The organism is Pedococcus aerophilus, assembly GCF_039532215.1.
In the GTDB taxonomy this organism is placed as follows: domain Bacteria; phylum Actinomycetota; class Actinomycetes; order Actinomycetales; family Dermatophilaceae; genus Pedococcus; species Pedococcus aerophilus.
The window spans coordinates 1,464,611-1,578,740 of sequence record NZ_BAAARN010000001.1 but is presented as its reverse complement, the minus strand read 5'-3'; the positions used below and the strand labels follow the sequence as shown (position 1 = coordinate 1,578,740).

Here is a 114,130-nt window from a genome sequence, read left to right as displayed (position 1 = left end):
AGTCATCTACCTCTCGGTGCGCGGTGAACAGGTCAACGAGTACCTCGCCGGTCTCGCCGGGCTCACCGTCGGCGCGCTGTTGCCGTCACCGCTGTCCGGGCACTCCTCGGCGACGCCTCAGCGGGGACCGGCGACCCCGCCCGGCGAGCCAGCCGCGGGATGATCCCAGCTGACGGCGCGCGGACTCGTCGTCCACAGGTGGGCGGTCTGTGGTTGACATCCGCAGTCTTGGTATGGCGTGGAATGTGTTGCGGGGCAACGGGTTTCGTCGTGGTCCGGGTGGGGTGGGCTGTCGGTGGTCGCCGGTAGTGTCGGTGTATGGGTCAAGGTCAGACGTTGGAGCAGCGACGCGAGGCGATCGCGGCTGCCCGGGTGGCGTTGACCGGGATCGGTGACTGGTTGTGGCAGGCACCTGGCAACACCAGTGATGGCAGCTCCGCTAGTGGTTGCACTGCTGGTGGTGTGGGTGGGTTGGCGGAGCTGTTGGGTGAGGTCGATGCGTTGGGGTCGGTGTGTGACGCGGCCCGGGTGGCGGTGGTGGGTGAGGCCATCGACCGTGGTGAGCCCGGCTCGGGGGTGCGGGCGATGACTGCGGTTCAGTGGGTGCGGGAGTTCGCGCCGTCGACGCGGGCGGGTGGGGCTCGGGCGGTGGTCGAGGTTGCGGCGGCGTTCGCGAAGCCGGTGAACGAGCCGGTGCGGGTGGCGGTGCAGTCGGGGCGGTTGCCGGTGCGGTCGGCGGCGGTGGTGGTGACGGAGGCGGACCGTCTGCGGCCGGTGCTCGCGGCCGGGGCGGAGCCGCACGTGCTGGCGGGCCTGGTCGACATGGCGGTCGAGCACGGTCCGCGGGGGTGTCGGATGGTTCGGCCGGCGCTGCTGGCCCGGTACGGCCGCGATGGGCAGCTGCAGGTCGAGCAGGACGTGGCACGCCGGTTCGTGGCCTTGTCCGGGCCGGCGGATGACGGGTCGGGCATCTCGGAGTACCGGCTGGTGCTGGATACCGAGGGCAGGGCGGTGCTGGAGGCGGCGTTGGGTCCGTTGTCCGCGCCGCGACCGGTCGAGGGTGAGCGTGACCTGCGGTCGTGTGACCAGCGCCGCGGTGAGGCCCTGGTCGCCTTGGTGCGGCGGGCGGTGGCGGCGGGGCAGGGGGTGGGTCCGGTCGCGAAGGCGCAGCTGGTGGTGACGGTGGACTGGGCTTCCTTGGCCAGCGGTGTGCGTGGCGCTGGGGTCACGGTGGGTGGGGCTGATGCCGGGACGTTGATCGCCCCGGAGACGGTGCGCCGGTTGGCGTGTGACGCGTCGGTGTTGCCGGTGGTGCTGGGGTCGGCGGGGGAGGTGCTGGACCAGGGGCGGGCGGCGCGGTTGTTCACGACGGCGCAGACGCGCAGGTTGTGGCTGCGTGATGGTGGGTGCACGTTCCCGGGGTGCTCGGTGCCGGCGCAGTGGGCTGATGCCCATCACCTGGTGCACTGGGCTGATTTCGGGGTCACGGATGTGGGTAATGCGGCGTTGTTGTGCGGGCGGCACCACACCGTCGTGCACTCCCGACGCCTCGCAGGCCAAGTCGTGGCAGGCCTGGGTGAGGGCGGCGGGGGTGAGCGGGTCGAGTGGGACCTGACCCTGGGCAGCTACGACCAGCTGCTCGCCCGGCGGGCTGCGCAGGAGCCAGCGTGACCCCGCTCCACACCCCGCCCACGCGCGCGGGGTGGTTGCCCTGCCCGCGCCACGAGATGCCTGCGCTCCAGAGCATTTCTTGAGCGGGTGTTGGTGGTCGTCACGAGCGTGGACCGGCGCCTCTCACGCCTTCGCATTGCTATCTTCCACAGGAGGACGGACACCGACTGCGGAAGGGGTCGAGGGATGGGGCCGATGAATGACCAGGCCGCACCTCTGCCACGAGCAGCCCCGATGGCGAAGGACGATCCGGTCGTGCAGTGGCTGCTGCAGGGCGATCCAGCGATCCGTTGGCAGGTGCTTCGTGACCTCGTCGGGGCCTCCGAGGCCGAGGTGGCGACCGAGCGGGCGCGGGTTGAGCACGAGGGCTGGGGTGCTCGGTTGCTGGCACAGCGGGCTCCTGATGGCCTGTGGGCGAACGGGGCCTGCTTTCCCGGTACCGCCGCATTCGCTGAGGCCACCGCGCGGGCTCTGGCTGCCGGTGAGCCACCGCCGCCCTTCCCGTCCACCGAGGGAGAGTCGACCGAGGCGCCGACCGAGGCGCCGACAGACGCGCCGGCCGACGCGCCGACCGACGAGTCGGGTGCCGAACCGGGCCAGCCCTGGACCGCGACCTACCCGGTGCTGCTCGACCTGTGCCACCTGGGAGTGCCGCCCGGCGGCCCGGCCTTGCAGGAGACCGCACACCTGGTGGAACGCAACTGCCGCTGGGAGTACGACGGCCTGCCGTTCTTCGCCGGCGAGGTGGACTGCTGCATCAACGCCGGCACGATCCTGATCGGTACCTACCTGGGCGTCGACGTCGACCTGCCGGTGCAGCGGCTCGTGGCTGACCAGATGCCTGATGGTGGCTGGAACTGCTGGGCCACGACGCGCCCGGCGCCGTCCTCGTTCGCAAGCACCTTGGACGTGGTCGACGCTCTGCTGAGGTGGGAGCGCTGGACCGGCGGATCTGACGAGGTCCGTCGGGCTCGGGCGAAGGGAGAGGAGTACCTGCTGCGGCGCAACCTCTTCCGGTCAGCACGCACGGGGGAGGTGGTCGACCCGGAGTGGGCTCTGTTCTCCTACCCCCCGCGCTGGCACTACGACCTGCTCAAGGCCACGGAGTACTTCGCCCTGCGTGGAGGCACTCCGGATCCGCGGCTGGCCGAAGCCGTCGAACACGTCCGCAGCAAACGCCAGGGCGACGGGCGTTGGCTGCTCGAGAACACCCATGCCGGCGAGGTCCACTTCCGGTTCGAGGAGCCCGACGGCGGGCCCAGTCGGTGGAACACCTTGAGGGCGCTGCGCGTGCTGCGCTGGTACGACGCGTCCGCCCCCTCCGTCAGCGCGAGCCAGGCGCGCTGACGACAGGTGGCGCTCAGACCGCGAGGCTCAGGGCGATACCGGCGGCGAGCAGCACGGCATACACGATCTCGAAGAGGCCCGTGGACGCGAGGACGGGCACGAGATCGCGGCCGGTCGCTCCGGACAGCAACGCCCGCAGCGGCTTGGCGATGACGGCGAGGGACAGCAGCGAGATGAGGGCGAAGACCTGCTGGGTGCTGATCGCGACGACCATCACGACCGCGACGACGACGAGGGCGACGTAGAGGACGCGGGTGCCGCGGTCGCCGAGGCGGACGGCAAGCGTGAGCTTGCCGCTCTCGCGGTCGGTGGGGATGTCGCGCAGGTTGTTGGCGACGAGGATCGCGGAGGCGATCGCCCCGATCCCGACGGCGCCGTAGACGCCGAGCGAGGTGATCTCCTTGGCCTGCGTGTACAACGTCCCGAGGGTGGCCATGAGACCGAAGAAGACGAAGACGTAGAGCTCGCCGAGGCCGCGGTAGCCGTAGGGGTTGTCGCCACCGGTGTACTTCCACGCGGCCAGCACGGCAAGGGCGCCGAGCGGGACCATGATCCAGGCCTCGCTGATCGCGACCAGCGCGAGCCCGACCAGGGCTGCGGCACCGAAGAACGCGAATGCCATGAGCTTGACGTTCTCCGGCTGGGCCTTGTGCTGGCCGACGAGCCGGATCGGGCCGACGCGGTCCGCGTCGGTGCCGCGGATGCCGTCGGAGTAGTCGTTGGCGTAGTTCACCCCGACCTGCAGGCCGAGCGAGACGAGCAGGGCGAGCAGCCCCAGCCCGAGGTCGGCCCGCTCGAGCGGTGCGGCGGCGGCGGTGCCGACCACGACGGGCGCGACGGCGGCGGGGAGGGTGCGTGGGCGCGCACCGGCGATCCACTGGGACAGGGTGGCCATTCGGTGTGTGTTCTCGCTTGCCGTGGGGATGCGGGCGGGGGTCTGGCCCGGGCGACAGGGCCTGGCTCAGAGCCTACGGAGGAAGTCCGGGTCGTCGTCGGGGCCACGCGGGGGACGGGGCTGCGGACTCGGCCCGCGACCGCGCTTGGGCTTCGGCGGTCGCCCGGCGAGGAGCCAGGCGATGGGACCGACGAGCGGGAACAGCAGGACGAGCAGGATCCACATCACCTTGGGCAGGTTGCGGATGCGCGAGTCGTCGGTCTGGATGCAGTCCACGACGGCATAGACGGTCAGGGCGACCGTCACGAGCCAGGGGAGCAGCCGGAGCATGTCCCCATCGTGTCATGGCCGGGTGTGGAACAACGCGGCGATCCCCGCACGGTCGGGTTTGCCCGGTCCGCGCAGCGGGAACTCGTCGAGGACGAGCAACCGGCGGGGCAGTGCGTGGTCGGCGAGGGCGCCGCGCAACGCCGACCGGACCTGCACCACCGAGGGGTGCGGGACCCCCGGGCGGACGACCACCGCGGCTGCGACGACCTGCCCCCACTCCGGGTCCTCGAGTCCCAGCACCACCGCCTCGGCGACGTCGGGCAGCGAGGTGAGCGCGTCCTCGACGACGCGCGGCGAGATCTTCAGCGCCCCGGTGCTGATCACGTCGTCGACCCGGCCGTCCACGTGCCACCGGCCGGACTCGGGGTCGCAGTGTCCGAGGTCGTCGGTCCGGAACCAGCGCACGCCGTCCTCGTCAGTGACGAAGGCAGCGGTCGTGAGGTCCGGGCGGCCGAGGTACCCGCTGGCCAGCGTCTGCCCGCTGAGGTGGATGCGTCCCTCGTCGTCGGTGCGGATCGTGCTCGTGGACAGGGGGCGGCCGTCGTAGACGCAGCCGCCACAGGTCTCGCTCATGCCGTACGTCGTCACGACCGTCGCGCCCGCCTCCCTGGCGCGCACGAGCAGGGCGGGCGAGGTCGCGGCACCGCCGAGGAGCACGGCGTCGAACCCCGCCAGGGCCCGGGTCGACTCGGGATCGTCCAGCACCCGCAGGAGCTGCGTCGGCACCAGCGCGGTGTACCGGCGGTCGCCGGCGAAGGAGCGGGCTGCCGACGTGAACGCCGCGGCCGTGAACCCGGCAGCCAGGTCCACGAAGCCGGGCTCGGTGCCCGCCGCGACGCAGCGCAGCAGGACCTGGACCCCGGCGATGTGGTGCGGGGGCATGGCCAGCAGCCACGACCCCGGGCCCCCCAGCCGCTCGTGGGTCGCGCGGGCGCTCGCCGCGAGCGCGGCCGCCGGCAGCATCGCGAGCTTGGGGGTGCCGGTGGAGCCGGACGTCCCGACGACGATCGCGGTCCCGGGGTCGGGTGCTGCGCGGTCGGGCACCTCGGCGGGGTGGCCGCCGGCGGCATACGGGAGCACGGCGAACTCGCCACCGATGGCCTCGCGGAGGACGGGAAGGGCCTGTGCCGCAGCGGGTCCGGAGGCGATCGCGAGGGGGCGCAGGGACGTCACGACGTCAGGCTAGCCGGAGGCTGGACGACGCCACCCGCTGGCGGGAGGATGGCTGCGGGAGGCGCCATGGACGCGGACTTCGCGGCATACCTCGAGCGCGTGCGCGGGCACCGCGCAGAGCTGCGGGACTCGGTCGCGGCCGTCGACGAGGCCCTCGCCTCACCCATCGCCCGTGGAGGCGCGTGGCGTGAGCGCGTCCGGGCCGCGCTCGCCGAGCTGTCGCACGACTTCCGCGACCACGTCGACCTCACCGAGCGCCCCGGTGGGCTCTACGCCTCGGTACGGCGCGACTCACCCAGGCTCGCCGGCCGGGTCCAGCGCCTGCTGCGCGAGCACGAGAGGTATGGCGAGGACATCGACGCGTACCTCGCTGTCCTCGAGCACGCCGGCACCATGGCCGACCTGCCGGTGTTCCGCGAGGAGGTCACCACGCTGATGGGTCAGCTCGTGCGGCACCGGCAGAAGGGGGCCGACCTGGTGTACGAGGCGTACGACGTCGACCTCGGCGGGTCGGGCTGAGGCTGGGGGCCGGGCCGGGCCGGGCCGGGGCTGGGGGCCGGGCTCCGGGCAGGGGCTCGGCTGGAGCTCAGAAGTACCAGGGGTACGGCGACCAGTCGGGGTCGCGCTTCTCGAGGAACTGGTCGCGGCCCTCGACGGCCTCGTCGGTCATGTAGGCGAGCCGGGTCGCCTCGCCGGCGAAGACCTGCTGGCCCATCAGCCCGTCGTCGAGCAGGTTGAAGGCGAACTTGAGCATCCGTTGCGCCTGGGGCGATTTGCCCATGATCTCGCGCGCGGCCTGGAGCGCCTCGGCCTCGAGCGACGCGTGGTCGGCGACGATGTTGACCGCGCCCATCCGCTGCATGTCCTCGGCCGTGTACGTGCGACCGAGGAAGAAGATCTCGCGGGCGAACTTCTGGCCCACCATCTTCGCGAGGTAGGCGCTGCCGTAGCCGCCGTCGAAGGAGCCCACGTCGGCATCGGTCTGCTTGAACCGTGCGTGCTCGCGGCTGGCGATCGTCAGGTCGCACACGACGTGCAGCGAGTGCCCACCGCCGGCCGCCCAGCCGGGGACGACGGCGATGACGACCTTGGGCATGGTCCGGATCAGCCGCTGCACCTCGAGGATGTGCAACCGGCCGCCCTCGGCCTTGACGCGTCGCTCGTCCACGCCGGCTGCGGTGTCGTCGGCACCGTCCTTGGCGTACTGGTAGCCCGAGCGGCCGCGGATGCGCTGGTCGCCGCCGGAGCAGAAGGCCCACTTGCCCTCGGCGCCCGTCCCAGCCGGGCCGGGGCCGTTGCCCGTGACGAGCACGACGCCGACGTCGGAGGTGCGTCGGGCGTGGTCGAGGGCCTGGTAGAGCTCGTCGACGGTGTGTGGCCGGAAGGCGTTGAGCACCTCCGGCCGGTCGAAGGCGATCCGCACCGCACCGAGCCCGCGGGCCCGGTGGTAGGTGATGTCGGTGAAGTCGAACCCCTCGACGACGTCCCACGCCTCGGGGTCGAAGGTCTCGCTGACGTCTCGCTGCTCGGTCACGCCCGCGAGGTTACCCGCGCGGCGCCGGCGACGAGTCGGGGCGCCCCACCGGTCTGGTGGAGCGCCCCGGACGAGTGTGGACGAGCGCGGACGAGCGCGGACGAGTGCGGCGTGATCAGGCGGCGAGCGCCTTCTCGATGTCGTCGGTGAGCTTGGCCGGCTCGGTGGTGGGGGAGAACCGCTTCACGACCTGGCCGTCGCGGCCGACGAGGAACTTGGCGAAGTTCCACTTGATCTTGGACCCGAGCAGGCCGCCCTTCTCCGACTTGAGCCAGTCGTAGAGCGGGTGCGCGTCGTCCCCGTTGACGTCGACCTTGGCGAACATCGGGAACGAGACGCCGTAGTTGCGCTCGCAGAACGCCCCGATCTGCTCCTCGGTGTTGGGCTCCTGGCCGCCGAACTGGTTGCAGGGGAACCCGAGGACGACCAGGCCCTGGTCGGCGTAGGTGCGGTAGAGCTCCTCGAGCCCGCCGAGCTGGGGCGTGAAGCCGCACTGGCTGGCGGTGTTGACGACGAGGACGACCTTGCCGGCATAGGCGGACAGGTCCTGGTCGGAACCCTCGAGGGTGGTGGCGGAGAAGTCGGACAACGTAGGCATACCCGTCACCGTACGTGCCGTCGACGACCACTGCCCACGATGGACCGGTATGTCCGTTTCTCGGTAGCGTGGGTCGCTCCTGTCAGCGACGACACCGGAGTGCCCCCATGGCCAGTGCCACCGACACGACCCCCTCGACCACGACCGATGGGCGCAGACCCGGCTGGTCCCTCATCGGCCCCGGGCTGGTGGTCGCCGCCACGGGTGTGGGTGCCGCGGACCTCGTGGCCACCCTCATCGCGGGCAGCAAGTACGGCTACGCCCTGCTGTGGACGGTGGTCGTCGGCTGCATCATGAAGGTGGTCCTCGTCGAGGGCGCCGGGCGCTACTCGCTGGCCACCGGGCGCACGATCTACCAGGGCTGGTCCAGCCTGGGGAAGTGGACGACCTGGTACTTCGGGCCGTACATCGTCATCTGGGGATTCGTCTACGGCGCCGCCGCCATGGCCGGCACCGGCCTGCCGCTGCACTCGCTCATGCCCTTCCTGCCGGTGGCCGTGTGGGGCATCCTGTCCGGCCTGATTGGCCTGGCCCTCGTCTGGTGGGGCCGCTACGCGTTGTTCGAGAAGGTCTGCGCAGCACTGGTCGGCATCATGTTCGTGACGATGGTCGGCGCCGCCATCCTCACCCTGCCCAACCTCCCGGAGCTGGCCAAGGGCCTGGTCCCGATGATCCCGGACGGTGCGCTGGTCAACGTCCTCTCGGTCGCCGGCGGCGTCGGGGGCACGATCACCCTGGCGGCCTACGGCTACTGGATCCGGGAGAAGGGCTGGACCACGCCCGGCCACATGCGGGTCATGCGGATCGACAACTCGGTCGCGTACGTCGTCACCGGCATCTTCGTGGTGTCGACCCTCATCGTCGGCGCCGAGCTGCTCTACTCGGCCAACATCGCGATCAAGACCGGTGACGAGGGCCTGCTCAACCTCTCCGACGTCCTGGCCGACCGGTACGGCGTGTGGGCCGGGAGCGTCTTCCTCGTGGGCTTCTGGGCGGCCGCCATGTCCTCGCTCGTCGGCGTCTGGAACGGCGTCTCGATGATGTTCGCCGACTTCGTGGGTCACGTCCGTGGTCTGGCCTCGGACCACCCCGACGTCGGGCTCGGCGGCAAGTGGTACCGCGCCTACATCCTGTGGCTGACCTTCCCGCCGATGCTGATGATGTTCCTCGGCAAGCCGGTCTACCTGATCCTCGCCTACGGCGTGCTCGGCGCGTTCTTCATGCCGTTCCTGTCGATCACCCTGCTGTGGCTGCTCAACACCGACCGGGTGCCGAAGGAGTGGCGCAACAAGCTGCCGTCCAACATCGCCATGGTGCTGTGCGCTGCCGCCTTCATCGCGCTCGCCGCCAACGAGGTGCGCAAGGCGGTGAGCGCAGCCTGACCCTGCCGCCGCGGGGTCTGGGACGCAGGCAGGCGCGAGCGAGGGTGCGGCACCGGCCGGCGCCGGGGCGCGGTTGGATGGGCGGGTGACCTCGCACCCGTCCCCGACCGGGATGCCCGCCCTGGACGACCTGCTGGCGGGGCTGCACGTCGTCTCGATCCCCATGCGGGTCCGCTTCCGCGGCGTCGAGGTGCGCGAGGCCGCGCTGCTGCACGGGCCCTCCGGTTGGGGAGAGTTCTCGCCCTTCCTGGAGTACCAGCCCCCGGAGGCCTCCCGCTGGTTGTCAGCCGCGATCGAGGCGGCGTATGGCGCGTGGCCGGCCCCGCGCCGTACGCACGTCCCGGTCAACGCCACCGTCCCGGCGGTGGCGCCGGACCGGGTGCCTGGCGTGCTGGCGCGGTTCGACGGGGCGACCACCGCCAAGGTCAAGGTCGCCGAGCGGGGTCAGTCGGTGCAGGACGACGTCGACCGCGTCGCCGCAGTGCGGGACGCGCTGGGACCCGCCGGCCGCATCCGGGTCGATGCCAACGGTGGCTGGTCCGTGCAGCAGGCGACCGAGGCGCTGCGGCGGTTGTCCGCCTACGGGTTGGAGTACGCCGAGCAGCCCTGCGCGAGCGTCGAGGAGCTGCGCGACCTGCGGGTGGCATTGGCGCGGAGCGGGATCGACGTGCTCGTCGCCGCGGACGAGTCGATCCGCAAGGCCGAGGACCCGATCCGGGTCGCTCGGCTCGAAGCTGCGGACCTCGTCGTGGTCAAGGTCGCCCCGCTCGGAGGGGTGCACCGGGCGCTGGCGGTCGTCGAGGCCTGCAGGCTGCCGGCCGTCGTCTCGTCGGCCCTGGACACCTCGGTCGGGATGTCGGCGGGGGTCGCGCTCGCGGCCGCCCTGCCCGACCTCGACCACGCCTGCGGGCTGGGCACGGTGGCCCTGCTCGAGGGTGACGTGGTGGACCCCCCGCTGGAGCCCCGCGGCGGGGTGCTGCCCGTCGGCCGCGTGCAGGCGGACGAGTCCCTCCTCGAGCGGTGGGCGGCCCCGGCCGACCGGGTGCGGTGGTGGCGCGAGCGCGTCTCGTCCTGCCACGCCCTGCTCGACGACGCTACGGTCATCCCGTGAACGTCATCTTCGTCGAGCCCGGGTTCCCCGCCAACCAGCGCCGGTTCGCCCTGGCGCTGGCCTCGGTCGGTGCCGACGTCATCGGCATCGGCGAGTCCGAGGAGTGGCAGCTCGACGACGAGCTGCGCGACGCGCTGACCGGCTACTACCGCGTCGGTTCGGTCACCAGCCTGCACGAGATGACCGAGGCGGTCCGCTTCATCCAGACCAAGGTCTGGGTCGACCGGCTCGAGGCCACCGTCGAGGCGCACACGATGACCGCCGCCCACGTCCGTGAGGCGACCGGCATCCCCGGCACCTCCGTCCGCACCACCTGGCTGTGCCGCGACAAGCCCTCGATGAAGCAGGCGCTGCGCGAGGCCGGGGTCCCGACCGCCGCCTCCCGTGGCGTCGACCACGCCCACGAGGTGTGGGCGTTCGCCGAGGAGCACGGCTACCCGCTCATCCTCAAGCCCCGCGACGGCGCCGGAGCCAAGGACACCACCCGGGTCGACAGCGACCAGGAGCTCGCCCGGGCGCTGGTCGACTTCGGCAGCCACGGCGCGGCCTCGATCGCGGTCGAGGAGTTCGTCGAGGGCCACGAGGGCTTCTACGACACCATCACCAGCGGCGGCCGGATCGTCCACGACTGGACCACGCACTACTACCCCAACGTCCTGGAGGCGATGCGCACCCGCTGGATCTCGCCGCAGTTCGTCACCACCAACCGGATCGCGGACTCCGACTTCTACCGCGAGGTCGCCGAGATGGGGCAGCGCGTCATCACGGCTCTCGGCATCGAGACCTCCGCGACGCACATGGAGTGGTTCCACGGTCCCAAGGGCCTGAAGTTCTCCGAGATCGGCTGCCGTCCGCCGGGTGTCGGGTGCTGGGACCTCTACTCCGCCAGCAACGACGTCGACGTCTACCGCGAGTGGGCGCACGTCATCGTCCACGGCGTCCCGGAGCGCCCCATGCTGCGCCCCTTCTCCGCCGGCATCGTCGCGCTGCGCCCCGACGCCGATGGCCAGATCACCGGGTACAGCGGCATCGACGAGATGCAGGCCCGCCACGGCGAGTGGGTCATCGACGCGCACTTCCCTCCGGTCGGCCACCACACCCAGGCCGTCGAGGCCGGGTACATGGCCAACGCCTACGTCCGCATGCGCCACCCCGACTACGACACCCTCCGCGGGATGCTCGACGACGTCGGCAGCTCGATCCACGTGCACGCCGGTTAGTCACGAATCTCCTTGATGCGCACCATTCTGCTCGGACCCCAGCGGTTCATGACCACCGCCGGCACCGCCCTGCGCTCGCTCGGCGTCGAGGGTCGCGTGGCGACCGTCAACGCCGGATGGGAGGAGCGCGAGGACTCCGTCGAGGAGCTCGACGCCGTCCTCGAGGGCCGGGCCACCCACCTGAGGCTCTACCACCGGACCTTCGACGTCATCGAGAAGGACGAGGTGTTCGCCGCGGCGGCGCTGTCCTTCCGCGACCACCACGACTCCCTGCTGTCGCTCTACCGGTTGCGCCTCCAGCACGCGATGGACGGCCTGTACGCCGTGGTCCGGCGCACCCGCGAGGGGGAGCAGCGCGCGAAGGGCGCCCACGCGGCATACGGAGCGGTGGACGATGCCGTCGAGACGGTGCGGCACGTGGACGCCTGGTATGCCGCGCAGCTCAAGAACCTGTACGCCGAGCTCGATGCCGCCGCGCCGCTGGACTCCAGCGGGGTGATCGCCTGGCACCGCGGTGAGATCGAGGCCGTGCTGGCCGACAGCGCTGCCCTGGTGCTGACCGGCGGACACGTCGGGACCCTGCTGCGGGCGTTGCGGTTGTTCGCGATCCGCGTCCCCGACACCCTGCCGGTGATCGCCTGGTCGGCGGGCGCGATGGCCCTGACGGAGCGCGTCGTGCTGTTCCACGAGTTCGGGCCGGAAGGCGCGACCGAGGCAGAGGTCTTCGACCGCGGGCTCGGCCGCGTCAAGGGCGTCGTGGCCCTGCCGCACGCGCGACGGCGGCTCCGCCTGGACGACAAGGACCGCTGCGCCGTCATGGCGCGGCGCTTCACCGACGCGCACTGCGTGCTGCTCGACGACGGCACGGCCCTGGAGCTCACCCCCGATGGCGGACTGCCCAAGGGGGCACGGATCCTCGGCACCGACGGCGCCGTCCACGAGCTCGGAGCCCCTGCGCCCGGCGCCGCAGCGCCCACCGAGCAGGGGGAGAACGCGTGAACGAGCGTCGACTGGCCGTCAACCGGCTCCGCGAACGGCTCCCCGTCGACGGGGCCGCCATCGACCGCTTCCTCGCCCGGCACCCGTCCCCGGTCATCGAGGGGGAGCGGGCGACGTTCCTCTTCCGCGGCGATGCCGACGAGGTGCGGGTGCGCCACCGCGTCGTCGGACTGCCCGACCCGCTCCCGATGCGCCGCCTGCCCGACACCGACCTGTGGGCCGCGACGACGGTGCTGCCGAGCGGGTCCCGCGTGGAGTACCAGCTGGAGACGCGGCGGGGCGACCACTACGAGAGCTTCAACGACCCGCTCAACCCCAAGGTGGCGCACTCGCCCATGGGGTCGAGCTCGGTCTGCGCGGCGACGGGCTACGAGGTGCCCCAGTGGGTGCACCACGACCCCGAGGCTCGGCAGGGCGAGATCGTCGAGGACACGTTGCGCTCCAAGGCTCTTCGCCGCGAGCAGGACGTCAAGCTCTATCTGCCCGCGCGGTACAACACCGCCCTGCGCTACCCCCTGCTCGTGGTCCACGACGGCACCGACTACCTCGACTACGCGGCCATGAAGACAGTGCTGGACAACCTCATCCACCGCCTCGACGTCGCCCCGCTCGTCGTCGCCTTCGTCCCGCCGCGCGACCGGTTGAAGGAGTACCCCAACCACGCGCCGCACGCCCGGTTCATCGCCCGCGAGCTCGTGCCGCGGCTGTCCGAGCGGCTCTCCCTCCTCGACGACCCGCAGGGCCGCTGCCTCATGGGGTCCAGCTTCGGTGGAATCGCGTCCCTGTCGACGGCGGTGCGCTACCCGGGCGAGTTCGGCTCGCTGTTCCTGCAGTCCGCGTCGATGGTCTTCACGGACATCGGCACCGACCACGGGGGTGGCCCGTACTTCGACCCGGTGGTGAAGTTCGTCAACCGCTACCGGGAGAAGCCGACCCGGCCCGTCGAGCGGATCTTCATGTCCTGCGGGACCTACGAGCCCCTCATCACGCCGAACCGCTCGATGGTGCCCGTGTTCCGTGGCGCCGGGATGACGGTGAAGTACGTGGAAGCCCGCGACGGCCACAACTGGGAGGACTGGCGCGACCGGTTGCGCGACGGCCTGTCGTGGATCTTTCCCGGCCCGCAGAAGTTCGTGTACGAGTAGCCGGTCTGCAGTTCCCGCTGGACCACACGCCATACCCGCACCAGCAGAAGGAGGCACACGTGAAGGTCACCGAACGCTGGTGGTCCGACCGGATGGGGCAGGAGCTGTCCCTCGTCCGTTGGGGGCACTACGGCGTGCCCGTGCTGCTCTTCCCGACAGCGGGTGGCGATGCCGAGGAGGTCGAGCGCAACCAGCTCGTCGACCGGCTCGCGCCGATGATCGAGGCCGGACGGATCAAGGTCTACTCGTGCGACAGCGCGGCCGGGCGGGCGATGGCCCAGAAGGTGGGCTCCACGGAGTACCGCATGTGGCTGTTCAACGCCTACCACCAGGCCGTCGCCGAGGAGGTCGTCCCCGCGATCCACGCGGACAGCAACGGCCCGCAGCCGATCGTCACGGCGGGGGCGTCGATCGGGGCGTTCAACGCCGTGGCGATGGTCTGCCGCTACCCGCACCTGTTCAGCGCCGCCATCGGCATGAGCGGCACCTATGCCATCGAGCAGTTCATCGGCGGCCCGAACACCGACGACCTCTACTACTCCTCGCCGCTGCAGTTCGTGCCCGGCCTCGAGGGGGAGGCGCTGGAGACGCTGCGGCACCGGTTCGTCCTGATGGCGTCCGGGAGTGGTGACTACGAGGACGTGGGCGAGTCCTGGGCGGTGGCGAAGGTGTTGGGGGACAAGGGGATCCCGAACCGCGTCGACGACTGGGGTCCGGGGTACATGCACGACTGGCCGACGTGGTGGGAGATGCTCCCGCTCTACCTCGACGACCTGGTCCCGTGAGCGAGTCCGCGCAGGACGCCGTGAGCGGGACGCTTGCCGGCCGCCTCGCTGCCGCCGTCGAGGCCGGTGTGCCGCGGGGTCGGGACGACCTCGCCAGCCTGGTCGCGCTGCGGTCGGTCGCCAACCCCGCGATCGAGCCGGCGTCGGAGTGCGCGGCGTCGGCCGCGCTGGTCGCCTCGCTGTTCACCGAGGTGGGGGTCGACGGTGTCGAGCAGGTGGAGGCGCCCGACGGGTCGCTCGCCGTGGTGGGACGGTCGCCGGGTCCTGACGGGGCGCCCTGCGTGCTGCTCTACTCCCACCATGACGTGGTGCCGGTCGGTGACCTCGACGCCTGGACGACGCCGCCCTGGGAGCTGACCGAGCGTGACGGCCGTTGGTACGGCAGGGGATCCGCGGACTGCAAGGGCAACCTCGTCGCGACCCTGATCGCCCTGCGCGCCGTGCGGCAGGTGCTGGGGTCGTGGCCCGTCGAGGTCGCCGTGGTCTGCGAAGGGTCCGAGGAGCAGTCCAGCGGAGGCATGGAGGCGCTCGCCCGGGAGCGCCCCGAGCTGGTGCGCTGCGACGCCTTCGTCCTCGCCGACACCGGCAACGTCGAGCTCGGCGCGCCGACGCTGACGACGTCGTTGCGCGGCACGGGGAGCGTGCTGGTGACGGTCCGGACGATGACCCACCCCGCGCACTCGGGCATGTACGGCGGAGCGGCCCCCGACGCGCTCCAGGCCCTCCTCATGGCCTTGGCGTCGCTGCGGGACGCCGACGGGGAGACGACGATCGACGGCCTCGACCACGAGGGCACCTGGGACGGTGCGGAGTTCGACGAGGAGCGGTTCGCGCAGGATGCCGCTGTCGTGCCGGGGGTCTCGCCCCTGACCGGTGGTCGGGGAGGGGCCGGGATCGCCGACCGGTTGTGGGCCAGGCCAGCAGCCACGGTGCTGGCCATCGACTGCCCACCCGTGTCGCAGGTCACGGCCGCGGTGCAGGGCGAGGCGCGCGCCGTGGTCAACCTGCGGGTGCCTGCGGCCACCGATCCCCGCGCCGCGCAGGAGCTGCTCATGGCCCACCTGCGGGCCCACACGCCATACGGGGAGGTGGAGATCCGGCCGGTGTCCCTGGGTGAGGGTTTTCGCGCGCGAACCGACGGTCCTGCGTATGCCGCGATGGAGCGGGCGATGGAGCGCGCCTTCGGGCACGCGGTGGTCACCGCCGGCCAGGGTGGCTCGATCCCGCTCGCCACCGCGCTGGCCCAGATCGTCCCCGAGGCAGAGGTGATGCTGCTCGGGGTCGAGGAGCCGGCGTCGCGCATCCATGGCCCGGACGAGAGCGTGCACCCGGACGAGCTGCGCCGGACCGCGCTGGCGCAGGCGCTGTTCCTCGTCGAGCTCGCCGGCATCGACCCGTCCGGCCTCCACGGGGAGGGCTGAGGTGGAGGTCGCGTGGGCGTGGGCGTTCCTCGACCTGCCTCCGGACGGGTTCGACGAGGAGCTGGAGTTCTGGCGGCAGGTGACCCGGACGACGCTGTCGGCGTGGCGGGGTGAGCAGGGCGAGTTCGCGACGCTGCTCCCGGACGAGGGTCATCCGTGGCTCAAGGTGCAGCGCGTGGGCGGACCGGGCGGGGTCCACCTCGACCTCGCCGTCGCTGCGCCCCTGCCGCAGGCGCGGGACGAGGTGCTCGCCCTCGGCGCGACGGTGCTGGACGAGCTCGACGACCTCGTGGTCTGCCGCTCGCCGGCCGGGTTCACCTTCTGCCTCACCCCGAGCGCGCCGTCCGAGCCGGGGCAGGGACAGGTGAGGGCGGGGCAGTCGAGCCTGCTCGACCAGGTCTGCCTCGACATCCCCGCCGATAGGTATGTCGCTGAGCTCGCCTTCTGGATGCGCCTCACCGGCTGGTTGCCGCCGAGTCCGGAGCCGGACGACTCGGGCCTGCTGCCGCTCAAACGTCCCGACGGGATGCCGCTGCGCCTGCTGACCCAGCGCCTCGGTGCGGGCGGCGCGGGTGGCACGAGGGATACGGGTGCCACCGTGGCCTCGGAGCGGCACGGTGGCTCGGTGACGGCGCACGTCGACCTGGCCTGCGCGGACCGCGCCGCGACGACGCGCGAGCACGAGGCGCTCGGCGCCCGCGTGGAGTCGGTCCACGAGGGCTGGACGGTGCTGCGCGCCCCCGGCGGCAGGAGGTACTGCGTCACCGAGCGCGACCCCCTCACCGGCGTGCGCGGCTGACCCGACCCGCGGCTGACCCGACCCGCGGCTGACCCGACCCAGCGGCTGACTCGACCGTCCACAGGGGGGCCGGTGCGGGTGCGGTGTCCACAGGCCAGGAGGCAGGGCTGGGGCACCGCGCCGGCAAGGGCGACGGTGGAGCCATGGTGGGGAGCAGCGAGGACGTGCGGGCGGTGGCCCGGCAGGTGCGGCGGGATGCCGAGCAGGTGCGTGACGTGACGGCGCGGGTCGCCGCGGTCAGGGGCGTGCGCTGGCGGTCGGTGTCGGCGACGAGGTTCCGGGAGGTGGTGACCCTCCGGGTGGCGGGGTTGACGCGAGCTGCGGGTGGGCTCGACGCCGCGGCCGAGGCGCTCGAGTCGCACGCGCTGGCCCTCGACCGGGCCGGGGACGCCATGCGGGCGCTGGGCAGCGGGCTGTCGGGCGCAGGGGGAGGGCGGTGACCGACGACGCGGGCCTCGAGGTTCACGGAGGGGTCGGTGGCACCTCCGTGGGCATCGACGAGCTCGTCACGGCTGCAGGTCACCTCGGGCAGGCTGCCCGCGACCTCGGCGAGCTCGTGGCGGGCCTGGTGGCCGTGAGCGCAGAGGTGGCGGCGTCGTCACCGCTGAGCCCGGTGACTGCGGTGCGGGCCGAGGTCGAGCTGGTCCGGGCAGCCCGCTCCCTGGCGCTGGAGGCGGCTGCGGTGGCCGGCGTCGCGACATCGGTGCGGTCGGCCGCCTGGGCATACCGGGCGGTCGAGGAGGAGGTCGTCCGCACGGCCGCGCTGGCCCAGGACGTCGTGATGGCCGTGGCCGGTCACGGCGCCCCGTCGCTGGTCGTCGCAGTGGTCGCCCTCGACGCGGTCGGGGTGGACGTGGGGGCGCTGGTGGACCGGGCCGTCTGGGAGGTGCCCGAGGTCGCCGAGCTCGCCGGGGGGAGCGGGGGCCTGGTGGTGGGCCTGCGCCTCAACCCGCTCACGGCCCCGTTCGTCGTCCCGTCGCAGACGGGACCGAGCGGGCCAGGGAGGGCCGACGAGGGTGACCAGGGTGACGAGGGGGACGGGGGTGGCAGGGACGGCGACGGTGGTGAGGGTGACGGTGGTGAGGCTGACGACGACCACGTCCACAATTACGGCGGCGGCGTCGTCGGGGTCGACGCGGACGAGGCGGCGGTGGGTGTGCTGGCCGACTCCGCAGCGCTGTGGGGGCTGCTCAGCGAGCAGGGCGCGGTGCAGGTGACTGCGGTGCAGGACGTCGGGGCCGACCCCGGCGTGCCGGTCCGGCCGGCTGCCCTGCACGGGGTGGCCGACCTGGCCCAGGACCAGACGGCCCTCCCCAGGGACGGCCGGGTCCGGGTGGTGGAGGTCCGGGGCGAGCAGGGGCCGGCGTGGGTGGTCGAGATCGCCGGCACGCAGTCGTGGGACGCGCGGGCGGGCAGCAACCCGTTCGACCTCACGACCGACGTCCGCTCCATGGCGGCCGAGTCCACGCTGCTCGCGGCCGGGGTGGAGCAGGCGCTCGCGGCGGCCCAGTCCCGCGCCGCCGCGACCTCCGGGGGGACGCGCGACGTCGCTGCCGAGCCGGTCCTGCTCTCGGGGCACAGCCTCGGCGGGATCGTGGCTGCCGGCCTGGCGTCGTCGGCCCAGTTCAGGTCGGCCCACCGCGTCACCCACGTGGTGGCGATGGGGTCACCGATCGGCAAGGTCCCCGTCCCGCCGGGGGTGCAGGTGCTGGCCGTGGAGCACCGGCAGGACCCGGTGCCCCGACTGGAGGGCAGGGCCAACCCCGACCGCGCCTCCTGGGTCACCGTGTCCCGTGACCTCGAGGACGTCCCCGGCATCGACGAGCGGGCCGGTGCCGCCCACCGGTCGGAGCGCTACGTCGAGACCGCAGCAGCCGTCGACGCCTCGGACGACCGGTCGGTCCGGGCCTGGCGCACGAGCGCTGGGGCGTTCTTCAGCGCTCCCGGTGACGGGACGGAGGTGGCCGTCCGCGACTACCGCATCGCCCGGATGGGCCCGTCACCCTGATGGCACAATCCGACCCGTGAACCCGTCGACAGCCCTCGCCACCGTGCTCGTCGACGAGCTCGTCCGCGCCGGGGTGCGCCACGTCGTGCTCTGCCCGGGGTCGCGGTCGGCGCCCTTGGCGTATGCAGCCCAGGCAGCCGAGCGCGAAGGTCGCCTCACTCTCCACGTCCGTGTCGACGAGCGGTCGGCCGGGTTCCTGGCCGTCGGTCTCGCGAAGCTCACCCGGGTGCCTGCCGTGGTGGTCACCACCTCGGGCACGGCCGTGGCCAACCTGCACCCGGCGGTTCTCGAGGCGCACCACGGCGTGGTGCCGCTCATCGTCGTCTCGGCGGACCGGCCGGTGGAGCTGCGCGGTACGGGGGCGAACCAGACGACCGTGCAGCCCGGGATGTTCGGGGGCGCCGTCCGGTGGTCGATCGACGCCGAGGCGCCTCGGGAGGTTCTGGGTGAGGTCTCGCGCTGGCGGGCCCTGGCCGCCGACGCCGTGAGCCATGCCCTGGGCCACCGGGGTGGTCAGGGTCTATGGGCTGGGCAGGCCGGGCAGGCTGGGCAGGCCGGGCAGGCCGGTCATGGTGGGGAAGGTGGTCAGGGCGTCGCGGGCGGTGAGCCGGGGCCGGTCCACCTCAACCTCCAGCTGCGCGAACCCCTCGTGCCCACCGACGACGAGCCGTGGTTGGAGCCGCTCAGCCCATCCACCACGTCGCATGGAGACCCGCCGGGACGCGGGCATGGGCAAGCGCGCGAGGCGGAGCAGCTGGTGCACGACGTGGTGAGCGACCGCGACACCGCGACTCGGGAGGCCGACTCGTCGAGCGGGCCCGGCGTGCAGGACGTGGCGCGCACCGTGGTCGTGGTGGGGGACCTGCCCGAGCCCGACCAGTTCGACCGGGCGGTCGGCTGGGCGCAGCGGCACGGGTGGCCGGTGGTGGCCGAGCCGTTCGGGACGCACCCGCGCGCCGACGTCCTGCCGCACGGACCCCTCGTGCTGTCCGACTCCGCCTGGCTGGACCAGCACGCCCCCGATCGGGTCATCACGGTCGGGCGGCTCACGCTCTCACGCCCCGTGGCCGCGCTCCTGCGTCGTCCGGGGGTTCGCGTGGAGGCGGTGGCGGCCCACGGCTGGATCGCCTCGCGGCCCGACATCGCCGCCGTGCACCCGGTCTCCGTCCTCGACGCTCCGGCTCCGGACCGCTCGACCAGTGCCGACGACCGGGAGCGGGTGGAGTGGGTGAGCGCGTGGCGCACCGCCGGACGGCAGATCGCCGACGCACTCGCAGCGACCGACACCACCGGGACGACTGTTCCGTGGCCGAGCGGCCTGGCGGTCGCGCAGGCCGTGGTCGCGAGCCTGCCGTCCGGGTCAACCCTGTTCGTCGGGTCCTCGAACTCGGCCCGCGACCTCGACCTGGCCCCGCCGCGGGACGAGCCGCTGCACGTCGTGGCGAGCCGTGGCCTGGCCGGCATCGACGGCTGCGTCTCCACGGCCGTCGGCCTCTCGCTCGCGGGCGCGGGGTCGGGCGCAGGAGCCCCGACCTACGCGCTGATGGGTGACCTCACCTTCTTGCATGACGCGAACGGCCTGCTGGTCGGCCCGCTCGAGCACCGCCCCGACCTGACGATCGTCGTGACCAACGACGACGGTGGTGGCATCTTCACCCTGCTCGAGCCGGGGGAGCCGCAGCGCGAGGCGGACTTCGAGCGCATCTTCGCCACCCCGACCGGCGTCGACGTCGGCGCGCTGTGCGCCGCGCACCACGTGGCGCACCAGCTCATCTCGACCCGGGCCGAGCTCGTCGACGCCCTTGCCCAGCGCCCCTCCGGCCTGCGGGTGCTCGAGGTGCCCTTGGACCGGACCCGCCACCGCGACCAGCACGCCACCCTGCGACGAGTGGCAGTCGACGCGATCAGAGGTGACGCGACTAGAGGTGACGCGATCAGGGCAGGTGACGCAGCGGCATACCCCGCGCGATGAGGTCCTCGCGCAGGTGGTCGGCACCGGTGAAGTGGATGGCGTCCATGCCGGTCTCCTCGGCGGCGAGCACGTTGGCCGGGCTGTCGTCGATGAAGATGCAGTCGTCCAGCCCAGCGCGGTGACGGACCCGCTCCTCGAGGACCTCGAAGATCTCCGGATCGGGCTTGGCCACGCCCTCCTCGCCGGACACGATGATGTCATCGAACAGGTCGAGGAACTCGAACCGGTCGACGGCGACGGGGAAGAGGTCGGCCGACCAGTTCGTCAGGGCGAAGAGCGTGATGCCGGCGTCGTGCAGCTCCCGGAGGATGTCCACGGTGCCATCGACCTCCCCGACGAGGGAGGCGCCGAAGTTCGGGCGGTAGGCGAGGACCTCGTCGGCGTAGTGCGGGTGGGAGGCCAGGGCTGCGTGCTCGGCCTCGTCGAGGGTCCGGCCGGCGTCGTTGGCATGGTTCCACGAGGCGAAGTCGAAGTCCGGGTCGGCCACGAACGCGGCCGCGCGTTCCTGGCCGACAGCTGCGGCGATGGCTGGCACCGGGTCCCAGCGGATCAGCACGTTGCCCAGGTCGAACACGACGACGTCGGCCGGGCGCGGTGCCAGCTCGTCGGGCACGGGGGTCACGGTGTCGGCCATGGCGTCACCGTGCCACGTCCCGGGTCGCTGCGCAGGGAGATCGGGCGCAGGGAGATCAGTGCTGGGAGATCAGGGCAGGGAGATCAGCGCAGGGAGATCGGCGACCCGAGAGCTGTTCAGCCGCCGGTGAGGGCGTCACGCATGGGCACGAGCTTCGCGTCGGACTCGGCGACCTCGGAGTCGGGGTCCGAGCCGGCGACGATGCCGCAGCCGGCGAACAGCCGCATCGAGGCCGGGTCCTCGGCGTCGAACGCCCCGCAGCGCAACGCGATCCCCCACTCGCCGTCGCCGGAGGAGTCCATCCAGCCGACGGGTCCGGCGTACCGGCCGCGGTCCATGTGCTCCAGCTCGGAGATCACGGCGTGGGCGGCGTCGGCAGGGGTGCCGCAGACGGCGGCCGACGGATGCAGCGAGGCGGCGAGCATGAGCGAGGTCGCACCGTCGGCCAGCACCCCGGCCACGTCGGTGGCGAGGTGCATGACGTTGGACAGGTGCAGCACGAACGGTGACTCGGGCACGTTGACCGACGAGCAGTGCGGACGCAGGGCGTCGGCCACGGAGCGCACGGCGTACTCGTGCTCCTCGAGGTCCTTGCTCGACCGGGCCAGCGATCCCGCCAGCGCCAGGTCGTGCTCGTCGTCCCCGGTGCGCCGGATCGTGCCGGCGAGCACCCGCGAGGTGACGAGCCCCTTCTCCAGGCGCACGAGCATCTCCGGGGTCGCGCCGACCAGGCCGTCGACGGCGAACACCCAGGTCGTGTCGTAGCGCTCGGCCAGGCGCCGCAGCAGCCACCGCGCGTCGATCGGCTCCGAGGCGCTCACGTGCAGGTCGCGGGCGAGGACGACCTTGTCGAGGTCGCCGTCGGTGATCCGCGCAACCGCCTCCTCCACCGCGCCGGCCCACTGGGCGGGGGGCAGGGCGCCGTCGGCGAACGCGACGTCGACGGGCTCGACCGGCGTGGACTGCTCGGGCAGCAGTGGAGCCGGGAGCTCCGCGCTGGTCCCGATGGTCGTGACCCACCAGGTGCCGTCCCTGGCGCCGACGACCACCTCGGGGACGACGAGCGTCGCGCCGGAAGGCGACTCGGCGGCATACGAGACCGAACCGAAGGTGACGGGACCGGTGCCGGGCAGGCCCACCTCGTCGCGGACGACGGCGGAGCCGACCACGTCGCGCCACCACTGCTCGGCGAGCGCGAACCGGTCCGCGCCGTGGGCGGTGAACTCCAGTGCGCGACCCCACGCGACGAGGCCCTCGCCACGGCGGACCCAGCTCGCGATCGCCCGCGGGTCACCGAGGTCGGGCAGCAGCGTGAGCAGGCTGCCCGGATCGGTGAGCGCCACGGTGCGGGCGACGAGGGAGGTCCCCTGGCGGGCAGCCGCGGCGGGAGTGGGCAGGGTGCTCATGTCGGGGCCAAGCCTACGACCGACCGGTATGGCGCCCGTGCGAGGGACTCGTCGCAGGTCCGGACCGCCTCGCCGACCGTTCGGGGTGTGCGGGAGGATGACGTCATGACGCGTGCCAGCCTGGAGAAGGACCCCCGTGATGTCGCCGCGATGTTCGACGACGTGGCCGGCAAGTACGACCTGACCAACGACGTGCTCTCCCTGGGGCAGGACCGCCTCTGGCGTCGAGCCGTGCTCAGGGCCGTCGCGGCCCAGCCCGGGGAGACGGTGCTCGACATCGCGGCAGGGACCGGGACCAGCAGCGAGCCGTTCGCCGACGGCGGGGTCAACGTCGTGCCGGCCGACTTCTCGCTCGGGATGCTGCGCGTGGGTCACCAGCGGCGCCCCGACCTGGGGTTCACCGCCGCCGACGCGATGCGGCTGCCGTTCGCGGACGCCAGCTTCGACGCGGTGACCATGTCGTTCGGGCTGCGCAACGTCGCCTCGGTCGATGCCGCGCTCGGCGAGTTCCTGCGCGTGGTGAAGCCGGGAGGGCGGTTGGTCGTCTGCGAGTTCAGCCAGCCGGTCAACAAGGCCTTCCGCAAGGTCTACACCGAGTACCTCATGCGCTCGCTGCCGCCGGTGGCGCGCAAGGTGAGCAGCAACCCCGAGTCCTACGTCTACCTCGCCGAGTCGATTCAGGCCTGGCCCGGCCAGCGCGAGCTGGCCACGACGATCTCCGCGGCCGGCTGGTCGCAGGTGGGGTGGCGGAACCTGACGGGCGGCATCGTCGCGCTGCACCGAGCGGTGAAGCCCGCGTGAGGCCCGCAGCTGGGTCCCACGCTCTGCGTGGCCGGAACGAGCGAGGACCGGAGCGCGGGCTGAACGCGAGGGCAGGCACCGAGCGGTGAAGCCCGCGTGACCTCGCAGCGGTGAGTCGGTCGGTTAGGGCTGCCTTACTAGGAGTGCTGCAGACAGCGGGAATAGACTCCGCAGTGAAGTTCGTGAAGTCGTTCACAAGCGGGTGAGGCAGGCGTGACACACACCATCAGCGAGGTCGCCGGAGACAGCTCGGGCTCTTCATCGATCGGCGCGGCCACCGAGACCGCCGACGTCATCGTCGTCGGTGCGGGTCCTGCGGGCTCGGCCACCGCGGCATACCTCGCCATGGCGGGGCTGGACGTCCTCCTCCTGGAGAAGACGAGCTTCCCCCGCGAGAAGGTCTGCGGCGACGGCCTGACGCCCCGTGCGGTCAAGGAGCTCATCACCCTCGGCATCCCCACGCCCGAGGAGGACGGCTGGATCAAGAACCACGGCCTGCGGATCATCGGCGGCGGCATGCGCCTGTCCCTCCCGTGGCCGGACCTCGCGAGCTTCCCGCCCTACGGCTTGGTCCGTACGCGCCAGGACTTCGACGACATCCTCGCCAAGCACGCCGTCAAGCACGGCGCGCGCCTGCGTGAGGGCACCAACGTCACCGGCCCGATCCTGGACTCCAAGGGCTCGATCGTCGGCGTGACCGCCAAGGCCACCGACGAGAAGGGTCGCGCAGCCGGGCCGGAGCTGCGCTACACCGCACCCCTCGTCGTCGCCGCCGACGGCAACTCCTCCCGGCTCTCGCTGGCGATGGGTCGCGAGAAGCGTGAGGACCGCCCGATGGGTGTCGCGGTCCGCACCTACTACACGAGCCCGCGCCACGACGACGACTACCTCGAGTCCTGGCTGGAGCTGTGGTCCACCGACGCCAACGGCAAGAAGGTGCTGCTGCCCGGCTACGGCTGGATCTTCGGTGTCGGCGATGGCACCTCCAACGTCGGCCTCGGCATCCTCAACACCTCCAGCGCCTTCGGCAAGACCGACTACAAGGACGTCATGCGGCGCTGGGTCGCCACCATGCCGGACGAGTGGACCTACTCCGACGAGACCATGGTCGGCCCGATCCGCGGCGCCGCGCTGCCGATGGGCTTCAACCGCCAGCCGCACTACGACAACGGCCTCCTGCTCGTCGGCGACGCCGGTGGCATGGTCAACCCGTTCAACGGTGAGGGCATCGCCTACGCCATGGAGTCGGGGCGCCTCGCCGCCGAGGTGATCGCCCAGGCGTTCGCCCGCAGCGACGACGCCCAGCGCGAGCGCGTCCTGCAGTCCTACCCCGGGGTCATGGCCGACTCGCTGGGTGGCTACTACACGCTCGGCCGCTACTTCGCGAAGATGATCGGGAACCCCGAGATCATGCGACTGGCCACGAAGTACGGCCTGCCGCGGACGACGCTCATGAAGTTCCTGCTCAAGGTGATGGCCAACCTGGCCGAGCCGCGCGGGGGCGACGCGAGCGACCGCCTCATCACCGCGATGTCGAAGATGGCGCCCGACGCATGACCCGTCGTGCAATCTCGGAGGCCACCCCTAGGATTGGGGCGCGCGCGTCGCGGCCCGGCTGCACATCCCGCGCAGATGCCCACCACGGCGTCGCAGACGACTTCAACGATGACTTCGGAAGGGGAGTGGCACGGCGATGAGCAACCCCTACGTCCCCCTGCTTTTCCTGCTGGCGATCGGTGGCGGCTTCGCCGTCTTCTCGGTCTTCGCCGCCTCCATCGCGGGGCCCAAGCGCTACAACCGGGCCAAGCTCGACGCGTACGAGTGCGGGATCGAGCCCACGCCGCAGGCTGCCGGCGGTGGTCGCGTGCCGATCAAGTACTACCTGACCGCGATGCTCTTCATCATCTTCGACATCGAATCGGTGTTCCTCTACCCGTTCGCCGTCGCCTTCAACCAGCTCGGTCTCTTCGCACTCGTCGAGATGGTGCTGTTCATCCTGACCGTCTTCGTGGCCTACGCATACGTGTGGCGCCGCGGCGGCCTCGAGTGGGACTGACGAGGATCAAGGACTAGCAATGGGAATCGAAGAGAAGCTGCCCGCAGGCTTCCTGCTGACCACGGTCGAGCAGGTCGCCGGCTACATGCGCAAGAGCTCGGTCTGGCCCGCGACGTTCGGCCTGGCCTGCTGCGCCATCGAGATGATGGCCGTCGGCACGCCCGACTACGACATCGCCCGCTTCGGCATGGAGCGGTTCTCCGCCACGCCGCGCCAGGCCGACCTGATGATCGTGGCCGGGCGGGTGAGCCAGAAGATGGCCCCCGTCGTGCGCCAGGTCTACGACCAGATGCCCGAGCCCAAGTGGGTCATCTCGATGGGTGTCTGCGCCAGCTCCGGCGGCATGTTCAACAACTACGCCATCGTCCAGGGGGTCGACCACATCATCCCGGTCGACGTCTATCTACCGGGCTGTCCGCCCCGCCCCGAGATGCTGCTCAACGCGATCCTCACGCTCCACGAGCAGATCCAGAACAGCAAGCTCGGCGTCAACCGCGTCGCCGCGGCCCGCGCGGCCGAGGCCGCTGCGCTCTCGGCGACCCCGACGCACCAGATGACCGGCCTGCTCGCGCAGGGTGCCGGGACGAGCCTGCCGCTGGCCGGCGCCGGTCACAGCCACACGCACAGCCACGACCACGGGGCGCACGGAGGTGTCGCGTGAGCGACGAGAAGGACCCGACCCAGGCGACCGCCAACAGCGACGTCCTCGGCAACAAGGCCGCTGACGCCGCCGCCGAGAAGGGCAACGGTCCCGACCAGCCCGCCGCGGTGGTGGCCGGCGCGACCGTCGGTGCCGAGCCCGGTGCGGTCGTCGACCGCGAGACCGGGGAGCGCCTCCCCGCAGCGCCCGGCACGACCCCCGACCCCGTCCAGGTGGGCGAGCGGCGCGGCATGTTCGGCGCCGCGGACACCGGGGACACGACCGGGTACGGCGGCATGGTCAGCCCGATCTTGTTCCCCGCGGCTGCGGTCAAGCCCTACGGCAGCTACTTCGACGAGGTGGCGGACCGCCTCGAGAAGACCCTCGTCGGTGGGTCGGCGTCCTGGTCCGAGGCCATCGAGCGCGTCGTCGTCGACCGCGGCGAGCTGACGTTGTTCGTGCGCCGCGAGCACCTGCGGGCGGTCGCCCGCGCGCTGCGCGACGACGCCGGGCTGCGCTTCGAGATCTGCACCGGTGTCTCCGGTGTGCACTACCCGCAGGAGGAGGGCCGCGAGCTCCACGCGGTCTACCACTTCCTGTCGATCACCCACGGCGGCCGCCGGATGCGCGTCGAGGTGACCGCACCCGACGCCGACCCGCACATCCCGTCGATCGTCGAGATCTACCCGGCGAACGACTGGCACGAGCGCGAGACGTGGGACATGTTCGGGATCCAGTTCGACGGCCACCCGGCCCTCACCCGGATCCTCATGCCCGACGACTGGCCGGGTCACCCCCAGCGCAAGGACTACCCCCTCGGCGGCATCCCCGTCGAGTACAAGGGGGCCACGGTCCCGCCGCCGGACCAGCGGAGGTCTTACAACTGATGAGCACCGAAACCACCGACATCTACGCGACCTCCGGGGCGGACGCCGCCGCGGCAGAGGGCGCGCACATCTTCAACGCCACCGGCGGTGACTGGGACCAGCTCGTCGACGAGGCCGCTGCCCTCCACGAGGAGCGCATCGTCGTCAACATGGGTCCGCAGCACCCGTCGACCCACGGCGTGCTCCGCCTGATCCTCGAGCTCGACGGCGAGACGGTGACCGAGACCCGTGCGGGCATCGGCTACCTGCACACCGGCATCGAGAAGAACATGGAGTTCCGCACCTGGACCCAGGGCGTGACGTTCTGCACCCGCATGGACTACCTCACGCCGTTCTTCAACGAGGCCGCCTTCTGCCTCTCGGTCGAGAAGCTGCTCGGCATCACCGACCAGATCCCCGAGCGGGCCAACGTCATCCGCGTGCTGATGATGGAGCTCAACCGCATCACCTCCCACCTCGTCGCCCTGGCGACCGGTGGCATGGAGATGGGAGCCAGCACGGTGATGACCGTCGGCTTCCGTGAGCGCGAGCGCATCCTGGCCATCTTCGAGATGGTCACCGGCCTGCGCATGAACAACGCCTACATCCGCCCCGGCGGCGTGGCCCAGGACCTGCCCCCGGGCGCCATCGACAAGGTGCGGGACATGATCCCGCAGATGCGCAAGGGCCTCGGCGAGCTCGAGCTGCTGCTCAACGAGAACCCCATCCTCAAGGGACGCACCGTCGACGTCGGCTACCTCGACCTGTCGGGCTGCATGGCCCTGGGCATCACCGGCCCGGTGCTCCGCTCGACCGGCCTGCCGCACGACCTGCGCAAGCTCGACCCCTACTGCGGCTACGAGACCTACGACTTCGAGGTCATCACCCGCACCGAGGCCGACGCCTACGCCCGCCTGCGGATCCGCATCGACGAGATGTACGAGTCGCTGAAGATCGTCGAGCAGGCCATCGACCGCCTCCAGTCGAACCCCGGCCCCGTCATGGTCGCCGACAAGAAGATCGCCTGGCCGGCCCAGCTGGCCATCGGCGGCGACGGCATGGGCAACAGCCTCGACCACATCCGCGAGATCATGGGCACCTCGATGGAGTCCCTGATCCACCACTTCAAGCTGGTCACCGAGGGCTTCCGGGTCCCGCCCGGCCAGGCGTATGCCGCCGTGGAGAGCCCGAAGGGCGAGCTCGGCTGCCACACGGTGTCCGACGGAGGCACGCGCCCCTACCGCGCGCACTTCCGGGACCCGTCCTTCAACAACCTGCAGGCCACGGCCGCGATGTGCGAAGGCAGCCAGATCGCCGACGTCATCGTCGCCGTCGCCTCGATCGACCCCGTCATGGGAGGCGTGGACCGCTGATGGAGCACTACGGACTGCAGACGGCGGCCGGCCACCTCACGGTGGCGGCCGAGTCCAAGGAGCCCTACGCCGACGACGTGCTGGCCCAGCTGCACGACGACGCCGAGCAGGTCGTCGCGCGCTACCCGCAGAAGCGTTCGGCGCTGTTGCCGCTGCTGCACCTCGTGCAGAGCGTCGACGGCTACGTCACCGGTCGTGGCATCGACTTCTGCGCGGAGGTCCTGGACCTGACCACCGCCGAGGTGTCGGGCGTCGCGACCTTCTACACGCAGTACAAGCGCCACCCCAACGGTGAGTTCACCGTCGGGGTCTGCACCAACACGCTCTGCGCGATCATGGGCGGCGACCAGATCTGGGACGAGGTCTCCGAGCACCTCGGCATCGGCCACGACGAGACCACCGCCGACGGCAAGATCACCCTCGAGCGCGTCGAGTGCAACGCGGCCTGCGACTACGCCCCCGTGGTCATGGCCAACTGGGAGTTCTTCGACAACCAGACGCCCGACTCGACCAAGCAGCTCGTCGACGACCTGCGCGCGGGCAAGGACGTCGCCCCGACCCGGGGCGCCGCCAAGGTCTGCAGCTTCAAGCAGGTCTCCCGCGTCCTCGCCGGCTTCCACGACGGCCTCGCCGACGAGGGCGTCGGCGCCGGCCCGTCCTCGCTGCGCGGCCTCGAGCTCGCCAAGGACCGCAACTGGACCGCCCCCAACGGCAAGCACGCCGCGAAGGCCGACGGCGACGCCGGCACCGCGGGTCTGGCCCCGGGACGCAGCTCCTCCACCGACACGCCCTCCAACGACGCCGACGAGCAGGCGGGCTCCAAGCCCGCCGAGGGGAAGTGACAGCCGTGGCCACCACGCTCACCCCGATCCTCACCAAGTTCTGGGACGACCCCCAGTCCTGGACCCTGGAGACGTACGAGAAGAACGAGGGCTACCAGGCGCTGAAGAAGGCGCTGTCGATGGCCCCTGCCGACCTCGTGCAGATGACCAAGGACTCCGGCCTGCGCGGTCGTGGCGGCGCAGGCTTCCCGACCGGCATGAAGTGGGGCTTCCTGCCCCCGCCGGACGGCGGCCCCCGCTACCTCGTCGTCAACGCCGACGAGTCCGAGCCGGGCACCTGCAAGGACATCCCGCTGATGATGGCTGCGCCGCAGTTCCTCATCGAGGGCTGCGTCATCACCTCCTACGCCATCGGCTGCAACCACGCCTTCATCTACCTGCGCGGCGAGGTCGTGCACGTCTACCGCCGCCTGCTGCGCGCGGTGGAGGAGGCGTATGCCGCGGGCCACCTCGGCAAGAACATCCACGGCTCGGGGTTCGACCTCGACATCACCGTGCACGCCGGCGCCGGTGCGTACATCTGTGGCGAGGAGACCGCGCTGCTCGACAGCCTCGAGGGCCGTCGCGGCCAGCCGCGCCTCAAGCCGCCGTTCCCGGCCGTCGCCGGTCTCTACGCGCGCCCGACCGTCGTCAACAACGTCGAGTCGATCGCCTCGGTCCCGCCGATCCTGCTCCACGGCGCCGACTGGTTCTCCGACATGGGCACCGCCAAGTCCCAGGGATTCGGCATCTTCAGCCTGTCGGGCCACGTCAAGCGTCCCGGCCAGTACGAGGCCCCGCTCGGCATCACGCTGCGCGAGCTGCTCGACATGGCCGGCGGCATGCGCGACCCCAACCACAAGCTGAAGTTCTGGACGCCCGGTGGCTCGTCCACCCCGCTGTTCACCGACGAGCACCTCGACACCCCGCTCGACTTCGAGTCGGTGGCGGCCGCGGGGTCGATGCTCGGCACCCGCGCCCTGCAGATCTTCGACGACACCACCTGCGTGGTGCGCGCCGTCGACCGCTGGACCGACTTCTACAAGCACGAGTCCTGCGGCAAGTGCACCCCGTGCCGTGAGGGCACCTGGTGGCTCAAGCAGATCCTCGGGCGCCTCGAGCACGGTGAGGGGTCCGAGGAGGACCTCGACAAGCTGCTCGACATCTGTGACAACATCCTCGGCCGCAGCTTCTGCGCGCTGGGTGACGGTGCGACGTCGCCGATCACCAGCAGCATCCAGTACTTCCGCGAGGAGTACCTCGCCCACCTCACCAACGGTGGCTGCCCCTTCGATCCGAGGGAGTCGTCGCTGTTCGCGAAGGAGAAGGCCACCGCATGACGGTCCAGACCAGTCCCAGCGCCGGCGGCAACGCCGTCAGCAAGGGCGGCGATGCCACGCCGCCCCCGTCCGTCGAGCAGGTCACGCTCACCATCGACGGCGTGGAGGTGTCGGTCCCCAAGAACACCCTGGTGATCCGCGCCGCCGAGGAGATCGGCGTCCAGATCCCGCGGTTCTGCGACCACCCGCTGCTCGAGCCGGTCGGCGCCTGCCGCCAGTGCCTCGTCGACGTCGCGACGCCCGGCCCCGACGGCAGTATGCGCGCCATGCCCAAGCCGCAGGCCTCCTGCACGATCACCGTGTCGCCCGGCATGGAGGTCAAGACGCAGCAGACCTCCGCCGTCGCCGACAAGGCGCAGCAGGGCGTCATGGAGCTGCTGCTCATCAACCACCCGCTGGACTGCCCGGTCTGCGACAAGGGTGGCGAGTGCCCCCTCCAGAACCAGGCGATGAGCAACGGTCGCGCGGTGTCCCGCTTCGAGGACGTCAAGCGCACCTACCCCAAGCCCATCAACATCTCCAGCCAGGTCCTGCTCGACCGAGAGCGCTGCGTCCTGTGCGCACGCTGCACCCGCTTCTCCGACCAGATCGCCGGTGACCCGTTCATCGCCCTGGTCGAGCGCGGTGCCCTCCAGCAGGTCGGCATCTACGAGCAGCAGCCGTTCGAGTCCTACTTCTCCGGCAACACGGTCCAGATCTGCCCGGTCGGCGCGCTGACCGGCGCGGCCTACCGCTTCCGCAGCCGTCCGTTCGACCTCATGTCGACGAGCAGCGTCTGCGAGCACTGCGCCTCGGGCTGCTCCATCCGCACCGACCACCGTCGTGGTGTCGTGCTGCGCCGCATGGCGATCAACGACCCGGCCGTCAACGAGGAGTGGAACTGCGACAAGGGCCGCTGGGCCTTCCAGTACGCGACCACCGGTGACCGCTTCCAGTTCCCGATGGTCCGTGACGAGGACGGCGAGCTCCAGGTCGCGTCCTGGCCCGAAGCCCTCGAGGTCGCGGCCAGGGGTCTGCGTGCCGCCAAGGGTGTCGGGGTGCTCGTCGGTGGCCGCGTGTCCGCCGAGGACGCCTACGCCTACTCGAAGTTCGCCCGCACGGTCGTCGACACCAACGACATCGACTTCCGCGCCCGCCCGCACTCGCAGGAGGAGGCGGACTTCCTCGCCTCCACCGTCGTCGCGACCGGCCCCGGTGGCTCGGCCGTGACCTACGCCGAGCTCGAGACCGCGAAGACGGTCGTCCTCGTCGGCTTCGAGCCGGAGGAGGAGAGCCCGATCGTCTTCCTGCGGCTGCGCAAGGCGCACCGCAAGAACAAGACAGCCGTGTATGCCGTCGCCCCGTTCGCGACGCGCGGCCTCGAGAAGCTCGGCGGCACGCTCATCCCGGCCGCGCCCGGTACCGAGGCCGAGGTGCTCCGTGCGCTCGGTGACGGCGTCACCGGGGACGGTGCTGCCGCGAAGGCGGCGCAGGCCCTGCAGGAGCCCGGCACCGTCGTGCTCGTCGGCGAGCGACTGGCCACCGTGCCCGGCGCGCTGTCCGCCGCCGCAGCCCTGACCTCGTCGGTCAACGCGCGCCTCGCCTGGGTGCCCCGCCGTGCCGGTGAGCGCGGTGCGCTCGAGGCCGGTGCGCTGCCGACCCTGCTCCCCGGTGGCCGCCCCGTCGCCGACCCCGCAGCCCGCCAGCAGGTCGCCGAGGCCTGGGACGTTGTCGGCCTGCCCGACACGCCCGGGCGTGACACCGCCGGAATCATCGCCGCGGCGACCACCGGCGAGGTCAACGCCCTCGTCGTCGGAGGCGTCGACGCCGCCGACCTGGCCGACCCGCGCGCCGAGGAGGCCCTCGCCAAGACGTTCGTCGTCTCGCTCGAGGTGCGTCCGTCCTCGGTGACCGAGGTCGCCGACGTGGTGTTCCCTGTCGCCGCCCACGCGGAGAAGGGCGGCACGTTCGTCGACTGGGAGGGCCGCACCCGGCCCTTCGCCACGGCGATCGACACCGCGTACAACTCCGACTACCGCGTGCTGGACATGCTGGCCGGTGAGCTGGGCTCCTTCCTCGGAGCACGCACGCTCACCGAGGTCCGTGCCGACATGAGCGCCCTCGGGCCGTGGGAGGGGCAGCGTCCCGCAGCCCCGTCCGTGTCCGTGGGCGAGGTGCCCAGCGCCGGTGACGGCCAGGCCGTCCTCGCGACCTGGCACCACCTGCTGGACCGCGGGTCGCTCCAGGACGGCGAGCCGTTCCTCGCCGGCACCGCGCACGCCACCCGGGCCCGCGTGTCCGCCGCCACCGCCGAGGCCTTCGGTCTCGTCGACGGCGACAGCGTCCGTGTGGCCGCCGGCCGCGGAGCCGTCACCGCGCCGGTCGAGGTCGTCGCAGGCATGGTCGACCACGTCGTGTGGCTGCCCACCAACTCCGAGGGCAGCCGGGTCCGTGCCACGCTGGGCGCCGACGCGGGAGCCCTCGTGTCGCTGACGAAGGCCGAGAGCGCCGTGGACAGGAAGGTCACCCCGTGAGCACCGTGACGTATGCCGCGCAGGCAGTCACCGCCCTGCCGCACCTCCCGGCCGGGCTGGCCTCGGCACCGTTCGCCGACAACCCCAGCCTCGACTTCAGCGACACCCCGTGGTGGCTGCACCTGGTCAAGGCGCTGCTCGTCTTCGTCTTCCTGCTCGTCAACACCCTCATCGTCATCTGGTTCGAGCGGCGTGTCATCGGCCGCATGCAGCAGCGCCCCGGTCCGAACCGCACCGGTCCGTTCGGTCTGCTCCAGACCCTGGCCGACGGCGTCAAGCTGGCCCTCAAGGAGGACCTGACGCCGAAGAACGCCGACAAGATCGTCTTCGCCCTCGCCCCGGTCATCGCCGGCGCCATGGCGTTCGTCTCGTTCGCGATCATCCCGCTGGGTCCGACCGTGTCGATGTTCGGCCACCAGACGCCGTTGCAGCTCACCGACATCCCCGTCGCCGTGCTCCTCGTGCTCGCGGTCGCCGGCGTGGGTGTCTACGGCATCGTGTTGGCCGGCTGGTCGTCGGGCTCGACCTACCCGCTGCTCGGTGGCCTGCGCTCCACCGCCCAGGTCATCTCCTACGAGATCGCCATGGGCCTGTCGCTCGTCGCCGTGTTCCTCTACTCCGGCTCGATGTCGACCTCGCAGATCGTGGCGGCCCAGAAGGACCTCTGGTACATCATCCCGGCGTTCTTCAGCTTCTTCGTCTACGTCATCACCATGGTCGGCGAGACCAACCGACTGCCCTTCGACCTCGCCGAGGGCGAGGGCGAGCTCACCGGTGGCTTCCACACCGAGTACTCCTCGCTGAAGTTCGCCATGTTCTTCCTCGGTGAGTACGTCAACATGTTCACCGTCGCCGCCCTGGCCACGACGATGTTCCTCGGCGGCTGGCAGGCACCTCCCGGCATCGCCGCGATCAACGACGGCATGTTCAACGAGGGCTGGTGGGGCCTGCTCTGGTTCGTCATCAAGCTCTGGCTGTTCATGTTCTTCTTCGTGTGGCTGCGCGGCTCGCTGCCCCGTGTCCGCTACGACCAGTTCATGCGGTTCGGCTGGAAGTTCCTCATCCCGGTCACCCTCGCCTGGGTCGTCGTCGTGGCCTTCATCCGCGGCAGCCAGCTCGGCTACTTCGGTGACGCGGCCCTGACCCTGGGCAACCGGCAGTTCCCGGTGTTCAGCATCGTCTTCGTCGTCATCGTCTCCCTGGGCGCGCTGCTCGCGGTGTGGGTCTGGGACAACAAGAAGATCGAGAAGGACGCTGCCCGCTCCGCGCCGGCCCCGGAGGAGATCGACCCGTTCGCGGGTGGGTACCCCGTGCCGCCCCTGCCCGGACAGCGCCTCAAGGAGCCGACCATGGCCATCAGCGACCGCACGGACGCAACCGACAAGGAGGCCGCTCGTGGCTGACCGACCTGCTGACAGAGCTGCTGACCGCCCGGCCGACGACAAGAAGACCGGGTTCTTCGCCGACCTCTTCGCCCCCGTCGGCGGGTTCGGCGTCACGTTCGCGACCATGTTCCGCAAGCTGGAGACCGAGGAGTACCCCGAGGAGAAGCGTCCGACGCAGCCCCGGTACCACGGTCGCCACCAGCTCAACCGGCACCCCGACGGGCTGGAGAAGTGCGTCGGCTGCGAGCTGTGCGCCTGGGCGTGCCCGGCCGACGCGATCCTCGTCGAGGGTGCGGCGAACGACGACAGCGAGGGTGGCGCCGGTCGCTTCTCGCCCGGCGAGCGCTACGGCCGCGTCTACCAGATCAACTACCTGCGCTGCATCTTCTGCGGCCTGTGCATCGAGGCCTGCCCGACGCGCGCCCTGACCATGACCAACTTCTACGAGCTCGCCGACAACAACCGCGGCGACCTCATCTTCACCAAGGAGCAGCTGCTCGGACCGTTGTCCGAGGGGATGCTGCCCGCGCCGCACCCGATGGTCGACGGCCTCGAGGAGCGCGACTACTACCAGGGCAAGGTCGCCCGGGCGACCCCTGAGCAGGAGGCATGGGTGAAGGAGCACGACGCCGCGCCCCAGGACGGGCTCGCCGCCACCGGCGACCCGGTCGAGGGTGTCGACACCGTGGTGACCGGCCAGGCCACCCGCGACAGCAGCGGAGAGGCGGTGCGCCGATGACCGGCACGGGTGAGCAGGTGCTCTTCTGGGTCCTCGGACCCCTCTCCGTGATGGGGGCCCTCGGGCTCATCTTCGCCAAGAAGGCCGTCCACGCCGCGCTCGGCATGGCCCTGGTCATGATCAACCTCGGCATCTTCTACATCGCGCAGGAGGCGGACTTCCTGGGCATCATCCAGATCTTCGTCTACACCGGCGCGGTCATGATGCTGTTCCTGTTCGTCCTCATGCTCGTCGGTGTCGACTCCTCCGACTCCCTGGTCGAGACGCTCAAGGGCCAGAAGTGGGCCTCGCTCGTCCTCGCCCTCGGCCTCGGTGCGCTGGTCTTCTCCGCGGTCGGGCGCGTGCAGTTCGGCCCGATGAAGGGGCTGTCCGGGGTCAACGACAACCCGGGCAACGTCACCGGCGTCGCCGAGCTCATCTTCGGCAAGTACGTCTGGACCTTCGAGATCACCTCGGCCCTGCTCATCACCGCCGCGCTCGGCGCGATGGTGCTGGCCCACCGCGAGCGCATCGGTGCCAAGCCGAGCCAGCGGCTGTGGTCCGAGCGGCGCATCCGTGACAACCGCAACGTCGCCGGCCTGCCGGCCCCCGGTGTCTACGCCCGCAGCAACGCGGTCGACACCCCGGCCCTGCTGCCCGACGGCACCCCGAGCGACCTGTCCGTCTCCCGCGTGCTGACCGCCCGTGAGCAGATCGTCACCCCCGTCCGCCACGTCGAGTCCGAGAAGGACATCGAGCACGAGATCGAGGAGGGCTCGCAGCGGTGAACCTCGTCAACTACATCTACCTCGCGACGATCCTGTTCGCGATCGGTGGGGCCACCGTCCTCATGCGGCGCAACGCCATCGTCGTCTTCATGGGCGTCGAGCTCATGCTCAACGCGACGAACCTGATGTTCGTGACCTTCGCGCGGATGAACGGCTCCCTCGACGGGCAGGTGATCGCCCTGTTCGTCATGGTGGTCGCCGCCGCCGAGGTCGTGGTCGGTCTCGCGATCATCATGGCCATCTTCCGTGCCCGCCGGTCGGCCTCGGTCGACGACGCCAACCTCCTGAAGCTGTAGAAGGGGCCTCGAAGGTGACTTCCCTCGCAACGCTCGCCGCTGCCGCAACCGCCGCTGAACCCGCGGCCGCGACCGCGGCAACCGGCATCACGGCATACGCGTGGCTCCTGGTGGCCCTCCCGCTGCTCGGTGCCGCCGTCCTCCTCCTCGGGGGACGCGCCACCGACAAGTGGGGTCCGCTGTTCGCGACCGCCATGTCGTGGGCCGCGTTCCTCGTCGGCGCCATCATCTGGATCTCGATGATCGGTCGCGACCACGAGTCGCGGGCCGCCTCGCTGCACCTGTTCAGCTGGGTGCCGGCCGGGTCGTTCAACGTCGACGCCGGGATGCTGGTCGACCAGCTGTCCGTGGTCTTCGTGCTGCTCGTGACCTTCGTCGGCTCGCTGATCCACGTCTACTCGATCGGGTACATGGAGCACGACCCGGACAAGCGCCGGTTCTTCGCCTACCTCAACCTGTTCGTGGCCGCGATGCTGCTGCTGGTCCTGTCGGACTCCTACCTGCTGCTCTACGTCGGCTGGGAGGGTGTGGGCCTCGCGTCCTACCTGCTCATCGGGTTCTGGAACCACAACCCCGCGTACGCGTCGGCCGCCAACAAGGCGTTCGTCGTCAACCGCGTCGGTGACTTCGGCCTGTCCGTCGCAATCATGATCATGTTCGCCGCGTTCGGCACCGTGTCCTTCGCCGGTGTCCAGCAGGCCGCCGAGGGAGGTGCAGGCGAGGGCGTCCTCACGGCCATCGGCCTGATGCTGCTGCTCGGTGCCTGCGGCAAGTCGGCGCAGTTCCCGCTGCAGAGCTGGCTCGGCGACGCCATGGCCGGTCCGACGCCCGTCTCGGCGCTGATCCACGCGGCGACCATGGTCACCGCCGGTGTCTACCTCGTCGTGCGCAGCGGCTTCATCTTCAACAACGCCCCCGACGCACAGCTCGTCGTCGTCATCGTCGGCGCGATCACGCTGGTCTTCGGTGCGGTCGTCGGTTGCGCCAAGGACGACATCAAGAAGGCCCTCGCGGCCTCCACGATGAGCCAGATCGGCTACATGATGCTCGCCGCGGGCCTCGGCCCGGTCGGTGCGGCGTTCGCGATCTTCCACCTGCTCACGCACGGCTTCTTCAAGGCCGGGATGTTCCTCGGGGCCGGCTCGGTCATGCACGGCATGAACGACCAGGTCGACATGCGCCGCTTCGGTGGGCTGTCCGGTGCCATGAAGATCACCTGGGCGACGTTCGGCCTCGGCTGGCTCGCGATCCTCGGTGTCCCGCCGTTCTCCGGCTTCTGGTCCAAGGACAAGATCATCGAGGCCGCCTTCATCGGTGAGGGCTGGCGCCCGTGGGTCTTCGGCTTCACCGCGCTCATCGGTGCCGGCATCACCGCGTTCTACATGTCGCGCCTGTTCTTCATGACCTTCCACGGCAAGAAGCGCTGGACCGATGACGTGCACCCGCACGAGTCCCCGCTGACGATGACGATCCCGATGATGGTGCTGGCCGTCGGCTCCGCGCTGCTCGGCCTCGTCCTGTCCATCGGTGGCACCTTCACGCACTGGCTCGAGCCGGTCGTGGGGGAGCACGGCGAGGAGCACCCGGTGCTGTCCGTCCCGGTCATCACCGGCCTCACGCTGCTGCTCGTCGCCGGGGGCATCGCGCTGGCCTGGATGCGTTACTGGCGTGACTCGGTGCCGCAGGCCCAGCCGACCGGTTCGCTGGTCACGCGGGCCGCACGCCGCGACCTCTACCAGGACGACGTCAACGAGGGTGTCTTCATGCGCCCCGGCCTGCACCTGACGCGCGCCCTCGTCTTCGCGGACAACCGCGGAGTCGACGGCGGGTTCGGTGGTCTGGCAGCGCTCGTCGGTGGCACCTCCAGCCGCCTGCGTCGCCTCCAGAACGGCTTCGCACGTTCCTATGCCCTGACGATGCTTGCCGGCGTCGTCGTGATTCTCGGTGCTCTGTGGGTGATCCAGTGATGACGAACTTCCCCTGGCTGACCGTGATCGGGTTGATCCCGCTCATCGGTGCTGCCGTCGTGGCCGCCCTCCCGGCAGGGGTGACCGACCGTGCCAAGCACATCGCGCTGGGCTTCTCCCTCGTGACGTTGGTGATGGGCATCGCCGCGGCGCTGCAGTTCTCCACCAAGTCCGACCAGCAGTTCCAGCTCACCGAGCAGCACGAGTGGATCCCGCAGTTCGGTGTCTCCTACGCCCTCGGCGTCGACGGCACCGCCCTGGTCATGATCCTCATGGCCGTCATCCTGACGCCGGTGTGCGTGCTCGCCGCGTGGAACGACGTGCCCGAGGGCGGCAAGCGCGAGAAGAACTACTTCGCGCTGATGCTGGTGCTGGAGACGTTCATGGTCGGCGTGTTCGCCGCCACCGACGTCTTCCTGTTCTACGTCTTCTTCGAGGCCATGCTCATCCCGGTCTACTTCCTCATCGGCTCCTACGGTGGCGCGCGTCGCCAGTACGCCGCGGTGAAGTTCCTGCTGTTCTCCCTCGCGGGTGGACTGGTGATGCTCGTGGGCGTCCTGGCGCTCTACCACTACGGCCCCGGCGGCTCGGACGGCTTCCTCGTCTCCAAGCTCACCGGGCTCGACCTCGGCACCACGCCCGAGCGCCTGATGTTCCTCGCGTTCTTCTTCGCCTTCGCCGTCAAGGCCCCGATGTGGCCGGTGCACACCTGGCTGCCCGACGCCGCGACCGAGGCGCGTCCCGCGACCGCGGTGCTGCTCGTCGGCGTGCTCGACAAGGTCGGCACCTACGGCATGATCCGCTTCTGCCTCCAGCTGTTCCCGGAGGCCTCGCAGTGGGCGACGCCCGTGGTCCTCACCCTCGCGGTCATCTCGATCATGTACGGCGCGCTGCTGGCCATCGGCCAGACCGACATCATGCGCCTGATCGCCTACACGTCGATCAGCCACTTCGGTTTCATCGTGCTGGGCATCTTCGCCCTGACCACGACCGCCGGCGCAGGGTCGACGCTCTACATGCTCAACCACGGCTTCTCGACGGCAGCGCTGTTCCTCATCGCTGCGATGCTCATCGCGCGTCGGGGCAGCAAGCGCATCCCGGACTTCGGTGGCTGGCAGCGGGTGACGCCCGGTCTCGCCGGCGTCTTCCTCGTCGCTGGGCTGTCCGGCCTGGCCCTGCCGGGTCTGAGCTCGTTCGTCTCGGAGTTCCTCGTGCTCGTCGGGACGTTCCAGCGCTACAAGTTCGCGGCCGTCGTCGCGACGGCATGCATCGTCCTGGCCGCGCTGTACATCCTGCTCATGTACAAGCGGATGATGACCGGCCCGAAGCCCGAGCTCGACACTCCTGTCCGAGACATCTCGATGCGCGAGAAGATCGTCGTCGCCCCGCTGATCGCCGCGTTCATCGTCCTGGGGTTCTACCCCAAGCCGGCGCTGGACGTCCTCAACCCGGCGGTCGCCAAGACCCTGAGCTACGTCGGTGTCACCGACCCGGCCCCCACCTCCGCTGACGGGAGCACGAAGTAATGCCCGCCGTGACCGTCCTGTCCACGCCGATGGTGCCGGCTGCCTTCCAGGCCGCCGACTTCAACTACGGCGCCATCGCCCCGATGCTCATCGTCATCGGTGGTGCCCTCGTGGGGGTGCTCGTCGAGGCCTTCGCGCCGCGCCGGATCCGCCACACCACGCAGGTGGCCCTGGCCCTGGCGACCCTGCTGGCCGCCTTGGTCGTCCTCATCACGGTCTCGGCCGACGAGGTCAACCGCGGTGCCACCCTCGCCCAGGCCGTCATCATCGACGGGCCGTCGCTGTTCCTGCAGGGCTCCATCCTCGCGATGTCGATCCTCGGTGTGCTCACCATGGCCGAGAAGTTCGGTGGCCAGGGGGCCGACGCCTTCACGCCCATGGGCGCGGCCGTCCCCGGCTCGCCCCACGAGGCCGCCGCCCTGCGCGCGGGCCTGGCGACCAGCGAGGTCTTCCCGCTGACGATCTTCGCCGTGCTGGGCATGCTGCTCTTCACGGCCGCCGGTGACCTGCTGACGATGTTCGTCGCGCTCGAGGTCCTCTCCCTGCCGCTGTACCTGCTGTGCGGACTGGCACGTCGTCGCCGCCTGCTCTCGCAGGAGGCGTCGCTGAAGTACTTCCTCCTCGGGGCGTTCAGCTCGGCGTTCTTCTTGTTCGGTGCGGCCCTGCTCTACGGCTACGCCGGCTCGCTCTACATCGCCGACATCGCGCGGGCGGTGACGGCCGCCTCGGGCGACCTCGAGGGCCTGCTCCTTCCTGGCGTGGTCTTCGTGCTGGTGGGCCTGCTGTTCAAGGTCGGCGCCGTGCCGTTCCACTCCTGGACCCCCGACGTCTACCAGGGCGCCCCCACCCCGGTCACCGGCTTCATGGCCGCGTGCACCAAGGTCGCCGCCTTCGGTGCGATCCTGCGCCTCGTCTACGTCGGCATCGAGGCCAACCGCTGGGACTGGCGCGGAGGCGTCATCGCCGTCGCCGCGATCACCATGGTCGTGGGTGCGGTCATGTCGGTCACCCAGACCGACGTCAAGCGCCTGCTGGCCTACTCCTCGATCGCCCACGCCGGCTTCATCCTCGTCGCCGTGCTGTCCTTCGACCGGACCGGTGTCTCGGGCACGATGTTCTACCTCGTCGCCTACGGATTCATGACGATCGCCGCCTTCGCCGTCGTCTCGATGGTGCGCCAGGGTGGGTCCGAGGCCTCGCACCTGTCCCAGTGGGCGGGCCTGGGCCGCAACCACCCCGTCGTCGCGGGTGTCTTCGCGTTCCTCCTGCTCGCCTTCGCCGGCATCCCGCTGACGTCGGGCTTCACCGCGAAGTTCGCCGCCTTCTCGCCTGCTGTCGCATTCGGTGGCCGCGCCGGGGTGTCGCTGGTCGTCATCGGTGTGCTGTGCAGCGTGATCACGGCGTTCGTCTACGTCCGCCTCATCGTGCTCATGTACTTCACCGAGCCGCCGGCAGGGGAGGCCGTCGTCGCCGAGACCGCGTCGCCGTACCTCACCGTCGCGATCACGGTGGGCACGCTCATCACGCTCGTCCTCGGCGTGCTGCCGGCGCAGGTCCTCGACCTCGCCGAGCGCTCGTCGCAGTTCATGCTGCGATGACCCGGACTGCTCGTTGAGCCCCACCCCACCGGTCCTGGCCCTCCCGGCCACCTCCGACGCCCTGAACGCCCGGCTCGTCGACGGCCTCGAGGCCGTCGACGCGCTGCTGCGGCGCGAGGTCGACCACGAGGACCCGTTCATCGCCGGTGCCAACATCCACCTCGCCGAGGCCGGGGGGAAGCGGTTCCGTCCGCTGCTCACCCTGCTCGCGTCCGAGGTCGGCTCCGGCGTCAACGACGACGTCGTCGCGGCGGCCACCGGTGTCGAGCTGACCCACCTCGCGTCGCTGTACCACGACGACGTGATGGACGAGGCGGACGTGCGCCGCGGTGCCCCGAGCGCCAACGCCAAGTACGACAACTCGACGGCGATCCTCGTCGGCGACCTGCTCTTCGGCACGGCGTCGTCGATCATCGCCGACCTCGGCCCGGAGGCCGTGAAGATCCAGGCCCGCACCTTCATCCGGTTGTGCGCGGGCCAGATCCGCGACACCCGCCGTGCCCCGGCAGGTGCCGACGCGATCGACTACTACCTGCAGGTCCTCGCCGACAAGACTGGTGTGCTCATCGCGACCGCTGCCCGGTACGGCGCGATGTTCAGCGGGTGCGACGCCGCGACCACCGAGACGCTGCGGGAGTACGGCGAGCGGCTCGGCATGGCGTTCCAGCTCGCCGACGACCTCATCGACATCGCCTCGGACCCCGAGGACACCGGCAAGACGCCGGGCACGGACCTGCGTGAGGGCAAGCGGACGCTGCCGGTCCTGTACGCCCTCGCGTCGACCGACCCGGCCGACGCCCGGCTCCAGGAGCTGCTGCTCTCCGAGACCCAGGACGACGCGACCGTCGCCGAGGCCCTGGCGCTGCTGCGGGTCCACCCCGCCATGGAACGCGCGCAGGAGCGCACCAACGCCGTGGCCGCCGAGGCCACTGCCGCTCTGGCCGGTCTGCCGGACAGCGAGGCCAAGGCCGCCCTGGCCGCGTTGGCGACCAGCGTCGTCACCCGCGTCGGCTGACGCACCTTCCCCGAGCCGCCGACGTCGCACCCCACGCGACAGAGGCGCCATACCGCCCACGACAGGGACGGTATGGCGCCTCGGCGCACCGGTGCGCGGGGTCAGCGCTGGCGGATCTGGATCACGCTGGGGCGGGGCTGTCCGTCACCCTGGTAGGGGAACTGGCTGGCCGGGGCCGCCGGTGAGGCGCCCTCGGTCTCGCCCGGGTGCTGGACCGCCGCGAGGACCGTCTTCTGGTCCCAGGTGACGAGCGGGCCGCAGCACTCGGAGTAGGCCGGCACCGAGAGGAACTGCTGCAGGTGACCCTTGTGCGGGCCGGACAGCGGGTAGAGGTACATCCCGTCGCAGGCGCCGAGCGCGTTGCCGTCCGTCGCGATCCACATGTTGCCCTCGTGGTCGAAGGCGACGTTGTCGGGGCAGGAGATCGGCGAGACCTCGGACCGGTCGTACCCGTTGAAGTAGGTCGTCGGGTCGTTGGGGTCACCGGCGATGAGGACGATCTTCCAGGTGAAGGTCGTCGTCGTGTCGTCACCGCGGGAGGGGACGAGCTCGATGATGTGCCCGTGCTTGTTGTTGGCGCGCGGGTTGGCCTCGTCGATCTGGCTCGGCTGGCGGCTGGAGTTGTTGGTGCAGACGACGTAGGTGCGGCCGTTGACGAGGTTCGGCTCGACGTCCTCGGGGCGGTCCATCTTCGTCGGGCCGACCTTGTCCGCGGCCAGACGCGTCCAGACGAGCACCTCGGCGACGCTCATGCCCGCGACGTACGACGTGTCGTCGACGACGAGCGGCAGCCAGTAGCCGGTGCCGTCGCTGATGCCGTCCTCGAACCCGTCACCGGTGAACTTGGCGACGTACAGGTCGCCGGAGGACAGCAGCGAGAGGTTGTTCTGGCGGGCCTTGCGCGAGTCGCCCTTCTGGTACTTCCCGTGCGAGACGAACTTGTAGAGGTAGTCGAAGCGCTCGTCGTCACCCATGTAGGCGACGACCCGGCCGTCGGGAGCGATGGTGACGTTGGCGCCCTCGTGCTTGAGACGGCCCATGGCGGTGTGCTTGACCGGGGTGGAGGACGGGTCCGACGGGTCCAGCTCGACGACCCAGCCGAAACGGTTGACCTCGTTGGGCTCCTGCACGGCGTCGAAGCGCTGGTCCACGCGCTCCCAGCCGCGGCCCTTCGAGCCGGTCAGGCCGTAGCGCTTGTACGCGTCGGCCTGGTCGGCCGGGGCGGTCGCAGCGGAGAAGTAGCCGTTGAAGTTCTCCTCACCGGACAGCACCGTTCCCCAGGGGGTGACACCGCCGGAGCAGTTGCCGAAGGTGCCGAGCACGCGGCGGCCTGAGGTGTCCGCCGAGGTCTTGAGGAGCGTGTGGCCGGCGGCCGGGCCGTCGACCTGGAACGGCGTGGTGGCGGTGACGCGGCGGTTGACGCGGTCGATCCGCACGTGGCGCCACTGGTCACGGGGGTTGCGGCGGCGCACGGCGACGACGGACATGCCGTGGGCGGCCATGCTGATCCGCAGCTGCTCGTTGGTGAGGCCGGCCGAGCCGGTGTAGCCGCGGAACATCAGGTCGTCGTTGGTGTACTCGTTGTTGCACACCAGGGTCCCGCGGTTGGCGTCGGGGCCCGGGATGAGGACGGTGTAGTCGTTGTTGTAGCCGAACTGGCCCTCCTGGGCCTTGGCGCTCTGCTTCTCGAAGTCGAACTCCGGCGCGCCCGAGATGATCGGGTCGCCCCAGCTGATGATGGTCGACCAGACGAAGCCCTCGGGCACGACGACCTTGTCGGTGCCGGCCGGCTGCGGCTGGATCGGGGTGAAGCCGAACGGCGACTTCGAGCCCTTGGGGGCCGTGGCGGGGGTGCCGGCGGGTGCCGCGGCGGGGGCCGCCGCGGCGGCACCGGTCCCGGCGAACGCGCCGAGGCCCACGACGGCAGCAGCGAGGCCACCACCCTTGAGGACGTTCCGGCGTGAAGCGAGCGAGGAGACCAGGTCGCCGAAGTAGGAGTTGTCGGTCTCGTTCGGCACCGGCTTGCTGCAGGCGTCGTCGCACTTGAACTTGCAGGTCATCGCAGAGCGGCCACCCTGGTGGGTGCGCAGCAGGGGGAGCACGGTGCGCTGGGGGGTGGGCGCAGGGCTGCGCTCGGGCGCGGGTGCGGACATCGGGTTACCTCCGGTGGGAACGTGGGGCGCCCGCCTCCAGACTGGGCCGGGCCGCCTCGCTCACGCTAGGAACCGGGGGCGGAGACCGGGCGGCGTCCGGGTGAACCCTTGGTGATCTTCGGTGAACAGCAGGTATGGCGCCGGTAGGGTCGGGAACGTGACCCTGCTCCGGGGCGTCCCCCTCGACGCCGGCCCCGCGGGGGTCTCTGCTGCCTGGGACCTCGCGACCGCGGGGCTGCCCGCCCCGCTGGCGGTGGTCGACCTCGACGCGTTCGATGCGAACGCCGACGACCTCGTGCGTCGGGCGGGCGGCCTGCCGATCCGCGTCGCGTCCAAGTCGGTGCGCTGCCGGTCGCTGCTCCAGCGGGTGCTGGCCCGTCCGGGGTTCCACGGCGTGATGGCGTACTCCGTGCGCGAGGCCTGCTGGCTGGTCGACTCCGGTCTCGAGGACGTCTTCGTCGCCTACCCCAGCGTCGACGTGCTGGCAGTCGCCGAGCTGGCGCTGGACGGCTGGGCAGCCCGCCAGGTCACCCTCACGATCGACTCCCTCGACCACGTCCGCCTGCTCGCGGGGCTGCACCGACCGCACGGCCTGCGGGTGGCCGTCGACGTCGACGCCTCGCTGCGCGTCGGGCCGGTCCACATCGGCGTGCGCCGGTCGCCGGTGCGCACCCCCGAGGACGCCGCGGTCGTGGCGCGGGCGGCTGCCGACGCGGGCCTGTCCGTGGTCGGGCTGATGTTCTACGACGCCCAGGTCGCAGGGCTGCCCGACAGCTCCCCGGCGGTGCGCTTGGTCAAGGCGCGGTCCTCGGCGTCGCTGATGAACCGTCGGCAGGCGGTCGTCGCCGCGGTGCGTCGGGTCGCCGACCTCGAGTTCGTCAACGGTGGCGGCACCGGCTCGGTCCACCTCACCGCGCTCGATCCGGCCGTCACCGAGGTGGCTGCCGGCTCCGGGCTGTACGGCCCGACGCTGTTCGACGGGTACGACGACTTCAGCCCGAGACCTGCGGCGGCCTTCGCCCTGGCGGTCACCCGGCGCCCGGGGCCGGGGTTCGTCACCGTGTCCGGGGGCGGGTTCATCGCCTCGGGGCCGCCCGGGTGGGAGCGGCTGCCTGCGGTGTTCGGCCGGCGGGGACTGCGACTCGTCCGGCGCGAAGGTGCCGGCGAGGTGCAGACCCCGTTGCGGGGCAAGGGCGCTCGCGACCTGTCCGTCGGCGACCGGGTGTGGTTCAGGCACGCCAAGGCCGGCGAGCTCTGCGAGCGCTTCAACGCCCTGCACCTCGTCAGCGGCACCGACCTCGTCGAGACCGTGCCGACCTACCGCGGCGAAGGACGGAACTTCGGGTGAGCACACCGACCAGCGCGACCACCCCGACGACGACGAGCGGGGCCACCTGGACCAACTGGGGCCGCAACCAGACCTGCCACCCCGCCGAGGTCGTGGTCCCCAGGGACGTCGACGAGCTCAGGGCGACGCTCGCGCGGGCGCACACCCGCGGCATACCGGTCAGGGCGGTGGGCTCGGGGCACTCCTTCGCACCGGTCGCGGTGACCGACGGGCTGCAGCTGCGGCTCGACCACCTGGCCGGGACCACGGCGTTCGACGCGGAGGCGGCACGGGTGACGGTGGGCGCCGGCACGCCGCTGCACGTCCTCAACCCCGCCCTCCAGGCGCTCGGCCTCGCGCTGCCCAACCTCGGGGACATCGACCGCCAGACGATCAGCGGCGCGATCTCGACCGGGACGCACGGATCGGGGCTGCGGCGGCAGGGGATCGCCTCGGCCGTGGTGGGCCTGACGCTCGCGCTCGCCGACGGCTCGCTGCTGCGGTGCTCGGCGGACGTGGAGCCCGAGGTGTTCGCTGCCGCCCGCGTGGGTCTCGGGGCGCTCGGCGTCATCACCGAGGTCGAGCTGCAGTGCGTGCCGGCGTTCAGGGTCCACGCCAAGGAGTTCACCGCCGACCTCGCCGAGGTGCTGGCCACCGTCGACGACGACGTCAGGGCGCACGACCACGTCGACATGCACTGGTTCCCGCACACCCCGCGGGTCCTGGTGAAGCACAACGACGACGTCGGCGCGGACGACCCGGGCCGGGTGCTGCCCGCGTGGCGCGAGAAGCTCGACGACGACGTCCTGTCCAACGGCTTCTTCGAGCTGGTCAACAGGGTGGCCACCCGTGCGCCCCGCATCGTCCCGCGGCTTGCGCAGGTGACCGCCCGGACGTTGTCCGACCGGGAGTTCACCGGCGACTCGTGGCGGGTGTTCTGCTCGCCGCGGCGGGTCCGGTTCCGGGAGATGGAGTACGCCGTGCCGCTGACGTCCTTCGTGCCGGTCGTCACCGAGCTGCGTGCGTGGATCGACTCCCACGACGTCTCGCTGCCGTTCCCCGTGGAGCTGCGCTTCACCGGCGCGGACGACATCTGGCTCTCGACCGCCCACGAGCGGGACAACGCCTACGTCGCCGTGCACCAGTACCACCGCCTCGACGACGGCGGCGTCTTCGCGGCGTTCGAGGCGATCGTGGCCGAGCACGCCGGGCGACCGCACTGGGGCAAGCTGCACACCCTGGGTGCCGACCAGCTGCGTGCGCTCTACCCGAGGTTCGACGACTTCCGTATCGTGCGCGATCGCCTCGACCCCGACCGCACCTTCACCAGCGACCACGTCCGCCACCTCCTCGGCGACTGACCCCCCTCCCCGCGACTTCGTACCCGTAGTTCCGCTTCTGAAGGGCTCGACGCAGGGTGTGAGCGGGTTGGCGGGTACGAAGTCGCAGCGCTGACGGCTCGCTAGGGTGCGGGGATGGTGAGGGACGAACCGCGCACGGGCGACGAGACGACGGTCCTGGTGGCGGCGCTGCAGAGCCACCGCGACGTGATGCTGTGGAAGCTCGACTGCCTCAGCGACGAGCAGCAGCGGTGGTCGCCGGTCCCCAGCGGGACCAGCCTGCTCGGGCTGGTCAAGCACTTGGCGAACTCGGAGTACGGCTGGTTCTGCGAGACCTTCGGGCGGCCGCACGAGCCCCTGACCGACATCTCCGAGGACCTCGAGGCCGACATGCGTGCGTCGCCGGGGGAGACCACGGCCGAGATCGTCGACTTCTACCGACGGTCCTGGGCCGCGGCCGACGCCTCCATTCGCGAGCTCGGGCTCGACGCCCTCGGCACGTCCTATGCCGGCAACACCGTCAGCCTCCGCTGGGTGCTGGTCCACATGATCGAGGACACGGTCCGGCACGCCGGCCACGCCGACATCCTGCGCGAGCTGATCGACGGTGGCGCCGGCCACCACGTCCCGCAGGCCTGACCCCACCGACTCCGCCGCACAACGTCGCGCTTTCCGTCCGACCTCGTACCCGCAGTTCCGCTGATCGGCCGCTCCACGCGGGGCTTGAGCGGGTTGGCGGGTACGAAGTCGCTGCGGAAGGGAGGGGCGTCGTGGCGCGGTAGCTAGGAGCGCATGGCGACGCCTTCGCGCCAGTACCCCATGAAGGCCACCCGGGACCGCTCGACGCCGAGCTCGGAGACGAGCACCCGACGCAGCGCGCGGACGCACCACGACTCCCCGGCGATCCACGCATACGTGTCGCCGAGGTCGGGCCGGGGCGAGGTGGGGACGGACGCGGCCCCCACGGGTCGGGTGGCGGACGCGGCTGGGTCGCCGAGGTCCTCCCCGGCGGAGGAGTAGCGCGGGGTCTCCCACACCTCGACGTCGAGGGTGCTCGGCACCTCGGGCAGCGGGGCGTCGAGGTCAGCGGGCGGGAGGCCGAGGTGGGCGCGGACCGCGGCGACGAGGGGGCGGCCCTGTCGCGCGCCGTCGCGCGGCAGCCACGTGACGTCGACGAGGTCGTGCCCCGGCAGCACCGGGATGTCGGCCGCGGTCGGCACCTCGACGAACGCGTGCCCGGTGTACCCCGGGCCGATGTCCTCGAGGATCCGCGCGATCGCCGGCAGTGCCGTCTCGTCACCGATGAGCAGCAGGTCCCGCAGGTCGCCCGGCTCGAACTCCGTGCCGCCGTACATCGGCGACCGGCGGTGCGGGCCGACGATGTGCACGACGTCGCCGACGGCAGCGGACAGGGCCCACCGGCACGCCGGCCCCAGGGCCGAGTCCTGGCCGCCGGAGCCGTCCAGGCTGTCGGAGTCGCCGCTGGCCTCGTGGACGACGAAGTCGGTGACCAGCCGGACCTCGTCGCGGGCCGTGGTGATCTCGCGGATCGTGTACGTGCGCATGGGCGAGCGCTCCGCGTCGGGCATGGCCCGCCAGGACTCCTGCCACTGCTCGGGGGTCGAGGCGGGCGCGGGGAGCAGGCCGGTCGGTCCTGGGAAGACCACCTTGAACCGCGTGTCGAACCCGTCCGCCGTGCTGAGGTCGGCCAGGCCGGGGCCGCCGAAGGTGACCCGCATGAACGCCGGGCTGAGGCGTTCGACGGCCTCGACGCGGACCGGCGTGACCAGGGTGGTGGGCTCGCTCGTGGTGGCGACGGCGGTGGTGGCGACGGTCGTGGCAGTGCTCACGGGGTTCCTCCGTTGGGTATGGCGCGCGGCTGGTTCCGGCGACGGTCCGGCTGGGGGGCTTCGGTCGGTCGGGGCTGGTGCCGCCCGACGGGCACCACCATCGGGGTGTGCGAGACCGGGTCGGGCACGACGCGACAGCGCATGCCGAAGACCTCGAGCACCGACTCCTCGGTGATGACCTGCGCGGGCGGGCCCTCGGCCACGACCTTCCCGTCGAGGAGCGCGACGACGTGGTCGGCGTACCGCGCCGCGAGGTTCAGCTCGTGCAGCACCATGACCACGGTGGTGCCGCGGGTGGCGTTGAGCTCGGCGAGCAGGTCGAGGACGTCGACCTGGTGGGCGACGTCGAGGTAGGTGGTGGGTTCGTCGAGCAGGAGCAGGTCGGTCTCCTGCGCGAGCGCCATCGCGATCCAGACGCGCTGGCGCTGCCCGCCGGACAGCTCGTCGACGACCCGGTCGGCGAGCTCGAGGGTGTCGGTCGCCTCCAGGGCGCGGATGACGGCCTGCTCGTCGGCGGTCGACCACCGTTGGAACCGCCCGTGGTGCGGGGTGCGACCCCGACCGACGAGGTCGACGACGGTGACGCCCTCGGGGCAGACGGGGTTCTGCGGGAGCAGGCCGAGTCGCTGCGCCACGTCGCGGGTCCCCATGGCGTGGATGGAGGACCCGTCGAGCACGACCTGGCCCGACGACGGCTTGAGCAACCGCGCCATACCTCGCAGGAGCGTGGACTTGCCACATGCGTTGGCACCGACGACGACCGTGATCTTCCCGTCGGGGACGGCGGTGGAGACCTCGTCGACGACGACCCGGTCGCGGTAGCCAAGGGTGACGTCCTCGGCACGCAGCCGGCTGCCGCGGACGGTCCCGGTGTCGACGTGGCTGGGGTGGGTCAGGGTGGTCACGAGGTGCTCCTCGAGGTTCGGCCGGTGGCGAGCAGCCACAGCAGGAACGGCGCCCCGAGGGCGCCGGTGACGACGCCCACGGGCAGGTTGGTGTCGGCGACGAGGTAGGCGCCGATGTAGTCGGCGCCCGTGACGAGCGCGGCGCCGGTGAGCGCCGCGGCGAGCAGCGACGTGCGTCCGGCGTTGAGGGCGCGGGCGATCGGCCCGGCGAGGAACCCGGCGAAGGACACCGGGCCGGCTGCCGCGACCGCGACGCTGACGAGGAGCACCGCGAGCCCGAGCAGCAGGTCGGTGCGCCGCGGGGAGGACCCGAGGGCCGTCGCGGTGTCGCGGCCGAGCTCGGTCAGGCGCAACGACCGGGCACACCAGGCGACCAGCGGCAGCAGCACGGCGAGCGCCACTGCGAGCTGGGTGACGAGGGTCCAGTTGGCGGCCGCGAGGCTGCCGGTGAGCCAGATGAGGGCAGCCTGCGCGTCGTAGATGTCGGCGCGGGTGAACAGGTACTGCACGACGGCGGACAGGAACGCCGCGGACCCGACCCCGACGAGGACGAGCCGGTATCCGGCGTGGTCACCGGCGACGAGACGGATCACCGCGCAGACCCCGAGGGCGCCCACCACGGCGAACGCCGACACGGCCGGCCCGGACAACCCGAGCGTCACGATGGCGAACACGGCCGCGGCGCTCGCGCCCATGCTGACGCCGATGACGTCGGGGCTGGCGAGGGGGTTGCGCAGCGTGGTCTGGAAGATCGCGCCACCGAGGCCGAACGCCGCCCCGACGAGCAGCCCGAGCGTGGCGCGGGGGAGCGTCGAGTCGAGGACGATGAACGTCGCGCCGGGGATCTGCGCCCCGCCGAGGATGCGGATGAAGTCGGGGATGGTGACGGTGAAGTCGCCGAGGAGGACCCGCACGAGGAACGTGCCGAGCGCCAGGACCGCCAGCGACCCGACGACGACCCGACGGCGGGCGGTCGTGCGACGTCGGGCCCGGCGGACGACCTCCACGGCGGACGGGGACGCGGTGTCGCGCGCGGCAGGGGTGAGCCCTGCTGAGGCGCTTGGGGTGGCGCGGGCCTGCGACGGGGCGCAGGTGCTGGTCGGGGTGCTCACAGCGCCCCCATCCGGCCGCGGCGGACGAGCGCCAGGAAGACAGGCACCCCGACGACGGCGGTCATGATCCCCACCTGCACCTCGGTGGGCGGCAGCACGACCCGGCCGGCGGTGTCGGCCAGGACCACGAGGGCAGCGCCCAAGGCCAGGCTCGTCGGCAGCACCCGGCTGTAGTCGACGCCCACCATCATGCGGGCGAGGTGGGGGGCGAGCAGGCCGACGAAGACCACGGGTCCGGCCAGTGCGGTGGCGCCGCCGCACAGCAGGACGATCGCGAGGCCGGCGACCACCCGGTCGAGCCCGGCCCGCCGCCCGAGGCCGCGCGCGAGGTCGTCCCCGAGCGCCATGACGTTGAGCAGCCGGCCCCCGACGAGGGCGAGGACGGCTCCGACGAGCAGGAACGGCAGCACCGGCCACACGACGTCGAGCGCCCGCCCGCCGACGGTGCCGACCTGCCAGAACCGGAAGGTGTCGAGGGTCTGCCGGTCGGTGAGCAGCAGCGCGGTGGTCCAGCTGGACAACCCTGCGGTCAGCGCCGCCCCGGCCACGGCGAGCTTCACGGGGGTGGCGCCTCCGTGGCCGAGGCCGGCGATCGCGTGGACGGTCACCGCGGCGACCGCGGCGCCGAGGAAGGCGAACCACAGGTAGCCGCTCAGCTCGGCGATCCCGAAGACGGAGATCGCCAGCACCATCGCCAGCGCCGCGCCGGCGTTGACCCCGAGCAGGCCAGGGTCGGCGAGCGGGTTGCGCGTCAGTCCCTGCATGGTCGCCCCGGCGAGGCCGAGGGCGCCACCGGCGACGAGCCCCACGACCGTGCGCGCGACGCGCGCCGACACGACGGCCTGGTCGGGGTTCGCGGGGTCGAAGGCCGACAGCGCGGCCCAGACCTCGTGCAGCGGTATCGCGCGTGAGCCCACCGTGAGCGACAGGGCCGCCCCCACGGTGACCACGGCCACGAGGGCCGCGGTCACCGCGGGCGGACGTCGCCGACCGGTGGTCGGGCTCACGATGGTCGCCATGGTCAGGCGGCGCGGTCGACCGCAGCGGCGACGAGCGGGACGAACTTGTCCATCGCCCAGGGGATGGCCAGCGGGGAGGGCGCCGAGAGGCCGAGGGAGTCGGTCTTGTTGGACGCGTCGACCCAGCCGCCGGAGGCGAAGGCCGGGATCTGGCGCAGCAGGGGGTCCTTGAGGTACTTCTCCATCTCGCCGCTGGCCTCGGTGTAGGTGACGAAGACATCGGCGTCGAGCGTGGCGGCCTGCTCGGCGGAGATGGTCTTGAAGAACTCCGTGCTGCCGGCGCTCAGCTTCTCGACGACGGGGGAGTTCTCCATGCCGAGGTCGACGAGCAGGCGCGGGCGGTTGTCGAGCGGTGTGTAGTAGCTGATCGACGAGGTGTCTGTCGGGGTGAGGGCGCCGAAGATGAACGACTTGCCCTGGGTCTGCGGGTACTTCGTCGCCGCTGCCGCGATCGAGGCCTCGGTCTCCTGCTTGAGGGTCGCTGCCTGCGTCGTGCGGCCGAGGGCCTTCGCGACGAGGTCGAGCGAGGTCTGCCACGAGGTGCCCCAGGCCTCGCCCGGGTAGGCGATGACGGGGGCGATCTTGGAGAGCTTGGTGTACTCGTCCTTGGTGATCCCGGAGTTGGTCGCGAGGATCAGGTCGGGCGCGAGCCCCGCGATCTCCTCGACGGGGGCGCCGTCGGCGTCGCTGTACCGCGCGGGCTGGGAACCGCCCAGCTCGGCGAGCTCGGCGTCGTACCAAGGGGTCGAGCCCTGGGCGTTGCCGCCCCAGGTGATCTTGACGGCGCCGACCGGGGCGACGCCGAGCGCGAGGGCGAAGTCCTGGTCGGACCAGCCGAGCGTCGCGACCCGCGTGGGGGCCTTCTCGATCGTCGTCGAGCCGTGGGCGTGCTCGATGGTGACGGGGAAGGCGCCGGCGTCCACGCCCGAGGAGGCAGGCGCAGCGGCGTCGGTCGAACCGGAGGCGCCGGTGCTGCAGGCGGCGACGGAGAGGGCGAGGAGGGCCGCCGCCGAGGCGGCCACGAGGCGAAGGGGTCTCATGTTAGGAGAGCCTAACCTTAGTGACCCCGATTAACGCAAGCCGGGCGTGCCGTTAATCATCAGGCGGACGGCGACGGCGGCTAGGGCGCGACCTCCGCGGGGTGCGTCCGGCTTCGGCCGGGGAGGTTGCGCAGGGAGTCGACGGTCAGCACGGCCAGCGCCACCCAGACGATCCCGAACCCGATCCACCGGCTCGTCGACATGTGCTCGTCGAGGAGCAGCACCCCGCACAGCAGCTGGAGCACGGGGGTGATGAACTGCAGCAGCCCGATCGTCACGAGCGGCACCCGACGCGCGGCGCCGGCGAACAGCAGCAGCGGCGCAGCGGTCATCGCGCCCGCAGCGACGAGCAGCCCGGTGTGCACGGCCCCCTCGGTGGTGAACGTGGTGTCCCCGCGCACCGTGAGTACCGCGAGCATCACCGCGGCGATGGGCGCCAGGACCGCGGTCTCGGCCGCGAGGGAGTGCATCGCCTGGAGGGAGAGCCCGACCTCCTTCTTGACCAGTCCGTAGAGCCCGAACGACATCGCCAGCGTGATCGCGATGACCGGGACCGAGCCTGCCGCGACGGACAGGTAGACGAACGCGAGGCCGCCGATGGCCACGGCGACCCACTGCAGCGGCCGCAGCCGCTCCCGCAGGACGAACACGCCGAGCGCCACAGTGACCAGGGGGTTGAGGAAGTAGCCCAGCGCGGCTTCCGTGGTGCGCCCGCCCAGCACCGCCGCGACGTACACGACCCAGTTGACGGCGATGAGCAGCGCGGCCGCGGTGACCCCGAGCCCCAGCCGCGGGCGCTGCCACAGCTGCCGTGCCCAGGCGAGGTCGCGGCGGACGAGCAGGACGAGGGCGCACAGCAACAGCGTCCACAGGATGCGGTGGGCCAGGATCTCCCACGCCCCGGCGGGTTTCAGCGCGTGGAAGTAGAGGGGGAACAGCCCCCAGAGTCCGTAGGCGAGCAGCCCCTGGAGGGAGCCGCGGCGGGTCTCGTCGTGGCCCGTCACAGGAGCTGCAGCGGGAGCTGCCCGGGGGACTTCTCCGGCGGCTCCTCCGGGGGCGGCTGCCCCGGCGGCGTTCAGGCCACGGTCCAGGTGTCGCGCCCGTGGATCAGCGCGTCGAGGTCGGCGTCGGTGGCCGGTCCTCCGGCCGTGTCGATCGCGGCGTCGACCTGGGAGCGCACGAGGTCGTCGTAGGTCGGCCGGGCGACGTTCCGGAAGATCCCCATCGGGACGTGCGTCATCTGGGGGGAGTCGAGCCGGGACAGGGCGAAGGCCTGCGTCGGGTCGCCCGCGGTCGCGTCGTGGACCACGACCTCGCGCTGGCCGACCTCGGACTCGGGCACGAACTCCATCGCTCCCGCTGCGCCGCGGACGAGGACCTGGCGGTCACCCTCGGGGCCGACCTGCACCTGCTCGCCGTCGGCGAGGTGGACGATCCGCGCCTCCTGCTGGCTCCGGTCCTTGATCAGGTCGAACGCACCGTCGTTGAAGATCGGGCAGTTCTGGTAGATCTCCACGAGTGAGGTCCCACGGTGGGCGGCTGCTGCCTTGAGGATGCCGGTGAGGTGCTTGCGGTCGGAGTCCATGGTCCGGGCGACGAAGGTCGCCTCGGCGCCCAGAGCGAGCGAGACCGGGTTGAACGGGTGGTCCACCGAACCCATCGGCGTCGACTTGGTGACCTTGCCGACCTCGGACGTGGGCGAGTACTGGCCCTTGGTGAGGCCGTAGATCTGGTTGTTGAACAACAAGATCGTCATGTTGACGTTGCGGCGCAGCGCGTGGATCAGGTGGTTGCCACCGATCGACAGCGCGTCGCCGTCACCGGTGACGACCCAGACCGACAGGTCCTCACGGCTGGTCGCGAGACCAGTCGCGATCGCCGGCGCGCGGCCGTGGATCGAGTGCATGCCGTAGGTGTCGAGGTAGTACGGGAACCGCGACGAGCAGCCGATGCCGGAGACGAAGACGATGTTCTCGCGCTTGAGCCCGAGCTCGGGCAGGAACCCCTGGACGGCGGCGAGGATCGCGTAGTCGCCGCAGCCCGGGCACCAGCGCACCTCCTGGTCGGAGGTGAACTCGCGCTTGGTCTGGGGCGTGGCGTCGTCAGCGAGGCGCGGGACACCTGCGGTGCCGTGCGGGACGCCGAGCGACGGCATGCCGAGTTCGGTGCTCACGCGGGGTCCCCTCGAAGTATTCGGCGGAGCGGAGCGGGGGAGGAACTTCGTGGGGTGCTCATGCGTGGGCCTCCGTGGTGGCTGGTGAGTCCGAGGCGTCGTCCGCGCCGTCGGCGCCGAGGCCGACGATGGCGTCGGCGAGCTCGACGGTGGTGAAGGGCAGTCCGCGCACCTGGGTGAACGAGTGGACGTCAACGAGGTACTTGGCGCGCAGGAGCATCGCGAGCTGGCCCATGTTCATCTCGGGGACGAGCACGCGGTCGTAGCGGCGCAGCACCTCACCGGTGTTGGCGGGGAAGGGGTTGAGGTGGCGCAGGTGTGCGCGGGCGACCTTCGCGCCGGTGTTGCGCACGCTGCGTACCGCCGCGGCGATGGGCCCGTAGGTCGAACCCCAGCCGAGCACGAGGACGGACGCCTCGGCGCTCGGGTCGTCGACCTCGAGGTCACCGATGGAGTCGGCGATGCGCTCGATCTTGCCCGCGCGCAGGCGGGTCATGAGGTCGTGGTTGTCGGGGTCGTAGGAGATGTTGCCCGTGACATCGGCCTTCTCGATACCGCCGATGCGGTGCTCGAGACCAGCCGTCCCGGGGACGGCCCAGGGGCGCGCGAGCGTCGCCGGGTCGCGCAGGAACGGGTGGAAGACCGGCTCGCCCTTCTCGTCGGTGGCGTTCGGCTCGGAGGCGAACTCGACCGTCAGGTCGGGCAGCTCGGAGACGCTGGGGAGCGCCCACGGCTCGGAGCCGTTGGCGAGGTAGCCGTCGGAGAGGATGAACACGGGCGTGCGGTAGGCCGTCGCGATCCGGACCGCCTCCAGCGCTGCGTCGAAACAGTCGGCAGGTGACTGCGGCGCGATGATCGGCACCGGCGACTCGCCGTTGCGACCGAACATCGCCTGGAGCAGGTCGGACTGCTCGGTCTTGGTGGGGAGGCCGGTCGACGGTCCGCCGCGCTGGACGTCGACGATGACCAGCGGCAGCTCGAGCGACACGGCGAGGCCGATGGTCTCGGACTTCAGCGCCACACCGGGGCCGGAGGTCGTCGTCACGCCGATCGAGCCGCCGAACGAAGCGCCCAGTGCCGCACCGATTCCCGCGATCTCGTCCTCGGCCTGGAGCGTCGTCACGCCGTAGCGCTTGAGCCCGGAGAGGGTGTGCAGGATGTCGGAGGCCGGCGTGATCGGGTAGGACCCGAGCAGCATCGGCACCTTGGCACGGTGCGAGGCGGTGACGAGGCCGTAGGCGAGGGCGACGTTGCCGGTGATGTTGCGGTAGGTGCCCGCAGCCATCGGCGCAGGGGCGATCTCGTAGGAGACCGCGAAGTCCTCGGTCGTCTCGCCGTAGTTGACGCCGGCCTTGAGGGCCGCGAGGTTGGCCGCGAGGATGTCGGGCTTCGCGCCGAACTTCTTGGTCAGGAAGTTCTCGGTGCCGCTGGTGGGACGGTGGTACATCCACGACAGCAGGCCGAGCGCGAACATGTTCTTCGCGCGCTCCTTGTCCTTGCGGGACAACGAGTCGAACTCGGCGAGCGCCTCGACCGTGATCGACGTCAGCGCCACCGGGTGCAGGTGCCACGAGTCGAGCGAGCCGTCCTCGAGGGGGTTGCTCGTGTAGCCGACCTTGCCGAGGTTGCGCTTGGAGAACTCGTCGGTGTTGGCGATGATCGTCGCGCCGCGCGGCAGGTCGCGCAGGTTGGCCTTGAGGGCGGCCGGGTTCATCGCGACGAGCACGTCGGGGGCGTCGCCCGGCGTGAGCACGTCGTGGTCGGCGAAGTGCAGCTGGAAGCTCGAGACGCCGGGCAGCGTGCCCTGGGGCGCCCGGATCTCGGCCGGGAAGTTGGGCAGCGTGGACAGGTCGTTGCCCAGTGCTGCGGTCTCGGACGTGAAGCGGTCACCGGTCAGCTGCATGCCGTCGCCGGAGTCCCCGGCGAAGCGGATGACGACGCGGTCCAGCTTCTCGACGGTCTTGCGGCTCATGCGGTCCTGACGGTCGTGGACGAACAGTTCTGGAGACTGTCGCCGCGGCGGGTCCGGTGCCGCTGGGCTCACGGACGACGCGGTGCGCAGCCTGTGAATCCATCGTACGTCTGGACAAGTGAGGGCAACCTGCCCACCCTGCTTTTGAGACGGGTAACACGCTGTTATGGGTTGGCCGTGGTCTCCAGCTGGCCCGACCACGCCTGCCAGGTATGGCGCAGGGCCGAGTCGTGCGCGTCGGTCACCAGCTGCCGGGCGAGGGCGCCCGGCTCGTGCAGCGTGAAGAGCGGGGGCTGCGAGGTGGTGGACGGGTCCGTTGCGTGCAGGGCCGGGCGGGGCGCGGGCCGCCACCCGAGGGCGGTCACCGAGTCGACCACACGGGCGTCGCCGAGGACTCCGGCCCCGCCGCCTCCCGGTGAGCCACCCAGGGTGAGCTCCTCGACGAGAGCCGGCCGAGCGGCATACGTCATGGTCGTGCGGCAGGTGAGGTCGCCGCCGACCTGGCCGCTGCGGCCGAGGGCGACGCGGTCGCGCAGCAGCAGGCGCCCCGTGTCGGTCACGTCGACGTCGAGGGTGCGCACCACGCGGGCTCCGTCGCAGACGACGAGGGGTGCGCCGGCCCAGACGAGCACCGCTCCGGGGTGGACGGTCAGGGAGACGGCGACGAGGCACTCGCGTCCGCGGCCGTGGTAGGCGACCGTGCCGGCGACGTCGCGCAGGTCGAGCCGCAGACCCGGACCGACCTCCACCGACAGGCGCAGCTCGTCGCCGCCGAGCAGGGTCGCGGTCGTGGCGATGAGGGCCACCTCCGCGCTCGCGGCGCCCTGGTGCACCACGCGCGGGGTGACGAGCCCGCCGCGCAGCTCGAGCCGGGCACGACCTCCGCGTCCGGTGTCGTCGGGCAGCAGGGCGATCCGGGCGGTCCGGACCTCAGTGCGTGTGGGCACCCTCACCGCCGTGCGCGTGCAGGGGCCCGTCGGCGTGGGAGTGCGGGGCCATCGGGCCCGGGTCGACCGGGGTGTGGCCGCCGGAGCGGTGCTGCTCGAGCACGTCGAGCACCCAGGCCCGCAGCTCGGCGACCGACGACGGGTCGGTGCGCGACAGGGCGATGACCGGGCGGCCGTCTCGGGCCTCGCGACCCTGCTGCGCCATGAGGGGAGCGTCGACCCCGACGTACGGCGCGAGGTCGGTCTTGTTGACCACGAGCAGGTCGGCGCGCGAGATGCCCGGGCCGCCCTTGCGCACGACGTCGCCGCCCCCGGCGACGTCGAGGACGAACACCTGCGCGTCGACCAGGGCGGGCGAGAACGTCGCCGTGAGGTTGTCGCCACCGGACTCGACGAGCACGAGGTCGAGCGGCGCGAAGTCGGCCTCGAGGTCCTCGACGGCGAGCAGGTTGGCACTGACGTCGTCACGGATCGCCGTGTGCGGGCAGGCGCCCGTCTCGACCGCGCGGATCCGTTCGGGGTCCAGGACGCCGGCGGCGCGCAGCATCCGGGCGTCCTCGTCGGTGTAGATGTCGTTGGTGATCACGCCGAGCTCGAGGGTGTCGCCGAGCTCGCGGCACAACATGCCGATCAGCGAGGACTTGCCGGTGCCGACGGGGCCGGCGACGCCGAGGCGCAGGGCGCGGGTGGGGGACGGGCTGGCCTCAGGCACTGAACAACCTCCGGGAGTGGGTGGGGTGGTGGTGCGCCCACTGCTCGAGCAGCGGGGCGGCAGGAGCAGGTATGGCACTGGGATCGGTCAGGTGCGCGACCGCACCGACGACGCCCTCGACGTCGGCCCCAGCCTCCAGCAGCCAGGCGGTGGCGTCGGCGGGATCCAGCGGGCAGAGCTTGAGGGCGGCGGCGCAGAGGGTCTGGACGTCGTCGTAGGCCACCAGCCGGGCGGTGCGCGCGGCGTCGAGACCGGCGGCTGCAGCCATCGCGCCCAACGCGACCGGCCGTGCCGGCGTGCGCAGGTCGGCCAGCGACGTCGCCGCGGCCGACGTCGGCCACAGCCGCAGCGCCAGCCGCCGCTGACCACGACCGACAGCGACGGACGCCGCGCGTGACACCTCGCTCGGGGTCCGGGCCGCCCAGGCGTCCTGCACCGGCTGGAGCGGCAGACCGGCGAGGACGTGGTGCCGGGCGACGACGGCGACGGCGGCCTCGACGCGGACCACCGTGCGCAGGCGGGTCCCGACCAGCCGTGGGATGTCCGACTCGGCGAGCCCGCCGAGCAGCGCGGGCTCGAGACCGGACGACTGGGTGTGGCCGCCGACGGGCAGCCGACCGTCAGCGAGCAGCATGGCGGCGAACTCGGGGTGGGGCAGGGAGGACGTCACAGTCGGCTCAGAACAACGAATAGCGCTGGGCGAGAGGCAGTTCCGTGGCCGGTGAGGGGACGACGACCTCGCCCTCGACGCGGATCTCGAACGACTCGGGGTCGACCTCGATGTCCGGGGTGGCGCTGTTGTTGACCATGTCGGCCTTGGTGACGTCGCGGGTGGGCCGCACGCCGACGAGCCTGCTGCGCAGGCCCAGCGTCTCGGCCAGTCCGGCGTCCAGCGCCGCCGGGGCGACGAACGTCAGGGACCGGTCGGCGCCCGCCCCGCCCTCGGCGACCAGCGCCGGGCGCATGAGCACCGGCTGCGGGGTGGGGATGGATGCGTTGGGGTCGCCCAGGGCGGCGTACACGATCGCACCACCCTTGATGACGACGTCGGGGCGCCACCCGAAGAACTTCGGGTCCCACAGCACGAGGTCCGCGAGCTTGCCCGCCTCCACGGAGCCGACCTCGTGGTCGATGCCGTGCGCGACGGCCGGGTTGATCGTGTACTTCGCGACGTAGCGCCGGGCCCGCTCGTTGTCGGCCGGGAGGCTGCCACCGAGCGCGCCGTACCGCGCCTTCATCACGTGCGCGACCTGCCAGGTGCGGGTGACCACCTCGCCGATGCGGCCCATCGCCTGGGCGTCCGAGCTCGTCATCGACAGGGCCCCGAGGTCGTGCAGGAGGTCCTCGGCCGCGATGGTCGTCGCACGGATCCGGCTCTCCGCGAAGGCCAGGTCCTCTGGTACCGCGGGGTTGAGGTGGTGGCAGACCATGAGCATGTCGAGGTGCTCGGCGACGGTGTTGACGGTGTGGGGCAGGGTCGGGTTCGTCGAGCCCGGCAGGACGTTCGCGTGGCTGGCGATGGTGATGATGTCGGGTGCGTGCCCGCCGCCGGCGCCCTCGGTGTGGAACGCGTGGATGCTGCGCCCGCCGATGGCCCGCAGCGTCGAGTCGACGTACCCCGCCTCGTTGAGGCTGTCGCTGTGCAGCGTCACCTGGAGCCCGAGCTCGTCCGCCGCGCGCAGCGCCGCGTCGATCGCCGCCGGGGTGCTGCCCCAGTCCTCGTGCACCTTGTATGCCGCCGCACCGGCCAGCGCCTGCTCGCGCAGTCCCGCGGCGCTGACCGTGTTGCCCTTGCCCATGAGGAGCACGTTGACGGGCAGGTGGTCGAGCCCGCGCAGCACCGACTGCAGGTGCCACGGCCCGGGGGTGACGGTGGTGGCCTTGGAGCCCTCGGACGGACCGGTGCCGCCCCCGCCGAGGGTGGTCAGCCCGGCAGCGAGCGCCTCGTGGACCTGGCTGGTCGACAGGAAGTGGACGTGCAGGTCGATGCCGCCGGCGGTGAGGATGCGGCCCTCGCCGGAGATGACGTCGGTGCCCGGGCCGATCTCGAGGTCGGGGTGGACGCCGTCGGCGATGTCGGGGTTGCCGCTGCGGCCGAGGGCCACGATGCGACCGTCCCGGATGCCGACGTCGGCCCGGACGATGCCCCAGTGGTCGAGCACGATGGCGTTGGTGATGACGGTGTCGAGCGCGCCGTCGGCGTTGGTGCGCAGGCCCTGCGCCATCGACTCGCGGATCGACTTGCCGCCGCCGAAGACGGCCTCCTCGCCCCCGAAGGTGAGGTCGTCCTCGATCTCGACCCACAGGTCGGTGTCGCCGAGGCGGACCTGGTCGCCGGTCGTGGGGCCGTACAGCGCGGCATACCGCTCGCGGTCGAGGTCAGCCATCGAGGCTCCCTCCCTCGCCGTGCTCGTCCACCCTGCCGTCGACCTGCAGTCCCGGCACCCTCCGCCGTCCCCGCAGGGCGACGGCGTCGACCTCACGGCTCACCCCCGGCTCGAACCGGACGGAGGTCCCGCTCGGGATGTCGAGGCGGAACCCGTGGGCGGCGTCGCGGTCGAAGGACAGCGCGGTGTTGCTGTCGGGCAGGTGCAGGTGCGACCCGATCTGGACGGGGCGGTCGCCGGTGTTGACGATGACGAGGGTGCGGCGTTCGGCGTCGGTGCGGTCGGCGTTGATCGTGACGGTGCCCGGCCTGACGCGGACGGCCCCCGGTCCGGAACTGGTGCTGCTCAAGGGATCTCCTGCTCTCGGCGGTCTGGGGTGAGTCGGGTCAGGCGATCGGGTGGTGGAGGGTGACGAGCTTGCGGCCGTCGGGGAACGTCGCCTCGACCTGCACGTCGGCGATCATCTCCGCGACCCCGTCCATCACCTGCTCGCGACCCAGGACGGTCCGGCCCTCCTCCATGAGGTCGGCGACGAGGGCACCCTCGCGGGCGCGTTCGATGACCCAGGTGGACAGCAGGGCGACCGACTCGGGGTGGTTGAGCAGCACGCCCCGGGAGAGCCGGTCGCGCGCGACCATCCCGGCGACGGACAGCAGGAGCTTCTCGGTGTCCGCGGGGGACAGGTGCATCGCAGCCTCCTGGGTGCCGGGGGTGTGCCGGGTCTCGTGGTCGGGTGTGCCGGCTGTCGTGGTCGGGTGCTCTCGGGGGTCAGTAGACCAAGGCAGTGTTTCAAGCGGGTTTCGCCACGGCTACCCGAGATCTGGCTAGCGTGCTCGGGGTGACCGCCGACGTGCTCGTGCTGCCCAGTCCGCTGCTCGGGCCGGCCGCCTACGGTCCGCTCGCCGCGGCCCTGGCCTCCCGTGGGTCGACGGCCGTGGTGGCGGGCCTGCCCGACGGTGTCCTGACCCCGGCTGCGGTCCTGTCGGGTTTCGCCGAGCAGCTCGTCTCGTCGGGCGCGTCCCTCGTGGTGGCCCACAGCAACGCGGGCTACCTCGTCCCGGCACTGCGTGCTGCCGTCCCGGTCGACGCGGTCGTCCTCGTCGACGCGGCGCTGCCACCGACGGCTGGGACCAGCACACTGCTGGCGCCGGCACAGTTCGGCGAGTTCGTCGCCGGGCTGCCGCAGGACGGCGGGCTGCTCCCGCCGTGGCCGCTCTGGTGGGACCCCGCCGACGTCGCTGCGCTGTTCCCCTCATCGGACTGGCACGAGCGGGTGACCGCCGAGGCACCCCGGCTCCCGCCGTCGTGGTTCACGACCCCGGTGGAGGTGCCGGTCGGCTGGGAGGCGCTGCCCGCGGCATACCTCGGGTTCGGTGGGACGTATGCCGAGGAGCTCACCTTGGCGCGCGGGGAGGGGTGGCCCGTCGAGGTGCTGGACGGACACCACCTGCACCTTCTCGCCGAGCCGGACGCCACCGCCGATGCGGTCCTGGCCCTGGCGCGAGCAGCTCGGGCGAGTTCTTCCTAGGGTGGAGGGCATGGACCGACCTGCCCTCCAGGACGCCCTCAAGAACCGTGACGCGGTGCTGCGCGCCTTCGTCCGCCCCGACGGCAGCCTCGTGTCGATCCCGACCAAGATCAGCAAGCGGCTCGTCGTGCTCGACCTCATCGCGCAGGAGTTCGCGGTGGGTGAGGTCTACGAGGAGACCGAGGTGAACGCGACGCTGCGGGCGTTCCATCCCGACGTGGCGGCGCTGCGGCGGTACCTCGTCGAGCAGGAGTTCATGGACCGGCGCGACGGCCGGTACTGGCGCGCAGGGGGGACCGTCGACGGCATCTGAGTCACGTCGGGCAGGGTCCGCGGCCCGGCGCTGCGGGTGCCTGACCGAACCGCGGGCAATGTCGTGCCGGACGCTGCGCGGGCTGCCAGACTCTGCGCATGCTGCGGCTCGAAGACCACTGGGTCTGGGACTCCTGGATCGCCGACGACGGCGACCTCTACCACCTGTTCTTCCTCATGGCGCCCCGGTCGCTGGTCGACCCGGGCACGCGGCACACGGCCGCGACCGTGGGGCATGCGACGTCGCGGGACCTCGTGACCTGGGACTACCTGGGGGAGTGCTTCGGGCCGGCGGAGACCGGGTTCGACGACCTCGCGATCTGGACCGGGTCGGTCGTCCGTGACGGCGACCGGTGGCGGATGTTCTACACCGCGGTCTCCACCTCCGGGCACCACGTCTATGACCAACGCGTCGGGTCGGCCGTCTCGGACGACCTGCACCACTGGTCGCGGGTGTCCAGCGAGCCCGCTGTGCGCGTCGACGGGCGCTGGTACAAGAACCTCGCCAACACCCCTGCGCCGACCGAGGGGCCCGACCTCGAGGGGTCGAGCGAGACCTGGCGCGACCCGCTGGTGTTCGCGGACGCCGACGGTGACGGCTGGCACCTGCTGCTCGCCGCCCGGGCCCGAGACGCCGCCCGCAACGACGACGGCGTGGTCGCCCACGCCACCAGCCCCGACCTCGAGCACTGGACGCTCCAGCCGCCACTGTGCGAGCCGGGTGCGGGGTTCGGCCAGCTGGAGGTGTTGCAGGACAAGCAGATCGACGGTCGTTGGGTGCTCGTCTTCACCTGCCACCCGCAGGAGATGACGGCGGAGCGCAAGGCCCGCACCGGCGAGTACTGCACCTGGTCGGTGCCCGGCGAGGGTCCGCTCGGGCCCTGGGACATCGACGCGGCCCAGCCGTTCGAGGCCGAGCCCCACCTGTTCGCCGCACCGCTCGTGCAGCGGCGTGACGGGTCGTGGGCGCTGGTCGGGTTCCGCAACGTCGAGCCGGAGGGCTTCGACGGGTTCGAGATCATCGACCCCATCCCGGTGACCCTCGACGCAGACGGCTACCTCGTCGCCACGGACGACTACGCGCCGCACCCCAGCAGCTACGCCCGCCTCGCGACCGCCGAGAAAACAGCAGGCGAGTCGGCCTGAACCGTGGCTAGGGTCGCGGGCATGCTGATCCGCCGAGAGCTGCCGAGCGACGCCGACGCGATCCGGGCGGTGCACCTCAAGGCGTTCGCCAAGCCGGCCACCGACGACGCTCCCGCCCAGGAGGGCACCCTCGAGGCGAACCTCGTGGACGACCTGCGTGCCGACGGCGACCTGGTCGAGGAGTGCTGTCTCGTCGCCGAGGTCGACGGAGTCGTCGCCGGGCACGTCGCGATCAGCAGGGCGTTCCTCGACGACGAGCCCGCGCTGGTCGCCCTGGGTCCGCTCGGCGTCCTGCCGGAGGTCCAGCGGTCGGGGATCGGCTCGGCCCTCGTGCACGCCGCGCTCGCGGCCGCTGACGCCCTGGGTGAGCCCGCGATGGTGCTGCTCGGCCACCCCACCTACTACCCGCGCTTCGGGTTCGGCCCGGCCGTCGACCACGGCGTCACGCCGCCGCAGGACTGGGGTCCGCAGTACTTCATGCTGCGCCCGCTGCACGCCTGGGGCGAGGGCCGGCCCGGTGCGTTCCGGTACGCCCCCGCCTTCGAAGGCCTCGACGGCTGACGCGGGCCCGGCCCAGAAACCCGCTCAGTCGCCGGTCTGGCCGTCGGCGAGCTCGCGGAGCAGGTCGAGGTGGCCGTTGTGCCGGGCGTTCTCCTCGATGAGGTGCAGGATCACCCAGCGCAGCGTCGGGTGCTCGCCGCTGCGGAACGGCGTCGCCGAACGGTCGTCGAGCTCGAGCCCCGCGATCAGGGCGTCGGTGCGGACTGCCTGCGCGGCATACTCCTCCAGCGTCTGGGCGATGGGCGTCTCGGCGCCCACCGTGAACTCCCGGTCCGGCTCTGTCGCGGTCCACGGCCCGAGGTCGGGGCCGCCGACGAAGCGGTTCTCGATCCACGAGTGCTCGACCCACCGCAGGTGGTTGATGACGCCGCCGATCGACATCAGCGGCGAGCCGGGGAGGGGAGCGGCGCCGATGTGGTGCGCGGCCAGGTCGCGCGCCTTCCCGGCCGCGACGTCGCGGGTGTACTGCAGCATCGTCATCAACGTGGTGCGCTCGTCCCACGCGCTGGGGGTGTCGTCGGGGGTCATGCCCCGACGATGGCGCACGCAGAGGGCCTCCGCCACCGGATTCTCCGAGGGGACGTGTGCGTCAGTTGGGGTTCCAGCCGTGCTCCGGCGTCGGGGGCACGACGCCGAGCGTCTGGGCCAGGCCCTGCTCACGACGGACCAGGCGCAGGCCGAGCCGCAGCCTGGTCTCGGTGTCGGGGGCGGCCAGCAGACGTTGCCGGTCGCCGAGGTCGAGCCCGACGGCGTCCCCCACGGTGTACGACAGCTCGACCGGGTCGTGCGACCACTGCGGCTCCTGCGCCCCGAGCGTCCGCGCGTACCGGTGCAGGGCGTCGTGCAGCCGCGTCACCAGCTCGGCCACCTCCTGCGCATCACCCTCGCGCTCCTCGAGGACGGTCACCTCTCCCGTGAGGTACGGCGAACCCGTCTCCGCGAGCCCGTCGAGGTGGAAGCGCTGGACGCCCGTGCTGACGACCAGGTAGCGGCCGTCGCCCACCGAGGCCGCTTGGGTCACCCGGGCGAGGCAGCCGACCTCGTGCAGGTCGTGGGCCGACTCCGGACCGACCTCGTGGCCCTGCCTGATCGCCACCACCCCGAACTCCGGCACCTCCATCGCGTTGACGAGGTCGCTGAGCATCACGACGTAGCGCGGCTCGAAGATCTGCAACGGCAGGGGGGCGCCCGGCACCAGGACCGTGCCGAGCGGGAAGAGCGGGACCTGCGCCATACCTCCCACGGTAGGTCTCGGAGGGTGGGACCGACACCCCACGGCGACGTATGGCGCGACGCCCCCGCCCGGGGACGGCCCACTAGGCTGCCAAGCGTGTCGCCCTACGTCGTCGTCGCCGCAGTGGTCGTGGTCGGCCTGCTGCTCTTCGTCGCCGCCATGGGGGCCCGGAGGCTGCTCGCGCCGAGTGCTCCGACCCGCGCGAAGCTGACGACCTACGAGTCCGGCGTCGACCCCGTCGGCCGGGACTGGGCGCAGACGCAGATCCGCTACTTCGTCTACGCGTTCCTCTACGTCATCTTCGCCGTCGACGCCGTCTACCTGTTCCCGTGGGCGCTGGTCGTCCGCTCCGCCGACCTCGGCGCGGCCTCCCTCGTCGAGATCGCGGTGTTCATCGGCGTCCTGCTCGTCGGTCTCGTGCACGCCGCCCGCCGTGGCCTGTTGAGGTGGCTGTGATGCCTGGGTCCAGCAAGGTCAACCTGCCCATGCCCCGCGTCGGGGCCGGCACCGAGCACGCTCCCCAACCGATCCGGGTCGTCCTCAACTGGGGTCGCCGCTACTCCCTGTGGGTCTTCAACTTCGGCCTGGCGTGCTGCGCGATCGAGTTCATCGCGGCGTCGATGGCCCGGCACGACTTCATCCGCCTCGGCGTGATCCCGTTCGCCCCGGGCCCCCGACAGGCCGACCTCATGGTCGTCTCGGGCACCGTCACCGACAAGATGGCGCCCGCCGTCCGTCGGCTCTACGACCAGATGCCCGAGCCGAAGTACGTGATCTCGTTCGGTGCGTGCTCCAACTCCGGCGGCCCCTACTGGGACTCCTACAGCGTCACCAAGGGCGTCGACACGATCATCCCCGTCGACGTCTACGTGCCCGGCTGCCCGCCCCGGCCCGAGTCGCTGCTGCAGGGCATCATCAAGCTCCAGGAGAAGATCGCAGCAGAGACGTTGTCCACCGAGGGGATGCGGGCCAGGTACGCCGGGCACCGCCCCGCCTCCGCCGCCGAGGTGACGCGAGGACTCGTGGCCCCACCCGCTGCTGCCGCTCGACCGACCGTTCCGGGTGGCCCGGCCGGCGCCGCTCCTGCCACCGACTCCGGGGAGCCGTCGTGAACGACCCGGCAACCGTGCAGCGCCGGGAGGTGCCGAGCCAGGAGTGGGTCGAGTCGATCGAGGCGGCCCGCGCGGAGGGCTTCACCTTCTTCGACTGGTTGACCGCCGTCGACCAGACCGACGCCGCCGACACCCCGGGGTTCGACGTCGTCTGCCACCTCATGGACGGATCGACCCCGACGTCGTTGCGGCGCATGATGATCCGTACCCGTGTCTCTGACGGCGAGGCGCTCGCCTCGGTCACGCCGGTCTTCCGTGGTGCTGCCTGGCACGAACGCGAGACGCACGAGATGTTCGGGCTCGACTTCGACGGGTTCGACGACGGCACCGGGCAGGACCTGCGGCCGCTGCTCCTCCCCGACGGCTTCGAGGGCACGCCGCTGCGCAAGTCGTTCGTCCTCGCCGCGCGCGCGTCCAAGGCCTGGCCCGGCGCCAAGGAGCCCGGCGAGAGCGAGCACAGCAAGCCGACCGGTCGCCGGCGTGTCTCCGCACCCGGCGTCCCCGACGCCGACTGGGGTCCGCGGTGACCGGGGTCGAGGCCCTGGAGGTCGTCCTGCGCTCGGTCGCCGTGCTCGCGGCCTTCCTCGTGCTGCCGCTGCTCGTCGGCCAGACCGAGCACAAGGTCATGGCCCACATGCAGGGACGCCTCGGACCCATGTACGCCGGCGGGTTCCACGGGTGGGCGCAGCTCGTCGCCGACGGGGTCAAGTTCGTGCAGAAGGAGGACATCACCCCGGCCGCGGCCGACAAGGGCGTCTTCCGGTTCGCCCCGGCGGTGGCGCTCATCCCGTACCTCGTGGCCATGGCGGTCATCCCGCTGTCGCCCGACGTGGTCGCTGCCGACGCCCCGGCGAGCGCCGTGTTCGTCCTGGCGGTGACCGCCGTCGGCATCCTCGGCACGCTGATGGCCGGCTGGGCCAGCGCCAACAAGTACTCGCTGCTCGGCGCGATGCGGGCCGGCGCCCAGCTGCTCTCCTACGAGCTGCCGCTGGTCCTCGCCGTCGCGAGCGTCTGCCTGGCGGCCGGGTCGCTGTCCCTGTCGGGCATCGCCGCCGCGTGGTCGCCGTGGTGGCTGCTGTGGCAGCTGCCCGGCGCCGTCGTCTTCCTCGTCGCCGCCGTGGCCGAGCTCCAGCGCCCGCCGTTCGACATGCCGGTCGCCGACAGCGAGATCGTGTTCGGCGCCTACACCGAGTACACCGGGCTGCGGTTCGCGTTCTTCCTGCTCAGCGAGTACGCCGGGATCGTCGTCATGTCGCTGCTGTTCGCCGTGCTCTACCTCGGAGGCTGGCAGGGTCCGTTCAGCGACCAGCTCGGCTGGGTCTGGACCATGCTCAAGGGGTTCGTCATCGCCGTCGTCGTGATCTGGCTGCGGGTGTCCTGGCCGCGGCTGCGCGAGGACCAGCTCCAGCGCCTCGCCTGGCTCGTCCTCGTGCCGCTCGCCCTCGCGCAGCTGGCCCTCACCGGTGTCTGGGTGGTGCTGACCGCATGACCGAACCCCTCGAGTCCGAACCCACCAAGCCGGCACCCACGAAGCGCAGCAGCGGCGGCGCCATACCGGGGATCCTCAAGGGCCTGGCCACGACGGCACGCACCCTCGCGACGCCGTCGCACACGGCGGAGTACCCCGACGTCCAGCCGCACCTGCCGCCGCGCAGCCGCGGCGTCATCGCGCTGCTCGAGGAGAACTGCACCTCCTGCATGCTCTGCGCCCGCGAGTGCCCGGACTGGTGCATCTACATCGACTCCCACAAGGAGACGATCCCCGCCACCACGCCGGGAGGGCGCGACCGGCAGCGCAACGTCCTCGACCGGTTCGCCATCGACTTCAGCCTCTGCATGTACTGCGGCATCTGCATCGAGGTCTGCCCGTTCGACGCGCTGCACTGGAGCCCCGAGTTCGAGTACTCCGAGCTCGACATCCGCGACCTGCTTCACGAGAAGGACCGGCTCGGCCAGTGGATGCCCACGGTGCCGCCCCCGCCCGCCCTCGACGAGCACTCCGCCGAGCCGGCCGAGATCGCCGCCACGAACAAGCCCGCCCGCCCCGTCCGCACCCCTGCGGCCCGTCCGACGCGGGTGACTCCGCAGCCGGAGGCCGACGCGTGACCGGCCTCGACGTCGCCTTCGCCGCGGTCGGGCTCGTCGCCGCGGCCAGCGGGCTGCTCGCGGTGACCACCCGCCACGTGGTGCACGCCGCGCTGTGGCTCGTGGTCTGCCTCGGGTCGGTCGCAGGGTGCTACCTCGTGCTCGGCGCAGAGTTCGTCGCGCTGGTGCAGGTGCTCGTCTACGTGGGGGCCGTCGTCGTGCTGGTCCTCTTCGCGCTGATGCTCACCCGCGCCCCGATCGGCCCGCACGCCGAGATCGCCACGAGCCGCCTGCACCGGGTGCTCGCCGCGGTCCTCGGCGCCGGGGTCACCGCCATGCTGGCGGCCGTCCTGCTGCCGCTCGCGGCGCGCGTGCAGCGCACCGAGACCGACACGACCGCGCTCGCCGGTGAGCTCTTCGGGACGTGGGTGTGGCCGTTCGAGCTGCTGTCCCTGCTCCTGCTGGTCGCCCTCGTCGCGGCCCTGGCCGTCTCCCGCGTGGCCGGCCGCGCCGCGCGCGCCGACGCCCCCGCGAGGACCGCGGGGACGACCTCCGAGGGGAGCGCGTCGTGATCCACCTCGCCGGTCCCTACCTGCTCGCCGCCGTGCTCGCCGGCCTGGGGACGTATGGAGTCCTGGCCCGCCGCAACGCCGTGCTCGTCCTCATCGGGGTCGAGCTGGTCCTCAACGCGGCCACCCTGCTCCTCGTCTCGGTCGGGGCCTCCGGCGGAGACCGCTGGGCGGCGGGCAACGTGCTGACCCTGTTCGTCATCACCATCGCCGCCGCCGAGGTCTGCGTCGCCCTCGCAGTGGTGCTGGCCGTCCACCGGTTGCGGGGCGACATCGACCTGGACCGTGGACGAGACCTCGACCGAGACCTCGACCGAGACCTCGACCAAGACCTCGACCGGGCCCGCCCGTGAGCGCGTCAGCAGCACGGCTCGTCGTCCTCGTCCCCGTCCTCGCGGCCGTCCTCGGGCTGTTCCTCGCCCGTCGGTGGGACGGGCTCGACCCGCGGGCGGCCCGCGCGACGGCCGTCGGAGCCTCGCTCGTCACGCTGGTGGTGGCCCTCGTGCAGCTCGTCGCCGTCCACACCTCCGGACAGGCCCGCGCCGTGGGCACCCTCCCCGCCCTCGCGGCCGGAGAGCTTCGCATCCCGCTCCAGCTCCAGGCCACCGCGGCCACCGCCCTGATCGCCCTCGTCGTCGCCGTCGTCGGGTGGGCGGTCCAGGCGTTCGCCGGGTGGTACCTGCGCGAGGACGACCGCTACGGCGTCTTCGCTGCCACCGTCTCGCTCTTCACGGCCGCCATGCTGCTCGTCGTCCAGTCCGCCGACCTCGTCCTCACCCTCGTCGGCTGGGAGGTGATGGGTTGGTGCTCCTACCTGCTCATCGGGCACTGGAGCCGCAAGGAGTCGGCGCGGCGGGCCGCGCTCAAGGCCTTCCTCGTCACGCGCCTCGCCGACGTCGGCTTCGTCCTCGGGGTGGTGCTCCTCGCCGCCAGCGCCGGGTCCACGGCATACGGCCAGGTGGTCCAGGCCTGGGCGGGGGCGACCTGCACCGACACCGGTGCCTGCGCGGCCCCGGACATCCGGCTGCTCACCGCCGCGATGGTCCTGCTGGTCGTCGGGGTGCTCGGCAAGTCCGGCATGGTGCCGTTCCACGACTGGCTGCCCGACGCCATGGAGGGCCCGACCCCCGCATCCGCCCTCATCCACGCGGCGACGATGGTGGCCGCAGGGACCTTCGTGCTGGCGCAGCTCTTCGACCTCCTTGCCGCCAGCGACGTGGCCCGCTGGGTCCTGGCCGTCAGCACCGCCGTGACGATGGTGTGGGCCGCCGTGCTCGCCTTCGGGCAGAGCGACCTCAAGCGGCTGCTGGCCTACTCGACGCTGAGCCAGGTCGCGCTGATGCTGTCGGCGCTCGCCGTCGCTCCGGCCGACGAGGGCCCGGGGGCAGGTGTGCTCCACCTCTACTCCCACGCGTTCTTCAAGGCGTTGCTGTTCCTGGCGATCGGGTGGCTCAGCGTGACCGTCGGGGGCACGGCCGCCGCCGCGCTCAAGGGCGGCTTGCGCGGCCACCTGCTCCTGCGCCCCGCCATGTTCGTCGGCCTGCTGTCGCTCGCGGGGGTGCCGCCGCTGGTGGGGTTCGTCTCCAAGGAGCACGTGCTCTCGGCTGCGGAGGCGGGAGTCGGGCTCGGGGGCGGCGCCACGGCCCGCGCGTGGGTCGTCCTCGTGGCCGGGCTGGTCACCGTCGCCCTCACCGCGGCCTACTGCACCCGCGCCTGGCTCGTCCTCGACGACCTGGCCAGCGCCGACGTCGAGCGCCACGACACCGACACCGCCACCCGCCCGGTGCGCACCGCCGTCGTCGTGCTGGCCGCGCTCACCGTCGTCGGTGGTCTCGTCGTCCTCACGCCGCTGGTCGACCTCGAGGGCCACGTCGGGTGGTTCGTCGCGGTCCTCAGCATCCTGCTCATCGCCGGCTCGGCGCTCGCCGTGCGCCACATCACCGTGGGCCGCCACGGTGCGGGGGAGGACCCCGCCAGGCTCGTCGGGTCGCGCCAGTCGTCCTTCGACGGCGGCTTCGGCGTGGACCGCCTGTACGTCGCACTGGTCGCCACCCCGGTCCTGGCCCTTGCCCGGCTCGTGGTCTTCCTCGACCGCGAGGTGGTCGACGCCTACGTCCGCGGTGCCGCGGTCGGTGCCGTCCTCGCCGGTCGGGGCGGTGACCGCGCCCACCGCGCCGAGCGCGCCGCCACCGGACTGGTCTGGGTGGTCGCCGGTGCGGTCGCCGTCGCGCTCGCGGGGGTGGCGCTGCTGTGATCCTCGCTGCCCTCCTCCTTCCTGCCGCCGTCGCGGCCTGGCTGCTCACCGCCGGCCGCGGCCTGACCCACCGCGCGGTCAACCGTGTCGCGGGCGCCACCAGCGTCGCCACGCTGGTCGCCGTCGTGGCGGCCGTCGTGCTGCGGCCGGAGGTGGACCGCGCCTGGGTTCCGGCGCTCGGCCTGCGCTGGCACCTCGGCGTCGATGGCCTCAGCGCACCGCTGCTGCTGCTCACCGCCCTGCTCGGCGTGGCCGTCGTCCTGCACACCCGCGAACGACCGCCCGTCGGTGGCACCAGCGCGGCCTTCCACGCCTGCCTGCTGCTCGTCGAGCTCGGGGCTCTCGCGACGTTCTTCGCCCGCGACGCGGTGCTGTTCTTCGTGGCTTTCGAGGTCGTCCTCGTCCCGATGTGGGTCCTCATCACGCGGTTCGGTGACGCGCACCAGCCCGCCGCCAGGGCCGACGCCGGGGGCCGGTTCGTCCTCTACACGGCGTTCGGCTCGACCATGATGCTCGTCGGCATCCTCGCGCTCGTGACGTCGGCCGGGACCTCCGACCTCGGGGTCCTCGCGCAGGACGCCGGGCGCGGCCTCTCGTCGACGACCCAGCTCGTGGTCGCGGCGCTGCTCGTGGCGGGGCTCGCGGTCAAGGTGCCCGTCTTCCCGCTGCACACCTGGCTGCCCGCCGCCCACACCACCGCCCCGACCGCCGGCTCGGTGCTGCTCGCGGCGGTCCTGCTCAAGATGGGCACCTACGGACTGGTCCGCCTGCCGCTGGCCACCGTCCCCGACGGGTTCGCCCGGGTCGCGCCGTTCCTCGCCGTCCTCGGAGCCGTGGGGATCGTCTGGGGAGGCCTGGCCTGCCTCGTCGAGCGCGACCTCAAGCGGCTGGTCGCCTACTCCTCGGTGGCGCACATGGGGTTCGTGGCCGTCGGCCTCGCCAGCGGCACCCGCTCCGGCCTCCAGGCGGCGCTGTTCGCCAACGTCGCCCACGGTGTCGTCTCCGCCCTGCTCTTCGTCGTCGTCGGCGGCCTCAAGGAACGCTGGGGCAGTGCCGACCTCGACACCGCGCGCGCCGCCGTCCGCGAGACCGCACCGCGCCTCGGCTTCGCGCTCATCACGGGCCTCGCGGCCTCCCTCGGGCTCCCCGGCCTCGCCGGTTTCTGGGGCGAGTTCCTCGCCGTGTATGCCGCGTGGTCGCCGGCCGATGACCGTCCCCTCGGCCTGTTCCGCACCGTGGCCGTCGTCGCCGCGGTGGGGACGGTGCTCGCCGCCGCGTACGCGCTGCGGGTGGCCCGGGTCGTCTGGGCGGGGGAGCGCACCTCGCCCGCGATCGAGGACAGCCGGGGCAGCGAGTGGGCCGTGGTCGTGGTGCTGGTGCTCGCGACCGTGGCCCTGGGTGTCGTCCCGGGCCCGCTCCTCGCGTTGACCAGCGACGCGGTCGGCACCCTGATCGGGGCAGCCCCGTGAGCCACACCGTCGTCACCGCCGGGCAGGTGGCCAGCCTCGACTGGCTCGTGCTGGGCCCGGTGCTCGCACCCGCCGCCGGTGCCGTGCTCGTGCTCGTCGTCGACGCGGTCGCACCGCGCCTCGCCCGCCTGCACTCCCTCATCGGTGTGCTCGCGCTTGTCGTCGGCGCCGCCCTGGCGTTCCCGACGGCTCTGGGATCGGCCGCCAGCCCACGGCGCTCGCTGTGCCTGCCCGCCCCCGACGGTGCCTGCCTCTACGAGGCCGGTCCGGTGGCCGGGGCCCTCCAGGTCGCCGGACTGCTGGCCGCCCTGGTCGTGCTCCTGCTCGCCTGGCCGGCGCGGGAGGCCGCCGGAAGCGTGAGGGACGACGTGCCGTCGGGCGACTCGCCGTCGGAGGACCCGCCGCTGCGCGGTGGCCCCGCGGTCCTGGTGTCGCTCGTCCTCGCCGCCACAGCCGGGGCGGCGGGCGTCGCTGCCGCCCACGACCTCGGGTCGTGGCTGGTGGCGCTCGAGCTGGCCACCCTGCCGGCCATCGCGCTCGTCGCCCTGCGTGCCACCCCGGAGGCGGGCCGCGGAGCGCTCGCCCTGCTGACGACCTCGCTCGTGTCGTTCGCGCTCGTCGTGCTGGGCGCTGCGCTCTGGCTGCTCTCGACGGGTGAGGCGGTGTTCTCCGGTGCGGCTGCTGCCACGGCTCTCGCCGATGCCGACCGCCGGGCCGTCCTGCTGCTGGGGCTGCTGTTCCTCCTCGCCGGGGTCGGCTTCAAGCTCTCGCTCGTCCCCTTCCACGTCTGGACCCCGCAGGCCTACGCGGGCGGCACCGAGCCCGTCGCGACCTTCCTCGCGGCCACGTCGAAGGTCGCCGCGCTCGCCGCCCTGCTCGTGGTCCTCGGGCCGCTCGCCTCCGCGGCCAGTGCCGGTGGACCCGCCGCCGGTGGTGCGGCCCCCGTGCTCGTCGTCGTCGGCATCGTGGCCGCCGTCTCGATGACGGTGGGCAACCTCGTCGCCCTGGTCCAGGACGACCCCGTGCGGCTGCTCGCGTGGTCGACCATCGCCCAAGCCGGCTGGGTGGTCCTGCCCCTGTCCGTCGCGACGTCGCAGGCGGCCCAGGCGTCGGGCTCCTACCTGCTCGCCTACGTCGTGGCGACGCTCGTCGCTTTCGTCGTCGTCCACCTCGTCGCCCGCACGCCGGGCGGCACCGCGCCGTCGCGCGGTCGGACGCTCGCGGCATACACGGGGCTGCTGCGCTCGCGCCCCGTCCTCGGTGGCGCGCTCGGGCTGGCCCTGCTGTCCCTCGCCGGGCTGCCGCCCGGCGTCCTCGGCCTCGTGGCCAAGGTCGTCGCCCTGCGGCCGGTGGTGGGGGACGAGCAGTGGCTGCTCGCGCTGGTCGCGGTGGCCAACGCCGTCCTCGGCATCGCCGTCTACCTGCGTTGGTTCGCCGTCCTGCTGCGCGATCCCGCCCCCGCGACCGGAGCCACGGACGACGGCGACGAGTCCTTGGCGGAGCTGGTCGACGGCCCGGTGCCGCGCCCCGCGCTCGCGGCCCTGCTGCTGTCGGGGGCCGTCCTCGTCGCTGCCAGCGTCCTGCCGCAGCTCGTGCTCGGCCTGCTCGGCTGACGAGGGAACGCGCGCACGAAAGGGAGCGTTGAGGCAGACATGCACAACCACTTCAACGGACTCAAGACCGCGGCCCTGTTCGGCGGGATCTTCGCCGTCCTTCTGGCCATGGGTTCGGTCATCGGCGGCGGCAGGTACATCTGGCTCTTCGCCCTCTTCGGCGTCGGCATGACGTTCTACGGCTACTGGAACTCCGACAAGCTGGCGATCAAGGCGATGCACGCCTACCCCGTCAGCGAGGCCCAGGCGCCCGCGATGTACCGGATCGTCCGTGAGCTCTCCACGGCCGCAGGCAAGCCGATGCCCCGCCTCTACATCAGCCCCACCCCGGCGCCCAACGCCTTCGCGACCGGCCGCAACCCCGAGAACGCCGCGGTCTGCTGCACCGAGGGCATCCTCGGGCTCCTCGACGAGCGGGAGCTGCGCGGTGTCCTCGGCCACGAGCTCATGCACGTCTACAACCGCGACATCCTCACCGGCTCGATCGCCGCGGCAGTCGCCGGTGTCATCACCTCGGTCGCGCAGATGCTCATGTTCACGAGCATGTTCGGTGGCGGCGGGAACGACGAGGACCGCCCGAACCCGTTGGCACTGCTGGCGATGGCGCTGCTCGCACCGTTCGCCGCGATGATCATCCAGATGGCGATCAGCCGGACCCGCGAGTACGACGCGGACGAGGACGGTGCCCGTCTCACCGGCGACCCGCTAGCCCTCGCGTCGGCCCTGCGCAAGCTCGAGAGCGGTGTCGCCCGCGCACCCCTCCAGCCGACGCCGGCCATCCAGAACTCGAGCCACATGATGATCGCCAACCCGTTCCGGCCCCAGGACGTCTCGCGCTTCTTCTCGACGCACCCCCCGATGACCGAGCGCATCGCCCGCCTCGAGCAGCAGGCGTACGGCTTCCGCCAGAGCTGAGTCCGCGCCTGTCGGACGTTCTCGCGATGCTTCCACCGAAGCCGTCCGGGTGCGTCCGACAGGCCGTGCGGGGGCGATGTGGCAAACGGTCCCCGACGCGGTATGGTTGACGCAGTTGCAGTTGCAGTTCCTCGTCTGAGTGGGCCCGCCAGTGTGCGGGCCTTTTTTCTTCAGCGGCTTGTTCCGTGTCGTGGTGGTGTGCGCAGCTGGTGAGTCGCGTCCGCGACCCACCTCGGCCAACAGGAACGAGAAATCCCATGGCACAGGGAACTGTCAAGTGGTTCAACGCTGAGAAGGGCTTCGGCTTCGTGGAGCAGGACGGCGGCGGCCCCGACGTCTTCGTGCACTACAGCGCGATCGAGTCCAGCGGCTACCGCTCGCTCGACGAGGCACAGCGCGTGGAGTTCGACATCACGCAGGGCCCCAAGGGCCCGCAGGCCGAGAAGGTCCGCGTCATCTGAGACCACCGCAACCGGTGATTTCGCCGAGGCCCCCGACCAGTTCTTGGTCGGGGGCCTCGGTCTGTCCCGGGGGTGTCGGTCCCCCCGGTGGCAGGGCTGGTTGAATCGGTCCATGCCGTCCCTCACCCGGTCCGAAGCCCGCGAACGCTCAGCACTGCTGGAGGTGTCGCGGATGCAGGTCGACCTCGACCTCGACCAGGGGGACGAGCACTTCGGCTCCACGACGCGGATCGCGTTCTCCTGCAAGGAGCCGGGCGGCTCGACGTTCGTCGACGTCAAGCCCGCAGAGCTGCGCTCGATGGTGCTCAACGGTCAGCCGGTCGACGTGTCGACCCTCACCGACGGACGCGTCACGCTGAGCGACCTCGCTGCCGACAACGTGCTCGAGGTCGAGGCCCAGATGGCCTACAGCCGCGACGGCCAGGGGCTGCACCGCGCGGTGGACCCCGCCGACGGTGAGCACTACGTCTACGGCCACCTCTTCCTCGATGCAGGGCCGCGCGTGTTCGCCTGCTTCGACCAGCCAGACCTCAAGGCCCCCTATGCCGTGACCGTCGCCGCCCCCGAGGCGTGGACCGTCCTCGGCAACGGCGCGGCCACGAAGGTCGCCCCGGGGCGCTGGGAGCTCGCCGAGACCAAGCCGCTCGCGACATACTTCGTCACGGTCTGCGCCGGGCCCTACGCGTCCGTGCGCGACGAGCACGACGGCATACCGCTGGGCATCCACGCCCGCGCCTCGCTCAAGGAGGCCCTCGAGCACGGGGCGCCCCAGATGCTGGAGGTCACCAAGGCGAGCTTCGACTACTACCACCAGCTCTTCGGCATCCGGTACCCGTTCGGGGAGTACCACCAGGTCTTCGTTCCCGAGTTCAACGCCGGTGCCATGGAGAACCCCGGCTGCGTCACGTTCCGTGACGTCTACGTCTTCCGTGGAGCAGCGGCCCGCGACGAGATCCTCACCCGCTCCAACACCATCGCCCACGAGATGGCGCACATGTGGTTCGGCGACCTCGTGACGATGCAGTGGTGGGACGACCTGTGGCTCAACGAGTCGTTCGCGGAGTACATGTCGCACCGCACGCTCGACGCCGCGACCGAGTTCGGCACCGAGGCGTGGGTGGACTCGACCATGGCCCGCAAGGCGTGGGGGTATGCAGCGGAGCGCACCCCCTCGACGCACCCGGTCGCCGGCTCGGCCGCCCTCGACGCCCAGTCCGCGCTCCAGGACTTCGACGGCATCTCCTACGCCAAGGGCGCGGCCACGCTGCGGCAGCTCATCGCGCACATCGGTGACGACGCGTTCATCGCCGGGGTCTCGGCCTACCTGCGTGAGCACTCGTTCGGCAACGGCACGCTGGCCGACTTCATGGGCTTCATGGAGCGTGCGAGCGGCAAGGACCTGGCCGCCTGGACCCGTGCGTGGCTCCTCACCGCAGGCGTCGACGTCATCTCCCTGGACCGCGCGACGGGCACCGTGAACCGCACGGTCCCGGAGGCCTTCCCCGCCGACCGCCCGCACACCTTCGACGTCGCCGGCTTCAGCGAGGGTCGGGAGACCTTCCGCCTCCCTGTGACGACGGAGGGGGACGCGACGCAGGTCGACGGGCTCGCTGCGGCCCAGGCGGACCTCGTCGTCCCCAACGCCGGCGACCTCACCTGGGCCACGGTGACCCTCGACCCCGCTTCGATCGAGGCGCTGCCGGAGCAGCTCGCCCAGGTGCCCGACCCGCAGGCGCGTGCCGTGGTGTGGGTCTCGCTGGTCGACGGCGTCTGCCTCGGCACCGTCGACCCCCGTGTCATGGTCCGCACGGTGGGCGCGGCGTGGCCGCACGAGGACAACGCCTCGATCCTCAACAGGTCGGCGGGCAGCCTCCTCGGGCGGATCATCCCGACCTTCCTGCCGCACGAGGAGCAGGACGCCGCGGAGCAGGTCGTGGCCGGTGCCGCGGCGGCGGTCCTCGAGGCCGCGACCCCCGGCTCGACCCGGGCCCTCGTCGCCGCCCGCGCCGTTGCCCGCACCTCTGCCGACGAGGAGCTGCTGCGGGCCTGGGCCGCCGGGGACCGGCGACCGGCCGGCCTGGAGGCGGACTCCGACTTCGGCTGGATCGTGGTGCGCAACCTCGCGTCGCACGGGCTGGCCGGCCGCGAGCTCATCGAGGCGACCCGGGAGCGCGACGACACCCTCCAGGGCCGCCTGAGCGCCCTCATGGCGGCCGCGTCGATGCCGGACGAGGAGGCCAAGGCCTGGGCCTGGGCGGAGATCACGACCAACCGCCAGCGCTCCAACTACGAGCTCAACGCGCTCGCGCAGGGCTTCTGGTCGTCCGGTGACCTCGACGTGCTCCGACCGTATGCCGCGCGCTACTTCACCGACGTCCCGGCCATGGCCGAGTGGGTCGGCGACGACGCGTTGGCGCGGGTGGCCTCGCTGGGCTTCCCGTCGCGGGTCGTCGAGGAGGCCACGGCCGACCTGAGCCGGGCGGCCCTGGAGCGCGACGACCTCACGCCCGCCGTGCGCCGGGGCATCGTCGACGCGATGTCCGAGCTGGGGGAGGCCCTGCGGTCCCGCCTCACCTTCGGCTGAGCCGCGGGCCCGGACATCCGGGCGCGCTCACCTGCGGCCACCCGCTGTGACGGGTGGGACGAACGGTGTCCTCGCAGGTCAGCGGCTGGATGGGACCGTCGCCTTTGGCGCGCGGTTTGCCCCGCCGGGGCTTACGATGGGGGTCGCGAGGTTCTTGAGATGTCAATCGACGTACACCTCGGTCGATGGAGGTCTCCTCGTGGAGCTCGCAGCGTGAACAGGTTGTCTGAGGGGTTCGTCCTCGGCGACCGTTACGTCCTGGGGGCCCGCATCGCATCCGGCGGCATGGCCGACGTCTGGGCCGGTGCCGACCAGGTGCTCCAGCGCTCGGTGGCCATCAAGGTGATGCGTCCCGACACCGGTCACGAGGAGCTGTTCGCCAAGCGCTTCCGCGACGAGGCGGTGCACTCCGCAGCCCTGCTGCACACCAACATCGCCACCCTCTTCGACTACGGCGAGGACGACGGTCTCGCCTTCCTCGTCATGGAGCTCGTCAAGGGTGAGCCCCTGTCGCTGCTGCTGCGGCGCCGCGGTGCCCTGCCCCCGCCGGAGGTACGGTCGCTGCTCGGTCAGGCCGCGCTCGCCCTCGGGGTGGCCCACGAGGCCCGGGTCGTGCACCGGGACGTCAAGCCCGCCAACATCCTCGTCCGGCCCGACGGCCTGGTGAAGCTCACCGACTTCGGGATCGCCCGGGCCCTGGACGCAGCAGGTCACACCCGCGTCGGCGAGATGCTCGGCACCCCGCACTACATCAGCCCCGAGCAGGCGCTCGGCGAGGCGGCGACCGGTGCCAGCGACCTCTACGCCCTCGGGGTGGTCGCCCACGAGATGCTCACGGGGCAGCGCCCGTTCGACCGCGGCACGCCGGTCGCCACTGCGCTGAGCCACGTCAACGAGCCGCCCCCGCCGCTGCCGGACGACGTCCCGCGGGATCTCGCCGACCTCGTCAACGCCTGCCTGTCCAAGGACCCGGCCGACCGTCCCGCCAACGCCCGTGAGGTCGCCAGCCGCGTCGGCATCGGCGACCACGAGATGGCCGGTCTGGCCCTCGGCCTCGCGATCGCCCTCGACGGCTGGAACGACGACTCCCCGGACACCGACTCCGACGGATCGGTGCTGCGCTTCCCGGACCTCGGCGGCCCGACGATCGCCATGGAGGCCTGACCGGACCTCCTACGCCGGACATTCCCGTCCCGCGGAGGTCCTGGTCCAGCGAATGTGCCTGTCCCGCAAGGGATCCCGTGGCCATCCCACGACAGACGTGTGCCGCCGCGCCCTACTCGGGCACGGCGGCACACGTCTGTCGCGGGGTGGTCAGCGGTAGTTGGTGAACTGGATCGCGAAGTCCAGGTCGTCCTTGCCCTTGAGCAGCGCCTGGACGGACTGGAGGTCGTCGCGGGACTTGCTCGTCACGCGCAGCTCGTCGCCCTGGATCTGGCTCTTGACGGACTTCGGGGCCTCGTCGCGGATGATCTTGCCGATCTTCTTGGCGTTCTCCTGCGAGATGCCCTCCTGGAGGCCGAGTTCGAGGCGGTACTCCTTGCCGGAGAGCTGCGGTCCGCGCTCCGGGACGTCGAGGTGCTTCAGCGACACCTTGCGCTTCACCAGCCACGTCTGGAAGACGTCGAGGACGGCGTTGGCACGCTCCTCGGTGTTGGCCTTGATGACGACCTTGTCGTCGCCGCTGGCCTCGATGGAGGCGCCGACGTTCTTGAAGTCGTAGCGCGTGGCCACCTCGCGGGCCGCGCTGTTGAGCGCGTTGGCGACCTCCTGGTGGTCGATCTTGCTGACGATGTCGAACGAGCTGTCGGCCATGGGGGCGTGTCCTTCCTGGGCGTCGCCATGGTGCGGCGGACGCCGGTTTCAGCAATCGCGGTTGTCCTTGCTATTCTTCCACGCGCACCAAGGCAGGTTGCCCGAGCGGCCAATGGGAGTGGACTGTAAATCCATCGCGAAAGCTTCGAAGGTTCGAATCCTTCACCTGCCACCGAGTGTGGAGAGGGCCCCCGACCGCCAGGTCGGGGCCCCTCTCGTCGTCCGGGTGTTACCGTCGGGGCAGGTGTTCCGTCAGGAGACGGGGCGCACCGCGACGGGCACCGTCGCGACAGCCAGCGCGTGAGGACGCCGCGCCGGCCCGGACGCACCGTGCGTGCACGTCACCACCCCCTCGGGTGGTTGTGCTCCTCGTCGGCTGTCGGCGCGGGGATGACAGGAAGGCTCGCCCATGTCCGCGTCCCACTCGTTCGCCACCTCCGCCCCGGCGGACCCGACCCCGGCGGCGGTCTCGTTCCAACACCTGTTCCACCTGACCGACGACATCGGCCTGTTCGAGCTCGCCGAGCTGACCACGCCGAGGCGTGAGGAGGGGTACTGCGTCGACGACGTCGCACGGGCGTTCGTCACCACGGCCCGTGAGCCGGCGCACACCGCAGCCCTGACCGCCCTCGCGTCGACCTACCTCACCTTCGTGCTCGACGCGCAGGACGAGGGAGGGTCCTTCCGCAACCGCCGTGCCGCCGACGGCTCGTGGTCCGACCACCCCGCCGTGGACGACTCGTGGGGCCGGGCGCTGTGGGCTCTCGGCACCGGCGTCGCCCGCGTGCCCGAGGTCGGTGACTGGAGGGCCCTCGAGTCCTTCACGCGTGGTGCCGCGCTGCGGTCGACGTCCACGCGGTCGATGGCGTTCGCCGGGCTCGGGGCCGCCGAGGTCCTCGCGGTGCGCCCCCGCGACGTCGTCGCCCGGACCCTCCTGATGGATGCCGCCACCCTGATCGCCCCACCGGACCCGTTGCTGGGCCGTCGGGCGGCACACGTCGAGGGCTGGCACTGGCCGGAGCCGCGCCTCACCTACGCCAATGCCGCGCTCGCCGAGACGTTGCTCGCAGCCGGGTCGCTCCTCGGGGTGTGGAAGTGGCTGACGGAGGGGTTGGCCATGTTGAGCTGGCTCCTCGAGACCGAGACCACGGACGGGATCGTCTCGGTCTGCCCGGCCGACGGCTGGGGGATCGGCGAGGCGCGGGCTCCGTTCTGCGAGCAGCCGACGGACGTCGCCGCCCTCGCCGACGCCTGCGCCAGGGCGTTCGACGTGACGGCCGACCCGCGCTGGAGCGCGGCTGTCGCCCGGTGCGCGGCCTGGTTCGAGGGCGCGAACGCCTCCGGCACGACGCTGCACGACCGCGACAGCGGTGGCGGCTGCGACGGACTCGAAGAGGGCGGCCGCAGCGAGAACCAGGGCGCGGGGGCCACCATCGCGATGATCTCGACGTTCCAGCAGGCCCACCGGTTGGGCGTGGGCGTCGCGAGGTAGGTTCGCAGGAGTGGGCACCGCCGGTGCCATCCGGTCTGGAGGTCCTCGTGCGCGTCGTCGTCACCGGAGCGGGGGGCTACATCGGCAGCCGGCTCGTGCCGGCCCTGCTCGGCGACGGGCACGACGTCACGGCGACGTTCACGAAGGCGTCCTCGGCGCAACGGTTCTGGTGGGCCGACCGGGTGCGGGTCGTGGAGATGGACGTCCTCGACCGGGGTTCCGCACGGGCCGCCTTCGCCGACGCGCAGGCCCTCTTCTACCTGATCCACGGCCTCGGCGGTGACGACTTCGCCACCACGGACCGCGAGGGTGCCTACAACGCCGCGCACGCCGCCGTCCGGGCCGGGGTGGGCCGGATCGTCTACCTCGGCGGTCTCGTGCCGGACCTTCCCGACGCCGACCTGTCGCCGCACCTGCGCTCCCGGCTCGAGGTCGAGGACGTCCTCACCGACTCCGGTGTGCCGACCATCGCCCTGCGGGCCGCGATGGTCGTCGGCAGCGGCTCGACGTCGTTCGAGGTGATGCGCCAGATCAGCGAACGGCTCCCCGTCCAGGTGCTCCCCACGTGGATGCGGACCAGCCGCGTCGAGCCGATCGCGGTGACCGACGTCGTGGCCGCCCTGGTCGGCGCCCTCGATGCCCCCGCGCGCAGCCGCGCCTACGACGTGGGCAGCGGGGAGCCCCTCGCGTATGCCGCGTTGCTGCGGCGCTACGCGAAGCTCGCCGGCCTCACGCGCGTCCAGGTCAGCGTGCCGCTGCTGCCGACCGCGCTGGTCTCGCGCCTGGCCCCGGTGCTGACCGCCGCCCCGGCGACGACGGTGCAGACGCTCGTCGAGAGCCTGCACCACGACATGGTCTGCCGCGAGGACGACTTCCGCCGCGACCTGCTCCCGTCCGGTCATCGGCTGGTCCCCGTGGGGCGGGCCCTCGAGCGTGCGCTGCACGTGCCCGGTGACGGGGTCGCCGACGCCGACCGCGACGTCATGGGCCCGCTGGGCTCGGATGCGGACTGGGCCGGCGGGCAGGTCTCGCGCAGCGACGGGCGTCCCGTCCACCACCGGCACGGTGGCTGGCGCGGCCTCCTGCTGGGGCCGCCCCCTTCCAGCTGAGCGCCCTCAGTGGTGGGACCTCACCGGTCGGCTGGCGCCGGGACCTCAGCGCCGCGACTTCAGGTGGCGGTCGAGGTTGTGCGCGAACCCCGCCCCCATCGCCGCGATGACCCCCTGCATGGTGGTCTGCACCGCGGGCTTGGCGATCTTGGGGAACGGCAGGTCGACGTGCACCCCGAGGTCGATCGCGAGGTGCGTGCCCTGCGCCTGGTCGGTCAGCGTGTAGGTCCCCTCGACCCCGGCCCGTTCCTCGCCCTTCGGCGTGTGGGTGAACTCGATCCGCTCGGTCGGCCGCAGGTCCATGCGCTCGGTGAAGGACAGGCCGATGCTCTTGCCGAGCACCTCGATGGGGGCGAGCTTCCACAGCCAGGTGCCGCCCTGGTCCTCGATCGAGCGCACCATCGGCGTCAGCTTCGCGACGAGCCCGGCGTCGCTGAGGACCGACCAGACGTCCTCGCGGGTGAAGGGCACGACGGCCGTGGAGCGCTTGGAAGCCGAGAAGACCGTCATGGCCCGAGTCTGCTGCATGGGTCCTCGCGTCGCGCCCCGGGGCCCGAGGGGCAGACTGACCGCATGGTCGAACGCAACTGGGCCGGGAACCACACGTATGCCGCGGCCCGCCTCGTGGCGCCCCGGTCCGTCCCCGACCTCCAGGCGCTTGTCGCCGGTGCCGACCGCGTCCGGGCGCTGGGCTCGCGGCACTCCTTCACCGGGCTCGCCGACACCGAGGGCGTCCTCGTGTCCACGGCGGCGCTCGAGGACCCGTCCACCCCGGGGGCGGTGGAGGTCGACGCAGGTGCGAGGACCGCCACGGTCCCCGGCGGGGCGTCATACGGGCTCGTCGCGGCCGAGCTGGAGCGGCAGGGGTGGGCGCTCGCGTCCCTCGCCTCACTGCCGCACATCAGCGTGGCCGGTGCCGTGGCCACGGGCACGCACGGGTCGGGGGACCGGACCGGCTCGCTGTCGGCGGCGGTCGCCGGGCTCGAGCTGGTGGCGGCCGACGGGTCGCTCGTGCAGGTCCGGCGTGGTGACGAGGGTTTCGAGGGGTGCGTCGTCGCCCTCGGTGCTCTCGGCGTCGTCACCCGCGTCACGCTGGACGTCGAGCCGACGTATGCCGTGCGGCAGGACGTGTTCACGGGTCTGCCGTGGTCGGTGCTGGAGTCCGACCTCGACGCGATCACGGGAGCGGCCGACAGCGTCAGCCTGTTCACGCGGTTCGACGACACGGGGGTGCGCCAGGTGTGGTGCAAGAGCCGCGGCGCGGACTCGACTCCCGACTTCTTCGGCGCACCCCGCGCGACCCGGGTCATGCACATGCTCGACGGTGCGCCCACCGAGTCGGTGACCGACCAGACCGGGGAACCCGGCCCGTGGCTCGAACGGCTCCCGCACTTCCGCCTCGAGTTCACCCCGAGCCGAGGGGCGGAGCTGCAGAGCGAGTACCTCGTGCCGCGTCACCACGCGCTCGCCGCCCTTGCAGAGCTGCGGCGGTTGCAGCCGGTGTTCGCGTCGGTGATGCAGAACGCCGAGATCCGCACCGTGGCGTCAGACCCGTTGTGGCTCAGCGGATCCCACGACGTGGACGTGGTGGGGTTCCACTTCACCTGGGAGCTCGACGAGGCGGGCGTGCATGCCGTCCTCCCGGACATCGAGGCGGCTCTCCTCCCGCTCGGCGCACGGCCGCACTGGGGCAAGTGCTTCGCGGCGTCCGCTGACGAGCTGGCTCCGCTGTACCCGCGGTGGGACGACTTCCAGCGGCTGCGCGACGCCCACGACCCGGGGAGGAAGTTCGGCGGTCCCTTCCTCGACCGTGTCCTCGGTTGACGCCTCACGGTCGAGGGCGACGACGTCCCCACGAGGGGGAGGCCCGCTGTGAGAGTGTGGCCGCGTGACTGACGCAGCAGCCGGGGCTCCCCGCAGAGGGAGACCCGGGTACGACCAGGAGACGGTGCTGCGCCGAGCCATCGACCTGTTCAACGAGCAGGGCTACGACGGCACGAGCATGGGCGACCTGGCCCGTGAGCTCGGGTTCAGCAAGTCCGCGATCTACCACCACGTCCCGAGCAAGACGCACCTGCTCTCCCAAGCCCTCGACGAGGCGCTCGACGGGCTCACCGAGGTCCTCGACGAGGCGAGCCGGGAGGTGCCCGGCGCCACGGCCTACGACCGCCTGCGCCGTGCCGTGCGCCTCAGCGTCGCCGTCCTCGTGGACCACCAGCCCGCGGTGACCCTGCTGCTGCGGGTGCGTGGCAACAGTGAGGTCGAGGTGGCGGCGCTGCGTCGGCGACGTGACCTCGACGCGAGGTTCGCGGCACTGGTGCGGGAGGCCGTCGAGGAGGGCTCGCTGCGCTCGGACGTCCCGCCGGCGCTGGTGAGCCGCCTGCTGTTCGGCATGGTGAACTCCCTCGTCGAGTGGCACCGGCCCGGGGGAGCGGTCGACGCCGGGCAGCTCTCCGACGCCATCACGACGATCGCCTTCGACGGCCTGGCCCTCGGGCGGGGCAGCTCAGGTCACCAGTCGTAGAAGCCGCGGCCGGTCTTGCGGCCGAGCTCCCCGGCTGCCACCTTGTCGCGCAGGACCTGCGGCGGCTCGAACCTCGGGCCCAGCTCACGGGTGAGGTGCTCGGCGATCGCGAGCCGCACATCGAGGCCGACGATGTCGGTCGTCCGCAGCGGTCCGACCGGGTGGCGGTAGCCCAGCGTCATGGCGGTGTCGATGTCCTCCGCGGACGCGACCCCCTCCTGGACCATCCGCATCGCCTCGAGCGCGATGGCGACACCGAGGCGGCTGCTCGCGAACCCCGGTGAGTCCTGCACCGTGATCGCGGTCTTGCCCAGGGCCGACACCCAGCAACGGGCGTCATCGACGAGCGAGGCAGCGGTCTGCTCGCCGACGACGACCTCGACGAGATCGCTGGCCGGGACGGGGTTGAAGAAGTGCAGCCCGACGAACTGGTCTGGGCGGGCCAGCCCGGCAGCCAGCGCGCTGACCGACAGGGAGCTGGTGTTGGTGGCCAGCACGGCGTCGGGCGCGGCCTGCTCGGCCTGTCGGAGGACGGTGAGCTTGAGCGCGGTGTCCTCGGGGACGGCCTCGACGACCAGGGCGCAGCCGGCGAGGTCGGTGGGGGTGGTGGTCACGGTGAGCCCGCCCAGCACCTCCTCGGGGGAGCCGATCAGGACGCCACGGTCGGCGGCCTTCCCGACGCTGCTGGCGACCCGGCCACGGGCGGCTTCGGCGAGCGCGTCGTCACCCTCGACGACGACGACCCGTGAGCCGGAGACGAGGAACGCGTGCGCGATTCCTGCACCCATCCGGCCACCTCCGTAGACGCCGACGACAGCGGGCAGCGTCGAGGACCCAGAGCTCATCGTCAGACCCTCTCCACGAGCAGCGCCGCGCCCTGGCCGACCCCGACGCACAGGGTCGCGAGCCCGCGGCGGGCCTGCGCGCGCTCGAGGCGACCCACGAGCGTCAGCAGGATGCGGGTTCCTGAGGCGCCGAGTGGGTGGCCGAGGGCGATGGCGCCACCGTCGGCGTTGACGATCTCCTCGTCGAGGCCGAGGTCGCGGATGCAGGCCAGCGACTGCGAGGCGAAGGCCTCGTTGAGCTCGACGGCGTCGAGGTCGCCGATCGACCAGCCCGCGCGGTCGAGTGCCTTCTGCGTGGCTGGGACCGGACCGATGCCCATGACCTCCGGCGCGACCCCGGAGCTGGCGGAGGCGACGAGCCGTGCGCGCGGCTCGAGGCCGTGGCGGGTGACGAACGCCTCGCTGGCCACGACGACAGCAGCCGCGCCGTCGTTGAGCGAGCTGGCGTTGCCGGCGGTCACCATTCCTCCGGGGTGGTTGACCGGACGGAGCTTCGCGAGTCGCTCGAGCGAGGTGTCGGCCCTCGGCCCCTCGTCCACGGCGAACTCGCCGTCGCCCACCGGGACGGCCACGATCTCGTCGGCGAATCGTCCGGCCTCGATCGCCGCGACCGCCCGCTGGTGCGACCGCAGCGCGAACGCGTCGAGCTCCTCACGCGTCAGCCCCCAGCGCTCGGCCACCCGCTCGGCCGTCTCCGGCATCGACAGCGTGGTGTCGGCGTCGAACCGCGGGTTGGTGAACCGCCACCCGATCGAGGTGTCGAACGTCGCCCCCGGCCGCGCGAACGCCTTGCTCGGCTTCTCCATGACCCACGGCGCCCGCGTCATCGACTCGACGCCACCCGCGACGACGAGGTCGGCATCACCCGACGCGACCATCTGGCGGGCTGTGGCGACCGCGGTGAGGCCCGAGGCGCACAGCCGGTTGACGGTGAACCCGGGCACCGACTGCGGGAGCCCTGCGAGCAGGGTCGCCATGCGGGCGACGTTGCGGTTGTCCTCACCGGCCTGGTTCGCCGCCCCGAGGACGACCTCGTCGATGAGCTCGGGGTCGACACCGGCGCGCTCGACGGCCTCACGGACGACGAGCGCCGCGAGGTCGTCAGGGCGCACGGTGGCCAGCCCGCCGGCATACCGGCCGATCGGGGTCCGGGCTCCGTCGAGGAGGAAGGCCTCGGTCACGGTGGTGCTCCTTCAAGGGTGCTCGTCGGTATGGCGCGGAGCCAGCCCCGGCGGGTGGCTCCGGTGGGTCAGGCGTCGAAGTCGACGGTGACCGTGTCGCTGACGGGGTGGGTCTGGCAGGTGAGGACGAAACCCTGCTCGACCTCGCGCTGCTCGAGCGCGTAGTTGCGGCGCATGTCGACCTCGCCCTCGCGGACCAGCGCGCGACAGGTGCCGCAGACGCCGCCCTTGCAGGCGAAGGGCAGGTCGGTGCGGGTGGCCTGGGCGGAGTCGAGGATCGACTGGCCGCGGGACATCGGCGTCGTCGAGGACAGGCCGTCGAGCACCACCGTGACTTCGCTCGTCTCCCCCTCGACGACCGCGTCGGCGCGGTGCAGCTCGGGCGGCGGCTCGTCGACGTAGAACAGCTCGAAGTGCACCTTGTCGGCGGGGACGTCGAGCTCGGTGAGCACCTCGCGGGCCGACTGGATCATCGCGAGCGGACCGCAGAGCCAGACGTGGTCGACGTCGTGGACGGGCACGAGCACCTCGAACAGCCGGCGCAGGCGGTCGGCGTCGAGGCGGCCCGAGAACAGCTCGACGTCGCGGGGCTCGCGGGACAGGACGTGCACGAGCTGGAAGCGGGAGCCGTGCCGGTTCTTCAGGTCGGCGAGCTCCTCGGCGAACATCACCGAGCCGGTGGTGCGGTTGCCGTAGAGGAGCGCCACCTCCGCCTCGGGGTTGGCGAGGACGGTGCTCGCGATCGACAGCATCGGGGTGATGCCGGATCCCGCGGCGATGCACAGGTGGCGGCCGCCCTCGGCGGGGTCGGCGCGGAAGGTCCCGTGCGGCGTCTGCACCTCGACCTCGTCACCGGGGCGCAGCTCGTGCAGCAACCACTGGGAGAACAGGCCGCCGGGGATCTCGCGGACGCCGATGCGCGGGCGGTCGCCGACGGTGGCGCAGATCGAGTAGGTGCGTCGGTGCTCGACCCCGTCGATGCGGCGGCGCAGGGTGAGTGACTGGCCGGCGGCGAACGCGTAGGCCCGGGTGAGCTCGTCGGGCACGTCGAAGGAGACGGCGGCGGCGTCGTCCGTGAGCTGCTCGACCGAGTGCACGGTCAACGTGTGGAACGTGGGGGCAGGGCGTCGAGGCTTCTTCAGCAGCAACGAGGGGGCGGCCGAGGTCACTCAGATCTCCTTGACGTGCTCGAAGGGCTCGAAGCAGCTGGTGCAGCGGTAGAGCGCCTTGCAGGCGGTGGGGCCGAACTCCGAGGTCAGCTCGGTCTGCGCGGATCCACAACGGGGACAGTCGATCTCGCGACGGGTGGGCATGAGGGACAGAGCGACCGGACCGCTGCGGGCTGGCACCCGGCCGGGAGCCGAGAGGCCGTGGTCGCGCAGGGCCTGGCGGCCGCGCTCGCTGATCCAGTCGCTCGACCACGCCGGGGTGAGGGAGACGCGCACGCGTGCTCCGGGCAGTCCGGCCTCCTGCAGCGAGCGGACGAGGTCGTCGCGCATCGCGGCCATGGCAGGGCAGCCGGTGTAGGTCGGGGTGATGGCGACGACGACCTGACCCGCCTCGTCGACCTCGACCTCGCGCAGGACACCGAGGTCCTCGAGGGTCAGCATCGGCATCTCCGGGTCGGTGACGGTCCGCGCCACGGCGATCGCCTTCTCCCGCAACGTCTCCCGCTCGGTCGATGTAAGAACGCCGTGATTCTCGGGCGTGTTCACATCGACCCGGGGGGAGGTGGCGGTGGGAGCCGGGCCGATCGAGCTCATGGTCACCACTTCCCGCTGGGGTGGGCGCGCGCGACCACCTGCATCTCCGCCAGCAGCAGGCCGAGCGCCTCGGTGTGCAGCCCGTCGCGGCCCTGTCGTCCCTGGACCGCGGCGAGCGCTCCCTGGGTCGGCTGGTCGACACCGCTGACGGCGAAGACCTGGGCGAGCACGACGGCGACGTCGTCAGCGGTTGTCGCGGGGTCGACCCCGACCCCCGCCGCGGCGACCCGGGCCTCGACCTCGTGCGTCGCGAACAGCTCGGCCTGGAACGGCCAGACGAGCGCGAGGGCGGTGTCGAGACGACGGCGCGACTCCTGCGTGCCCTGCGCCAGGGTGAGGAACCAGCGACCCGCGTAGTCGCGGGTGTAGGTGAGCTCCTTGACACCCTTCGCCGCAACAGCCGACAGCACGTGGTCCCGGCTGGAGGCCAGTCGCTCCAGCAGCGCGAGCCGGGCGGTCGCGAAGACGAGCAGCTTGACGATGGTCACGGCGAAGTCGCCGTTGTCGGTCTCGACGAGCCGCACGTTGCGGAACTGCCCGGCCTCACGGAAGAACGCCAGGGCGTCCTCGGGCGGCACCGGGGAACCGTCGGGGAGGACCGGCACGAGCGAGGGGTCGGCCGCCGCGGCCCGGGCGAGCAGCAGCCGGGCCTGGCCGAGGAGGTCGAGTGCGATGTTGGACAGCGCGATGTCGTCCTCGAGGTCGGGCGCCCGGCTGGTCCACTGCGAGAGCCGTTGCGAGGCGATGAGCGCGTCGTCGGCGAGCATGAGGCAGTAGGTGCCGAGGTCGTGGGCGTCGACGCCGTCGGGGACGGTCGTGTCGACCCCGGCCAGCGGGTCCTCGAAGTCGGTGCCGAAGGCCCAGTGCGACGGGTCGCCACCGAGCAGCCCGTCGTAGACCGAGCCGTGGGCGTCGGAGGGGTCGGGGGCCGGGTGGGAGGCCGGCTCCGGCGCGGCGTTGGAGCCTGGCTCGGGACGCGACGTCGACTCGGGAGCGGGGTGCGAGGGGGAGTCGGTCATCTCGGGCCTCACATGTGGGGGACGTTGTCGGGGATCTCGTAGAACGTCGGGTGCCGGTAGACCTTGTCGTTGCTCGGCGCGAACATCGGGTCCTTCTCGTCCGGGCTCGACGCCGCGATCTCCTTGGACTGCACCACCCAGATGCTCACGCCCTCGTTGCGTCGGGTGTAGACGTCGCGGGCGTGGCGCAGCGCCATGTCGTCATCGGCCGCGTGCAGCGAGCCCACGTGGACGTGGTTGAGGCCGCGCTTGCCGCGGACGAACACCTCGTACAGCGGCCACTCGGCCTTGACGTCGCTCATGCGGCACCCCCGGCGGTCGCGACGGAGGCCTGCTTGGCGGCGTACGCGGTCGCGGCCTCGCGCACCCACGCACCGTCCTCGTGGGCCTTGCGGCGGTGGGCGATCCGCTGGGTGTTGCAGGGGCCGTTGCCCTTGACGACCTGCATGAACTCGTCCCAGTCGGGCTGGCCGAAGTCGTGGTGGCCGCGCTCGTCGTTCCAGCGCAGCTCGGGGTCGGGGAACGTGACGCCCAGCGCGGCAGCCTGCGGCACCGACATGTCGACGAACCGCTGGCGCAGGTCGTCGTTGCTGTTGCGCTTGATGCCCCAGGCCATCGACTGCGCCGAGTTGGGCGACTCGTCGTCGGGCGGCCCGAACATCATCAGCGCCGGCCACCAGAACCGGTTGACCGACTCCTGCACCATGGCGCGCTGCTCGTCGGTGCCCTGCATCATCGTCATGAGCAGCTCGTAGCCCTGCCGCTGGTGGAAGGACTCCTCCTTGCAGATGCGGATCATCGCGCGGCCGTACGGTCCGAACGAGGTGCGGCACAGCGGCACCTGGTTGCAGATGGCGGCGCCGTCGACGAGCCAGCCGATGGTGCCCACGTCGGCGTACGACAGGGTCGGGTAGTTGAAGATCGAGGAGTACTTCTGCGCGCCGGAGATGAGCTTCTCGGTGAGCTCGCCGCGGCTGACCCCGAGGGTCTCGCACGCGGAGTAGAGGTAGAGCCCGTGGCCGGCCTCGTCCTGCACCTTGGCGAGCAGGATCGCCTTGCGCCGCAGCGACGGTGCGCGGCCGATCCACGCGCCCTCGGGCTGCATGCCGATGATCTCGGAGTGCGCGTGCTGGGCGATCTGGCGCACCAGGGTCCTGCGGTACCCGTCGGGCATCCAGTCGCGCGGCTCGATCCGGTCGCCGTGCCCGATGGTCGTGTCGAAGCCCGCCTGCAGCGGGTCGGTGGCCGCGGTGTCGGTGGCTGCGGTGTCGGTGGCGGTCATGGGTCCTCCACGAGGTCGGGGGCCGGGGTCAGATCAATTACTGACCGAACGGTCGGTAACAGTTTCGCAGATGCCCACCGCCCGGGCAACCACCGTATGCCGCCGCGCAGCCACCTCCCAGCCCCGCTCACTCGGGTCAGCGGCGGCTGCGGTTCCGGTGCGCGATCGTGCCGGACAGCACGGTGGCGAAGCCGCACCACGCGGCATACGCCCCGATCGCCACGGCCTTGCCGCGTCCCGCCGCGCCCGCGCGGCGGGCGAGGTCGGCCGACGAGAGGGTGAGGACAGCGCACTCGGCGGTGGCCAGCCACGGGCGACGGGCCCGGAAGAACAAGCCGGTCCAGGCGGTGTTGAGGGCCATGTTGAGAGCCAACGCCTGCTCGAGCTCCTTCGCCTCCTTCTCCCGGCCCGCCTCGGCGAGGTAGGAGGAGGACACGGCGCTGACGAGGGCGACATCGGCGTAGAGGCCGGTCCAGACCACGGGGAAGGCTGCGGGCGGCGGCTCCCACGAGGGCTTGTCGAGCTTGCGGTACCAGCGGGAGGTGGGGTCGGTGAGCAGCGAGCCGGTGACAGCGGCGGCGCCGACCATCGCACTGGTGCGGGCGAGCGTGCGGCGCCAGCGGAACGGGTCGATGCCGCGGTTGGCCTCGCGGATCGCGTCCGCGAACCCGGTCCGGCCACCGGGCGGCGGGCCGGTGACGTCGAGGATGTCCTGCTCGTCGCAGACGGCCTCGTGGACGAGGCTGCCGATCAGCGGGCGCCCGATGCCGCGGGAGATCGGGGTGACGATGTCGATCCAGAGCCCGGCGAGCTTGGGCGTGAGGACCGGGACCGTGGTGATGAAGCGGCGACCCAGGCCGACGATCTCGGCGTACTGCTGCATCATGTCGGCGTAGGTGAGGACCTCGGGTCCGCCGATGTCGAAGGTGCGGTTGACCTCCGGACCCATCAGGGCCGAGCCGGCGAGGTAGTGCATGACGTCGTCGACCGCGACCGGCTGGATCCGGTTGCGCAGCCACCGTGGCGCGACGACTGCCGGAAGCCGCTCGGTGAGGTGGCGCAGCATGTCGAACGACGCCGAGCCGTCCCCGAGGACGATCCCCGCCTGGAGCACGGTCGCGGGGACCGGGCCGTCGAGGAAGATGTCGCCGACCTCGACGCGGGAGGCGAGGTGGTCGGACAGGCGGCCCTGCGGGTGCAGCCCGCTGAGGTAGACGATGCGACCGACGCCACGGTCGTGGGCGGCGTCGGAGAAGGTGTGTGCCATCTCCCGGTCGCGCTGCATGAAGTCGCCCTTGCCGTCCATCGAGTGCAGCAGGTAGTAGGCGACGTCGACGTCCTCCAGCGCCCGGCGGCAGTCCTCGGGGGAGGTGGCGTTGCCCTCGACGACCTCCACGCGCCCGGCCCAGTCGTGGCCCTCGAGGCCACGGCGGCTGCGCGTGAGGACCCGCACGGTCCAGCCCCGGTCGAGCAGGACCGGGACGAGGGCGCCTCCGACGTAGCCGGTGGCGCCGGTGACCAGCACCCGACGGGGGGCGGTGGAGGAGTCAGGCGATGAGGACATGTTCAGCTTCCTGAGGAAAGGACGGTGGGCAGGAGGAAGAGCATCCCGAGCGACCACGTGAGGTGCGTGATCACCGGGCCGAGGATGCCGCCGGTGACCCGGCGCTGCAGCCCGGTCAGCAGGCCGAGCAGGGCGGCGGCGAGGACGAGCAGGGGGATGCCGGAGCCCACGGTCGTCAGCGCGTAGACCACCGTCGTGACCAGGACCGCACGGCGGCGGCCGATGGCGGAGTAGAGGGCGCCCCGGAAGTACAGCTCCTCGGAGATGCCGTTGACCGCCGTGATGAGCGCGACGACGGGCAGCGACCCGAGCCGGGCGTGATCGAGCAGGTTGGTCACGGGGTCGCGCAGCAGCGGGACCTGGGCGATGACCAGGCCTCCCAGCAGGAAGATCGCGAGGAGCAGCGCCCCGAGGGCCAGTGACTGCACGATCGGCCGGGCGTCCCCGCCTGCGCGCGTGTGGGCGCGACCGAGGTGCAGCGGGCCCGAGGCGAAGGCGCCGACGGTCCAGACCAGGGCCAGCCCGACGGTCGCGACGTAGAAGGTCGGGTCGCCGGGCGGGATGCGCAGCGCCAGCGTGAGCACGGCCGTGCCGACGAGGAGGGTGACGACGGCGACGAGGCGGCGGCGGCGGAAGGCGGCGTCGGACTCGGTGTGGTCGCGGGGGACCGGGGTGACGAGGGCGGCACGGACGAACGAGCGCACCTCGCTCACCGGGTTGATCACGACGACCCCGACCCTGACGAGCCGGACGACTGGGAGCCGCGCGCCGCCTCGTACCGGCGCAGCGCCTCGCGCCGCTCCTCGGCGTGGTCGACGATCCGCTCGGGGTAGTCGTGGTCGTACCCCTCGTCGTGCTTCCACGGCTCGTGGACGGCCTTGCCCGGGATGTGCGCCAGCTCGGGGACGTAGCGGCGCACGTAGTCGCCCTGGGGATCGAAGCGCTGGCCCTGGGTGATCGGGTTGAACACCCGGAAGTACGGCGACGCGTCGGTGCCGGTGCCGGCGACCCACTGCCACCCGTGGTTGTTGGAGGCGATGTCGCCGTCGAGCAGGTGGTCGAGGAAGTGCCGCGCGCCGACCGGCCACCAGACGTGCAGGTCCTTGGTGAGGAAGCTCGCCGTCACCATCCGCATCCGGTTGTGCATCCACCCCTCGGTCAGGAGCTGGCGCATCGCGGCGTCGACGACGGGGTACCCGGTGCGGCCCCCCTTCCACGCCTCGACGAGGTCCTCGTTGTCCTCGTAGGTGATGCCTGACAGCGCGGGGCGCAGGTCGTGCCACGACGACCTCGGGTTGTGCCAGAGCACGTCGGCGTAGAACTCGCGCCAGCACAGCTCGGTCTCGAAGGTCTGCGCCCCCTGCCCCGTCCGGCCGTCGAGCTCGGCGAGCAGCGTGCGCGGGTGCACCGCGCCGATCTTGAGGTAGGGGGACAGCCGCGACGTCCCCGGCCGGTCGGCCCGGTCGCGGTCGCCCTTGTATGCCGTGAGTGCGTCGTCGAGGAACTCGCGCCACCGCGAGAGCGCGGCCTCCTCGCCGGCGTCGGGGAGGTCGGGCAGTCCGTCGGCCTTGCGCGCCTCGCGCAGGGTCTTCCACCCGTCGTCGTCCGAGGCGACCCGGGCGAAGGTGACCCCGGAGGGCTCGGTGGCCGGGGCGGGCCAGCCGTGGTCGCGCCAGGCGCGGCTGAACGGGGTGAACACCTTGTAGGGGTCACCGCTGCCGTTGGTGATCGAACCCGGCCCGACGGCATACGGCGTCCCGGTCTCGACCCAGTCGACGCCGGCCTCGGCGAGCGACGCCGCCACGGCGCTGTCCCGGCGCACCCCGGCCGGGGTCGTCTCGCGGGAGACGTGCACGGACCCCGCGCCCACCTCCTCCACCACGGACGGGACGACCTTCGCCGGGTCGCCGACGCGCAGGCAGAGCCGGCCGTCGTACGCCTCTCGGGCCGCCTCGAGGGTCGCGGCGAGCCAGGCCCGCCGGACCGGGCCGGCTCCCTTCCACAGGGCAGGGTCGAGGACGAAGAGCACGAGCACCGAGCCGCCGTCGGCGGCCTCGGCAGCCCGACCCAGGGCAGGGAGGTCGCCCCTGCGCAGGTCGCGGCGGAGCCAGAGGATCGAGGCGGCGCGAGACATGTCCTCAACCCTAGGTGGGCTCGTCCGACCCCGCAGGGGGCGAGCGGTGAGGGCGGTCCCGCGGGCGGCCCGACCCGCCGCGTACGGGTCGGATCGGGCATTACTCGCGAGTCACCGACGATCGGTGGCAGGCTCGGGGCTCGGCGGCGTGCGGTCTGCGCCGCCAGCCGTCGTCCGTCTGTGCTGGGAGGCCCCCTCGATGTTCTCGCGCATCGCCATCGTCAACCGTGGAGAGGCCGCGATGCGGCTCATCCACGCCGTGCGCGACCTCAACGCCCAGGCCGGGGTCGGCGGGCACCGCATCGAGACGGTCGCCCTGCACACCGAGGGCGAGAAGCGCGCCATGTTCGTCCGCGAGGCCGACCTCGCGTACGACCTCGGCCCGGCGGCCAACCGCCCCTACCTCGACTACGCGGTGCTCGAGAAAGCGCTGCGCGAGACCGGCGCGGACGCCGCGTGGGTCGGCTGGGGCTTCGTCGCCGAGCACCCGGAGTTCGCCGAGCTGTGCGCCAGGATCGGCGTGACCTTCATCGGGCCGAGCGCCGAGGCGATGCGCAAGCTCGGCGACAAGATCGGCTCCAAGCTCATCGCCGAGGAGGTCGGCGTCCCCGTGGCGCCGTGGAGCCGCGGCGGGGTCGACACCCTCGAGGACGCCAAGGCCGCCGCCGCGGACATCGGCTACCCCCTCATGCTCAAGGCGACCGCCGGCGGTGGCGGGCGCGGCATCCGGATGGTCGCCTCCGACGCCGACCTCACCGACGCCTACGAGCGCACCCGCGACGAGGCCGAGCGGGCGTTCGGCTCCGGCGTGGTCTTCCTCGAGAAGCTCGTCACCGGCGCCCGCCACGTCGAGGTGCAGGTCATCGCCGACTCGCACGGCAGCGCCTGGGCGCTCGGCGTCCGGGACTGCTCCGTGCAGCGCCGCAACCAGAAGGTCATCGAGGAGTCCGCCTCGCCCGTCCTCGGCCCGGACCAGGTCGCCGAGGTCAAGGCCAGCGCCGAGCGCCTCGCCATCGCGGTCGGGTATGCCGGCGCGGGCACCGTGGAGTTCCTCTACCACCCGGGTGAGAAGTTCTTCGCCTTCCTCGAGGTCAACACCCGCCTCCAGGTCGAGCACCCCATCACCGAGGCGACGACCGACACCGACCTCGTCAAGCTCCAGATCCATGTCGCCGGGGGTGGGCGACTCGAGGGCGAGCGCCCGGTGGAGGAGGGGCACGCCGTCGAGGCCCGCCTCAACGCCGAGGACCCCGACCGCGACTTCGCTCCGTCGCCGGGTCGGATCGCGCTGCTCAACCTGCCGTCCGGCCCCGGCGTCCGGGTCGACACCGGTGTCGGCGAGGGCGACTCGATCCCCGCCGACTTCGACTCGATGATCGCCAAGATCATCGCCGTCGGCAGCGACCGCGACGAGGCCCTGGCCCGCCTGCGCCGTGCGATGTCCGAGACGACCGTCGTCATCGAGGGCGGCGCCACCAACAAGAGCTTCATCCTCGACCTGCTCGACCAGCCCGAGGTCATCGACGGCAGCGCCGACACGGGCTGGATCGACCGTGTCCGCGGTGAGGGCCGACTCGTCCTGCACCGCCACTCCGGCATCGCCCTCGTCGCCGCCGGCATCGAGGCCTACGAGGACGAGGAGGAGGTGGAGCGCACACGACTCCTCGAGACCTCCCGCGGTGGACGGCCCCAGGTCCAGCACCGCACCGGCCGCGCCATCGACCTCAAGCTCCGCGGCACGGCGTACAAGGTCACGGTCTGGCGGATCGGACCGCACCTGTTCCGCGCCACCGTGGCCGGCGGGACGGTCGAGCAGACCGTCGACGCCGAGCTCGACCGCCTCGACGAGTACACGAGCCGCCTCACCACCGGCGGCCGCACCCACCGGCTCATCACCGCCACGCACGGGCCGGTCCAGCTCGTCGAGGTGGACGGGGTGACCCACCGCGTGAGCCGGGACGAAGGTGGCGTGCTGCGCTCCCCGGCCCCGGCCCTCGTCGTCGCCACCCCTGCCCCCGTCGGCAGCGAGGTCGCAGCCGGTGCGCCCGTCCTCGTGCTCGAGTCCATGAAGATGGAGACCGTCCTGCCCGCGCCGTTCGCCGCGCGCGTCAAGGAGCTGCTCGTCTCGACCGGCAGCCAGGTCGAGACCGGTGCGCCGATGGTGCGCCTCGAGCCGCTCGGTGACCCCGACGCGGTCGCCGAGGCCGCCCCCGAGAACACCGTCGACCTCGACCTGCCCGCCACCGACCTCAGCGGTGCCGGTGCGCAGGAGGTCATCGACCGGTCGCGGGCCTCGCTCTGCGCCATGCTGCTGGGCTACGACGTGGACCCCCGCGACGGCGGCGGCACGCTGCGCTCCTACCTCGCTGCGCGTGAGGAGCTGGTCGCGGCCGGGCACGCCCAGATCGGCGACGAGGTCGCCGTCCTCGAGGTGTTCGCCGACTTCGCCGAGCTGAGCCGCAACCGGCCCGCCGGCGAGGAGGACCACGTCGAGAACCGCGTGCACAGCCCCCGCGAGCACTTCCACACCTACCTGCAGAGCCTCGACGTCGAGCGCGGGGCGCTGCCCGAGCAGTTCCGCAGCAAGCTCTCGCAGGTGCTGCGCCACTACGGCCTGGACGGCCTCGACCGGACGCCGCAGCTCGAGGAGGCCGTCTTCCGCGTCTTCCTCGCCCAGCAGCGCTCGGCCCCCGAGGTCGCGCTCGCCACGGCGCTGCTCCAGCACTGGATCGTCGAGCCCCGGCCCGAGCCGCCGCTTGACGCCAGCGCCCGCGACGTCCTCGACCGCCTCGTCGTCGCCACCCAACTGCGCTACCCCGTCATCGGCGACCTCGCGCGCAGCGTGCGGTTCCGCTGGTTCGACCAGCCGCTCGTCGACGCCGACCGAGCCACCGTCCTCGGTGGCGTCCGCGACGAGCTCGCCGCCCTCGAGGACGTGCCGGGGGGAGACGAGCGCGCGGGCCGCATCGACGCGTTGGCGGCGATCCCCGAGCAGATCGTGCAGTTCCTCGCCGAGCGCCTGGAGTCCGGCGTGCCCAGCCGCGAGCCGATGCTCGCCGTCCTGATCAAGCGGCACTACCGCGAGCACGAGCTCACCGGCCTGCGCGAGCTCCAGGTGGAGTCGCGCCCCTTCGCCGTCGCCGACTACACCCTCGACGGCCGCCCGACCCACCTCGTGACCTCCATCGGTCGCGTCGACGAGCTCGCACCCGACTCCGGCCTCGTGGCGGGCGTCGCCGAGCAGCTGGCGGCGCGCGGCGAGGGCGACGAGGCCGTCGTCGACCTCTACCTCGCCTGGGCCGACGAGCCGTCCTCCGCCGAGGAGGCCTCCGCCCACCTCGCGACCGCGCTCGCCGCGGTCCCGTTCGCCCAGCAGGTGCGTCGTGTGGCCGTGGCCGTCTGCCCGGGCGGCGGGCGACCGGTCAGCTACTTCACCTTCCGCCCCGAGGACGGCTCGATGGTCGAGGACCGCCTCGTCCGCGGGGTGCACCCGATGGTCGGGCGCCGGCTCAACCTGTGGCGGCTGCGCGACTTCGACATCACCAGGCTGCCGGCCCCGGAGGACGTGCTGCTCTACCGCTGCGTGGCCCCCGGCAACGAGTCCGACCAGCGGCTCGTGGCGCTGGCCCAGGTGCGCCAGCTCGCCGTCGTCCGGGACGAGAGCGGTCGCGTGACCGCCCTGCCGCACGCCGAGCGCGCCATCGCCAACTGCCTCGAGGCGATCCGTCGTGCCCGTGCGGCTGCCGGCTCGGCCGGGGCGCGCCTCGACATGAACCACGTCTGGGTGCACATCTGGCCGCCGATCGAGGCCGACCTCGACCAGCTCACCGCGCTCCAGGCGAAGATCTCGCCGCTCACCGCCGGTGCCGGGATCGAGGAGGTCCTCGTGCAGGGCCGCATCGCGACCCCGGACGGCGCCAGCGCCCCTCTCGCGGCTCGGTTCCACTACCAGCCCGGCTCCGGGGTCGTGACCTCGGTCGAGGAGCCGCCGACCGAGCGCCTGCTGCCGCTGGACGACTACGCGCAGAAGGTCGTCCGCGCCCGTCGCCGGGGCGTCGTCTACCCCTACGAGCTCCAGGCGATGATCGCCGGCCACGGCGGCACCGCCACGGAGTACGACCTCGACGACCGCGGCAGCCTCGTCCCCGTCGACCGCCCCTACGGCCTCAACAAGGCAGGCATCATCGCCGGGGTCATCACGACGCCGACCGAGCGGTACCCCGAGGGCATCACCCGCGTGCTGCTGTGCGGCGACCCGCTCAAGGCGCTCGGCGCGGTGGCCGAGGCCGAGTGCATGCGTGTCATCGCGGCCCTCGACCTGGCGCAGGAGATGGGGGTGCCGGTCGAGTGGTTCGCCCTCTCCGCCGGCGCCCGGATCTCGATGGACTCCGGCACGGAGAACATGGACTGGGTCGCTCGGGCGCTCAAGCGGATCATCGAGTTCACCCAGGACGGCGGCGAGATCAACATCGTCGTCGCCGGCATCAACGTCGGCGCCCAGCCCTACTGGAACGCCGAGGCCACGATGCTCATGCACACCAAGGGAATCCTCGTGATGACCCCGGACAGTGCCATGGTCCTCACGGGCAAGCAGTCGCTCGACTTCTCCGGTGGTGTGTCGGCCGAGGACAACTTCGGCATCGGCGGCTACGACCGCGTCATGGGCCCGAACGGTCAGGCGCAGTACTGGGCCCCCGACCTCGCCGGCGCCCGTGACGTCCTCATGGCGCACTACGACCACACCTACGTCCACCCGGGCGAGGACGGCCCGCGTCGGGCGCGGACCACCGACCCCGTCGACCGTGACGTGACGACGTTCCCGCACACCCTCGCGGACTCCGGCTTCACGACCGTCGGCGACATCTTCTCCTCGGAGACCAACCCCGACCGCAAGAAGCCGTTCGACATCCGCACCCTGATGGCCGCGGTCGCCGACCAGGACCACGAGACGCTCGAGCGCTGGGCCGGCATGGCCGACGCAGAGACGGCCGTGGTGCAGGACGCCCACCTCGGCGGGATCCCGGTGTGCCTGTTGGGGATCGAGTCCAAGACGGTGGCTCGTCGCGGCTTCCCACCCACCGACGGCCCGGACACCTACACCGCGGGCACGCTGTTCCCGCGGTCGTCGAAGAAGGCGGCACGGGCGATCAACGCCGCGTCCGGCAACCGCCCGGTCGTGGTCCTCGCCAACCTGTCCGGCTTCGACGGGTCGCCGGAGTCGATGCGCAGCCTCCAGCTCGAGTACGGCGCCGAGATCGGCCGCGCGATCGTCAACTTCGACGGTCCGATCGTCTTCACCGTCGTCTCCCGCTACCACGGCGGCGCCTTCGTGGTGTTCTCCAAGGTGCTCAACCCGCGGATGACGGTGCTCGCGGTCGAGGGCTCGTTCGCCTCGGTCCTCGGCGGTGCGCCCGCGGCGGCGGTCGTGTTCTCCCGTGACGTCGATGCCCGTACGGCGTCGGACGCCCGGGTGCGCGACCTCGAGGCCGCCATGGGTGAGGCCGACCAGGCCCGCCGGGCCGAGCTGGCGACCGAGCTCGCCGAGGTGCGCAGCGCAGTCCGCTCGGAGAAGCTCGGCGAGGTGGCGTCGGAGTTCGACAAGGTGCACAGCATCCACCGAGCCGTCAGCGTCGGGTCGGTCGACGCCGTGATCTCGGCCAACGAGCTGCGGCCGCGGATCATCGCCGCGATCGAGGCCGGGCTCAAGGGCTGACGATGACGGTCCCCGAGGAGGAGCCCCGCCCCGTGGCGGGCCTCCTCCTCGCCGCCGGCGGAGGCCGTCGCATGGGCCGGCCCAAGGCCCTGGTCGCCGACCCGGCCGGCGGCACCTTCCTCGAACGGGGGCTGCGGGTGCTGAGGGAGTCGGGCTGCGACCCGGTCCTGGTCGTCCTCGGCGCCGGCATCGACGAGGCGCGACCCCTGGCGGAGGCGGGGACCGCCCCGGCCGACGTCGTCGTCGAGGCCGCGGACTGGGCCGACGGCCAGAGCGCCTCGTTGCGAGCGGGGCTGCGGGCGGTCGCCGGCACCGGCGCGGAGGCCGTCATCGTCCTGCTCGTCGACCTCCCTGACGTCGGCCCGCAGGTCCTCACGCGGCTCTTGGCTGCTACGGCGGGCGAGGGGCCCGCGGTCCTGGCGCGGGCGGCATACGAGGGGGTCCCCGGCCACCCGGTCCTGATCGGCCGCGAGCACTGGGCGGCGGTCCTCGACGGCGCCACCGGCGACCGCGGGGCTCGCGACCACCTCGCCACCCACCCGCACACCGTCGTCGAGTGCGGTGACCTGGCCACCGGCCGCGACGCCGACACCCCCGCCGACCTGACCTGACTTGACCTGACCACGGCCCGGCGACCGTCCAGCCCGCGGATGGTCGCCGGGTGGCTCGCACCGCTGACCGCGGCGAATGCCCCTCTCGTCGTTCACACATCTGCATTCCCCTTTCGGTTCGGGCCCGCGTGGGTGATGATCGGCACATGGAGCCACGGGAGGCCTTTGCGTCGGCCGGGGAGCTGACACGTGGCCTCGGGGACACCGGGTACCTCGCTGACGCATCCCTCGCCACGGTCGCGTGGCTCGCCCTGCGCCTGCAGCGCCCGCTGCTCCTCGAAGGGGAGCCCGGCACGGGGAAGACCGCTCTCGCGGAGGCGCTCGCCGAGACGCTCGACCTGCCCCTCATCCGGCTCCAGTGCTACGAGGGCATCGACGCGACGCAGGCCCTCTACGACTGGGACTTCCCCCGACAGATCCTGCACCTGCGCGCAGTCGAGGCGGTCGCCAGCGACCAGGCGCGCGACGTCGCGGAGGTCGAGGACCAACTGTTCGACCAGCGCTTCCTGCTCGCCCGACCCGTCCTGCGCGCGCTGCAAGAGTCGCCCGCGGTTCTCCTCGTCGACGAGATCGACCGCGCCGACGACGAGTTCGAGGCGTTCCTGCTCGAGGTGCTCTCGACCTGGCAGGTCACGATCCCCGAGCTCGGCACCGTCACCGCCGCCACGCCCCCGGTGGTCATCCTCACCTCCAACCGGACCCGTGAGCTGCACGACGCCCTCAAGCGCCGATGTCTCTACCACTGGATCGACCACCCGGGCCTCGCCCGGGAGCTGGAGATCGTCCGGTCCCGTGCCCCCCACGTCTCGGAGTCCCTTGCGGAGCAAGTGGTTTCGGCGGTCCAGGTACTCCGTCAGGACCACGACCTCATCAAGCCGCCCGGTGTCGCCGAGACCCTCGACTGGGCACGCGCCCTGCACGAGCTCGGAGCGCCCAGCCTCGACCTCGAGACAGCCTCCGCCACCCTCGGCGTCGCCGTGAAGTACCGCGAGGACTCCGAGCGGGTCCGCGCCGCCCTCGACCGGATCCTCACCTCATGAGCGCGTCCGAGGCCCCCACCGCGCCGTGGCACGCCCCTGACGCGGTGCTGCTCGGGTTCGCCCGGGCGCTGCGGGCCTCGGGCGTGGCCGTCACCGCCGACCGCGAGCGCACCTACCTCGAGGCGGTCGCCGCGGTCGGGCTGCTGGACCCCTCCGGCGTCTACTGGGCGGGGCGGGCGACGCTGTGCTCCTCACCAGCCGACCTCGAGCGCTACGACCAGGTGTATGCCGCGTGGTTCGGCCTCGAGCGCGCCGGCACCCGCCCGCGCCAGGAGGCGTCCCCCACGCTGACCATGGCTCCCCTCGAGGGTGACCAGGGTTCGGGCGAGACCCGGGAGCAGGAGGAGGACGCCGTCCGCGCGCAGGCCAGTGCGACCGAGGTGCTGCGGCACCGCGACATCGCGAGCCTCGGCAGCGCCGAACGCGCCCGGCTCGCCGCCCTGTTCGCGCAGCTGCGACCCCGGGCCCCGCGCCGACCGGCGCACCGGGCCACACCGTCCTCCCGGGGGGCCGTCGACGCGCGCCGCACCCTCCGCGACCAGCTCCGCCGCATGGGGGAGCCGGGACCCATCGCCTGGCAGCGCCGGGGCACGCGTCCGCGCCGGGTCGTCCTGCTGGTCGACGTCTCCGGCTCCATGAGCCCCTACGCCGACGCGCTGCTGCGCCTCTCGCACACCTACGCCGCGACCGGCCTGCCCGTCGAGGTCTTCACCCTGGGCACCCGCCTCACCCACATCACGCGACCGCTGCGCCAGCGCGACCCCGAGCGGGCCCTGGTGGCCTGCGGCAACGCCGTCCCCGACTGGTCCGGCGGCACCCGCCTGGCCCAGGGCCTCAAGGTCTTCCTCGACCGGTGGGGCCGTCGGGGGATGGCCCGTGGCGCCGTGGTCGTGGTGTTCAGCGACGGCTGGGAGCGGGAGGCGCCGGAGGCGCTGGGGGAGCAGATGCGGCGTCTGCGGGCCCTCGCCCACCGGGTCGTGTGGGTCAACCCCCACCGGGGCAAGGCGGGGTACGAGCCGGTGCAGCAGGGGATCGTCGCCGCCCTGCCCCACATCGACGACTTCGTCGCCGGGCACTCGATGGCGGCCTTCGAGGAGCTCGTGGAGGTGGTGGCCCGTGCGTGAGGTGATGCCGGAGCTGCTCCGGTGGTGGCGGGCCGGCGCCACGATCGGGGTCTCGACCGTGGTGGCGACCTGGCGCTCGGCGCCCCGGCCGGCCGGCGCCTCGATGCTCGTCGGCCCCGGCGGTGAGGCCGTCGGGTCGGTGTCGGGTGGCTGCGTCGAGGGCGCGGTCTACGAGCTCGCCTCGGGCGTCGTCGCCGACGGCACCCCGGTCCTGCAGCGTTACGGCGTCAGCGACGACGACGCCTACTCCGTCGGCCTGACCTGCGGCGGCATCCTCGACGTGTTCGTCGAGTCGGTGAGCCAGGAGTCGTTCCCCGAGCTCGGAGAGGTGGCCGACGACGTCGAGGCGGGTCGTCCGGTCGCCGTCGCCACCGTCATCGAGCACCCCGACCCCGCGTGGCTGGGCCGCCGCCTCGTCGTCCGGCCAGAGGGTTCCGAGGCGGGCGACTCGGGCTCGCTGGGCTCGACCCGCGCCGACGACGCCGTGACCGACGACGTCCGCGGGCTGCTCGCGTCGGGCCGGACCGAGACGCTCACCTACGGTCCCGACGGGGAGCGCCGCGGTGAGGGGCTGCGGGTCTTCGTCTCGTCGTTCGCCCCGCGACCCCGCATGCTCGTCTTCGGTGCCATCGACTTCGCGGCGGCCGTGGCCCACCAGGGCAGCTTCCTGGGCTACGAGGTCACCGTCGTCGACGCCCGGCCCGTCTTCGCCACCACCAGCCGCTTCCCGTCCGCCGACGAGGTCGTCGTGCAGTGGCCGCACCGCTACCTCGAGGCCGAGCGCAACGCGGGCCGCCTCGACGCGCGCACCGTGATCTGCGTGCTGACCCACGACCCGAAGTTCGACGTCCCCGTCCTCGAGATCGCCCTGCGCCTCCCCGAGGTGGCGTTCATCGGGGCGATGGGCTCGCGCCGTACGCACGAGGACCGGATGGCGCGGCTGCGCGAGGCCGGCCTCACCGGTGCGGAGCTGGACCGGCTGTCCAGCCCCATCGGGCTGGACCTCGGCGCGCGCACCCCGGAGGAGACGGCGGTGAGCATCGCGGCCGAGATCGTCGCCCTCCAGTGGGGCGGCCGCGGCGACCGGCTGGCCCACCGGGAGGGCCCCATCCACCACCACGGAACGACCCCGCACGAGTCCCACGGGACCGCCGGGGCCACCCCCACCCACGCAGGAGGTGGGGCCGGGACGTAGCCGGTTTGGGCGGTTGTCAGAGCAGGGCAATGCAGCAAGGATCCGAAGAGGCACCGGCAGGTGCAGCTCGAACACAAAGGAGTGTTGGATGACCCGCATCAACGTCACGGTCGACGGAGTCGGCTACGAGGACGAGGTGGAGCCGCGCACGTTGCTGGTCCACTACCTCAGGGAGAGCCTGGGCAAGACCGGCACCGTCATCGGTTGCGACACGAGCAACTGCGGTGCGTGCACCGTCCACCTCGACGGCCGCAGCGTGAAGTCCTGCAACGTGCTCGCGGTCCAGGCCGACGGCCACGAGGTGACCACCATCGAAGGGCTCGCCCAGGACGGTGAGCTGCACCCGATGCAGAAGGCCTTCCACAACTGCCACGCCCTCCAGTGCGGCTACTGCACCCCCGGCATGATCATGCAGGCCATCGACGTGCTCAACGAGAACCCCGACCCCTCCGAGGAGCAGATCCGGGTGGGCCTCGAGGGCAACCTGTGCCGCTGCACCGGCTACCACAACATCGTCAAGGCGGTGCAGGAGGCCGCGGGCTCCGGCGCCACCGCTGGTGCACGGGAAGGAGCGCAGTCATGACCGCCGTCGACGACCGCCCCGCGACCGAGATCGGGTCCTCGCGCAAGCGCAAGGAGGACCAGCGGCTCATCACGGGACGCACCAAGTGGACCGACAACATCCAGCTCCAGGGGATGCTGCACCTGGCCATGGTGCGCAGCCCCTTCGCCCACGCGAAGATCACCGCGATCGACACCTCGGCGGCCGCGGCTGCTCCGGGTGTCTCGGCCGTGATGACCGGCGAGGACGTCAAGGACATCCAGGGCTCGCTGCCCAACGCCTGGCCGATCACCGCCGACCAGAAGGCGCCGCCGCACCCGTCGATCGCGGTCGACCGCGTCGCCTTCGCCGGGGAGATCGTGGCCGTGGTGGTCGCACGCTCGGCCCGCGCCGCCCGTGACGCCGCCGAGCTCGTCGACGTCGACTACGACGAGCTGCCCGCAGCGCTCGACCTCAAGGAGTCGGCCGAGGACACCGTGCTCGCGCACCCCGACCTCGGCACCAACAAGAGCGCCTTCTGGCAGTTCGACTCCGCGGACGCCGGCACCGGAACGGCCGTCGACGACGCCATCGCCACCGCGCGCGACGGCGGCATCGTCATCGAGCGCGAGTACCGCCAGCAGCGCCTCATCCCGGCGTTCATGGAGCCGCGGTCGTTCGTCTGCGACCCCACCGGCGAGCAGATCACCATCTGGTCCTCGACGCAGGTGCCCCACTTCGTCCGCATCTTCACCGCGGCCACGCTCGGCATCCCGGAGAGCAAGGTCCGCGTGATCGCCCCCGACGTGGGCGGCGGCTTCGGCGGCAAGCTCCAGTACACGCCGGAGGAGGTCATCGTCACCCTGGCCGCCCGCAAGACGGGCAAGCCGGTCAAGTACACCGAGACCCGAAGCGAGTCCCTGCTGTCGGCCCACCACGGCCGCGACCAGTGGCAGCGGCTCACCCTCGCCGCCACCAAGGACGGCACCGTCACCGGGCTCAAGGTCGACCTGCTGGCCGACATGGGCGCGTACCTCGGCCTCGTCACCAGCGGTGTGCCGATCCTCGGCGCGTTCATGTTCAACGCGATCTACAAGTTCCCCGCCTACCAGTTCAACTGCACCAACGTCTTCACCAACAAGACGTGGACCGACGCCTACCGCGGCGCCGGGCGCCCGGAGGCGACCTTCGCCATCGAGCGGCTGATGGACGAGCTCGCGGCAGAGGTCGGTGTCGACCCGCTCGAGATCCGCGAGAAGAACTGGATCAAGCACGAGGAGTTCCCGTTCACCTCGGTGTGCGGCCTCGAGTACGACTCCGGCAACTACGAGGCAGCCACCGCCCGCGCCAAGGACCTGTTCGACTACGACGGCCTGCGTCGGGAGCAGCAGGAGCGGCGGGACCGCAAGGACCGCGTCCAGCTCGGCATCGGTGTCTCCACCTTCACGGAGATGTGCGGCCTCGCCCCGTCGCGGGTCCTCGGCAGCCTCTCGTACGCTGCGGGCGGCTGGGAGCACGCCGAGGTCCGGATGCTCCCGACCGGCAAGGTCGAGGTCGTCACCGGCGCCAGCGCCCACGGCCAGGGCCACGAGACCGCCTGGAGCCAGATCGTCGCCGACCGCCTCGGCATCCCGTTCGACGACATCGAGGTCCTGCACGGTGACACGCAGGTCGCCCCTCGTGGTCTGGACACCTACGGCTCACGCTCGCTCGTCGTCGGTGGACAAGCTCTCGTCATGGCCGCCGACCGGGTGATCGAGAAGGCCAAGCCGATCGCGGCCCACATGCTCGAGGCGTCGGTCGACGACATCGAGTTCAGCGGCGGCACGTTCAAGGTCAAGGGCACCGACAACGGCAAGGCGATGGCCGAGGTGGTCTGGGCGGCCTTCACCGCGCACGACCTGCCCGAGGGCACCGAGCCGACGCTCGACGCGGAGGCGACGTTCGACCCGTCGAACTTCTCCTTCCCCCACGGCACGCACCTGTGCGCCACGGAGGTCGACACCGAGACCGGTGCGGTCAAGATCCGCAGCTACGTCTCCGTCGACGACATCGGCAACATCATCAACCCGCTCATCGTCGAGGGGCAGATGCACGGCGGCATCGTGCAGGGCATCGCGCAGGCGTTGTGGGAGGAGGCGGTCTACGACGACCAGGGCACGCTCGTGTCGGGCTCGTTCGTCGACTACACCCTGCCCACGTCGGCCGACACGATCTCGTTCGTCACGGACAACACCGTGAGCCCGGCGACCTCGAACGACCTCGGCGCCAAGGGTGTCGGCGAGGCAGGATGCATCGCCTCCACGCCGGCCGTCGTCAACTCGATCGTCGACGCCGTCCGGCCGCTGGGGATCAACGACATCCAGATGCCGTGCACCCCCGAGCGGGTGTGGCGCGCGATCCAGTCGGCCGGCAGCCAGCAGGCCGACCCGACGACGGAGAGCGCCCAGCCGCACTTCGACGAGGAAGCGCCCAACCAAGCGCCGCCGGACCCCAGTAGCAGCGCCTCCGCGGAAGGAGCAGGTCAGTGATCCCCGCACAGTTCGACTACCTCGCGCCCACCTCGATCGCCGACGCGCTCAGCGCGCTGGCCGAGGCCGGGGACGACGCCAAGGTGATGGGCGGCGGGCAGAGCCTGCTTCCCATCCTGCGGATGCGACTCAACGCCCCGGACAAGGTCATCGACCTCGGCCGGATCGAGGAGCTGCGCGGCATCCGCGACGAGGGTGACCACGTCGTCATCGGCGCCATGACCACGTATGCCGACGTGCTGGCGAGCGACCTCGTCCGCCAGCACGCGGGCGTGCTGGCCGATGCGATCGAGGAGGTGGCTGATCCCCAGATCCGCCACCGCGGCACGGTGGGTGGGGCCCTGGTCCACGCCGACCCGGCCGGCGACGTGGGTGCTCCGGCGCTCGCGCTCGACACCGAGTTCGTCATCACCGGCCCCGGCGGGGACCGGACCGTCGCGGCGGGCGACTTCTTCGTCGACCTCTTCGAGACGGCGGTGGGCGAGGGCGAGCTGCTCACCTCCATCCGCATCCCGAAGCACACCGGGTGGGGGAGCCGCTACGAGAAGTTCGTGCGGGTCGCCCACCAGTGGTCGATCGTCGCGGTCGCGGCGACCGTCCGCGTGGAGGGCGGCACCATCGCCGAGGCCCGGATCGGGTTGACCAACATGGGATCCACGCCGCTGCGGGCGACCGCCGTGGAGCGGGCCCTGGTCGGCAAGGCGGCGACCGACGACGCGGTCCGCGAGGCCTGCGCGGCCGCTGCCGACGGCACCAACCCGCCGTCGGACCTCAACGGCGACGCCGACTACCGCAAGCACCTCGCCACCGTCCTCACCCGGCGTGCGGTCCTCGCCGCGGCAGGCGGGTGAGCCCGTGGAGCTGAGCCACACCTTCACGGTGCCCGCCTCGGTCGACGAGACGTGGTCCACCTTCATGGACCTCCAGGAGGTCGGGAGCTGCTTCCCGGGCGCGCAGGTGACCGAGGTGACCGACGCCGGGTTCGCCGGCACGGTCAAGGTCAAGCTCGGCCCGATCGCACTCGTGTACTCCGGCACGGGCTCGTTCATCGAGCGTGACGACGCGGCCCACCGCGCCGTCATCGAGGCAAAGGGCAAGGACAAGCGGGGCAACGGCACCGCCGGCGCCACCGTGACGATCCAGCTCACCGACGCCGGGGACGGCAACACCAGGGCCGACGTCCAGACCGACCTCAACGTCACCGGCAAGCCGGCGCAGTTCGGCCGGGGTGTCATGCAGGACGTGTCCGACAAGCTGCTCGGCCAGTTCGTCGCGTGCATCGAGGGCAAGGTCGGCACGCCGGCCGAACCCGAGGTGGCGGCAGAGCCGGTCGTGGCACCGACGGCGTCACCCAACGGGTCGGCGCCCAACGGCTCGGCGCCGACCGTGGCCCCCGGTGGGAGCAGCCCTGCCCCCGTGCCGGCGGCAGCAGCAGCGGCACGGACACCCACCCCCACCCGGGAGCCGGAGGCGCTCGACCTGGGCACCGCCGTCCTGCCGGTGGTGCTGAAGTCCTACGCCAAGCAGATCGCGGCCGGGCTGGTCGCCCTGGTCGCCGGGATCGGGCTGGTCCTGCGGCGGCGCCGCAAGGGCTGACCGCGACATACGCACGAGCGCAGGGGCTCCACCCACCCGGGTGGGGCCCCTGCGCACGTCCTGCTCCGTCCCGCTGCTGTCCATGTCTTTGAGCGCCTGACCACGCCTGGACGTGGTCAGGCGCTCAAAGACCATTCAAAGACCGAGGGGTATGGCGCCCGCTCACCTACGCTGGGCGCATGACCGGCCCGAGCGAGCCCACCGTCGTCGTCCTCAACGGCCCCAACCTCAACCTGCTCGGCGAGCGGGAGCCGGATGTCTACGGCCACGACACCCTGGCCGACGTCGAGGCGCTGTGCCGCGAGGTCGCCGCCCAGGCCGGGCTGTCCGTCGACTTCCGGCAGAGCAACCACGAGGGCGTCCTCATCGACGCGATCCACGAGACCCGCACGTCGGCAGCCGGGTTCGTCGTCAACGCGGGTGCCCTGACCCACACCTCCGTCGCGCTGCGGGACGCGCTGGCCACGGTCACGGGACCGGTCATCGAAGTGCACCTGTCGAACGTCCACGCCCGCGAGGAGTTCAGGCACCACTCCTACCTGTCGGCGATCGCGTCCGGCGTCATCGTCGGCTGCGGCCCGAGCGGCTACGCGTACGCCGTGACCCGGATCGCCGAGCTGGTGCAGCAGCGCGACTGACCGACACTGCCGTCGTGATGGGGGCAGGATGAGGCCATGGCCTCCACGACCCGCCGCCCGCTCGACCCCATGGACCTCGCCGGCATCGACGACCTCCTCAGCGACGAGGAGAAGGCGGTCCGCAGCACGGTCCGGACGTTCCTCGACCAGCGGGTCGAGCCCCACGTCGCCGACTGGTTCGAGCGGGGTGAGGTCGACGACATCCGCGGCCTGACCAAGGAGCTCGGCTCCCTCGGCCTGCTGGGCATGCACCTGGAGGGGTACGGCTGCGCCGGGATGTCGGCGGTCGACTACGGCCTGGCCTGCCTCGAGCTCGAGGCCACCGACTCCGGCGTCCGCAGCCTCGTGTCGGTGCAGGGGTCGCTGGCGATGTTCGCGATCCACCGCTGGGGCAGCGAGGAGCACAAACAGCAGTGGCTGCCCGCGATGGCGACGGGCGAGGCGATCGGCTGCTTCGGCCTCACCGAGCCCGACCACGGCAGCGACCCCGCGTCGATGCGTACCCGCGCCCGCCGCGACGGCGACGACTGGGTCCTGGACGGGGCGAAGATGTGGATCACCAACGGCTCCATCGCCGATGTCGCCGTCGTCTGGGCCCAGGCCGAGGAGGACGACGGCACGAGCGCGATCCGGGGGTTCGTCGTCCCGACCGACAGCCCCGGCTTCTCTGCCCCGCAGATCAAGCACAAGATGAGCCTGCGGGCCTCGGTGACCAGCGAGCTCGTCCTCGAGGGGGTCCGCCTGCCGGGTGACGCGGTCTTCCCCGAGGTCCGTGGCCTCAAGGGTCCGCTGTCCTGCCTGTCGGAGGCGCGCTACGGCATCGTGTGGGGCTCGCTCGGCGCGGCCCGCTCCAGCCTCGACACCGCCCGCCGCTACTCGATCGAGCGCCACCAGTTCGGGCGCCCGCTCGCCGGCTTCCAGCTCACCCAGCAGAAGCTCGCCGACATGGCCCTCGAGCTGGTCAAGGGCCAGCTGCTCGCGCTGCACCTCGGACGCCGCAAGGACGCCGGCACGCTGCGCCCCGAGCAGGTCAGCCTCGGCAAGCTCAACAACATCCGCGAGGCGCTCGACATCTGCCGCACGTCGCGAACCATCCTCGGGGCCAACGGGATCAGCCTCGAGTACCCCGTCATCAGGCACATGAACAACCTCGAGTCCGTGCTCACCTACGAGGGCACCGTGGAGATGCACACCCTCGTCATCGGCCAGGCGATGACCGGGGAACAGGCCTTCCGGTAGGGGTCGCGCAGGGGGTCCGAAGCCCACCCCGTACCGGCTCCCGACCCTCGATTTTCGGTCCGGGCACCGGAGCGTGTAGTCTCACCGTCGCACTTCCGCGCGGCTCCCAGAGCCCCGGTGTGCAGGCCCCCTTAGCTCAGTCGGCAGAGCGTTTCCATGGTAAGGAAAAGGTCGTCGGTTCGATTCCGACAGGGGGCTCTGGGAGAGGCATCGCGAGGTGCTGCACCCCATGGCGGGGTAGCTCAGCTGGTTAGAGCGCACGACTCATAATCGTGAGGTCGCGGGATCGAGCCCCGCTCCCGCTACAACCGCGATTTCAGGATCAGCCTGAATTCGCGTAGCCTGATGTGTCGCTGCCCGATGTCGCTGGATGTCGCGCGCGGCGTCCAGACTTCACCACCGTCAGTTCCGAGAGCAGGTTGCCCCGTGGCTAGCAAGAGCGCAGACGTCCGCCCCAAGATCACCTTGGCGTGCGTGGATTGCAAGGAGCGCAACTACATCACCAAGAAGAACCGTCGGAACAACCCCGACCGTCTCGAGATGAAGAAGTTCTGCCCCCGCGACAAGAAGCACACGGTCCACCGCGAGACCCGCTGACCTGACGCGTTTCGACAGCCGCCCCGGACGAGAGTCCCCGGGCGGCTTTGTCGTGTCCCCGTTCCCCGTGCCACCTCCCGTCCCAACTAGGGTGGGGCCATGGCCGTGAACGCAGACTTCGTGGGGCGCAGCTACCCGCCCAGTGGCCCGTATGCCGTGACGGCAGAGGGCCTCGCGGCCTTCGCCGCCGCCGTGGGCTCGACCGATCCGGTGCACACCTCGAGCGAGGCGGCGCGAGCCGCCGGGTACGCCGACGTGATCGCGCCGCCGACGTTCGCCGTGACGATCGCGCAGCAGTGCGACGCGGTGTTCGTGCAGGACCCGGAGGCCGGCATCGACTACAGCCGGGTGGTCCACGGCGAGCAGCGCTTCGTCCACCACCGCCCCATCACCGCGGGGGACGAGGTGCTCGGCACCCTGACGGTCGACTCCGTCCGCGCCGCCGGTGGCCACTCGATGGTCACCACCCGCACCGAGCTCACCACGGCCGACGGCGAGGCGCTGTGCACCTCGACGTCCACCATCGTCATCCGGGGAGGGGAGTGAGCATGAGCGTGCGCACCCTGGCCGACACCTCAGTCGGCGACACCATCGAGGCCCGCACCGTCACGGTCGGCCGCGACACTCTTGTCGCCTACGCGAACGCGTCGGGCGACCAGAACCCGATCCACCAGGACGAGGCCTTCGCCACCTCGGTGGGCCTGCCCGACGTGATCGCCCACGGCATGTGGACGATGGGTGCGGCCGGCTCGGTCGTCGAGGAGTGGGCCGGTGACGGGGGTCGGGTCGTCGAGTTCGGCACCCGCTTCACCAAGCCCGTCGTCGTGCCGCAGGACGGCGGCGCGATCGAGGTCTCCGGTGTCGTGAAGTCCGTCGACGAGGACGCCCGCCGCGCCACGGTCGAGGTGAGCGTCACCAGCAGTGGCGACAAGGTCCTCGGCCGCTGCCTGGCCGTCGTCCAGCTCGACTGACACGACCTCCATGCGCGAAGAGCACGACGTCCCCCTGGCCGACCTGACGACGATGCGGGTCGGTGGCCCGGCCGCCCGCCTCGTCACGGCCTCCTCCACCGACGAGGTCGTCGACGCGGTCCGGGAGGTCGATGACGCCGACGAGCCGCTGCTCGTCATCTCCGGGGGGAGCAACGTCGTCGTCACCGACGCCGGCTTCCCCGGCACGGTCGTCCGCGTCGCCTCCGACGGGATCGAGGTCGAGTCGGCCGACCTGTGCGGTGGCGTCATGGTGCGCGTCGCGGCAGGCGTCCCCTGGGACGACCTCGTGGCCCGAGCCGTCGTCGAGGGCTGGTCGGGCATCGAGGCGATGTCCGGCATCCCCGGCGGGACGGGTGCGACGCCGGTGCAGAACGTCGGCGCCTACGGCCAGGAGGTGGCCCAGACGATCGCCTCTGTGCGCGTCTGGGACCGCCACGAGCAGCGGGTGCGTACCTTCGCCGCCCTCGACTGCGCGTTCACCTACCGCCACTCGATCTTCAAGGCCACCAGTCGTTTCGTCGTCCTCGACGTGCTGTTCCAGCTGATCCCCAGCGAGCTCAGCCAGCCGGTCGGGTACGCCGACCTCGCCCGCCAGCTCGACGTCGCCGTCGGTGACCGGGTGCCGCTGGCGGCAGCACGGGAGGCTGTCCTGCACCAGAGGCGTCGGCGCGG

108 protein-coding genes and 3 tRNA genes (2 of these 111 cut by a window edge) are annotated in these 114,130 nt (G+C 71.9%); 75 read left to right on the top strand and 36 right to left on the bottom strand.

What is annotated here, in order from left to right:
• The 3 genes from ABD286_RS07495 to ABD286_RS07485 all read left to right on the top strand — a co-directional run.
• Window positions 1-163 carry the 3' portion of a hypothetical protein gene (locus ABD286_RS07495; protein ID WP_344191753.1) on the top strand. The gene continues 71 nt to the left of window position 1, outside the view, so 163 of the gene's 234 nt are visible here — the last part of the coding sequence; its start codon lies off the left edge, out of view; it ends in the stop codon at window positions 161-163.
• Window positions 164-537: 374 nt separating this feature from the next.
• Window positions 538-1,671: an HNH endonuclease signature motif containing protein gene (locus ABD286_RS07490; RefSeq protein ID WP_344191750.1), complete on the top strand. Its 1,134-nt coding sequence runs from the start codon at window positions 538-540 to the stop codon at window positions 1,669-1,671.
• A 234-nt stretch (window positions 1,672-1,905) separates the two neighbouring features.
• Window positions 1,906-3,018 carry a hypothetical protein gene (locus ABD286_RS07485; protein ID WP_344191748.1) on the top strand — a complete coding sequence of 371 codons (1,113 nt, stop codon included), beginning with the start codon at window positions 1,906-1,908 and terminating at the stop codon, window positions 3,016-3,018.
• 13 nt (window positions 3,019-3,031) lie between these two features.
• On the opposite strand, the gene ABD286_RS07480 is transcribed toward ABD286_RS07485, so the two are convergent.
• From ABD286_RS07480 to menE, 3 genes are all read right to left on the bottom strand, one after another.
• Window positions 3,032-3,913 (bottom strand): 1,4-dihydroxy-2-naphthoate polyprenyltransferase, encoded by an 882-nt coding sequence (locus tag ABD286_RS07480; RefSeq protein ID WP_344191746.1) that lies wholly within the window; start codon window positions 3,911-3,913, stop codon window positions 3,032-3,034.
• A 66-nt stretch (window positions 3,914-3,979) separates the two neighbouring features.
• Window positions 3,980-4,243: a PLD nuclease N-terminal domain-containing protein gene (locus tag ABD286_RS07475; protein WP_344191744.1), complete on the bottom strand. Its 264-nt coding sequence runs from the start codon at window positions 4,241-4,243 to the stop codon at window positions 3,980-3,982.
• 12 nt (window positions 4,244-4,255) lie between these two features.
• The gene (gene menE / locus ABD286_RS07470; protein WP_344191741.1) at window positions 4,256-5,416 is read right to left on the bottom strand and encodes an o-succinylbenzoate--CoA ligase; all 1,161 of its coding nucleotides are present in this window, start codon (window positions 5,414-5,416) and stop codon (window positions 4,256-4,258) included.
• A 48-nt stretch (window positions 5,417-5,464) separates the two neighbouring features.
• Here menE and ABD286_RS07465 point away from each other — a divergent pair, with 48 nt between their 5' ends.
• The gene (locus tag ABD286_RS07465) at window positions 5,465-5,935 is read left to right on the top strand and encodes a hemerythrin domain-containing protein (RefSeq protein ID WP_344191739.1); all 471 of its coding nucleotides are present in this window, start codon (window positions 5,465-5,467) and stop codon (window positions 5,933-5,935) included.
• 67 nt (window positions 5,936-6,002) lie between these two features.
• Here ABD286_RS07465 and ABD286_RS07460 read toward each other — a convergent pair whose 3' ends face one another.
• Both ABD286_RS07460 and ABD286_RS07455 read right to left on the bottom strand, forming a co-directional pair.
• Window positions 6,003-6,950 (bottom strand): 1,4-dihydroxy-2-naphthoyl-CoA synthase, encoded by a 948-nt coding sequence (locus ABD286_RS07460; RefSeq protein ID WP_344191737.1) that lies wholly within the window; start codon window positions 6,948-6,950, stop codon window positions 6,003-6,005.
• 115 nt (window positions 6,951-7,065) lie between these two features.
• Window positions 7,066-7,548, bottom strand: a complete 483-nt coding sequence (locus ABD286_RS07455; protein WP_344191734.1) for a glutathione peroxidase — start codon at window positions 7,546-7,548, stop codon at window positions 7,066-7,068.
• Window positions 7,549-7,655: 107 nt separating this feature from the next.
• On the opposite strand from ABD286_RS07455, the gene ABD286_RS07450 reads away from it, so the two are divergent.
• The 11 genes from ABD286_RS07450 (at window position 7,656) to menD (ending at window position 20,390) form a co-directional block, all read left to right on the top strand.
• Entirely contained in the window at window positions 7,656-8,930 is a 1,275-nt protein-coding gene (locus ABD286_RS07450) for an Nramp family divalent metal transporter (protein ID WP_344191731.1), read from the top strand.
• Between the two features lie 112 nt (window positions 8,931-9,042).
• Window positions 9,043-10,041 carry an o-succinylbenzoate synthase gene (locus ABD286_RS07445; RefSeq protein WP_344193304.1) on the top strand — a complete coding sequence of 333 codons (999 nt, stop codon included), beginning with the start codon at window positions 9,043-9,045 and terminating at the stop codon, window positions 10,039-10,041.
• Window positions 10,038-11,261: an ATP-grasp domain-containing protein gene (locus tag ABD286_RS07440; protein ID WP_344191729.1), complete on the top strand. Its 1,224-nt coding sequence runs from the start codon at window positions 10,038-10,040 to the stop codon at window positions 11,259-11,261. The genes ABD286_RS07445 and ABD286_RS07440 overlap by 4 nt, the downstream gene beginning before the upstream one ends.
• Before the next feature lie 15 nt (window positions 11,262-11,276).
• Window positions 11,277-12,260, top strand: coding sequence for a Type 1 glutamine amidotransferase-like domain-containing protein (locus ABD286_RS07435; protein ID WP_344191727.1), 984 nt, complete (start codon window positions 11,277-11,279; stop codon window positions 12,258-12,260).
• Window positions 12,257-13,405, top strand: a complete 1,149-nt coding sequence (locus ABD286_RS07430) for an alpha/beta hydrolase-fold protein (protein ID WP_344191725.1) — start codon at window positions 12,257-12,259, stop codon at window positions 13,403-13,405. Before ABD286_RS07435 ends, ABD286_RS07430 begins: the two co-directional genes overlap by 4 nt.
• Window positions 13,406-13,464: 59 nt before the next feature.
• Complete coding sequence (locus ABD286_RS07425; RefSeq protein WP_344191723.1) at window positions 13,465-14,190, top strand: esterase family protein; 726 nt, start codon at window positions 13,465-13,467, stop codon at window positions 14,188-14,190.
• Complete coding sequence (locus ABD286_RS07420) at window positions 14,187-15,611, top strand: M20/M25/M40 family metallo-hydrolase (protein ID WP_344191721.1); 1,425 nt, start codon at window positions 14,187-14,189, stop codon at window positions 15,609-15,611. Before ABD286_RS07425 ends, ABD286_RS07420 begins: the two co-directional genes overlap by 4 nt.
• 1 nt (window position 15,612) lies before the next feature.
• Entirely contained in the window at window positions 15,613-16,410 is a 798-nt protein-coding gene (locus ABD286_RS07415) for a VOC family protein (protein ID WP_344191719.1), read from the top strand.
• 83 nt (window positions 16,411-16,493) lie between these two features.
• Window positions 16,494-16,850 (top strand): hypothetical protein, encoded by a 357-nt coding sequence (locus tag ABD286_RS07410; protein WP_344191717.1) that lies wholly within the window; start codon window positions 16,494-16,496, stop codon window positions 16,848-16,850.
• Complete coding sequence (locus ABD286_RS07405) at window positions 16,847-18,418, top strand: alpha/beta hydrolase family protein (protein ID WP_344191715.1); 1,572 nt, start codon at window positions 16,847-16,849, stop codon at window positions 18,416-18,418. The genes ABD286_RS07410 and ABD286_RS07405 overlap by 4 nt, the downstream gene beginning before the upstream one ends.
• Before the next feature lie 16 nt (window positions 18,419-18,434).
• Window positions 18,435-20,390, top strand: a complete 1,956-nt coding sequence (menD, locus tag ABD286_RS07400; protein ID WP_344191712.1) for a 2-succinyl-5-enolpyruvyl-6-hydroxy-3-cyclohexene-1-carboxylate synthase — start codon at window positions 18,435-18,437, stop codon at window positions 20,388-20,390.
• On the opposite strand, the gene ABD286_RS07395 is transcribed toward menD, so the two are convergent.
• Window positions 20,353-21,024, bottom strand: a complete 672-nt coding sequence (locus ABD286_RS07395) for an HAD family hydrolase (RefSeq protein ID WP_344191710.1) — start codon at window positions 21,022-21,024, stop codon at window positions 20,353-20,355. The genes menD and ABD286_RS07395 overlap by 38 nt on opposite strands.
• 116 nt (window positions 21,025-21,140) lie before the next feature.
• Complete coding sequence (locus tag ABD286_RS07390) at window positions 21,141-22,430, bottom strand: isochorismate synthase (RefSeq protein WP_344191708.1); 1,290 nt, start codon at window positions 22,428-22,430, stop codon at window positions 21,141-21,143.
• A 105-nt stretch (window positions 22,431-22,535) separates the two neighbouring features.
• On the opposite strand from ABD286_RS07390, the gene ABD286_RS07385 reads away from it, so the two are divergent.
• The 17 genes from ABD286_RS07385 to ABD286_RS07305 all read left to right on the top strand — a co-directional run bounded on the left by ABD286_RS07385 (window position 22,536) and on the right by ABD286_RS07305 (window position 42,133).
• The gene (locus tag ABD286_RS07385) at window positions 22,536-23,231 is read left to right on the top strand and encodes a demethylmenaquinone methyltransferase (protein ID WP_344191706.1); all 696 of its coding nucleotides are present in this window, start codon (window positions 22,536-22,538) and stop codon (window positions 23,229-23,231) included.
• 213 nt (window positions 23,232-23,444) lie between these two features.
• Window positions 23,445-24,788, top strand: coding sequence for a geranylgeranyl reductase family protein (locus ABD286_RS07380; protein WP_344191704.1), 1,344 nt, complete (start codon window positions 23,445-23,447; stop codon window positions 24,786-24,788).
• A gap of 136 nt (window positions 24,789-24,924) precedes the next feature.
• Entirely contained in the window at window positions 24,925-25,287 is a 363-nt protein-coding gene (locus ABD286_RS07375; RefSeq protein WP_056915566.1) for an NADH-quinone oxidoreductase subunit A, read from the top strand.
• Window positions 25,288-25,306: 19 nt separating this feature from the next.
• A complete protein-coding gene (locus ABD286_RS07370) occupies window positions 25,307-25,948 on the top strand; it encodes a NuoB/complex I 20 kDa subunit family protein (protein WP_344191702.1) in 642 nt (213 codons plus the stop codon).
• Window positions 25,949-26,055: 107 nt separating this feature from the next.
• A complete protein-coding gene (locus ABD286_RS07365) occupies window positions 26,056-26,814 on the top strand; it encodes an NADH-quinone oxidoreductase subunit C (protein WP_425565358.1) in 759 nt (252 codons plus the stop codon).
• Entirely contained in the window at window positions 26,814-28,166 is a 1,353-nt protein-coding gene (locus ABD286_RS07360) for an NADH-quinone oxidoreductase subunit D (RefSeq protein WP_344191698.1), read from the top strand. The genes ABD286_RS07365 and ABD286_RS07360 overlap by 1 nt, the downstream gene beginning before the upstream one ends.
• The gene (nuoE, locus tag ABD286_RS07355; protein ID WP_344191696.1) at window positions 28,166-29,008 is read left to right on the top strand and encodes an NADH-quinone oxidoreductase subunit NuoE; all 843 of its coding nucleotides are present in this window, start codon (window positions 28,166-28,168) and stop codon (window positions 29,006-29,008) included. The genes ABD286_RS07360 and nuoE overlap by 1 nt, the downstream gene beginning before the upstream one ends.
• Before the next feature lie 5 nt (window positions 29,009-29,013).
• The gene (gene nuoF, locus ABD286_RS07350; protein ID WP_056917256.1) at window positions 29,014-30,327 is read left to right on the top strand and encodes an NADH-quinone oxidoreductase subunit NuoF; all 1,314 of its coding nucleotides are present in this window, start codon (window positions 29,014-29,016) and stop codon (window positions 30,325-30,327) included.
• A complete protein-coding gene (locus ABD286_RS07345) occupies window positions 30,324-32,840 on the top strand; it encodes an NADH-quinone oxidoreductase subunit G (protein WP_344191692.1) in 2,517 nt (838 codons plus the stop codon). Before nuoF ends, ABD286_RS07345 begins: the two co-directional genes overlap by 4 nt.
• A gap of 35 nt (window positions 32,841-32,875) precedes the next feature.
• Entirely contained in the window at window positions 32,876-34,243 is a 1,368-nt protein-coding gene (nuoH, locus tag ABD286_RS07340; RefSeq protein ID WP_344193302.1) for an NADH-quinone oxidoreductase subunit NuoH, read from the top strand.
• Window positions 34,236-34,964: an NADH-quinone oxidoreductase subunit NuoI gene (nuoI, locus tag ABD286_RS07335; protein ID WP_344191690.1), complete on the top strand. Its 729-nt coding sequence runs from the start codon at window positions 34,236-34,238 to the stop codon at window positions 34,962-34,964. The genes nuoH (ABD286_RS07340) and nuoI overlap by 8 nt, the downstream gene beginning before the upstream one ends.
• Window positions 34,961-35,731: an NADH-quinone oxidoreductase subunit J gene (locus ABD286_RS07330; protein ID WP_344191689.1), complete on the top strand. Its 771-nt coding sequence runs from the start codon at window positions 34,961-34,963 to the stop codon at window positions 35,729-35,731. The genes nuoI and ABD286_RS07330 overlap by 4 nt, the downstream gene beginning before the upstream one ends.
• Complete coding sequence (nuoK, locus tag ABD286_RS07325) at window positions 35,728-36,027, top strand: NADH-quinone oxidoreductase subunit NuoK (RefSeq protein ID WP_344191688.1); 300 nt, start codon at window positions 35,728-35,730, stop codon at window positions 36,025-36,027. The genes ABD286_RS07330 and nuoK (ABD286_RS07325) overlap by 4 nt, the downstream gene beginning before the upstream one ends.
• Before the next feature lie 14 nt (window positions 36,028-36,041).
• Window positions 36,042-37,994 (top strand): NADH-quinone oxidoreductase subunit L, encoded by a 1,953-nt coding sequence (gene nuoL / locus ABD286_RS07320; RefSeq protein ID WP_344191686.1) that lies wholly within the window; start codon window positions 36,042-36,044, stop codon window positions 37,992-37,994.
• On the top strand, window positions 37,994-39,520 hold the full coding sequence (locus ABD286_RS07315; RefSeq protein ID WP_344191684.1) for an NADH-quinone oxidoreductase subunit M: 1,527 nt from the start codon (window positions 37,994-37,996) through the stop codon (window positions 39,518-39,520). The genes nuoL and ABD286_RS07315 overlap by 1 nt, the downstream gene beginning before the upstream one ends.
• The gene (gene nuoN, locus ABD286_RS07310; RefSeq protein WP_344191682.1) at window positions 39,520-41,118 is read left to right on the top strand and encodes an NADH-quinone oxidoreductase subunit NuoN; all 1,599 of its coding nucleotides are present in this window, start codon (window positions 39,520-39,522) and stop codon (window positions 41,116-41,118) included. Before ABD286_RS07315 ends, nuoN begins: the two co-directional genes overlap by 1 nt.
• A gap of 13 nt (window positions 41,119-41,131) precedes the next feature.
• On the top strand, window positions 41,132-42,133 hold the full coding sequence (locus ABD286_RS07305; RefSeq protein ID WP_344191680.1) for a polyprenyl synthetase family protein: 1,002 nt from the start codon (window positions 41,132-41,134) through the stop codon (window positions 42,131-42,133).
• Window positions 42,134-42,234: 101 nt separating this feature from the next.
• Here ABD286_RS07305 and ABD286_RS07300 read toward each other — a convergent pair whose 3' ends face one another.
• Window positions 42,235-44,286 (bottom strand): PhoX family protein, encoded by a 2,052-nt coding sequence (locus ABD286_RS07300; RefSeq protein WP_344191678.1) that lies wholly within the window; start codon window positions 44,284-44,286, stop codon window positions 42,235-42,237.
• Window positions 44,287-44,443: 157 nt separating this feature from the next.
• Here ABD286_RS07300 and ABD286_RS07295 point away from each other — a divergent pair, with 157 nt between their 5' ends.
• The 3 genes from ABD286_RS07295 to ABD286_RS07285 all read left to right on the top strand — a co-directional run bounded on the left by ABD286_RS07295 (window position 44,444) and on the right by ABD286_RS07285 (window position 47,592).
• On the top strand, window positions 44,444-45,634 hold the full coding sequence (locus ABD286_RS07295) for an alanine racemase (protein WP_425565322.1): 1,191 nt from the start codon (window positions 44,444-44,446) through the stop codon (window positions 45,632-45,634).
• The gene (locus ABD286_RS07290; protein WP_344191676.1) at window positions 45,631-46,974 is read left to right on the top strand and encodes a D-arabinono-1,4-lactone oxidase; all 1,344 of its coding nucleotides are present in this window, start codon (window positions 45,631-45,633) and stop codon (window positions 46,972-46,974) included. Before ABD286_RS07295 ends, ABD286_RS07290 begins: the two co-directional genes overlap by 4 nt.
• A 114-nt stretch (window positions 46,975-47,088) precedes the next feature.
• The gene (locus ABD286_RS07285; RefSeq protein ID WP_344191674.1) at window positions 47,089-47,592 is read left to right on the top strand and encodes a DinB family protein; all 504 of its coding nucleotides are present in this window, start codon (window positions 47,089-47,091) and stop codon (window positions 47,590-47,592) included.
• A 143-nt stretch (window positions 47,593-47,735) separates the two neighbouring features.
• Here ABD286_RS07285 and ABD286_RS07280 read toward each other — a convergent pair whose 3' ends face one another.
• From ABD286_RS07280 to ABD286_RS07215, 14 genes are all read right to left on the bottom strand, one after another.
• Window positions 47,736-48,803 carry a siderophore-interacting protein gene (locus ABD286_RS07280; protein WP_344191672.1) on the bottom strand — a complete coding sequence of 356 codons (1,068 nt, stop codon included), beginning with the start codon at window positions 48,801-48,803 and terminating at the stop codon, window positions 47,736-47,738.
• Complete coding sequence (locus tag ABD286_RS07275) at window positions 48,800-49,708, bottom strand: ABC transporter ATP-binding protein (protein WP_425565321.1); 909 nt, start codon at window positions 49,706-49,708, stop codon at window positions 48,800-48,802. The genes ABD286_RS07280 and ABD286_RS07275 overlap by 4 nt, the downstream gene beginning before the upstream one ends.
• Entirely contained in the window at window positions 49,705-50,820 is a 1,116-nt protein-coding gene (locus ABD286_RS07270; protein ID WP_344191670.1) for a FecCD family ABC transporter permease, read from the bottom strand. Before ABD286_RS07270 ends, ABD286_RS07275 begins: the two co-directional genes overlap by 4 nt.
• Window positions 50,817-51,839, bottom strand: coding sequence for a FecCD family ABC transporter permease (locus ABD286_RS07265; RefSeq protein WP_425565320.1), 1,023 nt, complete (start codon window positions 51,837-51,839; stop codon window positions 50,817-50,819). Before ABD286_RS07265 ends, ABD286_RS07270 begins: the two co-directional genes overlap by 4 nt.
• A 2-nt stretch (window positions 51,840-51,841) precedes the next feature.
• Window positions 51,842-52,879 (bottom strand): iron-siderophore ABC transporter substrate-binding protein, encoded by a 1,038-nt coding sequence (locus tag ABD286_RS07260; protein WP_344191666.1) that lies wholly within the window; start codon window positions 52,877-52,879, stop codon window positions 51,842-51,844.
• Window positions 52,880-52,959: 80 nt separating this feature from the next.
• Window positions 52,960-53,883, bottom strand: coding sequence for an EamA family transporter RarD (rarD, locus tag ABD286_RS07255; protein ID WP_344191664.1), 924 nt, complete (start codon window positions 53,881-53,883; stop codon window positions 52,960-52,962).
• Between the two features lie 71 nt (window positions 53,884-53,954).
• Window positions 53,955-55,052, bottom strand: coding sequence for a 2-oxoacid:ferredoxin oxidoreductase subunit beta (locus ABD286_RS07250; protein WP_344191662.1), 1,098 nt, complete (start codon window positions 55,050-55,052; stop codon window positions 53,955-53,957).
• A gap of 58 nt (window positions 55,053-55,110) precedes the next feature.
• Window positions 55,111-57,024 (bottom strand): 2-oxoacid:acceptor oxidoreductase subunit alpha, encoded by a 1,914-nt coding sequence (locus ABD286_RS07245; protein ID WP_344191660.1) that lies wholly within the window; start codon window positions 57,022-57,024, stop codon window positions 55,111-55,113.
• 164 nt (window positions 57,025-57,188) lie between these two features.
• Window positions 57,189-57,971 carry an urease accessory protein UreD gene (locus ABD286_RS07240; protein ID WP_344191658.1) on the bottom strand — a complete coding sequence of 261 codons (783 nt, stop codon included), beginning with the start codon at window positions 57,969-57,971 and terminating at the stop codon, window positions 57,189-57,191.
• Complete coding sequence (gene ureG, locus ABD286_RS07235) at window positions 57,955-58,683, bottom strand: urease accessory protein UreG (RefSeq protein WP_344191656.1); 729 nt, start codon at window positions 58,681-58,683, stop codon at window positions 57,955-57,957. Before ureG ends, ABD286_RS07240 begins: the two co-directional genes overlap by 17 nt.
• On the bottom strand, window positions 58,676-59,353 hold the full coding sequence (locus ABD286_RS07230; protein WP_344191654.1) for an urease accessory protein UreF: 678 nt from the start codon (window positions 59,351-59,353) through the stop codon (window positions 58,676-58,678). The genes ureG and ABD286_RS07230 overlap by 8 nt, the downstream gene beginning before the upstream one ends.
• Window positions 59,354-59,360: 7 nt before the next feature.
• Window positions 59,361-61,070, bottom strand: coding sequence for an urease subunit alpha (locus ABD286_RS07225; RefSeq protein WP_344191652.1), 1,710 nt, complete (start codon window positions 61,068-61,070; stop codon window positions 59,361-59,363).
• On the bottom strand, window positions 61,063-61,419 hold the full coding sequence (ureB, locus tag ABD286_RS07220; protein ID WP_344191650.1) for an urease subunit beta: 357 nt from the start codon (window positions 61,417-61,419) through the stop codon (window positions 61,063-61,065). The genes ABD286_RS07225 and ureB overlap by 8 nt, the downstream gene beginning before the upstream one ends.
• 37 nt (window positions 61,420-61,456) lie before the next feature.
• Window positions 61,457-61,759, bottom strand: a complete 303-nt coding sequence (locus ABD286_RS07215; protein WP_344191648.1) for an urease subunit gamma — start codon at window positions 61,757-61,759, stop codon at window positions 61,457-61,459.
• A gap of 149 nt (window positions 61,760-61,908) precedes the next feature.
• Here ABD286_RS07215 and ABD286_RS07210 point away from each other — a divergent pair, with 149 nt between their 5' ends.
• The 4 genes from ABD286_RS07210 to ABD286_RS07195 all read left to right on the top strand — a co-directional run bounded on the left by ABD286_RS07210 (window position 61,909) and on the right by ABD286_RS07195 (window position 64,617).
• A complete protein-coding gene (locus ABD286_RS07210; protein ID WP_344191646.1) occupies window positions 61,909-62,598 on the top strand; it encodes a hypothetical protein in 690 nt (229 codons plus the stop codon).
• Window positions 62,599-62,608: 10 nt separating this feature from the next.
• On the top strand, window positions 62,609-62,911 hold the full coding sequence (locus ABD286_RS07205; protein ID WP_344191644.1) for a DUF2087 domain-containing protein: 303 nt from the start codon (window positions 62,609-62,611) through the stop codon (window positions 62,909-62,911).
• Window positions 62,912-63,009: 98 nt separating this feature from the next.
• Window positions 63,010-64,056: a glycoside hydrolase family 68 protein gene (locus ABD286_RS07200; protein ID WP_344191642.1), complete on the top strand. Its 1,047-nt coding sequence runs from the start codon at window positions 63,010-63,012 to the stop codon at window positions 64,054-64,056.
• Between the two features lie 21 nt (window positions 64,057-64,077).
• The gene (locus tag ABD286_RS07195) at window positions 64,078-64,617 is read left to right on the top strand and encodes a GNAT family N-acetyltransferase (protein ID WP_344191641.1); all 540 of its coding nucleotides are present in this window, start codon (window positions 64,078-64,080) and stop codon (window positions 64,615-64,617) included.
• Window positions 64,618-64,641: 24 nt separating this feature from the next.
• Here the strand turns inward: ABD286_RS07195 and ABD286_RS07190 are convergent, their stop codons facing one another.
• Both ABD286_RS07190 and ABD286_RS07185 read right to left on the bottom strand, forming a co-directional pair.
• Window positions 64,642-65,145 (bottom strand): DinB family protein, encoded by a 504-nt coding sequence (locus ABD286_RS07190; RefSeq protein WP_344191639.1) that lies wholly within the window; start codon window positions 65,143-65,145, stop codon window positions 64,642-64,644.
• 61 nt (window positions 65,146-65,206) lie between these two features.
• Window positions 65,207-65,851: an LON peptidase substrate-binding domain-containing protein gene (locus ABD286_RS07185; RefSeq protein ID WP_344191637.1), complete on the bottom strand. Its 645-nt coding sequence runs from the start codon at window positions 65,849-65,851 to the stop codon at window positions 65,207-65,209.
• Between the two features lie 96 nt (window positions 65,852-65,947).
• On the opposite strand from ABD286_RS07185, the gene ABD286_RS07180 reads away from it, so the two are divergent.
• From ABD286_RS07180 to ABD286_RS07115, 14 genes are all read left to right on the top strand, one after another.
• The gene (locus ABD286_RS07180) at window positions 65,948-66,307 is read left to right on the top strand and encodes an NADH-quinone oxidoreductase subunit A (protein WP_344191635.1); all 360 of its coding nucleotides are present in this window, start codon (window positions 65,948-65,950) and stop codon (window positions 66,305-66,307) included.
• The gene (locus tag ABD286_RS07175; protein ID WP_344191633.1) at window positions 66,307-66,963 is read left to right on the top strand and encodes an NADH-quinone oxidoreductase subunit B; all 657 of its coding nucleotides are present in this window, start codon (window positions 66,307-66,309) and stop codon (window positions 66,961-66,963) included. The genes ABD286_RS07180 and ABD286_RS07175 overlap by 1 nt, the downstream gene beginning before the upstream one ends.
• A complete protein-coding gene (locus tag ABD286_RS07170; protein ID WP_344191631.1) occupies window positions 66,960-67,490 on the top strand; it encodes an NADH-quinone oxidoreductase subunit C in 531 nt (176 codons plus the stop codon). The genes ABD286_RS07175 and ABD286_RS07170 overlap by 4 nt, the downstream gene beginning before the upstream one ends.
• Complete coding sequence (nuoH, locus tag ABD286_RS07165; protein ID WP_344191629.1) at window positions 67,487-68,452, top strand: NADH-quinone oxidoreductase subunit NuoH; 966 nt, start codon at window positions 67,487-67,489, stop codon at window positions 68,450-68,452. Before ABD286_RS07170 ends, nuoH (ABD286_RS07165) begins: the two co-directional genes overlap by 4 nt.
• Window positions 68,449-69,069 (top strand): NuoI/complex I 23 kDa subunit family protein, encoded by a 621-nt coding sequence (locus tag ABD286_RS07160; RefSeq protein WP_344191627.1) that lies wholly within the window; start codon window positions 68,449-68,451, stop codon window positions 69,067-69,069. The genes nuoH (ABD286_RS07165) and ABD286_RS07160 overlap by 4 nt, the downstream gene beginning before the upstream one ends.
• Complete coding sequence (locus ABD286_RS07155) at window positions 69,066-69,620, top strand: NADH-quinone oxidoreductase subunit J family protein (RefSeq protein ID WP_344191625.1); 555 nt, start codon at window positions 69,066-69,068, stop codon at window positions 69,618-69,620. Before ABD286_RS07160 ends, ABD286_RS07155 begins: the two co-directional genes overlap by 4 nt.
• Window positions 69,617-69,970, top strand: a complete 354-nt coding sequence (gene nuoK, locus ABD286_RS07150; RefSeq protein WP_344191623.1) for an NADH-quinone oxidoreductase subunit NuoK — start codon at window positions 69,617-69,619, stop codon at window positions 69,968-69,970. The genes ABD286_RS07155 and nuoK (ABD286_RS07150) overlap by 4 nt, the downstream gene beginning before the upstream one ends.
• Window positions 69,967-71,871: an NADH-quinone oxidoreductase subunit 5 family protein gene (locus ABD286_RS07145; RefSeq protein ID WP_344191621.1), complete on the top strand. Its 1,905-nt coding sequence runs from the start codon at window positions 69,967-69,969 to the stop codon at window positions 71,869-71,871. The genes nuoK (ABD286_RS07150) and ABD286_RS07145 overlap by 4 nt, the downstream gene beginning before the upstream one ends.
• Window positions 71,868-73,340 (top strand): complex I subunit 4 family protein, encoded by a 1,473-nt coding sequence (locus ABD286_RS07140; protein ID WP_344191619.1) that lies wholly within the window; start codon window positions 71,868-71,870, stop codon window positions 73,338-73,340. Before ABD286_RS07145 ends, ABD286_RS07140 begins: the two co-directional genes overlap by 4 nt.
• Window positions 73,337-74,953 (top strand): proton-conducting transporter transmembrane domain-containing protein, encoded by a 1,617-nt coding sequence (locus ABD286_RS07135; protein WP_344191617.1) that lies wholly within the window; start codon window positions 73,337-73,339, stop codon window positions 74,951-74,953. Before ABD286_RS07140 ends, ABD286_RS07135 begins: the two co-directional genes overlap by 4 nt.
• A 39-nt stretch (window positions 74,954-74,992) precedes the next feature.
• Window positions 74,993-75,868: a zinc metalloprotease HtpX gene (gene htpX, locus ABD286_RS07130; protein ID WP_344191615.1), complete on the top strand. Its 876-nt coding sequence runs from the start codon at window positions 74,993-74,995 to the stop codon at window positions 75,866-75,868.
• Between the two features lie 257 nt (window positions 75,869-76,125).
• A complete protein-coding gene (locus ABD286_RS07125) occupies window positions 76,126-76,329 on the top strand; it encodes a cold-shock protein (protein WP_056915526.1) in 204 nt (67 codons plus the stop codon).
• 112 nt (window positions 76,330-76,441) lie between these two features.
• On the top strand, window positions 76,442-78,913 hold the full coding sequence (pepN, locus tag ABD286_RS07120) for an aminopeptidase N (RefSeq protein ID WP_344191613.1): 2,472 nt from the start codon (window positions 76,442-76,444) through the stop codon (window positions 78,911-78,913).
• Window positions 78,914-79,126: 213 nt separating this feature from the next.
• Entirely contained in the window at window positions 79,127-80,077 is a 951-nt protein-coding gene (locus ABD286_RS07115; RefSeq protein ID WP_344191611.1) for a serine/threonine-protein kinase, read from the top strand.
• Between the two features lie 150 nt (window positions 80,078-80,227).
• On the opposite strand, the gene ABD286_RS07110 is transcribed toward ABD286_RS07115, so the two are convergent.
• Complete coding sequence (locus tag ABD286_RS07110) at window positions 80,228-80,728, bottom strand: YajQ family cyclic di-GMP-binding protein (protein ID WP_344191609.1); 501 nt, start codon at window positions 80,726-80,728, stop codon at window positions 80,228-80,230.
• Window positions 80,729-80,819: 91 nt separating this feature from the next.
• On the opposite strand from ABD286_RS07110, the gene ABD286_RS07105 reads away from it, so the two are divergent.
• From ABD286_RS07105 to ABD286_RS07095, 3 genes are all read left to right on the top strand, one after another.
• A tRNA-Tyr gene (locus ABD286_RS07105) sits at window positions 80,820-80,900 on the top strand.
• A 237-nt stretch (window positions 80,901-81,137) separates the two neighbouring features.
• Entirely contained in the window at window positions 81,138-82,220 is a 1,083-nt protein-coding gene (locus tag ABD286_RS07100) for a glycosyltransferase (protein ID WP_344191608.1), read from the top strand.
• A 23-nt stretch (window positions 82,221-82,243) separates the two neighbouring features.
• Window positions 82,244-83,329 (top strand): NAD(P)H-binding protein, encoded by a 1,086-nt coding sequence (locus ABD286_RS07095; RefSeq protein WP_344191606.1) that lies wholly within the window; start codon window positions 82,244-82,246, stop codon window positions 83,327-83,329.
• Window positions 83,330-83,374: 45 nt separating this feature from the next.
• Here the strand turns inward: ABD286_RS07095 and ABD286_RS07090 are convergent, their stop codons facing one another.
• Entirely contained in the window at window positions 83,375-83,839 is a 465-nt protein-coding gene (locus ABD286_RS07090; RefSeq protein ID WP_344191604.1) for an SRPBCC family protein, read from the bottom strand.
• A gap of 63 nt (window positions 83,840-83,902) precedes the next feature.
• On the opposite strand from ABD286_RS07090, the gene ABD286_RS07085 reads away from it, so the two are divergent.
• Window positions 83,903-85,153 carry an FAD-binding protein gene (locus ABD286_RS07085; RefSeq protein ID WP_344191602.1) on the top strand — a complete coding sequence of 417 codons (1,251 nt, stop codon included), beginning with the start codon at window positions 83,903-83,905 and terminating at the stop codon, window positions 85,151-85,153.
• 64 nt (window positions 85,154-85,217) lie between these two features.
• The gene (locus ABD286_RS07080) at window positions 85,218-85,853 is read left to right on the top strand and encodes a TetR/AcrR family transcriptional regulator (protein ID WP_344191600.1); all 636 of its coding nucleotides are present in this window, start codon (window positions 85,218-85,220) and stop codon (window positions 85,851-85,853) included.
• Here the strand turns inward: ABD286_RS07080 and ABD286_RS07075 are convergent.
• From ABD286_RS07075 to ABD286_RS07030, 10 genes are all read right to left on the bottom strand, one after another.
• A complete protein-coding gene (locus ABD286_RS07075; RefSeq protein ID WP_344191598.1) occupies window positions 85,841-86,698 on the bottom strand; it encodes a 3-hydroxyacyl-CoA dehydrogenase family protein in 858 nt (285 codons plus the stop codon). The two genes, ABD286_RS07080 and ABD286_RS07075, sit on opposite strands and share 13 nt — an antisense overlap.
• Before the next feature lie 2 nt (window positions 86,699-86,700).
• On the bottom strand, window positions 86,701-87,879 hold the full coding sequence (locus ABD286_RS07070; RefSeq protein ID WP_344191596.1) for a thiolase family protein: 1,179 nt from the start codon (window positions 87,877-87,879) through the stop codon (window positions 86,701-86,703).
• Window positions 87,880-87,947: 68 nt separating this feature from the next.
• A complete protein-coding gene (gene paaE, locus ABD286_RS07065; RefSeq protein ID WP_344191594.1) occupies window positions 87,948-89,048 on the bottom strand; it encodes a 1,2-phenylacetyl-CoA epoxidase subunit PaaE in 1,101 nt (366 codons plus the stop codon).
• On the bottom strand, window positions 89,049-89,642 hold the full coding sequence (paaD, locus tag ABD286_RS07060) for a 1,2-phenylacetyl-CoA epoxidase subunit PaaD (protein ID WP_344191592.1): 594 nt from the start codon (window positions 89,640-89,642) through the stop codon (window positions 89,049-89,051).
• Window positions 89,643-89,644: 2 nt separating this feature from the next.
• Window positions 89,645-90,661 (bottom strand): 1,2-phenylacetyl-CoA epoxidase subunit PaaC, encoded by a 1,017-nt coding sequence (gene paaC / locus ABD286_RS07055; protein WP_344191590.1) that lies wholly within the window; start codon window positions 90,659-90,661, stop codon window positions 89,645-89,647.
• An 8-nt stretch (window positions 90,662-90,669) separates the two neighbouring features.
• A complete protein-coding gene (gene paaB / locus ABD286_RS07050; protein ID WP_344191588.1) occupies window positions 90,670-90,963 on the bottom strand; it encodes a 1,2-phenylacetyl-CoA epoxidase subunit PaaB in 294 nt (97 codons plus the stop codon).
• Window positions 90,960-91,943: a 1,2-phenylacetyl-CoA epoxidase subunit PaaA gene (paaA, locus tag ABD286_RS07045; protein ID WP_344191586.1), complete on the bottom strand. Its 984-nt coding sequence runs from the start codon at window positions 91,941-91,943 to the stop codon at window positions 90,960-90,962. The genes paaB and paaA overlap by 4 nt, the downstream gene beginning before the upstream one ends.
• Before the next feature lie 136 nt (window positions 91,944-92,079).
• Complete coding sequence (locus tag ABD286_RS07040) at window positions 92,080-93,507, bottom strand: tryptophan-rich sensory protein (protein WP_344191584.1); 1,428 nt, start codon at window positions 93,505-93,507, stop codon at window positions 92,080-92,082.
• Between the two features lie 2 nt (window positions 93,508-93,509).
• The gene (locus ABD286_RS07035) at window positions 93,510-94,232 is read right to left on the bottom strand and encodes a CPBP family intramembrane glutamic endopeptidase (protein WP_344191581.1); all 723 of its coding nucleotides are present in this window, start codon (window positions 94,230-94,232) and stop codon (window positions 93,510-93,512) included.
• Window positions 94,229-95,641, bottom strand: a complete 1,413-nt coding sequence (locus ABD286_RS07030; RefSeq protein WP_344191579.1) for a cryptochrome/photolyase family protein — start codon at window positions 95,639-95,641, stop codon at window positions 94,229-94,231. The genes ABD286_RS07035 and ABD286_RS07030 overlap by 4 nt, the downstream gene beginning before the upstream one ends.
• A 199-nt stretch (window positions 95,642-95,840) precedes the next feature.
• On the opposite strand from ABD286_RS07030, the gene ABD286_RS07025 reads away from it, so the two are divergent.
• From ABD286_RS07025 to ABD286_RS06945, 17 genes are all read left to right on the top strand, one after another.
• Window positions 95,841-101,354, top strand: a complete 5,514-nt coding sequence (locus ABD286_RS07025; protein WP_344191577.1) for an ATP-binding protein — start codon at window positions 95,841-95,843, stop codon at window positions 101,352-101,354.
• A gap of 2 nt (window positions 101,355-101,356) precedes the next feature.
• Window positions 101,357-101,965, top strand: a complete 609-nt coding sequence (locus ABD286_RS07020) for a nucleotidyltransferase family protein (RefSeq protein WP_344191575.1) — start codon at window positions 101,357-101,359, stop codon at window positions 101,963-101,965.
• A 146-nt stretch (window positions 101,966-102,111) separates the two neighbouring features.
• Complete coding sequence (locus tag ABD286_RS07015) at window positions 102,112-103,005, top strand: AAA family ATPase (protein WP_344191573.1); 894 nt, start codon at window positions 102,112-102,114, stop codon at window positions 103,003-103,005.
• Complete coding sequence (locus tag ABD286_RS07010) at window positions 103,002-104,129, top strand: vWA domain-containing protein (RefSeq protein WP_344191571.1); 1,128 nt, start codon at window positions 103,002-103,004, stop codon at window positions 104,127-104,129. The genes ABD286_RS07015 and ABD286_RS07010 overlap by 4 nt, the downstream gene beginning before the upstream one ends.
• Window positions 104,122-105,324 (top strand): XdhC family protein, encoded by a 1,203-nt coding sequence (locus tag ABD286_RS07005; RefSeq protein ID WP_344191569.1) that lies wholly within the window; start codon window positions 104,122-104,124, stop codon window positions 105,322-105,324. Before ABD286_RS07010 ends, ABD286_RS07005 begins: the two co-directional genes overlap by 8 nt.
• Window positions 105,325-105,412: 88 nt before the next feature.
• Window positions 105,413-105,907 carry a (2Fe-2S)-binding protein gene (locus tag ABD286_RS07000; protein WP_344191567.1) on the top strand — a complete coding sequence of 165 codons (495 nt, stop codon included), beginning with the start codon at window positions 105,413-105,415 and terminating at the stop codon, window positions 105,905-105,907.
• Entirely contained in the window at window positions 105,904-108,396 is a 2,493-nt protein-coding gene (locus ABD286_RS06995; protein WP_344191565.1) for a xanthine dehydrogenase family protein molybdopterin-binding subunit, read from the top strand. Before ABD286_RS07000 ends, ABD286_RS06995 begins: the two co-directional genes overlap by 4 nt.
• Window positions 108,393-109,247, top strand: coding sequence for an FAD binding domain-containing protein (locus tag ABD286_RS06990; RefSeq protein WP_344191563.1), 855 nt, complete (start codon window positions 108,393-108,395; stop codon window positions 109,245-109,247). Before ABD286_RS06995 ends, ABD286_RS06990 begins: the two co-directional genes overlap by 4 nt.
• Before the next feature lie 4 nt (window positions 109,248-109,251).
• Window positions 109,252-109,992 carry an SRPBCC family protein gene (locus ABD286_RS06985; protein ID WP_344191561.1) on the top strand — a complete coding sequence of 247 codons (741 nt, stop codon included), beginning with the start codon at window positions 109,252-109,254 and terminating at the stop codon, window positions 109,990-109,992.
• A 179-nt stretch (window positions 109,993-110,171) separates the two neighbouring features.
• Entirely contained in the window at window positions 110,172-110,630 is a 459-nt protein-coding gene (aroQ, locus tag ABD286_RS06980; protein WP_344191559.1) for a type II 3-dehydroquinate dehydratase, read from the top strand.
• Between the two features lie 36 nt (window positions 110,631-110,666).
• Window positions 110,667-111,869 (top strand): acyl-CoA dehydrogenase family protein, encoded by a 1,203-nt coding sequence (locus ABD286_RS06975; RefSeq protein ID WP_344191557.1) that lies wholly within the window; start codon window positions 110,667-110,669, stop codon window positions 111,867-111,869.
• Window positions 111,870-111,994: 125 nt separating this feature from the next.
• Window positions 111,995-112,067, top strand: a tRNA-Thr gene (locus ABD286_RS06970).
• 33 nt (window positions 112,068-112,100) lie between these two features.
• Window positions 112,101-112,174, top strand: a tRNA-Met gene (locus ABD286_RS06965).
• A gap of 121 nt (window positions 112,175-112,295) precedes the next feature.
• A complete protein-coding gene (gene rpmG / locus ABD286_RS06960; protein ID WP_056915500.1) occupies window positions 112,296-112,466 on the top strand; it encodes a 50S ribosomal protein L33 in 171 nt (56 codons plus the stop codon).
• 99 nt (window positions 112,467-112,565) lie between these two features.
• A complete protein-coding gene (locus ABD286_RS06955) occupies window positions 112,566-113,012 on the top strand; it encodes an FAS1-like dehydratase domain-containing protein (protein ID WP_344191555.1) in 447 nt (148 codons plus the stop codon).
• A gap of 2 nt (window positions 113,013-113,014) precedes the next feature.
• Window positions 113,015-113,437 carry a MaoC family dehydratase gene (locus ABD286_RS06950; RefSeq protein WP_344191553.1) on the top strand — a complete coding sequence of 141 codons (423 nt, stop codon included), beginning with the start codon at window positions 113,015-113,017 and terminating at the stop codon, window positions 113,435-113,437.
• 10 nt (window positions 113,438-113,447) lie between these two features.
• Window positions 113,448-114,130, top strand: the 5' portion of a protein-coding gene (locus ABD286_RS06945; RefSeq protein ID WP_344191551.1) for a UDP-N-acetylmuramate dehydrogenase. It continues 394 nt past the right edge of the window; only the first 683 of its 1,077 coding nucleotides appear in the window; the start codon lies at window positions 113,448-113,450; the stop codon falls past the right edge of the window.

What these genes read in the sequence shown, in the direction of transcription:
- ABD286_RS07300 (WP_344191678.1), bottom strand. Translation starts at nt 44,286, where the DNA reads ATGTCCGCACCCGCGCCCGAGCGCAGCCCTGCGCCCACCCCCCAGCGC.
- ABD286_RS07225 (WP_344191652.1), bottom strand. Translation starts at nt 61,070, where the DNA reads ATGGCTGACCTCGACCGCGAGCGGTATGCCGCGCTGTACGGCCCCACG.
- aroQ (WP_344191559.1), top strand. Translation starts at nt 110,172, where the DNA reads ATGACCGGCCCGAGCGAGCCCACCGTCGTCGTCCTCAACGGCCCCAAC.
- ABD286_RS07265 (WP_425565320.1), bottom strand. Translation starts at nt 51,839, where the DNA reads ATGGCGACCATCGTGAGCCCGACCACCGGTCGGCGACGTCCGCCCGCG.
- htpX (WP_344191615.1), top strand. Translation starts at nt 74,993, where the DNA reads ATGCACAACCACTTCAACGGACTCAAGACCGCGGCCCTGTTCGGCGGG.
- ABD286_RS07315 (WP_344191684.1), top strand. Translation starts at nt 37,994, where the DNA reads ATGACGAACTTCCCCTGGCTGACCGTGATCGGGTTGATCCCGCTCATC.
- nuoN (WP_344191682.1), top strand. Translation starts at nt 39,520, where the DNA reads ATGCCCGCCGTGACCGTCCTGTCCACGCCGATGGTGCCGGCTGCCTTC.
- ABD286_RS07010 (WP_344191571.1), top strand. Translation starts at nt 103,002, where the DNA reads ATGAGCGCGTCCGAGGCCCCCACCGCGCCGTGGCACGCCCCTGACGCG.
- paaB (WP_344191588.1), bottom strand. Translation starts at nt 90,963, where the DNA reads ATGAGCGACGTCAAGGCCGAGTGGCCGCTGTACGAGGTGTTCGTCCGC.
- ABD286_RS07215 (WP_344191648.1), bottom strand. Translation starts at nt 61,759, where the DNA reads ATGCACCTGTCCCCCGCGGACACCGAGAAGCTCCTGCTGTCCGTCGCC.
- ABD286_RS07085 (WP_344191602.1), top strand. Translation starts at nt 83,903, where the DNA reads ATGGTCGAACGCAACTGGGCCGGGAACCACACGTATGCCGCGGCCCGC.
- ABD286_RS06950 (WP_344191553.1), top strand. Translation starts at nt 113,015, where the DNA reads ATGAGCGTGCGCACCCTGGCCGACACCTCAGTCGGCGACACCATCGAG.
- paaA (WP_344191586.1), bottom strand. Translation starts at nt 91,943, where the DNA reads ATGACCGCCACCGACACCGCAGCCACCGACACCGCGGCCACCGACCCG.
- ABD286_RS07395 (WP_344191710.1), bottom strand. Translation starts at nt 21,024, where the DNA reads ATGGCCGACACCGTGACCCCCGTGCCCGACGAGCTGGCACCGCGCCCG.
- ABD286_RS06995 (WP_344191565.1), top strand. Translation starts at nt 105,904, where the DNA reads ATGACCGCCGTCGACGACCGCCCCGCGACCGAGATCGGGTCCTCGCGC.
- ABD286_RS07475 (WP_344191744.1), bottom strand. Translation starts at nt 4,243, where the DNA reads ATGCTCCGGCTGCTCCCCTGGCTCGTGACGGTCGCCCTGACCGTCTAT.
- ABD286_RS07465 (WP_344191739.1), top strand. Translation starts at nt 5,465, where the DNA reads ATGGCTGCGGGAGGCGCCATGGACGCGGACTTCGCGGCATACCTCGAG.
- ABD286_RS07260 (WP_344191666.1), bottom strand. Translation starts at nt 52,879, where the DNA reads ATGAGACCCCTTCGCCTCGTGGCCGCCTCGGCGGCGGCCCTCCTCGCC.
- ABD286_RS07125 (WP_056915526.1), top strand. Translation starts at nt 76,126, where the DNA reads ATGGCACAGGGAACTGTCAAGTGGTTCAACGCTGAGAAGGGCTTCGGC.
- ABD286_RS07245 (WP_344191660.1), bottom strand. Translation starts at nt 57,024, where the DNA reads ATGAGCCGCAAGACCGTCGAGAAGCTGGACCGCGTCGTCATCCGCTTC.
- ABD286_RS07485 (WP_344191748.1), top strand. Translation starts at nt 1,906, where the DNA reads ATGGCGAAGGACGATCCGGTCGTGCAGTGGCTGCTGCAGGGCGATCCA.
- ABD286_RS07370 (WP_344191702.1), top strand. Translation starts at nt 25,307, where the DNA reads ATGGGAATCGAAGAGAAGCTGCCCGCAGGCTTCCTGCTGACCACGGTC.
- ABD286_RS07330 (WP_344191689.1), top strand. Translation starts at nt 34,961, where the DNA reads ATGACCGGCACGGGTGAGCAGGTGCTCTTCTGGGTCCTCGGACCCCTC.
- ABD286_RS07375 (WP_056915566.1), top strand. Translation starts at nt 24,925, where the DNA reads ATGAGCAACCCCTACGTCCCCCTGCTTTTCCTGCTGGCGATCGGTGGC.
- ABD286_RS07195 (WP_344191641.1), top strand. Translation starts at nt 64,078, where the DNA reads ATGCTGATCCGCCGAGAGCTGCCGAGCGACGCCGACGCGATCCGGGCG.
- ABD286_RS07040 (WP_344191584.1), bottom strand. Translation starts at nt 93,507, where the DNA reads ATGTCCTCATCGCCTGACTCCTCCACCGCCCCCCGTCGGGTGCTGGTC.
- ABD286_RS07390 (WP_344191708.1), bottom strand. Translation starts at nt 22,430, where the DNA reads ATGAGCACCCTGCCCACTCCCGCCGCGGCTGCCCGCCAGGGGACCTCC.
- ABD286_RS07020 (WP_344191575.1), top strand. Translation starts at nt 101,357, where the DNA reads ATGACGGTCCCCGAGGAGGAGCCCCGCCCCGTGGCGGGCCTCCTCCTC.
- ABD286_RS07175 (WP_344191633.1), top strand. Translation starts at nt 66,307, where the DNA reads ATGCCTGGGTCCAGCAAGGTCAACCTGCCCATGCCCCGCGTCGGGGCC.
- ABD286_RS07345 (WP_344191692.1), top strand. Translation starts at nt 30,324, where the DNA reads ATGACGGTCCAGACCAGTCCCAGCGCCGGCGGCAACGCCGTCAGCAAG.
- ABD286_RS07030 (WP_344191579.1), bottom strand. Translation starts at nt 95,641, where the DNA reads ATGTCTCGCGCCGCCTCGATCCTCTGGCTCCGCCGCGACCTGCGCAGG.
- ABD286_RS07015 (WP_344191573.1), top strand. Translation starts at nt 102,112, where the DNA reads ATGGAGCCACGGGAGGCCTTTGCGTCGGCCGGGGAGCTGACACGTGGC.
- ABD286_RS07025 (WP_344191577.1), top strand. Translation starts at nt 95,841, where the DNA reads ATGTTCTCGCGCATCGCCATCGTCAACCGTGGAGAGGCCGCGATGCGG.
- ABD286_RS07360 (WP_344191698.1), top strand. Translation starts at nt 26,814, where the DNA reads ATGAGCACCGAAACCACCGACATCTACGCGACCTCCGGGGCGGACGCC.
- ABD286_RS07075 (WP_344191598.1), bottom strand. Translation starts at nt 86,698, where the DNA reads ATGAGCTCTGGGTCCTCGACGCTGCCCGCTGTCGTCGGCGTCTACGGA.
- ABD286_RS07110 (WP_344191609.1), bottom strand. Translation starts at nt 80,728, where the DNA reads ATGGCCGACAGCTCGTTCGACATCGTCAGCAAGATCGACCACCAGGAG.
- paaD (WP_344191592.1), bottom strand. Translation starts at nt 89,642, where the DNA reads ATGAGCTCGATCGGCCCGGCTCCCACCGCCACCTCCCCCCGGGTCGAT.
- pepN (WP_344191613.1), top strand. Translation starts at nt 76,442, where the DNA reads ATGCCGTCCCTCACCCGGTCCGAAGCCCGCGAACGCTCAGCACTGCTG.
- paaC (WP_344191590.1), bottom strand. Translation starts at nt 90,661, where the DNA reads ATGACCGACTCCCCCTCGCACCCCGCTCCCGAGTCGACGTCGCGTCCC.
- ABD286_RS07190 (WP_344191639.1), bottom strand. Translation starts at nt 65,145, where the DNA reads ATGACCCCCGACGACACCCCCAGCGCGTGGGACGAGCGCACCACGTTG.
- ABD286_RS07435 (WP_344191727.1), top strand. Translation starts at nt 11,277, where the DNA reads ATGCGCACCATTCTGCTCGGACCCCAGCGGTTCATGACCACCGCCGGC.
- ABD286_RS07455 (WP_344191734.1), bottom strand. Translation starts at nt 7,548, where the DNA reads ATGCCTACGTTGTCCGACTTCTCCGCCACCACCCTCGAGGGTTCCGAC.
- ABD286_RS07445 (WP_344193304.1), top strand. Translation starts at nt 9,043, where the DNA reads ATGCCCGCCCTGGACGACCTGCTGGCGGGGCTGCACGTCGTCTCGATC.
- ABD286_RS07480 (WP_344191746.1), bottom strand. Translation starts at nt 3,913, where the DNA reads ATGGCCACCCTGTCCCAGTGGATCGCCGGTGCGCGCCCACGCACCCTC.
- ABD286_RS06975 (WP_344191557.1), top strand. Translation starts at nt 110,667, where the DNA reads ATGGCCTCCACGACCCGCCGCCCGCTCGACCCCATGGACCTCGCCGGC.
- ABD286_RS07160 (WP_344191627.1), top strand. Translation starts at nt 68,449, where the DNA reads ATGACCGAACCCCTCGAGTCCGAACCCACCAAGCCGGCACCCACGAAG.
- ABD286_RS07205 (WP_344191644.1), top strand. Translation starts at nt 62,609, where the DNA reads ATGGACCGACCTGCCCTCCAGGACGCCCTCAAGAACCGTGACGCGGTG.
- nuoE (WP_344191696.1), top strand. Translation starts at nt 28,166, where the DNA reads ATGGAGCACTACGGACTGCAGACGGCGGCCGGCCACCTCACGGTGGCG.
- ABD286_RS07285 (WP_344191674.1), top strand. Translation starts at nt 47,089, where the DNA reads ATGGTGAGGGACGAACCGCGCACGGGCGACGAGACGACGGTCCTGGTG.
- ABD286_RS07385 (WP_344191706.1), top strand. Translation starts at nt 22,536, where the DNA reads ATGACGCGTGCCAGCCTGGAGAAGGACCCCCGTGATGTCGCCGCGATG.
- ABD286_RS07000 (WP_344191567.1), top strand. Translation starts at nt 105,413, where the DNA reads ATGACCCGCATCAACGTCACGGTCGACGGAGTCGGCTACGAGGACGAG.
- ABD286_RS07185 (WP_344191637.1), bottom strand. Translation starts at nt 65,851, where the DNA reads ATGGCGCAGGTCCCGCTCTTCCCGCTCGGCACGGTCCTGGTGCCGGGC.
- ABD286_RS07450 (WP_344191731.1), top strand. Translation starts at nt 7,656, where the DNA reads ATGGCCAGTGCCACCGACACGACCCCCTCGACCACGACCGATGGGCGC.
- ABD286_RS07200 (WP_344191642.1), top strand. Translation starts at nt 63,010, where the DNA reads ATGCTGCGGCTCGAAGACCACTGGGTCTGGGACTCCTGGATCGCCGAC.
- ABD286_RS06955 (WP_344191555.1), top strand. Translation starts at nt 112,566, where the DNA reads ATGGCCGTGAACGCAGACTTCGTGGGGCGCAGCTACCCGCCCAGTGGC.
- ABD286_RS07090 (WP_344191604.1), bottom strand. Translation starts at nt 83,839, where the DNA reads ATGACGGTCTTCTCGGCTTCCAAGCGCTCCACGGCCGTCGTGCCCTTC.
- ABD286_RS07100 (WP_344191608.1), top strand. Translation starts at nt 81,138, where the DNA reads ATGTCCGCGTCCCACTCGTTCGCCACCTCCGCCCCGGCGGACCCGACC.